Source organism: Streptococcus suis (assembly GCA_022354845.1).
Lineage (GTDB): Bacteria > Bacillota > Bacilli > Lactobacillales > Streptococcaceae > Streptococcus > Streptococcus suis_AA.
Genome location: CP031970.1, coordinates 922,745 through 1,038,087, shown reverse-complemented (window position 1 = coordinate 1,038,087; position 115,343 = coordinate 922,745). Strand labels below are relative to the sequence as shown.

Sequence of the window (115,343 nt, the reverse complement as noted above, 5' to 3'; positions counted from 1 at the left end):
GCAGGTTTAGACGGGGTTGTCTGTTCCGCTCATGAAGTTAATTTCATAAAAGAAGCTACAAATCCCGAATTTGTTTGTCTGACACCTGGAATTCGGCCAAGTGGTGGAGAAATCGGTGATCAAAAACGAGTCATGACACCAGCAGATGCTGCTCGAATCGGTAGTGATTACATCGTAGTAGGTCGCCCGATTACAAAATCAGAAGATCCTTATGAATCCTATTTGGCAATCAAAGAAGAATGGAGTCGTGGATGATTCAAATGAGGTAATGGGTCTTTCTTTTATAAATGGATTGATTTAAGGCTCGAGGAGAAGATATGGGAAAGATTATGTCAAAGGATTTATTTTTTGATGATTCTAAGTACCGTTTTGATGATGGTAAAGTTGAGCATTTTTCACCAAACGTAGTGTTAAATGGCTATAAAGGTGACAAGGGTTCACGAATAGAACCAGCATTTTTAGGTAGATACAAGGCTATTCGGCGGGATGGTCATGTAGATAAGGCACGCATTTAAAAGGAGGTCTATTATGACATTAGCAACAGAAATCGCATCACACTTATTGGATATTAAGGCAGTTCATCTGCGTCCTGAAAAGCCGTTTACATGGGCATCAGGTATCAAATCCCCTATCTATACAGATAATCGTATTACACTATCTTATCCTGAAACTCGAAATCTGATTGAAGATGGCTTTGTTCAACGAATTGAAGAGGAATTTCCTGAGGTTGAGGTGATTGCCGGCACTGCCACAGCCGGTATCCCACATGGTGCCATCATTGCAGATCGGATGAATTTACCATTTGCCTATATTCGAAGCAAACCAAAAGATCATGGTGCAGGTAATCAATTAGAAGGTCGCATCATCAAGGGACAAAAAATGGTGGTTGTTGAAGACCTGATTTCTACTGGAGGATCTGTACTAGATGCCGTAGCAGCAGCTGAGCGTGAAGGTGCTGAAGTGATTGGTGTGGTAGCTATTTTCTCATATGAGTTGCCAAAGGCAGAACGAAATTTTGACAATGCTGGCGTGAAATTGGTGACACTCAGCAATTATTCAGAGTTAATCAAGGTTGCAAAAGTACAAGGTTACATTAGTGCGGATGGTTTAGATTTACTTAAAAAGTTTCGTCAAGATCAAGAAACTTGGCAAGAAAAGTAAGATGTTAAGGAATTGACTGTTTTTTGGGAACTCAACTTGCAAAGTGGTATAATGGACTTCTAAGAATAGTGAAGATATACAGAAAGATTCTTTGAGGGAGTTGAAATGATTTCAGTTATTGTACCGTGCTTTAATGAGGAAGAAACGATTCATTATTTTTATCAGGCGATGGAAAAGGTTCGAATAAAAATGAATGAGGAGTTTGAATATATTTTTGTCAATGATGGTTCTAAAGATAGTACTTTATCCATTTTACGTTCATTGTCTGTGCAAGATCGGTCTGTGAGTTATCTTTCATTTTCTCGTAATTTCGGCAAAGAAGCTGCCCTTTTTGCGGGTCTCGAGGTAGCCAATGGTCATTTAGTAACAGTCATGGATGCTGACTTACAAGACCCACCTGAAATGTTGATGGAAATGAAGCAAATGCTTGACGATAATTCAGACTTGGATTGTGTGGGAACTCGTCGTGTCAGTCGTGACGGTGAGCCACTGATTCGTAGTTTTTTTGCAACATTATTCTACAAATTGATGAATAAAATCAGCCAGGTGGAGGTCGTTGACGGTGCACGTGATTTCCGTCTCATGCGGCGTCATATGGTTGAAGCCATTCTTTCTGTTTCTGAATATAACCGTTTTTCCAAAGGCTTATTTTCTTGGGTAGGTTTTAATACAGAATACCTGCCCTATAAAAATGTTGAGCGTGTTGCTGGTGAAACTAGTTGGTCTTTATGGAAGTTACTGTCTTACTCCATTGAAGGAATTATCAACTTTTCGGATACACCTTTAAATATAGCATCCTACACAGGATTCTTTACATTCTTGTTGTCACTGGTTTTAATGGTTTTTGTAGTCATCAAAACCTTGGTATTCGGTGATCCGACAATTGGCTGGCCATCGACTATCTGCATTATCTTATTTTTAGGTGGCCTGCAGTTGATGACTATTGGTATACTCGGTAAATATTTGGCAAAAATTTTCTTGGAAACGAAGAAACGTCCGATTTACATTGTTAAAGAGAGAAGTTCAAACTAGGAGTGATGTATGGAACATTCGGCTTGGCACGAACCGATAAAGGCACAGTTGGCAGATCATTATTTTAACAAAATCAATCAATTCTTAGATCAAGTTTATGCCAGTGGTACCATCTATCCGCCTCGAGATAAGGTATTTGCTGCTATTCAGGCAACAGAATTGAAAAATGTCAAGGTAGTTATATTAGGTCAAGACCCCTATCACGGACCTGCTCAGGCACAGGGCTTATCGTTTTCAGTTCCGAACTCGGTGGCAGCTCCGCCATCTCTTCAAAACATCTTAAAAGAATTGAAGGATGATATTGGAGTCAAGGAAGACCATGATTTGACAGCATGGGCGGAACAAGGTGTGCTTTTGCTCAATGCTTGTTTAACTGTTCCAGCAGGTCAGGCAAATGGGCATGCGGGGCAAATCTGGGAGCCTTTTACGGATGCTGTTATTAAGGTGGTCAATAGCTTAGACCAGCCTGTCGTCTACATTCTATGGGGTGCCTATGCTCGCAAGAAAAAAGTGCTGATAACCAATCCTAAACATCTGATTGTTGAATCCGCTCATCCTAGCCCACTTTCAGCTTATCGAGGTTTCTTTGGAAGCAAACCCTTCTCCCAAGCAAATGCTTTTTTAGCATCTCATGGAAGTACGGGAATTAATTGGCTCCAATAATTGTTATTTGGTCATACAAGGAGAATAAAAATGTTATTAGTGAAAAATGGTCGTGTTTTAGATCCTCAAACTGGACTAGATAAAACTTGCGACATCTTAATAGATGGAAAGAGAATTGTAAAAATTGCGGAGTCAATTTCTGCTGACGTTGAACAAGTGCTTGATGCAACAGGATTAGTCGTTGCCCCTGGTTTGGTTGATATTCATGTTCATTTTCGTGAGCCTGGTCAGACCCATAAAGAAGATATTCACACAGGAGCCTTAGCAGCCGCAGCTGGTGGCTTTACTTCTGTTGTCATGATGGCTAACACTAATCCGACGATTTCTACAGTAGAAACTCTGAATGAAGTCCTGGAATCTGCTAAAAAAGAAGCCATCCATATTTATAGTGTGGCAACCATTACCAATCAATTTGATGGGCAAAATCTGACTGATTTTTCCGCCTTATTGGAAGCTGGAGCGGTCGCCTTTTCGGACGACGGTATTCCTTTGACAAATGCTGGCGTGGTTAGAAAAGCTATGAAATTAGCCAAAGTGCAGGGCTGTCTCATCAGTCTGCATGAAGAAGACCCTGACCTCAATGGTGTCTTGGGACTCAACGAGCAAGTGGCCGAAAAATATTTTCATGTTTGTGGTGCAACTGGCGTAGCAGAATACAGTATGGTCGCTCGCGATGTCATGATTGCCTATGAAACGGGTGCGCGTGTTCATATCCAGCATTTATCGAAAGCCGAGTCGGTCAAGGTGGTTGAATTTGTTCAAGGTCTCGGAGCAAATGTTACAGCAGAAGCAGCACCCCAACATTTTTCACGAACAGAAGACTTACTTCTAACAAAAGGTGCCAATGCCAAGATGAATCCGCCGTTACGCTTGGAGAGCGATCGGTTGGCAGTGATTGAAGGATTGAAATCTGGTGTTATCTCTGTTATTGCAACGGATCATGCTCCTCATCACGCGGATGAAAAAAATGTAGAAGATCTCACAAAGGCTCCATCAGGAATGACAGGCTTGGAAACATCGCTCTCACTTGGCCTGACTCACTTGGTAGAAGAAGGACACTTGAAGCTCATGCAATTGCTGGAAAAAATGACTATTAATCCTGCCAAGCTCTACGGTCTTGATGCGGGCTATCTTGCGGAAAACGGTCCTGCAGACCTTGTTATTTTCAATCCAGATGCAAATCGAACAGTCACAGCTGATTTTGCGTCAAAATCTGCAAACTCCCCATTTATCGGTGATACTTTGAAAGGCGATGTCTACTTTACAATTTCAGATGGAAGAATCGTTTATCATAAAAAATAAAATCATATGGAACTGTAGCCAACTTGGTTGCAGTTTTTTTATCGTTAAAGCCACATTTAGATGCATCATATAGGAAGTCAAGTCTTGCTGAGATGGAAATGATTGTGGAAGTGTTCAAAATATTTCCAGGTATTCTAACAAAAATTTCAACAGTGTCATTTCAAATATCTGTTTAAACAATAAGGAAATCGTTCCAAAATTCATTTTTGAATACATCAATGCCATTCTAATACAAATATTTTACGAACATTTTAACTATGAAAACGAATTCAATGTTTTTGTTTTTAGATAGAGAAGTGTATAATAACTATATAACTCACTTAAGAAAGGTCGATTTATGAAAAAGAAAGATTTATTGTTGCCTGTGTTGTCTACCCTGTTGTTGTCGCCAGTGATTTTAGCTCAACAAGTTCAAGCTGATGAAGTACAGACTGCAGATACCTCATCAACTATTGTCCAACAGACTGAAACTACGGGGACAAGTGCAAGTGTTTCTAATTCAGCTTTAAATACTCCAGAGACAGGATCATCTGGTTCAACAACAGATGGGGCAACTGCTGATGCAGTGGCTATCGAAGCTAGCACCCCGACTGAAACTACTGCCTCTAGTACGGCTACTGATTCAATTGAAGCAGTTATCATTCACACAAACGACGTTCATGGTCGAATTCTTGAAGAAAAAGGCGTAATCGGTGATGCCAAGGCTGCTGCAGTCATTGAAGAAGAACGTAGTAAAATTGAAAATACAATTGTGGTGGATGCTGGTGATGCCTTCCAAGGACTGCCAATTTCCAACTCTACAAAAGGTGAAGACAGAGCCAATATCATGAACCAAGTCGGCTATGATGCCATGGCTGTTGGTAACCATGAATTTGACTTTGGGATGGATCAAGCAATCAAATACAAAGAGACCTTGAACTTCCCACTTTTGAGTGCTAACACTTACGTTAACGGCGCTCGTGTTTTTGAAGCTTCAACTATCGTTGATAAACGCCCAACTGTTGTCGGTGATGAATTTGTAGTTTATCGGGTCACTACACCAGAAACTGCTACAAAGACACACCCAAAAAATATTGAAGGTGTTACATTTGCAGATCCTATTACCGAAGTAAATAAGGTCATTGATGAAGTAGAAGCACGTGCACTTGCTGATAATCGTGTCTATAACAACTACATCATTCTTGCGCACTTAGGTGTTGATGCGACAACTCCTGTAGAGTGGAGAGGTTCAACACTTGCAGAAGCCTTATCACAAAATAGCAAACTTGCTGGCAAACGTGTGATTGTTATTGATGGCCATTCCCATACTGTTCAATCTGCTACATATGGTGACAATGTAACCTATAACCAGACAGGTTCCTATTTGAATAATATTGGTAAAGTTACATTAAAATCTGAACAATTATTGGGCGAAGCAAGTCTTATTTCTGCTGCAGATACGGCCTCTGTGACACCAGATGCTTTAATTACTGAGCTTGTGAATGAAATCAAAGTAAAATATGAAGCTGAAAATGCTCAAGTAGTGATTGAAAACAACCCAGTTGAATTGAATGGTGAGCGTTCAAATGTTCGTGTACGTGAAACTAACTTAGGTAATGCTGTAACAGATGCTATCTACGCATATGGTCAAACAGGTTTCTCAAATAAAACTAGCCTTGCTGTGACAAACGGCGGTGGTCTTCGTGCAACTATTGCTAAAAATCAACCTGTTACAAAAGGTGATATTATTGCAGTTTTACCATTTGGTAATATCATTTCACAAATTACAGTGACTGGTCAGCAAATTCAAGATATGTTTACGAAGTCATTGTCATCTGCTCTGCAAACTGACAAAGAAACAGGCAAATTCATCCTAGATGAAAACGGAGCGCCTCTCTTTGAGGCAAGTGGCGGTTTCTTGCAAATCTCTGGTGCAACAGTATTTTATGATCCAACTTTACCAGTTAAAGAACGTGTGCTTCTTATTGGCATCTTAAATCCTGAGACTGGAGAATATGATGACTTGGATTTAGAAAAAACGTATTATCTCGCTACAAATGATTTCTTAGCTGCAGGTGGGGATGGCTACACAATGCTTGGTGGTGCTCGCGAAGAAGGTCCGTCAATGGATAGTGTATTTGCAGATTACCTAAAAACTGCTGACCTATCAGCCTATGCAGACATCAATCCATATTCTCGAATTATTCCTGTAGATTCTACCTTGGATACTGATGAAGATGGTTATCCTGACTTCATCGAAGTCATTGTTGGTAAAGATCCTGAAAATGCAGCTTCAAATCCAGATTCCACTTCAACTGAGTCACCAAATCAAGGCTCAAATGGATCTACATCAGACAATAAGGCTCCTGTTGATACGCCTAAGGAAAAAGATGGCAAATCTGAAACTGTAAAAGGCAATGAAATTCTCAAAAAAGCGCCACTGGCTAACGGAACCACTCCTGTGGCCAAGTCAGGAGTTTTACCAAATACTGGAGATCAATCAAGTCTTGGACTCAGCTTATTTGGTTTAGGACTCGCTGGACTGGCAATGGCTCTACGTCGTAAAGAAGAAATGTAAGCAATTTTTTTGAAACAGGGTCTTCGGACTCTGTTTTTTAATGGAGGAACTATGCAAACTGTATTTCAATATCAAAGAGAAGGCAAACGTGAACCAATCTCATCCTATGTCGTGCTCAGTAATTCACCACGCCGTAAGGAGTTATTAAAGTTCTTGAAACCACACATTACCTCTGTTGAAGTGGACGAACGAGGAATTGAAGAATATTTTATGAACCAATTTGCTTCCGATGATTTTCTCACTCGGGCAGCTAAAACGTGTTGTGAGATTTCCAAGGCCAAGTCTGAGATCAACTTGGCCCCAGAACATCTCTATATTTCGGCAGATACAATTGTAATCGCAGACGAACAGATTTTTAATAAACCAAAAGATTTGACCGAGGCTGAAGAGATGTTTCGATCCTATTTTGGCAAGAGTCATTATGTGGTGACCTCAGTTTGTCTACGAACGTCGCAATTACTGGATGTTTTCTATACGCTGGCACAGATTGATTTTGTTGACTATTATCCCGCACTAGAGGAGCTAATTCAGTCCTATATTTTTGAAAAGCAACCACTTGACAAGGCAGGTGCCTATGGTATTCAGGAGCTGGATCCACGATTTGTGGCGAGTATTTACGGGGATGTTCATACCATTATCGGTCTTCCAGTAGCAGAAGTATCTCGCAGGATATTTGACGATAGCGATTTTGAAAAATAGCAGAGCTGGCAGTCCGGTTTGTGGTATAATGGAGGACGAATAGGAGAGTTTATGAGTGTCGACATTGAAAAATACAAGCAATTGGCCCTGCAGAAGCAAGGAGAACACCGAAAATTTCTAGCAAATCTCAAGAAAAGAGCTCCTAAGAATTTAGACAGAATCGTACAGGACATTCACGCAGAAGTCTTTTCTGAAATTGAATGTACAGAATGTGCAAACTGTTGCAAAACATTGGGGCCACTTTTTACTGAATCTGATATTACTCGCATTGCCAAACATCTTCGTATGAAACTGCCTGTTTTCGAAGAGATGTATTTGCGAGTAGACGAAGATGGAGATAAGGTATTTCAGGCAATGCCTTGCCCATTCCTAGGTGGAGATAATCTTTGTAGCATCTATGATGCGAGACCAAAAGCTTGCCGAGAATTTCCTCATACCGATCGCAAAAAAATCTATCAAATCAACAATTTAACCATAAAAAACTCCTTGATTTGCCCCGCAGCTTATCTCTTTGTTGAAAAACTGCGGGAAAGAATCAGTTAATTTTTCCCATTCCTACTTGGTTTTACTTCTTCGGAATTTTTTCGAAAACTTCCAGACTAATTTTCAAACTTTTGTTGCAAACGCTTGCGTATTGCGTTATAATATCTTATATATCTCATAGATAGGAGAACTTCGTGAAACAATATAAGAATTACATCTTTGATTTTTATGGTACTCTAGTAGATATTGTAACGGATGAAAACAAGTTGGAATTATGGGAAAAGCTGGCTGCTATCTATAATTCCTTTGGATGTTCTTATGGTGCTAGACAGCTGAGAAGTGTATTCCAAGAAACTGCGAATGAAGCAGAGCTTGATTTGATCCGGATCAGTCCTTACCAAGATGTTGAAATTGACTTAGAGAAAGTATTTGTTCAATTACTGACTGATACCAAATATGGAAGGGAAACCCAAAATAAGCCTGCTGATTTAAAGACTTTCGGACAAATTAGCTACCGTATTCCGGGTCCTTTCTCGTGAAAAATTAGAAAATTCAGTATACCTTAGCTACCCTAGAGGAACTACAAAATAGGGGTGCACGATTGTTTATCTTATCCAATGCTCAGCGAATATTTACCCAAGCTGAGATTGAACTAACAGGGTGCGCAACCTTTATGGAGAAAATTTATATTTCCTCAGATTATCGCATTAAGAAACCTGAACCCGAATTTCTGCTAGGTTTAATGGGTGAAAATCAGTTAAATCCAGCTGAAACAGTCTTTGTCGGTAATGACTTGACTTCAGACATTGCTATTGCTCAAGCTGTTGGAATTGATGGTGTCTTACTGAATACTTTCCCTTACAGTCCTGATGAGATCTTTGCTTACCAAGATAAAGGTTGGGACTTTACGATTATCAATGATATTATTGAACTGATTCGTTAGATGATAACCCTAAGAACTACCTTCATCAATTTGGAAGTAGTTCTTTTGATTTTCTCATTTTCTATTTCTCAAGAAGGAACATACTTTGAAATAAACTATTCAAGAACTTTTAGACAATTATCGACAGGCGCTTTTATACAAAGATAAAGAATTGATGATTTCCCTTTATCATCATGACATTTTTATCTATGATGTTGCTGGCCAATGGTCGCTTAAAGTCAAACAAGAATTAATTGCAATGGTTGAGGATTGGTTTAAGTCATTTCCCTAGGTGAAGTAGTGGTTGATTTTTCAAATCTAACCATCAAGTCTTCCCATTACTGTGCCTTTGCCTATTTTGATGCAACTTTTTCAAAACTAAAAAATGAAGTGGTAGTGCAATCTGTTATTGAGCGATTTACACTCTGTTTGGTGTTTGGGGATGGCTGGAAAATAATACACCAGTATGCCAGCCACCCACTAGAAGTTTCTCATAATTGATAATACATAAATATAATTATGTAATTAATCGATATTTTTTCAATAAGAGTCATTACTAACTTTCAAGGTAAATTTTTGATATACTATTTAGGAATAAAAAATTAGAAAGGTTCTGTTTTGGGTCATCCCCATACAGTAGCCAGATATTCTGGCTAGAGGTATTAGTTTCATGTCTCAAACCCACATTAATGTTATCGGAGCTGGATTGGCTGGCTCAGAAGCTGCTTATCAGATTGCCAAACGCGGCATTGCTGTCAAACTCTACGAGATGCGTGGTGTCAAGCCGACTCCTCAGCACAAGACAGACAAGTTTGCTGAGTTGGTTTGTTCCAATTCATTCCGTGGTGATAGTTTGACCAACGCTGTCGGCCTTCTTAAGGAAGAGATGCGTCGTTTGGATTCCATTATCATGCGAGCTGGTGAAGCCCACCGTGTGCCTGCTGGGGGTGCCATGGCCATGGACCGTGAGAATTTCTCTCAAGCAGTCACTGATGAGATTCACAACCACCCACTGATTGAGGTGATTCGTGAGGAAATTACGGAGATTCCTGATGATGCTATTATAGTTATCGCGACGGGACCTTTGACATCTGACGCCTTGGCGGAGAAGATTCACGCGCTTAATGGTGGCGACGGTTTTTACTTCTACGATGCGGCAGCACCGATTGTCGACAGCTCGACCATTAACATGGACTTGGTTTATCTTAAGTCTCGTTACGACAAGGGAGAAGCTGCCTATCTCAATGCTCCAATGAACAAGGAGCAGTTCACTGCTTTCTATGAAGCCTTGATTTCAGCCGAAGAGGCGCCGCTCAATTCCTTTGAAAAAGAAAAATACTTTGAAGGCTGTATGCCTATTGAAGTCATGGCCAAACGTGGAATCAAAACCATGCTATATGGCCCAATGAAGCCAGTCGGTCTGGAATACCCTGAAGATTACAAGGGACCACGTGATGGCGAATACAAGACACCGTACGCAGTTGTTCAGCTCCGTCAGGACAACGCAGCAGGTAGTCTTTACAACATTGTAGGCTTCCAGACCCACCTTAAGTGGGGTGAGCAGAAGCGTGTCTTCCAGATGATTCCAGGACTCGAAAATGCTGAATTTGTCCGTTATGGTGTCATGCACCGCAATTCCTACATGGATTCGCCAAACTTATTGGAACAGACCTTTGCGACCAAGAAAAATCCAAATCTTTTCTTTGCAGGTCAAATGACAGGAGTAGAAGGCTATGTCGAGTCTGCTGCCTCTGGCTTAGTGGCTGGTATAAATGCTGTTCGCCGCTTCCGTGGCGAAGACCCAGTCATCTTCCCACAGACCACAGCCATCGGAGCTCTGCCATTCTACATCACCCACACCGAAAGCAAGCACTTCCAGCCTATGAATGTCAACTTTGGTATCATCAAGGAGCTGGACGGGCCACGTATCCGCGATAAGAAAGAGCGTTATGAAGCAATAGCAGAGCGTTCCCTCAAGGACTTGGAAGAGTTTTTGACGGTTTAAGCCGATAGTTTTCCGACGAAAAGTATCGGGAAAACTTGGATGGTAGATGGTAAACTGATAGGGAAAGGGGAAGTTGATGATAAAAGAGTTCAATGCAACCGTACGTTACCTAGAGTCCGTTTTAGAAAGCGAAATCGATGAACGGGAATTTTTGCGCATATCAGGATATTCCGTTCCCATGTTTAGTCGTCTCTTTTCTATTCTGACAGATATGTCCTTGTCAGAATACGTTCGGTTACGAAAGTTGACGCGAGCTGCTATGGACATTCGTGAAGGACAGGCAAAGATTATAGATATAGCCCTTAAATATGGGTATGAATCTTCGGATTCTTTTGCCTTTGCCTTCAAACAATTTCATCAGATTTCTCCTAGTCAAGTGCGTAAGGGGTTGCCTTTTAAGGTCCTCTTACCCATGCAACTATCATTAACCATCCAAGGAGGTAAAGAAATGGAGGTTCGTATTGAAAAGAAGGCTAGTTTTACAGTTGCTGGACTTCTTCGTACAGCAATCAGTAACGAAGTGTGTCCGCAGGTATGGGAAGACTTGTTCAAGAACCATACTTATGAAGAGTTAGCTGCTCTAGGAAGTGGGCAGTCCTTTCGAGTTTGTACATTAGCTCAAGCGGACGAGACGATTAATTATATGGCTGCTTATGATGTCACAGATAGGGAAAAAGCGACTAAGTTAGGCTTAGAACTTCTTGATGTTCACGAAGCTGACTATGCTATTTTTACCCTAACAGGCCCTGTTCCTCAATCTATTCATGCAGGATGGCGTTATGCGCTAGAAACTTTTTTTCCTGAACACGGCTATCGCCATTCAGGTGCACCAGATTTTGAGTACTATTTTGAAGGAGACATGAGTTCCCCAGACTACCAAATGGAACTCTGGATTCCCATTGTGAAAGCATAATTTACAGGACACCTTCGGGTGTCTTTTGTGTTATACTGGAGACAGAATACGAGAAAGAGGAGTACTATGAACCAAGATACTTGGAAGGGGATAATCTTAAAGAAACAGGGGCTACTTACAGCGCAATCTGTTCAAGAAATTTGCCAGAACCTGAACGGCTTGCAGGCACAATTTCAGCCCTATGTCCATATTGGTTTTCGGAATCGGATGACGGGGCAGGATTTTCAGCAGGCAGATTGGCAGGAAAAGTTGACCCGTCAATGGTCCATCCGCAGGACTGTCCATGCCTATCTCAAATCTGAAATTCCTCTCTACATCCATGAGGGGCGTATGGCTGATACCGCCTATTTACAAACTGAGTGGCGGGATGGGTTGAAACCAGAAATCAAGCAACGGTATCATCAGATCATTTTAGAAGGTCTGAGTCAAGGTGCTTTGACCCGTGACCAGATTAAGGACCTTTGTCGGGCAGAGAAGATTAACCAAGAAGATGAAAAGCGTATTTTCAATGCCTGGGGCGGGCTCTTGCGCTATATGGTTGAAAGGGGGGAAATCTACCAGGAATATGGGGCCAAGCGTTTCCACTTACTCAAGGATTTTCAACCTCTGCCCAAGAAAGAAGCGGAGCTGGAAATTGCCCGCCGCTATTTTTCAGGATTTGGCCCTGTCAGTCTGGCTGATGCTCGTTATTATTTCAAGGAAAATAAGTCAACCGTACTTGATTGGATGAAGCGGCTGGACTTAAAAACCATCCAAGTTGCTGGCGAAGAACGTTTTTATCTGGGGGATTTGGAAGAAGCAGAGCTGCCAGAATGCCTCTTCATTGCAGGTTTTGACCAACTTTTGCTAGGTTATGAAAAGAAGGCTAATCCTTTTTTTAATCCTAAATACATCCCTAATATCTATACTTTAACGGGTATTGTCAAACCTGTTGTCTTTTATAAAGAGCGATTTGTGGCAACCTGGAAACGAGATAAAGGCACTATTTTACTAGACATCTTTGAAGACATCAGCCAACAAGAAAAGAAAGAATTGGAAGATTACCGCCAAATGTACGAGGAAGTCTTGAAGCAATAGCTGGTTTATGTTTGGTAAATTCGAAAATTGCAAAAAAATAACTAAATTTTCAGAATATTTCATAAAAACTATGATATAATACTTAAAATACCTATGAAAGAGATTACTATGAATAAGTCTTACTTTTATTTGGACATGAAAACACATGAATTAGAAGTTCCCTTCACAGGGAGGAACCGTCGTGTCCGTGTATTGTTGCCTAAGGGATATGCTGAAGATACGGAAAGGACCTATCCTGTTGTCTATTTCCATGATGGACAAAATGTTCTCTATAGCAAAGAAGCATTTTCAGGTCATTCTTGGAAAGTTATTCCAACGATCAAGCGCAATCCAGATATTAGTAAAATGATTGTGGTGGCAATTGATAATGATGGAATGGAACGGATGCATGAGTATGCAGCTTGGAAGTACAGTGAAACAAGCATCCCAGGTGTTCAATTTGGCGGGAAAGGGATCTTGTACGCCGAATTTGTCATGGATGTGGTAAAACCCTTTATTGATAAAGAGTACCGGACCAAATCCGACAAGGCACATACGGCTATGATTGGTTCGTCATTGGGTGGCAACATCACGCAGTTTATGGGATTAGCCTACCAAGATCAAATTGGCTGTTTAGGCGTCTTTTCATCTGCTAACTGGCTTCATCAAGATGCATTTGATCGTTTTATTGAGCGTAAAAAACTAGACCCAAGTCAACGAGTTTACATTTATGTGGGTACTGAAGAAGCTGATGATACTGACAAAACATTGATGGCAGGCAATATCAAGCAAGCTTATATCAATTCATCATTGACCTATTATCGACAGTTGATCTCTGGTGGAGTTCATTTGCACAATTTAGAGTTAGAAGTGATTTCAGGTGCGGTACACAACGAGGAGGCTTGGGCCTTATACTTACCAGATTGTCTACGTTTTTTAAGTGAACATTGGTCATAAATCAAAAAAATATAAAAAGGAGGACGTCATTATGCATGTCGAATTTTTAAGTCATTGGTCAGGAAACCTTGGTCGTGAAATGAACTTGAATCGTTATGGTCACGCAGGTATTCCGGTGCTCGTTTTTGCTTCATCAGGTGGTTCCTACAATGAATTTGCTGATTTTGGTATGATTGAGGCTTGCCGCGGGTCTATCGAAGCAGGTCATGTACAATTTTTCACCCTTACCAGCTTTGATAATGAAAGTTGGTTGGCTGATTGGAAATCCATTCATGATAAAGCAGAAGCTCACCGTGCCTATGAACGCTATGTGATTGAAGAAGCGATTCCATTTATTAAACATAAAACTGGCTGGTTTGATGGTATGATGGCAGCTGGTTGCTCAATGGGAGCTTATCATGCACTCAATTTCTTCTTACAACATCCAGATGTTTTTACAAAAGTCATTGCACTTTCTGGGATTTACGATGCACGATATTTCAATCATCATCAAGATTATGGAAATGATGAAGTTGTTTATCAAAACTCTCCAGCAGACTATATTTGGAATCAACATGATGGCTGGTTTATTGATAAATACCGCCAAGCGGATATTATTGTATGTACCGGTCTAGGTGATTGGGAACAAGATGGTCTGGACTCATTCTACAACCTAAAACGCGCATTTGAAGAAAAAAATATTCCTGCTTGGTTTGATACATGGGGTACAGATGTAACCCATGACTGGGTATGGTGGAGAAAACAGATGCCATTTTTCCTTCATTCGATTGGATTATAAGCTAGAAAGGACCTTTTATGAATTATCTCGTCATTTCCCCTTTTTATCCTGAAAATTTCCAGCCATTTACTATTGAATTGGCAAAAAAAGAAGGCGTTACTGTTCTTGGTATTGGACAAGAGCCTTATGATCAGCTCTCTGAAGAACTTCGTAATGCCTTAACAGAATATTTCCGTGTTGAAAACCTTGAAAATCTTGATGAAGTCAAGCGTGCAGCGGCTTTCTTAATTTATAAACATGGTCCAATGGATCGGGTAGAATCTCATAATGAGCATTGGTTAGAGACAGATGCAGCTCTTCGTGAACAATTCAATATCTTTGGGGCTAAGCCAAGCAATCTTAAAAAGACGAAGTTTAAGTCTGAAATGAAGAAATACTTTACAAAAGCAGGTGTTCCTGTAGTTCCAGGTATGGTTGTAAAAACTGAAAAAGATATTGAAAAAGCTGTGAAAAAGATTGGTTTCCCACTGATTGCTAAACCTGACAATGGGGTGGGAGCATCAGGAACCTTTAAGCTGACAAAGAAAGCCGATTTGGAAGACTTTAAAACAGCCTGGGATGGTCGTACAGCTTATTTCTTTGAGAAATTTGTCAATTCAAGTATCATTACAACTTATGATGGCTTGATTGACAACAAGGGAAATGTTGTATTTGAAACAGGATTAACTTATGTACATACCCCTTTTGAATTGGTACAAAGTAAAAAAGATAATGCCTATTACATTGAAAAAGAGCTTGACCCAAAATTGGTATCCTACGGACGTGCCGTTATCAAAGCATTTGGCATGAAAGAGCGTTTCTTCCATATTGAATTTTTCAAGGATGGTAAAGATTATATTGCTATTGAGTACAATAACCGTATGGCCGGTGGCTTTACAGTAGAATCTTATAACTATGCCCATTCAATTGATCTTTTCCGTGATTATGCCAATGTTGTTTCTGGAGGTTCAGTTGAGGAACGGCGTTTTGAACCGCAATACTGTTTGGTAGCAACCCGTCGTGATGCAACAGATTATGTCCACTCCTCAGATGCCATTCGTGATCATTATGCGGATAAGCTAAAAACAGTAAAACGTATGCCTGATGCCTTCGCAGAATTGCAGGGAAATGATGCCTATCTACTTGTAACCAAAAGCAAGGATGAATTAGATGAAATGATTGCCTTTATTGGGGAAACAAAATAGACTAGATTGAAAGATGCCAGAAATGGTGTCTTTTTTCTTTCCTTACAAAGCTGTAAGTTTTTAAATCAAAACTGTAAGTGAGCGCAAGCGGAATATTTTCTATAATAGACTCATAAGAAATAGAAAGAAGGAAATCATATGTCATTCAAATTTTTACAAGCAAAGAGAATAGAAGAAGAGGTATTCTCAGAAGTAGAAAAGGCTGAACTCCTGGAACTGGCAGAATTTTTAGAGGGGCTAGCACTTGATTTGCAAACGATACGATTTATGGCATACTAGAGGGAGGAAACTATGAAAAAGAAAGTATTTGGTTTGCTGGCTTTGGGCAGTATAATGCTAACTGCTTGTTCTTCCTCTTCAGCAGGCCTTAGCTTTAATGAGGGCTATCAGACTTTCCATTACAAAGAAAAAGACTATGCCGTTAGCAAACAGGAAGTTGCCGAAGATAGTATTCAAGGAACAGAAGTTAAGTTTATGGAATGGCCCGTTGTCAAAGAAGAAGGTGCAGTGAAAAAGACAGTCTCCTTGAACAATCTATATGTAACTACTAGCAAGGAATGGGCCATCGGTGTCCAAGATAGTTATTACAAGGTAGATTCAGAAGAAAATATTGCTGAGTCAGACCGAATCGACTATCAAGCATTACTTGATACAGTTGATTTTTCCAAAGTAAACAATTAGGAGTTTGTATGATATTAGAAATCAATCATTTAGAAAAAGTTTACCGCACGCGCTTTTCAAAAGAGGAAACTCGTGCTTTGCAAGATGTGGATTTTAAGGTAGAAGAGGGCGAATTCATAGCTATCATGGGGGAAAGTGGTTCTGGTAAGACGACTTTGCTTAACATTCTAGCAACCCTGGACAAGCCGACGAGGGGATCTGTTATCCTCAATAATCAAGATATTACCAAAATAAAGGAAAGCAAGCTAGCCGATTTTCGTTTGCGTAACCTGGGCTTTGTCTTCCAAGATTTTAACCTCTTGGATACCCTGTCTACCCAAGATAATATCTTTTTACCTCTGGTATTGGCGCGTGAGAGCTATGAGGAAATGGCGAAACGGTTGAAAGTATTGGCACCAAAACTGCGGATTCAGGACTTGTTGAAGAAACGTCCCTTTGAACTATCTGGTGGACAAAAGCAGCGCGTGGCCATTGCCCGTAGTTTGATTACCCAGCCCCAGATTGTCCTAGCGGATGAGCCGACGGCTGCCCTAGATTATCGCAATTCGGAAGACTTGCTGAATTTGTTTGAAGACATCAACCTAGATGGACAAACCATTCTCATGGTAACTCACTCAGCCAACGCAGCCAGCCATGCCAAACGCGTCCTCTTCATCAAGGATGGTCGGATTTTCCACCAATTGTACAAGGCAGGCAAGAGCAATCAGGATTTTGCCAAGGAAATTTCGCTCAATATGTCTGCACTTTTAGGGGGTGAGTAAATGTTTTACCTCAAACTTGCTGGGCAAAATATCCGAAAATCCATGGGTGTGTTTGCTCCTTTTATTTTAGCCAGTCTGGTCCTCTTTACCTTGATTTGTTCCATGTTCCTGCTCATGCTGAGTCCAGTTATGAAATCCATGGGAACAGGTGCCGTGTCTATCGGGCTAGGTGTCGTTGTATTGACCATTTTCTCGCTGATTATGGAAATATATAGCTTTAATTTCCTCATGCAACAACGGACTAGGGAGTTCGGTCTTTACAATGTGCTGGGGATGAACAAGAAGAAGGTGGCCTTGGTTGCTAGTATTGAATTGTTTTTCATCTTCGTCTTGGTCATTGTGCTGGGTTCTGCATTAGCTGGTGTATTTGCCAATGTTCTCTACTTAATTTTTGTGAATCTGACCAATTATAGTGACTTACACTTTAGTATTTCACCTCTGGCATTTGCCATGACCGCCTTTCTCTTTGCAGTTATCTTCTTCATCTTGGAATTACTGGCCATTCGGACTATTGGTAAGACGAGTCCGCTGATTTTATTCCGAGCTAGTGAAAAGGGGGAGAAGGAGCCAAAAGGCAATGTCCTTCTGGCTGCCCTCGGTGTCCTTAGCTTAGGTGTTGGCTACTACCTGTCACTTTCATCGAAAGCAGCAGGGTTAGCTGTCATCTATCGTTTCTTCATTGCTGTGCTTTTTGTCATTGCGGGTACCTATCTGTTTTACTTCAGCTTTATGACTTGGTATTTGAAGGCCCATCGGAAAAACAAGCGGTATTTCTATACGCCAGAGCATTTCATTACCACATCGCAGATGATTTTCCGGATGAAGCAACACGCAACGGGTTTGGCCAATATCACACTACTTTCGGTCATGGCCTTTGTGACCATTGCGACAACGACATCACTCTATACAGGTATGTCCAGTATGACAAGTAGACTTTATCCAAAGGAAACATCCATTACCTATCCTGTTTCGGATAGAAGCCAAGGTGAAACTGTCTATCAGCAATCGGTGCTCAGCCATTTTCCAGAAAAAGCCCATGACAGCCTATCCTACCTGACCTACCAAGCTGGTTTGGTCTATGATGGCGGCGAAGAGATTGTCATTAGCCCGGTAACCATTTCCAATCCAGATTTTTCTAAAATTGCCTTTACTTACTTTATCACGCAAGATGATTTCAGGAAATTAGGCAATGACCTTCCAGAGCTTGCTGCTAATCAAGTCGCCTTTATACGTCCGAGCGAGAAACCATCGTTGAAGAAGCTTGTTCTGGGCGTGCAAACCTTTGAGAATGTAGCCAATCTTGATAAAGTAATTTTCCCAGACATCACAAATACGCTCAATGCAGCTGTCATAGTGGTTAGCGATGATAGTGTTCTGGAAACTGTTCGTAGTTACTATGAAGCAAATAATCCGCAAGGTTATCAGGTTAGTCTGGACTACCGTGTCTTTACTGATATGACCAATGAGGAAGTGGCCACTCTTGGTGAGCAGGCAGGCGATGCCTATAATATCAGCGATGCTAATGGAGAATTTATTGGATACGTCATGCAAAAAACAGACTTTAATAATATGATCATGGGCTTCACAGGTGGCTTCCTCTTCACAGGTTTCTTGTTGGGCATTAGTTTCTTGCTGGGTGTTGCCTTGATTATCTACTACAAGCAGTATTCGGAAGGGCATGAGGACAAGAAATCCTATAAGATACTTCAAGAAGTGGGGATGAGCCAGAAGGCTGTCAAGAAAACGATTAACTCCCAAACGCTTTTGGTCTTCTTTATGCCATTGGCTATGGCAACCTTGCACTTTTTCGTCGCCCTTGTCATGCTCAAGCAAATGTTGATGGTGTTTGGTGTGGTTTCTTCAAGCATGATTTACACGGTTAGTGGTATTACATTGCTTGCAGTTGCCTTGTTCTACTTTATCATTTACAAGTGGACCAGCCGAACCTATTATCGTATTATTGAACGATAGCAGAAGTCTCGCTTATGCGAGATTTCTTGCTTTTTTAGGGAAGTGGTGTTACAATGGTAATACCAAAGGAATGCTAGAAGAGGTGAGAAAATGGCAGCTATTACATTAAAAGTTTCTGAGCAAGACAAGCTATTTATGCAGGCTATGGCAAAGTTTGAAGGTGTCAGCTTGTCAGAACTCATCCGGACTAAAACCCTTGCAGCTCTCGAAGATGAATACGATGCCCGCGTGGCAGATATTGCTTGGGCAGAATACCAAGCTGACTTGGCGAATGGAATTGAGCCGATAACACTAGAACAAATGGCTGAGGAGTTGGGCATTGAGTTATAAGGTTATTTTGTCTGCTAGGGTTCAAAAGCAAATTCGAAAAATGGATAAAACGGCTGCAAGTTTGATTTTGCGGTATCTTTATAAGCATATCGACGGGTGCGACAACCCTAGACAATACGGAATAGCCTTAACTGCCAATCGTTCTGGCCAATGGCGCTACCGTATCGGCAATTACAGGGTTATCGTCAGTATTGAAGATGACAAAGTGATTATGACAAGCATAAAAATGAGAAATGGAAGTATGTAGAAGCCAAGACTTGTGTCCTGGCTTTTACAGAATGAAGATGATGAAAAAAGAGAAGATTTATATTGTTGAAGACGATGAGATGATTGTCCTACTCTTGAAGCAGCATTTGGGAAAATCTTATCTAGTTGAAAGTGTGCAGAATTTCCGAGCTGTCAGTCAGGAAGTGGCGGAAATCAAACCAGACTTGGTACTGATGGACATTAACCTACCTTATTACAACGGATTTTACTGGACGACAGAAATGCGTAAAACCATGACCATGCCCATTATCTTTATCTCCTCGAGCGATGATGAGATGAATGCGGTCATGGCTATGAATATGGGTGGCGATGATTTTGTTTCCAAGCCTTTTTCACTGGGAATTTTGGATGCCAAAATTGGTGCCTTCCTGCGTCGGGTCAATCAATTCAGCAAATCAACTGACTTGTCTATCGACCAATTCCAGCTTAGTTTGGACGGAAGATTCTCAAGCGAATTGGAACAGGTTCAATTGTCTCCTACAGAAACCAAGATTTTGACTGCCTTGCTAAAAAGACAAGGGCAGATTGTCAGTAAGGAAGAACTCTTGGAAAAACTCTGGGAAAATGAAGAATTTATCGACCAGAATACGCTCAATGTAAACATGACCAGACTGCGTAAGAAGGTGAGCGAGGTCGGTTTTGAACGTATTCATACCGTTCGTGGCGTGGGGTACTTGGTCAAATGATAGCAAAATTTATCCGTGAATACCGGAGTTTTTACTTCTCCTACATTGTTCTGGCTACTAGTTTTATCTTGCTCTTCTTTCTCTATCAACTGCCCACCGAATTCCTGCAAAACGCTCTATTATTGTCCCTAACCCTTATCATCCTACTGACAGTTGGCCTGTTCTGGAAGTTTCGCAACCGCATGAGGGCCTTGGAAGACTATATCCTTGAAGAAGCTTTGCCCTTGCTAAATAAGCCTGTGGACCTTGCCTATCTCAACTTAATTGAAGCGGAAAAGGAGGCGACACGGGAGCAGCTTTTAGTCTATAAGTCACGAGAGGAGGATCTGCAAGCCGTGGTCAAAATGTGGTCCCACCAGATGAAAGTGCCTCTGGCTGCCATGTCTTTGATGAGCCAGACTGACAATCTCAACCAGCAGGATGTCGATCATCAGCTCTTACGCTTGGACAATTATATGGCAAATCTCCTCAATTACCTCAAACTGACTAACCATGCCAGCGATTTTCGATTTGAGCAGGTGGAAGTAAGAGAAGTAGTGGTCGATTTGGTCAAAAAATACCGCAATCAGTTCTTGCAAAAAGACATTTCAGTGACCATCGATGGAAATTGGCTACTGAAGACCGATAAGAAATGGCTTAGTTTTGCCATGTCACAGATAATTGACAATGCCCTCAAGTACAATAAGACTGGTGGTAAGGTGGCCATTGAACTGAATAAGGGAATTTCCATTTCCGATACGGGAATTGGGATTCTGGCAGAAGACCTTCCTCGCCTGTTTGATGAAGGTTTTACAGGTTTTAATGGCCGTGAACACCAAAAAGCGACAGGATTTGGGCTGTATCTGACCAAGCGGATCTTGAATCAGTTGGAACTAGCTATTTCCGTGGAAAGTCAACTGGAAGTTGGGACAACTGTAAGCATCACTAAAGTACAGTAAAAGCTGTGCTTTTTTCATTTTGAAACCGCTTTGAAAATATGATATACTCAATTTGTAGTCAATGAAAATCAAAATCAGACTAGGCGACGAAGATGCGGATAGAACTGAAGTTCATCAAATCAAGTCAACTACGTCTGCTTTTGATTTTCGAAGAGTATTAGTTTGAATTAGGAGGTTACTATGTCCCACCATCACGTCTTGCAAAATGGATCAGATATTCGTGGAATTGCTATCGCTACAGACGAATATGCTGTCAATCTCACTCCACAAGCCACTAAGGAAGTGGTTCGCGGACTTATTCATTGGCTAACTCAGAAGCCAGAACTGGCGCAGTCTTATCAAAATGGCCAATTGACCATCGGTATCGGTCGAGATAGCCGCCTCAGCGGTCCAGAGTTGGTTTCAGCCTTTACAGAAGAAGCCGTTCGTCTGGGGGTTCAGTTGCTTGACTTTGGCATGGCCACCACGCCAGCTCTCTTCATGAGCACCCAGTATCCGCAGTTCAAGTGCCACGCTGGTGTCATGATCACTGCCAGCCATCTGCCGTATTACTTCAACGGCATTAAAATTTTTTCGGAAAATGGCGGAGCAGAACATGAAGATATTGACTTCATCCTCTCGCATAGTGAAGACTTGCCGGCTTCTTCCCTTGGAAGTATCACCAGTGTAGACCTGATTACGCCTTATGCCCAAGACTTGGTCGGTAAAATTCGTACCGCCTGTGGTGGACAAGAAAAACCACTGACAGGTCTCAATATCATCGTCGATGCTGGAAATGGTGCAGGCGGATTTTTTGCTGAGAAAGTTTTGGCAGAATTGGGAGCAGATACCACTGGTTCACAATTCCTAGACCCAGACCGCACCTTCCCAAACCATGTTCCAAACCCAGATAACAAGGAAGCTATGGAAAGCATTCGTCAGGCTGTATTGAAGCAAGGTGCAGACCTTGGCATTATCTTTGATACCGACGTTGACCGTGCCGCCCTGGTCACCAAGTCAGGTCAAATCCTCAACCGTAATAACCTGATTGCCGTTCTCAGTCAGATTGTCCTCGCTGAACATCCAAGAACCAGTATTGTGACCAATTCCCCAACGACTGAACACCTTAAGGTCTTTATAGAAAGCCTGGGAGGCAAACAAATTCGCTATATTTCAGGCTACCGTAATGTCATCAACCGTGCTATTTTAGCAAACCAAGAGGGAGTTGATTGCCAGTTGGCTATCGAAACCTCAGGACACGCTGCCTTTAAGGAAAATTACTTCCTTGATGACGGAACCTATGTGGCGGCTAAGATTCTCATGCTCTTACCAAAACTGCAAGCGGAAGGCAAGTCCTTGGACGACTTGATTGCCCAGCTTAAACAACCGCTGGAAACCCAAGAAGTACGGTTCAAACTAGAAGCGGCAGACTATCGAGCACTTGGTGAACAGGTGATTGCTGACCTCCGCCAAACCAGCCTCGAAGGCTTTGTTTTTAACCCAGATAACGAAGAAGGAGTGCGGTTTGACCTAACTGAGCCTTATGGTGACGGCTGGCTCTTGCTCCGTATGAGCCTCCACGAGCCCCTCTTGGTCTTGCAGGTGGAGAATGACCAGACTGGCTATATTCCTGCCGTTTTACGAACACTTTCAGCCTTTTTGGATAAGTACCCAGCTGTCAATCAGGACAAATTGAAAGAATTGATTTAATGGAAAAAGGAGTGGGAGTGGGGAAGAACTCGACAAATAAAAAGGAGTTCGTATCCCCACCCCCGCACAGCTCAAACTGTCTGGGAGACAGTTTGAGGTTGGAAATGGAGCGAACTTTGTTCGCAACAGTCGTAATGGTCGGATTTGTAGTGTGAAACACGAACAAATCTGCCAATCAACCACTGTGCTGAGATGTTGATTCAAACTTTGAGTAGTGGAGTTGGATTTGATTCCAGCTCTTTTAATATTTTGTTTACATAATTAATATTACGTAACACTATAATTGATCAAGAGCATTTTTCTGCTCATCGTTGACGATATGAGTGTAGAGGTCAGTGACCTGGGTATTGGCGTGACCCAGCTGATGACTGACCAGAACTTGTGACTTGGTGGCATCATAGAGTCGCGTTGCTAGCGTATGACGAAGTTTGTGTGGAGTAACACGTATCTTAAAGTCTGCAGAATACTTAGCCACCATTTTTTCAATAGAAGAAGCATCGATTCGATTTGGCAAACCACGATATTCAGATAGGAAAAAGGCTGTATCTGTTTTTTCTGCCTTGTAGCGTTGCTGACGGATGCTCATATAGGCTTCCAGATAGGACTTAGCAAACCCAGCCACATTGACCGAGTCCCGTTTACCACCTTTACGGGTTACTTCGATAATCATCATATTGAGATTTACATCTCGAAGATCCAAATTCACCGCTTCTGACAGACGGACGCCAGAAGCCAAGAGAAGTGCCAGAATCGCCAAATCCCGCTCCTTATTTTTCTGGAAAGAGGAGAGGGCCCGGTTGGATAACTTGGCTTGGTATTCATTGTCTACGTACTCCAAAAACTCAATGGTTTCATCTCCCAAAAAGAGCTTCTGCTTGATGTTCTCCGCCCTTGCCGCCAAAGTTTCTTTCTTTTTTTTAGTGGAAACTTTCTTCATGACATTGCGGTAGAAGTAGGGCTCGCCCTGCTCATTTTCCACTTCTTCGGTTAAATACTTGAAGAGACTAGAAAGAGCCGAGAGGGTACGGTTAATGGTGGTCTGCGACACACCATTCTGCGAGGTATTGGCGTTCAGCAGGGGACGCTCCCGCAGATATAGAATAAAGGACTCCATATCTTTTTTTGTCAAATGTTCCAAAACATCCAGCGGAATGTCAGTAATCCGTTCAACAGACACCAAATTCGAATCTTGTAGCCACTCAAAGAATCGACGATATTCTTTCAGATATTCGTACAAAGTTGTAAAACTGTAGGGCACAGACAACTTTGACTGATAATATTCCAGAACATACCAAGGCATAATTTCTTTTAGTTGATCAATTTTTTCCAATAATAACTCGCGTCTCATCATTTTCTCCTGATTTTATCTATATGAGTAGTATAGCATAATCTTGTGTATGTTTCAAGAAAATTATAGTTTTTCGGAAAGATGTACAGGGTCTTTTATGATCTTTTTGTAATTGATAGCCCTCATATCTACTTAAGTTAAATTCCAAAGGAAATGTTTACCTTTGGAATTTTGAACAGCAACTAAAAATACAGGATCTGTCACTTAGACAAGACTCCTGTATTTTTTTAAATTATTCTCAGTTAATCTAATTGTTCAATCTTTTCTGAGCCTTTTCCCCAATAATACCCTTGTTGACGGTATAGACCAAATTTTCTCATCCATTTCGCCTTATTCACTGTATCGATTTTCACAACCACAATACTAATCTCTTTAGAGTAAATTTTATTTATTAGTCTCACACAATAGGCTAAAAATACAATATTGAGCCATGATAAAACATTGTTCCTATAGGTAATCTTGATTCCGTTATAATAGCTTCTATATTTATTATAAAGAAATTATGTATTATTTCCTTCTGTAAAATCATCAATTACAATTTTATAGTGATATTGTTTTATTTTTTTTAGGATGTCATGCAAACTATCTAATAATTCAGGGTTCCTAGTTGGAAAGTGTTGTGTTGACCATCTGCATCAATTGTTACGACTGCTTCTACTGATTTCAGATGATCCTTAATAAATTTGAATCCTGTTTTGAGAGCAAAACCTTTTCCCTCATTTTTATCGTTATGTATATAATTAGTTATCTAAAAAACTTTACATAACTAATTGTATGTAAAGTTTTAAAAATTTATATTACTAATAAAATATAAGCAAGTAGGACACTAATGATACTAAACAGTGAACCAATCAAATAGTATTCAGCAAAGGCTTGGCTTTTGGATATTTTATCATAGCGTGCGATGGATTTTGCAGTAAATACTAAACCAATAGCTGTAAATTGCCCCATGAGTAGAAAAATCCCCATAATCAAGCGTTCTAATTGGCCAATCAAGGCACCTGCACCTGTCACAGTCAACTCTTCTTCTCCTTCCGTTACCTGATATTTGTTGAAGAAAAGTTTAAAAACAATATTCACCGGCTTAGTAATCAAAATGATAAATAACAACTGCAATAATAGACTATTCGGCTCACTCCAAAATGAATAGGCAGAACTATTTACCTCAATTGTTTGATATAAAATGATGATACAGAAAATATGCAATAGCTGATCAATGACGAAGGTATTTCCGTCCCATTTTTCTTTTATCCAGCCATGTTTACTGAGGAAATGCTTACAATAATCAATTGCTAGGTGACTTAGCCAAACTTGAAAAAAAAGATCCCCATTATTAATTGGCAATAAAATAGCCAGAATAGATAGTGGAATTCCAACCACTGTTAGATGGAGGACGAGTGCTAAAAAATTCGTTCTTTTGGCATTTGCTAATTGTTGGCTTTGAAATGTAAAATCACTTAAGAAATGAGCAATCAACAAGGCTGTTAAGATTGGTTCTTGAACCAAGTAATGTGATAATACGGGTACGTACATGCTGTTACCCCTCTTTCTGACAAAGTTGTAGGATTAAACTCATCACCATTTGGCGATTCCGAAAATATAGTTTTATTCCACTAGATTTTACACGTTTTGTAAACGCGCTTGGAGTCAATTTCATTTTCTCAGCAATCGGTTTTTGCTTAAAATCTTCACTGTAGATGTTATTACTAATTAACATTTCAAATAAATCAGTTTGTGAATTATTCCAAGAAGCTCTGATAAAATCACTTGAGTTCAGTAGAGAGTTAATCACGCGGTTGATTTGTTTGTATTCAGATGAGAAGGCTATTTGACTAGTGCCGTAGTCGTTATTATCATGAATATAGTCAATTGCTTTTCGAGCTTCCCAATAAGCTGGACCATCAGCTCCGATACTTTGATGTGGATTAATGTCTGTGAGGATTTCTCCTAAGCCAATTCCGAATCGAATTTCTAATTCATTTCTAAAAGCTATTTTTATCTGATCTATCATTAGAAAGATGTGTGGGCTTGGTTTGCAAAGTGCTTGGAATTCATCACCTTTCGTAATAGTAAATGGAGAGGCAAATTCATTTGAAAAAGTATAATTGACACGTTTGATAACATGACCTAACCGTTCCTGAATATTTGAACGATTGTATACCTGTTTTGAGTTGATAATATCACCAATAATTGCTATGTATTGCATAACGTTTCCCTCCTTTTTCTTATTGTGTCCATTATAACAGACATTTCGTTTTGTGTCCATAAAAATAGACATTTTTAATTATTTCCACCATAGTGGACATTTTGTATTTGCTACTACTTCTGCTTCCCCTTGGAACATAAAAAATACTACACCAGTTGAACCGATGCAGCATTTTCTTATTTAATTTAGTCAGATTCAATCCAAACCGATAAGGAACCTGCGTTGACAGGGAAACGCCCCCAACCAGTTTCATTGAGCAAGACTTGGTCTTGTCGATTGCCTGTGGCATCTATAAACATTTTACCAGCATTTAATTGTCCCATATCCATATCTTTGTAGCCTTCATCTGAGTTGCTAATAACTGCTGCCAGGCCTTTAGGATGATCTTGGTCTCCTTGGCAGACCCAACCAATGCAGTTGGGATGATCAAAATAATCAATCTGAGGACCGTAAGTATGGTTTTGTCGAATTCCTAGTAGTTTATCCAGCATATCTTTAAAGGACTCCTGGCCAAATTCTCCAGAAATACCATAATAATCCCCATAAAAAATCGTTGGTAGTCCTTGTTGACGCAGAAGAATGAGTGCATAGGCAGCTGGCTTAAACCATTCAGCGATTGTTGATTCTAATGCCTGTCCACGTTGAGAATCATGATTATCGACAAAGCTAACCGCAAAGTTTGGATTTGATTGGACAAGACTACCATCAAAGATGGTTCTCAAATCATAACCAGCTCCGTCAGTGCTAGCTTGGAAAAGATTCATATGAAGGGGGACATCCACCACATCCATTTGAAAATTCGTTTCATTAATGTAATCTAAACTGGCTTCCTGACTGTTTTTCCAATATTCAGCAAAGACATAAAGATTGTCTTTGTATTGTTCTCTGACGTTTTGGATAAATGAGCTGATAAAGTCTTCTCCGATATGTTTGGCAGCATCGATTCGAAAACCATCTATCTGCGTAGTCTCTAAGAACCAACCTACCCAGTCCATTAAATGTGAACTAACTTCTGGATGTTTGAAATCAATATCATTAAACATCAGATAGTCATAGTTGCCATGTTCTCCGTCTACTTGATCTTGATTGGCCCAGCCTTTATTATCTCCAACAATCTGATAGATTCCTGTTTCCTTGTGTTTGGCGTCAAAATCTAGCCCTGTAAAATGATACCAATGCCACTTAAAGTCGTTATAGGTATTATTTCGTCCGGCAAAATCATAACCTGTGTAGCCCTCGATTTCATAAGGCTCTGACAGACTTTCTTGACGATTATCAGGATTCATACGGCGGACTTGGAAACGTTCCAAGTAGTCGCCTCCTGCCTTATGATTTAAGACAATATCTGCTATGGTTACTATTCCCTGCTCCTGAAGAGCCTGGATCGCTGCAATATAGTCCTTTTTCGTACCGTACTTTGTTGGGACGGTGCCTTTTTGATCGAATTCTCCTAAGTCAAAAAGATCATAAATTCCGTAGCCGACATCCTCTTTTCCTGTTGCTTTAAAAGCTGGAGGCATCCAAATATGGCTGATTCCAATTTCTTTGAGATGGCTAGCATCATTTTTCAAATTTTCCCAGTGCTTGCCATCTGCTGGCAAATACCACTCAAAGTATTGCATCATGGTTGGTCTTGTCATTTCGTAAGTATACTCCTATATTAGATATTAGAAGATTTATTTCCTCTTCTTTTTAGCTTTTTTAATTTTATTTGCTTGACGTTTCATGGTCTGTTTCATGGTAAATTCACCAATTTTGCCTTTCAAACCACCGCCAAACATTTGAGACATATCTGGCATTCCTGCGCCACCCATTAATTGGCTCATATCTGGCATACCAGCTCCGCCCATCATATCTTCCAGAGCAGACATATCCATACCATTCATGTTTGGCATGTTTTTAGGAAGATTGTTTGGATTGATACCCATTTGTTTCATCATTTTGTTCATATCACCAGACATAACTCCCTGCATCATTGACTTAGCCTGGTTGAAATCTTTGATGAATTTATTGACTTCGACAAAGCTATTTCCTGACCCAGCAGCGATACGACGACGGCGACTAGGAGTCAATAAATCCGTATTTTCACGCTCTTCTGGCGTCATTGATGACACAATCGCACGTTTACGGGCAATTTGTTTTTCATCAACTTTTAGATTGGAAAGAGCGGGATTTCCAGCCATACCTGGAATCATTTTGAGAAGGTCTTCCATCGGGCCCATATTTTGAACTTGATCTAATTGGTCAATGAAGTCATTGAAATCAAAGGTATTTTCACGCATTTTTTCAGCGAGTTCTAATGATTTCTTCTCATCATATTCCTTGCTCGCCTTCTCAATCAAGGTCAGCATGTCGCCCATACCAAGAATACGCGAAGACATACGATCTGGGTGGAAGGTTTCGATATCGGTGATTTTTTCACCTGTACCTGTGAATTTGATTGGCTGACCTGTGATGTGACGAACAGACAAGGCTGCACCACCACGAGTATCACCATCAATCTTGGTCAAAATCACACCGGTGATGGACAATTGATCATTGAACTCACGTGCAACATTAGCAGCTTCCTGACCAATCATGGCATCAACTACCAAGAGAATTTCATTTGGTTGAGCAAATTCCTTGATTTCTCTTAACTCGGCCATAAGGGCTTGGTCAATTTGCAAACGACCAGCCGTATCAATCAAGACATAGTCATTGTGATTGACTTTGGCTTGTTCTAAACCTTGACGGACAATCTCAAGAGCTGGAACTTGATTGCCCAACTCGAACACAGGTACATCAATCTGTTGACCAAGTGTCTTCAACTGGTCTATGGCAGCTGGACGATAAATATCGGCAGCAACCAAGAGTGGACGAGCATTTTCTTCCTGCTTGAGTTTATTAGCCAACTTTCCTGTGAAAGTCGTTTTACCAGCCCCTTGCAAACCAGCCATCATAATGATAGTTGGAATTTTCGGAGATTTAATGAGTTCGGAAGTTTCAGACCCCAATACAGCTGTTAACTCTTCATCAACGATTTTAACGATTTGTTGAGCAGGATTCAAGGTTTCAATCACTTCATGCCCAATAGCACGTTCGCGTACTTTCTTGATAAAGTCTTTCACAACTGGCAAGGCCACATCAGCCTCAAGCAAGGCCAAACGAATTTCCTTGGTCGCTTCCTGAATATCACTCTCAGAAATTTTTCCTTTACGACGCAGATTTTTAAAGACATTCTGCAAACGTTCTGTTAAGCTTTCAAAAGCCATATACTTCTCCTCTTAATCTCTATTATCGATACTAGTTAGAATAGCGATTTTCTCCTCTAAGTAACCATCCCCCGGATACCTAGTAAGAATTTCATCAAAAATTTGACTACGCACTACATAATCAGAGTACATATGTAGTTTCATCTCGTAGTCTTCCAGCAATTTTTCTGTTCGTTTAATGTTATCATACACCGCTTGACGACTTACATTGAATTCCTCAGCAATTTCTGCCAGACTATAATCATCTGCATAATACAGCTCAATATAGTTCATTTGCTTATCCGTCAGCAAGGCTGCGTAGAATTCAAATAAAGCATTCATTCGGTTGGTTTTTTCAATTTCCATAAACTTTATTATATCAAAATTTTTATCTTTTATAAATAAGAAAATCCGTCATCTTTTGAAAGAACAAGCGGATTTTTTAAAATATATTACATAATTTAATGTATGTTAATTATTTTCTAAATAAAACTCAAAGCGTTCGCCCACGTACTGGCTATTAACAAATTCAAATGCTTGACCATCTTCCAAATAGGAAACTTGTTTTAAAGCAAGTATAGCCTGATTCTTAGTAATTTCTAAGTACTGAGCAACTTTTTCATTCGCCAAACGAGCAAAGATTGTTTGCTTACTTGTTCCAATACGATAACCATTATCTACTAGTGTTTTGAAAAAATGATTGGTTACTTCTTCTTTTGGAACATTTTTAATCAAACGCTCCGGAATGCTGGCTACTTCATAAACAACCGGTACATTGTCAGCATAGCGAACCCGTTCCATTCGAATGATTGATTCCCCTCGAGACAAACCAAGCTCTTCAATTTCCTTTTCGTTTGGTTTTGTACGAGTGTATGACAAGAGCTTGCTCGTAGGTGTTTTCCCTTGAAGCAGTACCAATTCAGTAAAGGAAGTTGTTCCCCGCATCTTCTCTTGCACTCGAGTGCTGGCTACATAGGTGCCAGAACCCACTTTTCGTTGCAAGACTCCCTCTTCTACTAATAGCGTAATGCCTTGCCGTAAGGTCATGCGAGATACTCCAAATTCTTCTGATAAATCTCTTTCACTCGGCAAGCGCTGACCGATGGTCCAAATCCCCTGGTCAATTTGTTCTTTTATCTTATCATGAATCGTAATATATACTGCTTTCATCTCGACCAACCTTTTTCTTTCTAGTGTACCAAAAATATTCTCATTTGACAAAAATAGACCGATTTTTATGTGGAAAAGTGATACCGCAAACAATAAGAAAGATTTTCCTAAAATAAGCAATGTAAAAAATAGAAAAATACGAACACTTTGTTTTTATAAATTACTCATAGTTTGCAAAACAGATATTTATGAAATATAGTTTGGAAAATGTTCGCTTTTATGATAAAATATGTACTAGTATTTGAATTTATTTCAAAACGAAAGGGTAAAACATGACAAAACAAGATGTCCAAAAAATCATTGTACTGGATTATGGTAGCCAGTACAATCAGCTCATTTCGCGTCGTATTCGTGAATTTGGTGTCTTTTCAGAATTGAAAAATCACAGAATAACTGCCGATGAAGTTCGTGTTATCAATCCAATTGGTATTGTACTTTCAGGTGGTCCTAACTCTGTCTACGCAGAGAATGCTTTCGATATTGATCCAGAAATATTTGAATTGGGTATTCCAATCTTGGGTATTTGTTACGGAATGCAACTCATCACTCACAAGCTAGGTGGTAAGGTTGTGCCTGCTGATGAAGCTGGAAATCGTGAATATGGTCAATCTAACCTACAATTGAAAACCGAGTCAGCTTTGTTTGCGAATACACCAGAAGAACAACTAGTGCTTATGAGCCACGGTGATGCTGTCACAGAAATCCCAGCAGATTTCCATCTTGTTGGTCTTTCATCTGACTGTCCTTACGCTGCAATTGAAAACACGGAACGCCGTATCTACGGTATCCAATTCCACCCAGAAGTTCGTCATTCTATTCATGGCAATGACATTTTGAAAAACTTCGCATTTGGCATCTGTGGTGCACGTGGCGATTGGACGATGGAAAACTTCATAGAAACTGAAATCGAAAAAATTCGTCAAACAGTTGGCGATAAGAAAGTCTTACTCGGTCTCTCTGGTGGTGTTGACTCATCTGTCGTTGGTGTTCTTCTTCAACGTGCTATCGGTGATCAATTGACTTGCATCTTTGTTGACCACGGTCTTCTTCGTAAAAATGAAGGCGATCAAGTCATGGAAATGCTAAGCGGTAAATTTGGACTGAATATTATCCGTGTTGATGCGGCTAAACGCTTCTTAGATTTGCTAGCTGGCGTATCTGATCCAGAGAAAAAACGTAAAATCATCGGTAATGAATTTGTTTACGTATTTGACGATGAGGCGGGCAAGTTAACAGATGTTGAATTCTTGGCTCAAGGAACACTTTATACAGATATCATTGAGTCTGGTACAGATACAGCTGAAACCATCAAATCTCACCATAATGTTGGTGGTTTGCCTGAAGATATGCAATTCAAACTGATCGAGCCACTCAATACATTATTTAAAGATGAAGTTCGTGCCCTAGGTACTGCTCTCGGCATGCCTGACGAAGTTGTGTGGCGCCAGCCATTCCCTGGTCCTGGTCTTGCTATCCGCGTTATGGGTGAAATTACAGAAGAAAAACTCCAAACTGTTCGTGATTCAGATGCTATTTTACGCGAAGAGATTGCCGAAGCTGGTCTAGACCGCGATGTTTGGCAGTATTTCACGGTCAATACTGGCGTACGCTCAGTGGGTGTTATGGGAGACGGTCGTACTTACGACTATACGATTGCTATTCGCGCTATCACTTCTGTCGATGGAATGACGGCTGACTTCGCCAAACTTCCTTGGGAAGTTCTTCAGAAAATTTCTGTCCGTATCGTAAATGAAGTAGCTCACGTCAACCGCATTGTCTACGATATCACAAGTAAGCCACCAGCAACAGTTGAGTGGGAGTAGTTGTAGGAGAGCTAGAAATCCTCTTATACCAAGGGTTTCTGGCTCTTCTTATCTTTTTACTGCACTTTTATTGCACTTTTTTCATTTCTTTGTTTCGCAAGTAGTCTACAGTAAATTGATTCTTTGGTGAAGTATCATAATTTTGTTTTGCTTCTTTAAAGGAAATGGCTCCATTTAATTTGTTAGCTACCTCGAAATTACTGTTAGGATAAAGATGTCCATACGTTCCTAAAGTCGTCTCAATATCTTCGTGTCCTAGACGATCTTTAATGATAAGTGGATTTTCTCCCATACTGATTAACAAGGAAGCATGAGAATGCCGTAACCCATGGATTCTGATTCGATGGATACCAGCCAGCTTAGCATAGCGTTCAATAGCATATGATAGTGTATGTTTTTGGGTAGGAATACCGTTATAGCTCATTACAAAGTCTGTCTGAATTAGATTTTGTTGTACTTCCTTCCATTCGGATAAATAAGTTAATGTGCATTTATCTAATACAATATGACGAACGCTCGCCTTTGTTTTTGGTTCAACAAATCTATAATTCGATTGATTCTTGTAATAGAGTGTTTTGTTGATGGTTAGTACTCCTGAGTCAAAATCAATATCTTCCCATTGAATGGCAGTAGCTTCACCAATTCGCATTCCAGTCATAAATAAAAACCACAGAGAGATAAATAAAAAGTGTTGATAGTAATCTTCTTTGTAAATTAGAGAGATTACTTTTTCAAATTCTTCTTTTGTCCAAAATTCAATTTTAGACTTTTGCTTTTTCACATTGCCAATAATCTTAGATGGATTTGTGGTGGTTATCCCAAGGACAATTGCTCGATCCATAGCAACTGAAAATAGTCCTTGAACAGCTCTTACATAAGAAGACTTACACTTCTTTGATAATTTTAGTTGCCAATTTTGCACATCAATAGGCTCAATATCGGAAACAGCCATTTTATCAAAATAAGAGAAATGCTTCTTAATAGTTGGTAAGCGATTTTCATATGTTCTGAGCTTTACCTGTGTCTTATACCATGGAAGGAAAATTTCAAAGATATAATGTTTAAACGTCATTTTATCCTTATTCTCACTTAATTCTTCTGGTTTCATCAATAGCAGTTTCGAATATTCTTCTCTTGCTTCTTTTTTAGTAGTGAATCCACTACGATATTTTTGAATTTTTTTCCCTTTAGAATCATAACCTAGATTTGCACGAAAATAATAGGTTCCATTCTTTGCTTTTTTTATTGGGTCTTTAACCATAGTTTTTACTCCTTACTGTGCAAAAACTACTCAGACCTGTTTTCATTTGAAAACCGAATTCCTAGAATTTCTTCAACAGCTTCACGAGGGACTCTATCTAGCTTTCGAGATTGATAGTAGATATGCCCTTTTGTAATCATCAATTCTTTTGCTTTTTTTATGATGTCTGCTGAAAAAGAAGTTCCATATCCTAGCTCAACTAAATCCTTTTTTGTGACCGTTATCATTATTACTCCTTTCCCAATTATAGGCTAGGAAAACTCCAATATTCACCTATAATTATATCAAATAGTTTTATAATAATACACTGACAAGAGAAGAATATCTTAGCAATCGAACAGCTCTAGCAAAGCTCACAGGAATTTCACTTCTGCATGGTTCTCATGTAGCCGTACCCATTGCCTGTGACGCTTCTAACGCTCGGACTATGGCTATACGGGAGTATCATTATCACGATAAGAAAGTCATGGCAGCAATCCTGCTAAAGATTACTTTCGAATTACTAACATGAATCGCTCACTAATTTTGTAGGTCATGGCGTGTTAGTTCATCAGCTCTTTTCTTACCGAAACGTATTCGATTGCCTTTATTTGGTTGTCAAAGAACGTTTGGCTTGTTAGCCTATCAAAACCTACTGAACACACAATATGCTTTGATGGAATAACAAACCTCCCAAATCGGGAAGCGTGGATACGATTCGACACGCTTCCACGAAAAAATGGGACTATTTAATTTCGAACGATAAAATCTTAGAGATGAGTTTCGTTTCCATTCTGCCACGTAGGGTTTCATCAATAACCATATGAGAATTTCCATATTCGTCTGTCATGCGACGTAATGAACGTTTTGAGGTATACCCTCGATAATGTTTAACAATCTGATTAATTGCTTCCACGTCGCCATCTGTCGCCTTTACAATGAGGGGGAAGGGAACCCTTGGATAAGCTGTTTTCATTCTTTACACTCCTTCATGAATTCTTTAATCATGGCTAGTCCACTTATTCGATGACGATAAACAGTCGAACGATTCAATTTTAGTAACTCCGCAATCTCCACATCACTCATATCCATAAAGTAATGAAGTAAAATAATGTTCCGTTTTTTCTCTGAAAGATGACGCAGGGCTTCACTTAATAAATCACTTTCAACATTGATTCTTAATCCAAATAATTTAAATAGTTGGAAATCAGTGACGTACGTATCAACAGTAGAAAAAGAGTTGACAAGGTAGTTATCTATATCAGAAAACGAGACTTCTTTTGCTGATAGTCTGTCTAGATGTTTGAAGTAATCTTTTCGTTCATCTTCAATAACTTGTTTACAGATATAGTCAAACTGATTTTCTATTGTGGTCTGAAAAGAAGATGGTTTCATGTTTCTCACCCCCTTTCTGTCTAGGAAAGGAAGTGAGCCTTGCTCGTTTATCTCCTTTCACTCTTAGTCCCAATGTGAAAGGGGGATTTGTTGCATTACTGATAAATAAACTTTGTAAAAAAGTTCTGAATAGCCAAAAAAGCATATAAACAGATTTATTTCTCTGTTTACATGCTTCTGTTATTCTATCTATATGATTTATAAAACCACATTGGTGGACGTACTTATCTATTGCAGATAGACGACTTTTTTTGACAAGAACCCAATGTAAGGAAATTTATTGTATATGATGTACTTCATGGCGACGTTGACCTCCAACAAACCGCCATTTGGAAGTAATATACAATATTTTAACAGCGTAAATAGCACTACCATATAACGGTTTTTTTTATTGGCGTTTAGTAGTGCTTTTTATTAAATATAAACCTATAAACCATATAACACGTTTTTCTATACCTGTTTTTAATTCAGTAGGAACAATAAAATGTATAGAGGTGGTCTACTATGCGTAAAAAAGAAGATAAATATGATTTTAGAGCCTTTGGTTTAGCCATTAAAGAAGCTCGATTGAAACGAGGTTTAACTCGTGAACAAGTGGGAGCATTGATTGAAATTGACCCACGGTACTTAACTAATATTGAAAATAAAGGGCAACACCCCAGCATACAAGTTCTTTATGACCTTGTATCGTTACTTCATGTTTCCGTTGATGAATTTTTCTTACCTGCTAATAACTTGGTAAAAAGCACCCGACGATTACAGATAGAGAAATACATGGATAGCTTTACAGACAAAGAACTATCCTTAATGGAAGCACTAGCAAAAGGTATCAATGAAGCAAGAAATATTGAAGGCTAGTCAGTAAAATTCAGATAAACAAAAAGAGCCGATAAGATGAGAGTTTCATTTCTCAAATTATCGGCTCTGCGTCTTGGCGTCTGGCTCTTTGATTGTTATTATATTCATTTTTTGAACATTAATTAAAGTTTCGTTCTTACATTTGGGGCAGTATAAAGGGAAATTTTTAAGTATAGTATCCACTCGTATTCGTAGTCTTGTTTTATTTCCACAAATAGGACACAATATCCACTTGTAGTTTATAATAACTATCTCCTCCTTTACACTTTAATTCAAATCTTTATTAAAAAATATTTCATCTTATTTAACAAGAAACCATATTTATATAACAACATAAAATACACTAAGTTATTTTATTGAACATATATCGTACTTTATCTATCCGACTATTTGGACGACGGGGCTGGCAAACAGGTTCACCGGTAGTAACATGGTACCCTTTTAACTCTGTTAAACAAACACTACGTCCATTTGTAAAGAAAGTTAAATCACTACGATATTCTTGAATACACCGAGCAGGGATTTCTCCACTAAGAATGACCTCATTATTTTTCAATTGAGTGTCTACGATGTTCGCACAATATTTAGGAGCATCGATGTATGCTCGTGAAAGATATTCCTGTGGTGCATAAACTTTAAAACTAAGATATGGCTCTAACAATTCTGTTCCAGCTTTTTTTAAGACTTGTTCCAATACAATAGGAGCAAGCATCCGAAAATCTGCTGGGGTACTAACAGGGCTATAGTATAAGCCATACTTAAAACAGATTTTACAGTCCGTCACATTCCAACCATACAATCCTTGTTCACAGCCATAGCGTATCCCCTCCATAACTGCATTTTGAAACGATTGATTTAAGTATCCAAGAGAAACCGAGCTCTCATACTGTACTCCGCTCCCTAATGGAAGCGGTGCTACAGATAGACCAATGGAAGCCCAGAAAGGATTCGGTGGAACTTCGATGTGAATGGTATACTCTGCTTTTTTTAACGGTCTTTCCATATAAATGACTGTAGGCTCTTTTATTTCTATCTCCACATGATACTTTTCTTGCAGCAGAGCACAAGTCACTTCCATTTGTACTTTCCCTAAGAAAGAAAGTATGATTTCATGTGTCGCAGAATCCACATAATATCGCAGAAGCGGGTCACTGTCGGAGATTTCTAAAAGTGCATCAAGTAACATTTCCCTTTGTTGAGGTTTGCTCGGTTCAACAGTCGTTTGCAGCAGAGGGAGGGGATTTTCAATTCTCTCTCTCTGTGGCAATAGCTTTGTATCTCCAAGAACACTATTTAACTTCAAAAACTCATTCTGCAAAATAACAATTTCCCCGGAATAAGCCTTATCGATTTTACATAATTCACCATTTATTGAAGTATACATTTCTGTAATTTTTATTTTTTCCTTTTCCGATATTCTAACCGAATCTCGCAAATGCAGTACGCCACTATAAAGACGTATATATGCAAGACGCTGTCTTTTTTCCGAATACTCAATTTTGAAAACTTTTCCGCAAAGTTCAGACTGACCTCGATGTGTTGATGAATAAAATTTATTCGTAATCACTTCTATAAGGTTATCAATCCCTATATTGTTTTTTGCACTTCCGTGATAAACAGGGAACAGGGAACAATTATGAAATCTTATGCTTTCCTCTTGTTCGAGTTCCAATGCTTCTAATGATTTACCGGACATATATTTCTCTAAAAGGTCATCGTTTCCCTCTATTACCGTATCCCATTGTTCAGATTCGGTAAAGTTCATTACACGCATATTAGGATGCAGTTCTACCTTCTGTTTGATTACAATTTCCGCAGAAAGTTTCTCTTTAATATCCTGATAAACCGTTGATAAATCAATTCCATTTTGGTCAATCTTATTGATAAAAAAGATTGTGGGAATACCTATTTTCCTAAGTGCATGAAACAATATACGAGTTTGTGCTTGTACGCCATCTTTTGCAGAAATCAGTAGAATTGCCCCATCTAATACTGATAATGAACGATATACTTCTGCTAAAAAATCCATATGTCCTGGCGTGTCTATGATGTTTATCTTAGTATTTTTCCACTGAAAAGAGGTTATCGCCGTCTGAATTGTAATTCCTCTCTGACGTTCTAAAAGCGTATTATCCGTCCTCGTTGTACCTTTGTCCACGCTTCCTAATTCTGTAATCGCTCCACTGTTATATAATAAGCTTTCTGTTAAGGTAGTTTTTCCCGCATCAACATGAGCTAAAACTCCAATATTAATAATTTTCATGTGATTTTCCTCCATTCAAAAGCCCAAAAGGGCATAAAAATCCCAGTGATAAATACTCTTATCACTGGGATTTTTATGCATAACCATAGGCATACAAAGCATACAGATATTCTCCGGATACTTTAGAATCACATGATAAAGGTATTCTTAAACTGGGTACAAAAAACTAAGCCCTCCTAAAAAAGGACATCCAATTATTTGTTCCCACTATCAAATTGACAGTTTATTTAAGAATACCTTGCCGCATATTTATTAACTCCTTTTAAATAGATACTTAAATAATAGCACGTAAGAGCATATTTGTAAAGGAATCTCCAATTTTTTCATATATTATATGATTAATTTTATAATAAATTTTTTCATAGGATCTTATCATAAGATATGAGAAAATATAAAACCAATCTATAAGTTTAATTTTTTTTACAGTTTTTTTACAAAGTCTTCAAAAACCTCTTCAGGTGTTTTGAATCCTAAACACTTCATTGGTCGAGTGTTAATCTTCTTGACCACCTTATCAAGTTGTTTTTGAGTAATCAAGGACCAGTCTGTTTTTTTAGGAAAGTATCTGCGTATCATACCTATCCGATTTTCAATACTTCCTTTTTCCCAACTATGGTATGGATTACAGAAATACGCTTTTTTTATTATTCTTTTTGCTCCGCGAAGCGGAGTCCAGCTAGCATTCGGTTGAGCTGTGAACGGGCTTGTCCCGTGAGTCCGCTCGAACCGGTTGTTAGGTGGCGCCAGTCCACATTTTCCATTATTTTCTTCGCAATTGCAAGCAAATCATCGTTTTCCTGCGTATGTATAGGTATGGGAACTTACATTCCCCATCGGGAAGGGATAATCCAGACCATAGTCCGCAATTCTCTAACCCAGTACCAAGCCTACGCAAGTCCATCGCATACTATCCTTGACCGCCTTGAGCATTTTGCTGAATGTGCCGATTGGACCAAGGGTGTTGCTCGAATACGTTGCCATGATTGTGGACATTCGTACTTCAGGCCATTTTCGTGCAAGGTTTTCCACCTTTGTCCCTCGTGCGACCAAAAACGAACCTTACTCTATGCTGAATACCTGGCCGAGGATTTGCTTCTTGATCTACCGCATCGACAATTTGTTTTTACGATTCCAAAAATTCTCCGTCCCTATTTTAAATCTGATAAGCACCTGTTTGGCGAAGTGTCCAGGCTAGCATTCTCCTTACTTTCTGATTTTTTCTCCCTGGCAGCCGGTCAAGAACTACTATGTGCCTGTGTTGTCAGCTACCAGTCGTTTGGTGAATTCGCTCGATTCCACCCGCACTGGCATGTTCTGGTTCTGGAAGGTGGTTTCACCAAGCACGACCGTTTTGTATATATGCCAATCGGGGCCGACGAAGGGATGCTCAAGGTCTGGCAAGCAGCGATTTTGGCTTTGTTTCTGCGCAAACAGTTGATCGATAAAGCTCGTGCAAACATGTTCAAGGACTGGAAGCATTCCGGCTTTAGTATCGAGAGCGATACCAGGTTATTCAGCAAGACCGATCGAGAAGCCTTGGGGCAATATGTTGTCCGAGGGGCTACCTGTGCAGAAAAAATCCAGTATGATCCAGTTTCTGACACTGTAATTTGGACAGCCAGCCCAAAGGGCTTCTACAAAGGAAAAACAGAGACCTTCAAAGGCTTTGAATTCGTCGACCAGCTTGTGGCCCATTTACCACCAAGGCGGGTTCAATTAGTCCGTCGTTATGGGGTATATGCCGGAAAAGTCCGTAAGCAGTGGCAAGAGCGCCCCAATATTTATAGCCTGGCTCCAGAAAGTTGGCAAAAAGGTCATCCAAGCGTGTCTAAAATTGTCCAAGCAAAAGCGCCAGAGAAGCCAGAGAATGAGGAAGCGATGCAAGTCCCTGATGCATGGTCTAAACTGCGTAAACAAAGTTGGGCAAGGTTGTTACAAAAAGTCTACGAGGTCGATCCGTTTATCTGCCCAAAATGCCAGGGGTCAATGTCGGTTGTGGCGATAATCGAGGATCCCAAGGAGCTTGCCAAGATTATTAACTGGGCAAAGCAGCAGGAACGGGAGCAGCCAGTGGCCGTCTGTGCTCGTTCACCTCCTGAGCTTGCTTTGGTGTCGGTATAATACCCAAGAACGAAGTTTATGCGGAACAGGATAACACCTCGAAATCGGAGTTTATATGGCTTCGTGGGGAAGTTATATGTGTTAGCTTTCTCGCATTGGCGCGTATCAGGGGTTGACGGCAGAAATAGACTGGAATTACACTTCTTGGAGTCGGCGTTGCCGGAAAATTCTGATTGGATTAGTTGTTCGGGGTGCGAAAACAGTCGTAGTTCGGGGAAAAAACCGAATTTTGACCCGAAACCGCAAAAAACCCGAAATGACAGTTCCTATCAGTTAATATTCTTGTTTGAGACTGAATCCCCTCTACTCCTGATATAACTATTATTGCACCATCTAAAACACTTAATGAGCGTTCAACTTCTGAAATAAAATCTACATGTCCTGGAGTATCAACAATATTTACTTTAACATCATTCCAAGTGAAAGATATGGTTGAAGATTTAATAGTAATTCCTCTCTTACGTTCAAGCTCCATTGAGTCTGTCTGTGTGTTACCTAAATCAACCCTTCCAACAGATTTTATAGCTCCACTATAATATAATAAATTCTCTGTTATCGTTGTTTTTCCAGCATCCACATGTGCAACGATTCCTATATTAATTATTTTCTTCATAATCGCCACCTCCAACTCTATTAGACGCCTTCTTATCCATTATCATAGAAACAATATATAGAACCAATACTGGTGTCACTAATAACGAAGTACATGCTATACCAATACTTACTGAAATATTCGTAGCTATAATTCCTATAATTGGCCCACCTAAAATTTGACCTAAGGCATTTATTTGTCCATTTATAGAAAGCACAGTAGCTCTAGCCTTATCATCTATATGTCCATTTAGCCATGCACTGAATATAGGTTTATTTATAGTTCTAAAGGTATTTGTTGCTAAATACGCTATTAACATTAAGCTAAAGTTTTTTGTGATAGCAAATATAAACATAAATAATATATAAAATATATTTATACCTATCAAAAGCTTTCCATTATTATTTTTATCATCATCAAGTCTATTTGACATAAAATTCATAACTATTGCACTTAACACCATTCCTGCAATTCCAAAAATCCCAAACCAAGTGACTGGGTTAAGATTCCAAAGCTTAGGAAGCACAGTATCTTGCAGAAAATGTGCATTAGAAAGTCTGTCATATCCTTCGCTCGACAATCCATAAAACAAAGTCACAGAAAGTAAAATCATAATTATAGATTTACTTTTTATAAACTTAAGACCAGACTTAAAAGTATATCCCATCTTCTTGAATGTATTTAAATCCTCTGGAGCAGATGGTTTAAAATTATTTTCTGGCATATATACCCCTAAAAATAATGCAAGAATTATAAATAAAACTCCACTAACTATAATAGGCAATCTTACAGAAAAATTAGCTATTACAGTGCTTAATACTATTCCAATAACTGATCCTATCTGTCCTACTTGTGCCCCCTTCATATAAATTTGATCCAAATCTTTACTCCTCTCTTCTTCTGCAATCCATGCTTCAAGAGATCCGCTGATGAAAGTAGAACCCACTCCCCATACTATCTGTGCTGCAAGTACGAAAATAAAACTAGAAATAGAGCCCTCTAAAATAAGTCCTAACCCTGTTAAAACTGCACCTATAACAATAGATAGTTTACGACTATATACATCCGCAACTATACCTGTAGGAATTTCAAATATGAAACATGCTGTCTCTAAAGTAGTTCCAACAAGTATAAGCTGAAGTGGATTTAAATGAACATTTTCAATGTGATACACTATCATAACTGTCGCTATCAACGAAAAACACATTGCAGTAATAGCTGAAAATAATAAATAAATTTTATATGCTGAAAGTTTATTAACCATTAATAATCACCATCCTAGTATTTCTTAAAAAATTTGTCTTTCTTTTCTTGAATACACCGAGCAGGGATTTCTCCACTAAGAATGACCTCATTATTTTTCAATTGAGTGTCTACGATGTTCGCACAATATTTAGGAGCATCGTTGTATGCTCGTGAAAGATATTCCTGTGGCGCATAAATTTTAAAACTAAGATATGGCTCTAACAATTCTGTTCCAGCTTTTTTTAAGACTTGTTCCAATACAATAGGAGCAAGCATCCGAAAATCTGCTGGGGTACTAACAGGGCTATAGTATAAGCCATACTTAAAACAGATTTTACAGTCCGTCACATTCCAACCATACAATCCTTGTTCACAGCCATAGCGTATCCCCTCCATAACTGCATTTTGAAACGATTGATTTAAGTATCCAAGAGAAACCGAGCTCTCATACTGTACTCCGCTCCCTAATGGAAGCTGTGCTACAGATAGACCAATGGAAGCCCAGAAAGGATTCGGTGGAACTTCGATGTGAATGGTATACTCTGCTTTTTTTAACGGTCTTTCCATATAAATGACTGTAGGCTCTTTTATTTCTATCTCCACATGATACTTTTCTTGCAGCAGAGCACAAGTCACTTCCATTTGTACTTTCCCTAAGAAAGAAAGTATGATTTCATGTGTCGCAGAATCCACATAATATCGCAGAAGCGGGTCACTGTCGGAGATTTCTAAAAGTGCATCAAGTAACATTTCCCTTTGTTGAGGTTTGCTCGGTTCAACAGTCGTTTGCAGCAGAGGGAGGGGATTTTCAATTCTCTCTCTCTGTGGCAATAGCTTTGTATCTCCAAGAACACTATTTAACTTCAAAAACTCATTCTGCAAAATAACAATTTCCCCGGAATAAGCCTTATCAATTTTACATAATTCACCATTTATTGAAGTATACATTTCTGTAATTTTTATTTTTTCCTTTTCCGATATTCTAACCGAATCTCGCAAATGCAGTACGCCACTATAAAGACGTATATATGCAAGACGCTGTCTTTTTTCCGAATACTCAATTTTGAAAACTTTTCCGCAAAGTTCAGACTGACCTCGATGTGTTGATGAATAAAATTTATTCGTAATCACTTCTATAAGGTTATCAATCCCTATATTGTTTTTTGCACTTCCGTGATAAACAGGGAACAGGGAACAATTATGAAATCTTATGCTTTCCTCTTGTTCGAGTTCTAATGCTTCCAATAATTTCCCAGACGTATATTTCTCCAAAAGGTAATCATTTCCTTCTATTACCATATCCCATTGTTCAGATTCGGTAAAGTTCATTACACGCATATTAGGATGCAGTTCTACCTTCTGTTTGATTACAATTTCCGCAGAAAGTTTCTCTTTAATATCCTGATAAACCGTTGATAAATCAATTCCATTTTGGTCAATCTTATTGATAAAAAAGATTGTGGGAATACCTATTTTCCTAAGTGCATGAAACAATATACGAGTTTGTGCTTGTACGCCATCTTTTGCAGAAATCAGTAGAATTGCCCCATCTAATACTGATAATGAACGATATACTTCTGCTAAAAAATCCATATGTCCTGGCGTGTCTATGATGTTCATCTTAGTATTTTTCCACTGAAAAGAGGTTATCGCCGTCTGAATTGTAATTCCTCTCTGACGTTCTAAAAGCGTATTATCCGTTTTCGTTGTACCTCTGTCCACGCTTCCTAATTCTGTAATCGCTCCACTGTTATATAATAAGCTTTCTGTTAAGGTAGTTTTTCCCGCATCAACATGAGCTAAAACTCCAATATTAATAATTTTCATGTGATTTTCCTCCATTCAAAAGCCCAAAAGGGCATAAAAATCCCAGTGATAAATACTCTTATCACTGGGATTTTTATGCATAACCATAGGCATACAAAGCATACAGATATTCTCCGGATACTTTAGAATCACATGATAAAGGTATTCTTAAACTGGGTACAAAAAACTAAGCCCTCCTAAAAAAGGACATCCAATTATTTGTTCCCACTATCAAATTGACAGTTTATTTAAGAATACCTTGCCGCATATTTATTAACTCCTTTTAAATAGATACTTAAATAATAGCACGTAAGAGCATATTTGTAAAGGAATCTCCAATTTTTTATCAAAGAGAGTACGTGATTACAAAATAGCTGTAATAATGTACCAATATTTGTTATTTTACAATCTTCCAATTATCTTGTTTTTCTAATATCAACTCAAATTGCGAGATTTGGGTTGCCTTTGTTTCTTGATCTAAATATTTCACAGCGACATTCACGATTACTTGGTTATCTTTTCTGGTAAAGATAGGATTCACCAATTCCTCGAAAACATATTCCTTGTTAATCATAGGTAACACATGATTACTTACATAGTAAGTCAATTCTTTTTCTGTGGCGGTAGGATAGAGCTGGAAGAACGTTTCTAAAAAGCTAGTGATTTCGTCCATCGTTTCTGTATCTACTGTATGGTCACTTTCTAGCTGTTTGGGTTGGTAGTCCGATTTTTGAGGTTTCTTACTCATTGTCGGATTTTTGATAATAACCATATTATCTGATTCATCTATATGGACAACCACATGAAAGCTAGACGATATAGTTTCCTTGTCTTTGTCTTCGGCAATAACTTGTTCAACAGAAAACAGTACCTCAAAGGTGTTCTCATTCACTTGAGAAACCTGCCACACCTGTATATCGTTCACACTAGAACTAGTAGGAATATCCTTACGAATCATTTCTTCATTTAATACCTGCAATTCTTCCGTCAAATAATGGGTCAATTTTTCATTTCGTTTATCAATGGCTTCTTGGGATTGTTGCCACGAAAAGTAGTCTTTCGCAAAGGATTTCACAAAACTTTCTACTTGGTTGGTATCGACAATCTGCTGTTTAATGATTTCTGTTTCACGGACAGTATGAGTGTCAATGGCAGTAAAATTTTTATAGATTCCAAATCCGACACTACCAATCAATAAAACCCATAAAACAAAGGTTAATTTCTTATGCGTGCCAACTTTAATCATCGGAACTTTTCTTTGCTTGCTCGGTTTTTTAGATTTCTTTGGTTTCTCCTTCTTTTCTTTTCGCTCGATTTTTATAATCATTTGATTCATTCCTTTCTTAGTTATGAATAACACGTCTAGCCCCAATCAGATGGTCTTGCCAATAACGACTGCTTAAGTCGCCATAACCGATTGGGTCGCCTGCATGATAAAAGCGATTTCCCTCTAAATATATCGCCACATGAGTCACATATGTGCCTGCATTATAGGTTGAATGAAAGAAGATAAGGTCGCCTGCTTGGGCTTCTTCCATAGAGATTTCTTGCGTAGCGTCATACTGATCTTGGGCGACACGAGGGAGAGAAATGCCAGCTTTGTCATACACCCATTGTATTAAGCCACTACAATCAAAAGAGGTGGTAGGCGACGCCCCTCCAAAGACATAGGGAAACCCTTCGTATTTCAAGGCTTCGTCCATAATGACTTGCACGGTTTCATCATCAAATTCTGTTGGGGAAGTGTCGGTTAGGTATTGTGAAACCAACTGAACATAAAACTGATTTCCATAGTTATATCGCCAACCACCATTCACAGGTATGGCTATGGGATTGGGATAGTCTGCTTTTTGACCACCCGACTTCTCTTTAGAAAACTGTTCGGCTAATTCATAGGTATATTTTTTCCCATGACTCCTCACATAATTTAAAAAGCCACCGCCATAATTATAAGATTGGATAACAGAATCTATATCCACTCCTTGTTGTTCTGCACTGGTTAATAATTCACTGAAATATTTAACCCCTTGTTTGATGGACTCTTCGGTACTCAAACTGTTGGGCGGTAAACCCAAAGATTCGGAACTTTGCATAACATCTTCTGCTGTACCGCCCGATTCCACTTGCATAATGGCTAAGATATAAGAAACATAGTCTTCAATCCCATATTCCTTACCATATTTTTCAATCAACGGACGGTGTGCCAACACTTCTGGTGAAACGGTCACACCGCCTTGTGGAATAGAAGAATCCTTGTTGTTTTCGCCACTGTCCGTATCATCTGCAAAGAAAATGACTAGGAATAATAAGAGAAAAAAGAAGAGAGAGAAGACCACACTACAAATCACTGTTATTTTTAGCTTCATGTTTGTTGTCCTCGCTTATCCGTTCTTTTATTTAGCTTCCTCTGATTGAATTGCTTCGGTGGTGTCTTTTGTTTTTGCTCTTTTTTCAATGGTCGCTGATGATTTTCACGTTTAGTGTTTTGTGACAAAACAGGCGTGACGGTTTGCTGACGCTTGCGAACATGCTGCTGGTTATTCTGAACAGGAAATGATGGGTTTTCTTTTCGTCTTTTTTCTTTTGCTTTATCCAGCTCCAAACGCTTTTGAGCAATGTTCTTTCGTTTTTGCTCCTGCTGGTTCATACGCTGTTGTTTGCGTTGAGCTTTGGTATCTGCCATAGATTGTTTAAAGTCTGTTACATTATGAGTGACATTCTCTTTTCCTTGATGAAGGGCATATTTGACATGGGTTGGTGTCGCCTGTATCTGTTGTTTTGCCTGCTTTCTTTTATTGACTAGACGATTTTTCGTGTCCAATACATGGGCTGTCTTTTCACCTAATCGTTGCCCGATACCGCCTTGTTGCTTTTTCACATTGGAAAGTGCTGTTTCTTTCTTTGGTGTAGTCCGTTCATTTTGACGAGTATGGTTAGCTTTATTGGTTTGATTCTGCTTTGTTGTCATTGTCTTTTGCTTCGTTGACCCTGCTTTTCCACGAAAAATCTTACTCATACTGCGTTGAAATCTTCTGGTTTGTCGATTCATCATTTGACGAGGTCTGCGAAACACTTGTCTGCCCATGTTTTGAGAGTCGTTGCTTTGTAAAGAGAATAGGCTCATTAAATCGCCCAGTTTAAAATAAATCCCTGCAAAGGTCACAATTTGTAAAAACATAATCATGAAAAAGGGAGAACTTGCTGACAGCGAATAAAGCATAGTGGAAATACTAAAGGCAACGGTAATAATCAAGGTAATACCAGCCCTTGTCATAATCACATTAAATAACTTGGTAATGGCATGCCTGCCCATGCCATCAAAACTCGGCAACATACTTAATAGGAAACTGATTGGCAAAAACATAGCGAAAATAATAAATAGCACTTGCGAAAAAATCATGATTCCTGTTAGAAGGAAAACAAAAATCGAGATACCAATATTGAATACAAACAAAAAGAAGACTGTTCCTAATCTGGAAATCGTCTTCGGTAGGGTTAAATAGGTATTGTCATGATCTTCAATTTCTTCAATCACTACATTTTCTCTATCTTCACCATCGTTTGTATCTGGACTGGTAGACAATAAACTTTCCACACGTTCTTCCCCTAACGCTTCTACATCAGTGGAGCCATATTGAAGCAATAGCCATGGTTGCTTTACTTGAACAGAGAATAAGCTGTCACGTATCATGTCCACACTGTCTTTCCCTTGACTATCCGTGTTAGGAAGAACAATTTTTGTCCCAATATTCAGACTGGCGGTACTGACATCTTTGGAAAAATCATTGATTTTCGCAATATAATCGGGTGCATACGCAATAAAGGAAGCCGATAGAATAAACACCACGACAAAGTTTAAAACAGCTCGTATCACTTTCGTCGTTTCTCGCTTAACCAATCCTGTATAGGCAACATAGATTCCAACAATGAGAATAAAAAGAAGGAGGAAACCGACATAAAACCCTGAACTGGAAAAGCCATTCGGTGTAATGCCTGCAATCGTCTGCATGTTTTCGCCAATTGCTTGGGATGTTTGACTAATGAAATCTAAGGCATAGGCTTCTTTCACCAAATAACCTGTGGCGTTCGATAGATAAAGAGAAATTGTCCAAATAAAATTAGTAATGGCATACAATCCATACATCACCGATTGTCCTATGCCATCACTCCAATTCCATGGAAGCCAGCCCCAGCTATTGTCCACATAATAATCAAGCTGATATTGATTCAAACCATACTTGGAGTATTCATTGCTTGTATCAATGGTTTCATCAACTAAGCCTGTCGCTTGTACTGCATTGCCCAGCGTGCCTAATAAAAGTAAAATAACGCCCACACAAAGGAGCGTTATCCAACTATAGTGAAGAAATTTCTTTTGTTTTTGTGTCATTCTTCCACCTCATTTCGCACAGGCGGTCTGGTATCAAAGGCATGAAGCAACTCTTCAAAAATCGGGTGAAACTGCATAACCCCTACACGACCATAGATGTCTGAAACTAAACATTGTCCATTTTCTAATTCACGTAAGCGTTTCTGATTGTTTTCATCTTCCTTGTCCACACCAAAAAATTCTAAGGTCTTTTTGATTTCCACTAGGTCAGTGGAACGAAAGGCAAATTTCAAGCCAATATTATTCTTCATCTTTTCATCTAGTAAATCGTCCGCGTTTTGAGTAACGAAATAGACCCCTGCATTCATGGCACGTCCTGCTCGAACCAATCGCATAGATAGAGCTTTTCCTTGTGCCACTTGTAAAAAACTCCAAGCCTCATCAAGGTCAACAATTTTAAAAATGGAACGGTCAGAGTGGATAAAGTCTAAAGCAAAGGTACTAATGACAATCAGCATTGCCACACTTAATAATTCCATGGTAGTGTATTCTTCAAAAGAGCTATTGGAATCGGGTAAGACCAAATCTGCCACTTGAATAATATTGAGTTGTTTTTCCAAGCTAATGGATTGGGTGACGCTGCCATCACTGAATAACAGATGGGCAAAATCATAATCGACAAAGCTTTCGATATGGTCAGCAATACTATTGCTGATGGGCGTATCTTCTTTTCGCAATTCATCAATCACCAATAACAACCCTCGTTGTTTGCTTTGAGTTACACTCCGAATAGCTTTACGCAGGACAGGAAACTTCTCGCTATCTCGGCTGGAAATACCTGTTAAGAACGTGAGAATATCAATGGCAAGGCTTTCTGAATCTTTCGGGAGTTTTAAAATCACATAAGGGTCAAGTAACCCTTTATTGTCGTTCTCACTCGTGAGATTAACAATATTGATTTCATGGGCAATATCAGGTAAGGTTTCTTTCCATTCACCACGTTCAGCTTTTGGGTCAACAATGGTTGCCTGTCCGCCAAAGAGTACTGAATAATAGACCAGCATATTGTTAGAGAATGATTTTCCGCCACCTAATGAACCAATAAAAGCGGACGCTAATGCATTTGTTACAGAGCCTTTAATTCCTTGACTTGCAAGGCTAGGTTGGAGATAAATATTTCTGCCTGTATCGAGATTGTAACCGACGTAAATACCAGAATTTTCACCAATCATTTGTGTAGCACCGAAACCAAGACCAGCCAAAAAATCCGACGTGACATATTGAATATAGTCATTGATATATCGCTTGCTTGAGGGAATAAATTCATTATGCAAGCCTAGCATATCGCCAAAAGGTCGTACTAATTTGATAGACAGATCATCATAAAAATCTTTTACTTCATCACAACGTTGTTTCAGCTCGTCCAAATTCTTTGCCGATACCCGTACCACATAGCTTAGTTTGTACATAGATTCTTTGGTTTGGTCTAAATTACTTTCTAATTCATCGACAGATTCTAAAGCGTCCACCACATTAGTACTGGTTTCGTTGTCGCTTTCCCATGCGTGGCTATCTAAATCTTTCAGTTCTTTCTTTTTATTGCGAACGGTAGATAAGGCTTTTTTATTGGCGACAATTTCAACATTCATACTGGTATCAACGGGGAAAGTAAACTGCTGTTGCTGGTAATAAAAAATTTCACTATTAGGGAAATCCAATTCACCAACAATACTATTAATTGTAAAATACGCCACATAAGTAGTGGTATCTTCCTGTTCAATCCGTAAATAGCGTTGATTTTCTTCGATTAAACAGCGAGTGGGTTTGAGAATATCGTATTTCTTTACCAACACTTTTTTATCTTCGTATCGTTTCGGTAAATGGTAGTCGTAGTCATCAAAAGGGACACCTGTTTGCCCGTAAAGATGTTCAATAATATAACCAAAATCATCTTTCTCCAATTTACGAATCTGAAAGCGTCTGGATAATTTACTTTCTAACAACTGTTCCATCTTAGAAAAGCGTTCGATTTCCGCCATAGGCATAGAAACAAAATCGCCCATTAATTTGTGATTCACACCATGAAAGAATTCCGCAAATGCTTTTTGAATTTCTTTCCCAACATTTTTTACGGATACTTCCTGTTCATTGAGGTAGAGTTTAAAACCAATAAAAAAGCGATAGTCTACTTGATTGTCACCAATCATAGAAATTAACGCTTCGGTCTGTTCATCTATTTTTTCGTAAGCTATCTCTTTTAATCGTCCAGTGATTTCTTTTTTCGATTGTTCCTGTGTGGCTCGAATACTTGATTCGGTTGCTAGTTGCAGAGCATGAATCTTGCCATCACGATTTTGGGCAATCAATTGACAGAAATTATCATGAACTTGAATTTTTTCATCGGAACTTAAAAAACTGTAATTATAGGGAATTAATTCATAATAAGCGAATACTTCGCCATCATGATTAAATACGAGATTATCTTCCATATATTTAATCGGATATGCCATCTAGTTGTTCACTCCTTACAATCGTAATCGATTCATTCATTGTTTCTTTTTTTAATCGTATTTGTTTGCCAGCGTAGGTTACTTTAGGGCGTAGAGCATAGGTAATGATAGACTTTAGAAATCCATAGGGTTTCTTTCCGTCAAAGGTCTTTTGGCACATGAACCCAGTGAGAACAATGGGAATCCCTAAGTATTTGAGTAGTGCTCCGTCAATCAGAGAAAGTGGTGGTAAACTGCCAAAGAGTATGACGACAAACAAAGAAACGATAAACCATGTCATTTGCGTAAAGGTAATTGGGAAAGGGAGTTGTAAATCATTAATCGCATAAATCACTTTTTCTACTGACCAAATACTGGTGTAACTTCTTGTTTTTTTCATGTCTTCACGTCCTTTCCGTAAAAATAGAAAAAGAACAATCAAAATAGGTGATTGCTCTTTCAATGCTTTAACTATTCAATTTTATTTTTTGTCCATTTTGCAATAATACCTTCATCAGTTTCTTCATCATCTGGATTCATTGAATATCTGAAACTTAAATTGGTATCTGACCCTAATCGTTCATATAAGCTGGGTCTATACAATCTCGTTTTATTGTCATTAAAAGGACTTCGTTTTCCCAGCTCACCATTTCCCTTTAAAGGATTTCTTCTAACTGAAAAACAATATTTTTTTCTGGGATCTTCTGAATCACTTTGACTTAATGAGAAACACATGGCTTCTTTTTGGTCTTCATTTTTCTTCTCACTAACTTCTGTCGGAATAAATCGAGCAAGAGTTTGGCTAAATTGAAATAAAACATCTCCCAAGTTACTACTGTATTCGATACCAAAATATTCTCTTATTGTTTTCGTGTCTGTATATAATTTTACCGAATTAGCATAGACAGCTAGCATATCTGAAAAATCGTTTTCCTTTAAAAATTCTAGTTTTAACAGAGCATATTCTGGAACTTTTTCCTCTTTTTCAAATAGCTTAACAAGTACAATATAATTTTGCTGTTTGTAACGAAAGTAAAAGGAATCTATCACCCAGCCTTTATCTTTCATGTCTAGTTTTAATAGTTTAAGATTTTCAAATACATTTACCATAATTTATACCTCTCCGTGCTATTTATTAATTTAATTATAACACGGATTGTTAAACTTACTGACAATATTCAAATACCCCATGAGAGGTAACTAGGTAATTACCCTCTATTTCCATATCACGTCCCAAAGATTGGTAGTCAATATAATTTTGTAAATTGGAAGGGACTTCACCAAGCTGTCCTGTTTCTTCCACGTAATAACGGGCGACATCTTCCATCGAATCACAATCACTATAACAATGAATATCCTCTTTGTTTTCCAGTAATTCTTCCAAGCTACTAAACCACATGCCTTGAATTTCTTTGAGTTCATTATAAATAGGTGTACCTTCGATTTCTTGAATGGCTTCACATAGACGGTTGATTTCACTAATCGGCGTGTATTCGTCCACATCAAAAGGAAGCTCAAAATCATGTATTGCATATTCTTCGTAGTCCTCATTTAAACCGATTCTTTCTGCCATTTCTTCCTCATCAATTGGTGGAGTAAACCATGCTCCGACTAATTCACCTTCATTATACCGTCCTAAATTTGCCACATAGACTTTCATTTCCAATTCTTATCACATCCTTTTTATAAAAATAGTCATAAAAAAAGTAGCAATCAGTTAATGACGCTACTTATCAAGGTATCCGCTAATATAATCTGTAACTGTACTTGAAATACCTATTATTAGTTTTGCTTCTCTCTTTCCAATAATATTTGTATTAGGGTGTGCAAGTGAATGCCTATTTCTTGCTTCATTAAGAGAGCTAATCATTCCATTTGATGACCTTATCGTTGTCTTCACTATATCAGCAAGTTCAGTAGGTTGAATTTCTTTTTCAATTAATTGTTGTATCCTACTATATAATTTAGATAGATTTTCGTCTCTAGGAACTGTAATTTCATATTTTTTTAGTATTTCAATTAAATATCCATGAAAAGCAGTGTGAACTCTGTCAAAGGCACGTTGATATTCACCATTACTCATAAAAGACTCAGCGTCTTCAATAGCTTGTGAAACCACATCACTAATTTTCAACTGACTAAAGTTAATTACTTCGTAATTCTCTGGAAGTGGTACTAAAATAGTATCCACTAATACATTATCACCTTGTTTATCATATATGGAGCTTGCTGTCTGGGTAATCAAATCTTTATGACTTTCAAAAAAGTCTAAATCATCAAAAGGAACTCTTATTTTAAGATATGTGCAAAGCGTATTCCAGCCCTTTTTATATCCTTTATAATAAGTAAAATCGTCAGTCTCATCTAAAGTTACCTCTGATATTTTCATTTTAGAAACAATCTCGTTACCTCCTTCATAATAATTTGAAGAGCTCTTTCTTTCTAATGTTTTAATTAAAAGAGATTTAAATTGATCATTTGTAAACATATTCATAAATCCTTTCATAACAAAATATATACTTCCTATTTTATCATGAAAAATATCTGTTAAGCACCAATGATTCGGTTAAATAAGTTTAATAACACATCTTTCACGCCAGCTGCATTGAACACAAGTCCGACGGCGATTAGAGCAATAATCAAGAAGCCAATGAGTTTTGAAAATTCTCGTTTAAAACCTAAAAACAGTCCAATGACAACAATCGCTAACAATACCAATGACTGTGCATTATCCAAGAACCAGTTGTACAAATTCTGCCCAAAATTCATGTGATTGTCCTCCTTTCCTTAAGATATTTTTCTCGATAATAGATATAGCTTTTTACACGCCTTAATAATTGAAAAGGGGTTAAATGCTCTCCATAGACGGTTACTCGATTGGTATAATTATTATAAAATCTCACCTTGTAAAAATCATAGGTATAGATGGTATCACCAGCTTGCCGTTTTCCCTCAATAATGAGAGACGTATATTTCCCTGTATTTTGTATATACGCTTGAAACTCAATGCCACACTGAAACCCTAACTTCTTTAATTCTTTTGTTAAAAGGCTCATGTAATCAAATCCTCCATGGCTAGATGTTGTTGTTCAATTAATTTCTCATGTTTTTCTGTCAGTTTGGCTTCCTGAATCATGGTGGAGATAATGGTTGTACCGTTGAGAACATCTAAAATGCTTGCGATTTTTAATGTAGGGGCGACTTGATGATGTAACCAGTTCAATGTTCGTTCAAAAGAATAAGGCTCTGGCTGTGTGGTTAGGCGTAATGCTCCACGATTTTTACCGATAAACCATTCCCAATGTTCATTAGTTTTCCAATCACTCCGACGTTTAGTGTCGTCTTTATCTGCAAAGCGGATATAGCGATTGATAATTTCAAAGGCTGTTTTTTCCGCCTGTTGATGTGCCAATAAATCTTTCATGGCTTGGGTGGCTCGGTCATTTTTTAACCGAATTTCAAACCGATTCTTTACTTCTGCGTCTTCTAAGGGAACATCATTTTTCACGTATTGCTCATAATCTTTCTCATATATACAGAAATAGACTTCACTTTTTAATTAGCCAATATAAAGTGTGTTTCCCATGTATGGTTTTTCATCACGGTGAACCAATTCACCACTGCGATAATTTTTAAAGCTTCGAAAGACGGAAATGCATTCTTCCTGTTTACATTTCTTTGCCAAATCTGGAATATTCAAAATCCCTGTTTTATCGTTGATAGCTAAATCCAAGCGTTTGAAAATACCTTTATGTTCCATGCAATCTTGAAAGAAATCATACCAGCTCCGATGTTGAGCCAATAGAAAGTTTTCAAATTGCCGACAGCCTTTTCCTTTCAGTTCTAATAAAACACCTTTACTTACATCATGAGAGACTAGGACAACAATATCACCGAAACGATAGTGTTCGGGATAAGAATAATAGCCAAAGTCTTCGTGTAGCATATAATCCATATTCAAACGTAAAACCTCACCGATAATTTGAGCCACATCATTGGTAGGGAATCGAATCCGTACATAGTCGAATAACATCTCCAATGGGTTATCGGGATTGAAGCGTTCCAAAGCGTTCAGTAAATCTTCTTTCACCTGTTGAGTAGGGACTGCCTTGCCTGTTTCAATATCCGATAGGTAAGGTCTGGTAATATGAGAAGCAACCGCCAGTTTATTTTGAGAAACGCCATAAGCCAGTCGCTTTTCTTTCAATTCCTTAATCCAAATTTTTTCGTTTTCCATTCGCAAACCTCCAATCTAAAAAAGATGTAAACTATGACCCTTGAGTTTACACCTTTCATATTTTCCGCAATCCTTTGTACCATCAACATTGGTTGATGAGAATTGCCTGTTTTCAGTTGTATTTGTGCCCCCCTGTTAGATAGAGGGGGCTAAAGGATTGGCGTGGCTAACGCCACACCAATCAAAGCAAGTCTGAACCTGTACCTTTCACTTCGTGCGGTACAGGCTCAGATTGCTTTTTTTGAATGACTTTTCCTATTTCTCCTAAGAAATCGTACCTTTTTGGTACAAGGGGTGTATAAAACTCACTAATCACACTTTTTCCTGTATCCACGTAACCTCTTCCCTTGATGGGTTTTAAGAAAAATTGTTTTTGTGTATCGCTTCCGAACATCATACCAAAGCCCATTTCAGACATACGACCCAAAGCCACACGGAAGTTAAAGTTGTCCCGAATCCCATCACTAAAATATTTTGCGTCTGGACGTTGACAGGCAAGAATTAAAAAGAAGCCTGCTTGTCGTCCTAACATTACAATTTGTTTGAGTTTATGAATAACGGTGGTACTTTCACGACCTAGCATATCCATCATTGCCACATATTCATCAAAAATAAGAAAATTGGCAGACAAACCAAGATAAGCATAATTTTCTCCTGTTTTATAGTTAGGGTGTTGTTTCATGGTTTCACTGCGATCAATCATATCTTCGTAAAATTGATTGATACATGCCAACATATCTTCTTTACGGTAATAGACATTATTCATGACCGCCCCTAAGTCTGCCAAATCAGCATTTTTAGGGTCAAGAATATAAAGCTTTGCATTTGTATGCAGGAGAGATTCAATCAATGTGAGAATAAAATAGGATTTTCCACTACCAGTGCCCCCAGCAATTAACATGTGAGGGAGAGAATCGAACTCCCAATAGACCGATTCCATCAATTTGACACGTCCATCTTGAGCTACCACGTCTTCAATGCCAATTCGATTGCCAATAGTATCATAAAGTAGGACATACTCTACATAAGAATCTTTCAACGTTTTTTCCACTAATTCACAATACAATCCTGTTTCTAGTTTGTTTTCTAGGTGCAAAAGCTGATCTTGATATTTCCCTAAGGTGATTTCTACATGAATATGGATTAGTCCATCTTTCATTCGATAATATATTTTAGGAAAATGGCGGATTCGTTGTTTGGTTTTCTTGCTGGGTAAATCTTTAAAGAATCCCTCTGATTGAGTTTCTTCGGCTTCATACCAATGATTTTCTAAAATCATACGAGCTAACTTTTGACGGTGCTCTAACTGTTTTATAGAATCTATACGATAGTGATAATAAAGCCAGCTGATAAGTCCGCATACAAAAAGAGCAGTGAGAATACTGCTCCAAAAGTATGGCGTATGAAGTTGATAGAAAAATGTATCTAACTGAACTGCTTGCCAGTTCACCGATTGTAACGCTCTCCAATGAAAAGGGAGTAGGACGACTAGAAAAACTACCAGCAATGAAATTAGTACAAAATGATAGACCAAGTGCTTATCGTTGGCTTTGATTCGCTCTCCTCTATCATGAAGCAATGGCATAAAAATCCTCCTTTCCACCTATCAAAATAATTGTGTATTGTAGATACGAGCCTGTTTATCAAAAGTTGGTTGAGAAATGGCTTCATATTTCTGATAAGCGATTCGCTTTTCAAAGCGTAAATCTTTTTCTTTCGGATAATAATGACGTCGATAGAGAGTGTGTCCTAACAGTTTTTTCGCTTCTTTTCTCAACGGATAGAGATAGCGAAACATGCGTCCATTGATTTTCTCAATCCCTTTGTATTCGCAAAATGCCTGGGAAAGCCAATGCTTTTTCTCTACCTGTTCAAAGCGAGCATTTTCCTCTAATAAAAGGCGAGCACTTCGAGGGTGTATCTTTTCCCATGACTGCTTATCACGATAGACACTTGTCTTGAAATACCCGCAATAAAAGAAGTTGGACGCTTGATAGACATAGCCACATTTTCCCTCAATTCCATCTGCCAGTGTATATAAAAAATGACAGTCCGTATGTTCTTTCAACCACTTAATTAGAGCTGAAAGAGCTTGACTGCCAAAATAATTGGTTTGATTCATTTCTGGAAGAAAACACATCTTTCCAATTTCTAAATAATCTGTGGTTTGAAGGGAACTGTCGGGAAAGAGTTTGCGTATGGTTTGTAGGGGTTGCGTACCCCAGCCTAATTCCACAACGCCTAATAATTTTTCTTCTGAAAAAATCCCTAGAAAGTATTTACACAATCTAGGGAGTATCTTTGAATAATGGTATTGCCGAATAAAAGAAATGGCTTCATCTTTCGGAATTTCTTTCAAAATCAATGGTGTGTTTGTCATAAGCAACACCTATTTTTCACTTTCGGACGCTTCTTTTTTATATTTCTGATGAGGTTTTGTCTGTCCTTTTAATACAAGATCGTCTGCTTTCACGTACCAATCAACGTCTGCCCCTCGAAAAGTAGCCGTCGCTACGGTATCTGCCACAGGATTGATTAATTCCACTTCTGCGTTGTAGTCAAATTCTTTCAAAGGAACAGAAGCGGGGATACTGACTTGTATCATGCGTCCTTGTCCTTTTGATTTTAAGTCATAGGTACGTTCTTTAATTTCTTCGGAAACCGTACCATCTTCATTCTGGATACGAACCTCACGACGCAAGGCGGAAAATTTCAATGTGCCAAATGTCTGGTCTTTTTCAATCACAATACCTTCTGCTAATCTCATATTTTTTCACCTTTCCTTTCTTATGCTTTCACCATATCGTCTGCGTGCATAATGTAATTGGTAAATCCTCAATTGCCAATTTTATAACCTTCTGCGGTAATATGTGGGTTGATGAGTTTGACTTTTTCGTCGGATTCAAAATGTTTCTCGCCAGCTTCGGAGGGAAGAATGACAACAATATCATCTGCTCGTTGAATCGTTGAGTATAAATTGTAACTACGAGAGAGAATGGTTGGTCTGCCATTTATTCGACGTTGTTCAATGTTCCCTTCACCAGCATATTCTAATTGTCCAAATGTTTTTTCCATATTAGGAATGACATATTTAAGTTCCATATTTTTACCTATCCTTTCTGTTTTTATGTTTGAATGAATCTTATTTGTGTGATGGTTTTAAAGGGGGGAGAGCGACCTTTTGATTCTTGATTTTTTATTTTCATAAGTTCACTTCCTTTCAAAATTGGGTAAAAAAATAGACGCTCCGTACTGAGCGTCCGATTCCTACTATATTTAAAACAACGACTACCTAGGTATTTTAAATATTATAATCAAATTCTATTTTATCTAATAATTGAGTGGGATAAAGCAAGTCTCCTTTACTCGTAAAATAACCCACCTCTGAGAAAAGAAATAAATTATTTTTTGCTCTTGAACAAATTACGTATAGTAGTTTTCTCGCTGAACTAATTCCTTTATCAGAAACATTAAAAATTTCATTCCAATGAGGAATTTTCCCGTTTAGAAGATTAATAGCGATAACAGTATCATACTCATTTCCTTTAACTTTATGTGCTGTAGTAAGTGTGATACCATCTCGAGATTTAAACATCTTCTTAAAACTAGATACACTACTAGATAATGAATTATTTTTTATCCGATCTTCTACTTCGTTAATAAAAAATAGATAGTGCTTAAAAATAGACGGGTAATTTTTCTCGTCAATATTAAGATTAACAAATATATGTTTGGTAACAAATTTGTATAAATCAACACCGTTGTCGTCTCCACTATACATTCTTTTCACACTGTTTATTAGCTGTAATAAATCTAAGTCAATAAAATAATCTTTAACTTCTATTCCAAATTCATTTTTTAATATAATTAAAATATCGTTTGCAATTAGCTTTCTTCTTCGAACCTTTTCACCTGATTCAGTAAAGTACAAAATTGCTAACTTGAAAAATAAACTATGATTATTTACCTTAATTGGTGATATATTTATAGCATCAAAATTGCAATACGGTAATTCTTTCTTTAAATACTCACCCAGTGAAAACAGAGGATAGTGTTGAGGAGCAAGTACACAAATATCTTTTTCATGAATACCGCTTTCAATCTTTTCCTTTATTATATTTTTTATTATGTTGGGTAAATCCTCCTTAGTAACTTTGCAATCATAACTTATAAAACCACGGTCGTTTTTATTATTCCCTCTGCTTTCAATCTCGTAAGGACAACTCTGAAAATTAGAGTAGAAGTCTACTAATCTCTGATTAGACCTGTAACAGCCATGTAGCGTCTTTGATTGAAAAGTGTGACTAGTTAGCATTTCTAGTTCTTCAACTGATTTAGCTATACCATCTAATGATCCATAAATTGCTTGGTCAATATCTCCAACAAACATTGACTGAATTTGAGGGTTGTTTTGAAGTAATTTAGCTATTACATTGTATTGTAATTCTCTAGTATCTTGAAATTCATCCACATAAATCGCCCTTATATTACTAGCAATATTACGTGCAACGTTACTGTTTACAGTTAAAATTTTATACGCTACTAGTAAAATCATATCAAAATCAATTTCTTTATTTTTTTGCAACATAGTGTGATACATTTCAGAAACTTGAGTATACTGAACTTCATTAATTTTAAAATCATGAGAAAGTGACAAATCAATTTTGTTCAGTTCATACGTTTTGAGATTTAAATTCAGCATATTATTAATTTGGCTGACGTAAGCTCTTTGAGTATAATCATCAATAATTGTAAATCCTTTTGATACTCTTGAGAGATTCATTTTAAAAGGATAAATAATAAATTCAAGACAAAACTGATGTATTGTCCCCACCCAAATATTAATATCATCATCTATACTAAGTAAACTTAGGCGTTCCTTAATTTCTTCAGCAGCTCTATTAGTGTATGTGATAGCAATTATTCTTTTTAGTGATCCATCGTGTTTAATTGCTTGGTAAGCAATTTTCCTTGTAAGTACCCTTGTTTTCCCACTCCCAGGACATGCATTTACATAAAGGTTATCTTCACTTTCCACAACATCTTTTTGTTCTAAATTTAAATCATTTACGATTTTTTCGAAGATATTTGTCATTTTGAAACCTCAGCATAAAGTATTTTTGTGTAATTTTCTATCTGATTGATTAGATACACAACATCCTCATCTTTACCAAAGTACTCTAATAAAGAAATTATTGCTATATTCAAATCAGCTGTATCACTTGTTTTTAAACTAGCTGATAAAGCTGACAATTCTGTAGTTTCCTCGTACAAGTCGATTGTATGGAGTAGAATTTTTTTATAAATTGAGAGATCTACTATTTCCTGACATGCAAAAGCAATAGCATTAAGAATATACTTAGGAATTTTGATTAAAAAGTCAATTTTTTCACCTAACTCAATTGCAAACCACCCCTTACCAACATGATTGGCTAGTTTTAACATCGCTAAATTTCTTTCTAAATATTGTTCACTTTGTATTTCTTCTTTATAAGCAGTTATTGTTTTTTTATCTTTGAATGCGTCATCTATAATTGGACTGACATAAGTTAGAATATTTTCTTTATTCACATCTAAAAACTCAATTTCAAATGTTGTATTAGCATAAAAACAATTAACCCAATTGTTTTCATTAAAAAGGGAGGATAATTTTTCTTTTCTTGCTTGACCTTTCTCTTGTGCAGTGCTTTTATACAATCGATGTTCTGATGGGATTGCCTGTTCATCTAAATCAGTTACAATAGCACACTTTCTCTGTATTCTATCATCGTCAAACAAGCTAGCGATATATTCAAACGAAGTACTACCAACATTAATCAAACCTATTCCAAGTTCGTCTAAGTTTATACCAAATAATTTTTTTACTATTTGAGGAATAAGTATTTCTTCAGCATCTCCTTCAACTAAGATAACACCTTTAGAAAAAAGCAATCCATTTCTTTTAACATCTAAATATCTCTCTACTGCGTTTATTAGATTTAGATTGTTCTTTTTTAACTTTTCTTTAGCAAATGAGTTCAGATTATTTGCTGGATTCATAACGATAGATTTGCCATTAAACGATTTTAATACATTCATCCGAGATATTTCAGACACTTCAGCTAAATGTACAGAATGTGTGGTCATGAGAATCTGAGTATAGTTTTTTTGAAGATTTAATCCTTCGAACAGAGTTTTTTGAATATGATGATGAATATGAGCTTCTGGTTCTTCAATCAACATAATATTAAGTAGTTCTCTTGAACGACACGCTTCAAATTCGACTATTTTCAAAGCTAAATAAATCATATTTAGATGTCCTAACCCTAGTAAGTCTAAGTCGATATTTTGTTCTGGCTTCATTGAAAGAAATTTTGCTAAAGAACCCATATCATCTGACATAGTTGAGGAAAGAAGAAGATTAGGAGAATACACTGAACCAATTATGCTATTTAGTTGCCGATTAATATTTTCGCCAATTTTCCTAATTTCAGGAACACTGGTAATAGTCTCATTTAATTGCTGTATAATTGTTTTTAATGACTCAACATTATCTGATGATATTTTTGATTCAATTGTTTCCATGATTCTTTTGACTGGGTTTCGATTGTTTTTCATTTCTCTAAGAACATCTCGAAGAGCGTCAACATAAACAACCGAAATATGCTTGAAAATATCTGACATGTCAATTCTTGAGCCCAACAGAGCTTCATCGTCTTCTTCAGGATTACTAGCTATATTGTCATTGAGTCTTCCTACCAATTTATCATAATTTTCATTGATACAGAAATTTAGATTTGATTTAGATGTGTAGTAAAATTCATAGTCGGATAGACGAATAGAATTTCTAAATTCGTTAAATTGATGAGAGTCTAATTCAGTGGAAATATCAAATAATTGCTTTCTAATAGCTTTGTTAGGTCTAATAAATAGAGAAATACTACCTACACCTTTATCTGCATTTGAAATCAATTCTTCTAAGATTGTTTGACTTTCAGAATTTAAAGAAATGGAAGCACAAATCTCATTGTCAAATTCTTCTTCGCTGATTCCTTCAAATGTCGCAGAGATAATAATCCAATGCCCTTGCCACCCATTTTGAATTCCATGAAAAAAATCTGATTCTTTCAGTGTTTTACTACTATAGTAATAACTATCATCTAATAAGATTCTCAATGCAGTAAGAGCATTGGTTTTCCCTGAATCATTCTCACCTATAATAGTATTTGTCTCATTATCGAATCGAAAGATTTCGGATTCATAATTTCTAAAATTTCGAATTTGAAGAGTAGATATAAACATAAGCAGATCTCCTAACTATTTAATTAATATGATTATATAGTAAGTTTATCATAAATTATGTTAGTAAAAGTTCTCATTATAAGGGAGCGTCAATAATTTTGTGTAAATGATTCTTCCCTACTGCAGATTGTTTCTAATTCTCAATCAGTTGGCTTAGCATTTGTTCAAGTTCGCCTTCGGCCTGTTGAAAGCCTTTATGACTGCGACCTAGGAATTTTTGGTTGTAAGTATCAAAAGACGAGACTAAGAAACGTTCCATCGACTCTTCGTTTTGGAACTGTTCCTTGCGGTGGCTGTATTTCTTGATTTGCTTATTAAAGGATTCAATCAAGTTCGTAGAATAAATACTCTTGCGTATGGCCAAGGGGAAATCATAGAAAGTGAGCAAGTGATCGTTCGAAAGAATCGATTCAACCACTTTTGGATAGCTGGTTTTCCATTTTTCCGCAAAAGCACCACGTGCTTCCAACGCCACCTCTTTAGATGAGGCTTGATACACCATTTTAAAATCATCACAGACTTCCTTACGATCATCGACACGCACTTTGTGACTGATATTACGGGAAACGTGTACACAACAATGTTGAAAACGAGCTTTGGGATAGAACCGACTAATCGCTCCTACCATCCCCTTTAAGCCATCCGTGATGAACAGGAGGACATTTTTCAAACCGCGCTCTTGAAGGTCCAATAAAATTTCCTCCCAAATCGTGATGGATTCAGTCGGTGCAATCGCATAGCTCAATACTTCCTTTGATCCGTCCGGGCGAATGCCAACTGCGATATGAATAGCTTCCTTGGCGACGGTTTTCCGCTTTAACGGAATATACGTTGCGTCCATATAAATAGCAGCATAACGGTCATGAAGCTCCCGCCCATTAAACGCCGTTACCTCTTCTGTAAATGATTTTGTTATATTGGACATGGTTTGGGGCGTGTAGTAATGCCCATACATTTTCTCAATCAAGTCTGCGATTTCCGACATGGTAATACCTTTTCGGAAGAGGTGAATGACGGTCTCCTCTAACGTGTCATTCGTCCGTCTATAAGCAGGAACAGTCTGTTGCTTGAACTCACCATTGCGGTCGCGCGGAATCTGGAGATGAAGTTCCCCATACTCGGTCTTGACCGTACGGTCATAGGAGCCGTTACGAGAATTACCCGTGTTAAAACCAATGCGATCATACTTTTCGTAATCTAGGAAAGCCGTTAACTCCGTTTTGAGAAGCGTATTGACTGCTTTCTCCAAATGGACACGGAATAATTCATTCAAATCGCCTTTGTTCGCTAGAGTCTTTAGAATTTCTGTAGTAAAATCGTTAATAGGGAAGTCCTCTCTTCTGTGAATGTGTTGTGGTAACTCTATTCTACAGAAGGGACTTCCTTTTTTCTATTTACACAAAATATTTTACACTCTCCATTATAACAATTGGGTTAAAAAGAAAATAGATAGTATTCTACCTCATATTTATTTGAAAGTAATATATAAAAGACGTTCAAATTCGAACGCCTCTCGTTAACCAAATATTGGATTCAGAATCTAGTTTTCATATATAAACAGAGTATGATTAGGTGCAAAAATTGCACTTTTATTGCACTTTTATTTTTATTTATAGTGTTTTACTGTTCTGTATATTGTTTTAACTCCCTTGATAGTATCGCATTCTGTTTTATACACTTTACGTTGAAAACAGAGTGGGAGTGATAGAGCCTGGGGATAGGCTCTATCAGCAATCAATTCCAACGCGCCTAGTAAAAAAGTAGCGTCAAGAATTCGTGAGAGGCTTGATTTACCTGCAAAAATAGCGATTCTACAGCAGTTTAGCAGGAATAAACTAGTCTAAAAAGGGTGAATCTTTGTTTGATTTCCCTTTAATCCCCTCTAAAAAAGAATTAACTAGAAATTTTTCTAGTTAATTCTTTTTTTGTTTCTATCGAAAACTTCATTTCCTGGTACTCAGATATCCTAAATTAATCTTATTCTAAAGTGATTTCAGTCGTTAATATTGCATGATCAGGAAAGGGAGGTTCATTAATAATAAAAAATCCTTCTGGAACCCTATAACCTTCAAGGTAGAATAAATCATTATTTTTTCCAAAACTCCAATCAAGTTGATTATAGTGCGAGTGTCCATCAATAAATACCCCTTTAGTAATCAGCCAATCTAATTGTTTCCCTTTCCAACTTGTTCCTGGAGGTGAATATGGAGAAAATTGTTGATAATCTAGATATCCTTCATCTCTCATCATATAAACAATATCCTGCCAATTTAACTTTTCCTTTTCACACCAATCAGTTTCTGCTGGGCCGTAGTTCAAATCGCCTATAATAATTTGACGTTTGGTTTGTTTGTTTTCTTTTAATAGCCAGTTGATTTGAGATTTTCTATCATTCAATTCCTTTTTATCATGTTTTGATCCAACTTTTACTCTTACACCAATAATCGTCAGCTCTTTCCCGGTTTTGATGGTGCTTTTTATTTTTAGCCAATTGGGTTGTTTGTCTTTGAAACTTTCCTCCCAAGTTATTTCTTCTGGAGATGGTTCATTGAATATACTTTTCTTCAATCCCATATAAATTCCATTACCAGTTTTAATATTTCCATTCACACAAGTATATTCGAACCGTTATAAGAATAAGTATAATATCTCTCAGAAAAAGCTCTGTCTAATCTAGACCTATTGTTTTCTCCTTTAAATTCAACTAATACAATAACATCTGGATTTTTTCGAGAAATTTCTGTGATAACATACTCAGGGAAACTACTATTTTCACAAGAGCGTTGATTAATATTCCATTCAAGTATTTTTATGTTTGTCATAACTTTTTCACCATTTTCTTAATCTATTGTCAATATAAATTAAGAACTAGAAATAAATAGTTAGAGATATTACCTATTCAATGGGACATTCACCGAAAACCTCATTTCCTGATACTCATATAACCTAATGCGAGGGTTCTCCTTCATGGTTTTCACTTTAAAAATAAAATAATGGTCACGACCGTCAGTAGCCTTACTTTTGTGCAAACGAAAATAATTTTTCTGTTTCATCGCCATTGTCAGTAATATATCATCAATAAGAAATGTGAGGGGATCTACCCCTTTATAGTATTTATTAAAGTCCTTCTCGAACTGAAGATAGGAATCAGAGAAATAATCGAACTGAATCAAGTCTTCATATATAGTTTTCCTATTCATCTAGTACCTCCACTAAACTCATTTCAATGATTTCAGAAATTTGAAGCAGCACATATTGTTCAACTGTTTTAATCGTAATTTCCTTTGAACTTAATTCGGTTATGCGTCCTTGAAAAGCTTGTCTTTTGCCTTTACGAAGGATGACAAACATTCCTTGAGATTGTGAAGTATATAATTGAGTCACGTAAGTGAGGATTTCACTCTTTGATAGCTGTGATGATACTTCTATTTTATATTTATCTTCGATCAAGGAACTGGTATGCTCAGATAAAAAGAATCCCATCCATTTTTGCATGCCTCGATCTTGATACTCTCTTGCTGATTGGTAAGGCAAATAACTTCTATCGATCATTTTAATCCATCTAAACCGCCAGCAGAATGTCCTCCAACCAATTTACTTCTCGCAATACTGCGTGATGCACTTGTCAAGGAATTGGCTTTTTGCAGCGTGGTAAAACCAAATTGACTGCGTATTGCATCAATGGCGGTCTGTAGTCTCTCTTTCTTCAATATTTCTTCAGGATCATCAAAGAGACTGAGCATAGTTATGTTTTCATCAACAAATGATGAGTAGAATACAGAGATACTTCGAACGGCACCACCATTGTATTTTTTTCGAAAGAGAGAGATGACATATTTTTGTAGTTCCTCTGTCTGATTCGTAGGCTCTATTTTCATTTGTCCTCTGAATGAGGTCGACTCCTCAAAGCGCGAATAACCGATACTAATAGAAACTGTCGTCGTCTTTTTTCGAATGGCACGTAGACGAATGGCAACTTGCTCCGCCATCTCACTCAGAACTAGCTCAATCTCCTGTTGTTTAACATAATCTCTTGGAAGAACCTGAGAATTACCAAGTCCTTTCGATTTTGGTTTATAGGGTACATGAACATTGCTTTCATCAACTCCATTTGCGTGATACCACAATTGAACACCGTATACACCAAATTCTTTCTTTAATAAATCTGGACTGTAAGTCGCCAATTCTTTAATGGTATAGATCCCAAGTTTTTCAAGTCTTTTTTCAATTGCAGCACCGATTCCCCAAAAGTCCGTTAATCTTGAAATCCCCCATACTTTTGTAGTTACATCATTATAGGACCAGTTAGCTCTCATGTTATGTGTTTTCTTAGCCTCATTATCTAATGCTAATTTTGCAAGTAAGGGATTGGCATTAGACATCCCAACGGTAGAATAAACACCTGTCTTACGATAGATATCCCTTTGAATTCTCGCACTAAGCATATCTAATTTATCTTTTCGGCTAATTGATTGATTGGGAATGAAATAGTTTAAAGAAGATGTCAAGTCAATGAACCCTTCATCAATTGAGTAGGCCATGATATCTTCGATACTCCCGTATTGCTGAAAAATATGCTGGATTTCAATATTTTTTTCAATATATAAATCCATACGAGGCGGAACAATAACTGTCGCTCGCGCCCACTCCTCAATGAATCGAATATAAGCAGGGTCTGTCGATAGACCTTGCCTTTTTGCATTATAGTAAGAAAATTTTCTTGTATGTATATCAAAAGGTAAATCGTAGGCTCTTCCTACATTTGACTTGCCAAATACTTCTTTGAACAGGGGTGATGAAGCAAGGATCAAGCCATTCGAGTTGTCTGCCCTACTCATCACACATAGCGAAGTTTTTAAAGGATGCAAACCACGGCTGGCACATTCAACACTTGCATAGAAAGATTTCATATCAACAAAGGCAATATCACTTTTTGGTTCTCTCTTATAATCAATCATACTCATCACATCACATTATATTGTCAAATGTTGTTCTCATTATTCAAGCTTCTCAATCGGTCTGAAATGGCCAACGACTTTTCCAACGATGTTGAAATCGTCTGATTCATACGCATACATATCAGGATATTGGGGATTGATGGAGACAATCCTATACCGATTTTTTTCTTTGTACACGCGCTTGATATAGGCTTTCCCATTAAAAGATATGGCATATACTGCACCATCATAATCATATCCTGAGGAGGAGAACAGGGCGACTTCTCCATCGGAATAGGCAGGCTCCATGGACTGTCCTACAATGAATGAAGCAAAATCGTAGCTGTACTCTTTATCTGAGTAGACTGTACTAAACCGGTACTCGTCGTAGTAACTTTCACCATATCCAGCAGATAAGGGAACTTCTTCCAATACTTGAATAGGGTAAAGGGAAATGACCTTCTTAGAACTTTCTTCCATTTGATTTTTCAATAATTCTTCTACAAAATGATCAGCACTCGTCCTATTTTTTTGATTTAAGCGGAGATAGTTGGATACAATCATGTATTCAGATTCAAAATACGTATGTTCTACTCCAAATAAGCTCCCTAAACGCTCTAAATTGGACTGATTTGGCTTTGCCCTCCCCAACTCCCAACTCGCATATGAAGCTCGATTGATTTCTAATTGTTGAGCAATTTCCATCTGAGTCAAGCCTTTTTCTTTTCTCAGTTGTTTTAATCGTTCTCCCGAAAACATAAATACCCCCAATGTGTTTTATTAAACACATTATACAAAAATTTCTTTCAGTTGTCTATAAGAAAACAACCACGAACTGATTTTTTAAGTAAATAATTTTGAATTTTTTCTGGACTTAACGAACACTTGTAAGCTTATTGTCAACCACTACTTCAGCTTTCCACCACCCCATTATCAGCGATGACCAATACACTTACAAGCTCCTAAAAAAATAGTAGAATGACAATAAAATAGATAGAATCGGAGGGGCAGATGCTACAATTACAACAATTAGAACAACTCATCGCCTTTTCGGATCAGGGAACTTTGTCCAAGGCAGCAGAGGTTTTACTGATTTCTCAACCCTCGCTAACGCGCAATATGCAGAGCTTAGAAGACGATTTAGGCGTTCAACTCTTTCAGCGTAGTAAAAACAAACTTATCTTGACAGAAACAGGAAAATACACCGTTCAACAGGCCAGAAAATTGTTAAAACAGCGTCAGACATTTTTGGAAAATGTCTGACGTTTTTCGATGCAAGCAACCACCTTATTTGGCGGTATCTGTGCTCCAGGGGTCGAATGGGAAATACGCTCTAGGCTAGCTGAACAAGAGAATAATCAAGAAATTCGTTTGGATTTACAAGAAGATGAGGCATTAATCGATGGCTTAAAGGATGAGCACTATCAATTCATCGTAACGGCGGGTTTTCTATTAGATGAAGACGACATCTTATCAAATGTATTTTTTATGGAACAACTCTATCTGTCTATCCCCCCTGCACATCCTTTCGCTATGCAAGAGGAAATTACTCTTGATGACTTAGCCGATTTGACCATGTTAGTACGATCCGATTTGGGAATTTGGCAACCCCTAGTCGACAGTCTGACAAGGACAAAGTTCATTGTTCAAAAAGATTGGGACGCCTTTGAAGAATTAATTTCCGCTTCTGCTCTACCAAGTTTCTCCACAAACATCACCCACCTGGCATCTGAAAATGACAGTCAGCGGGTTCATATTCCCATTTCTGATAGGGAAGCCACTAAAACGTTCTATATTTCTGCCTTAAAGAAAAACAAAGCTATTTTTGACCAATTAACAAAAAACTAGACGCGCTGTCTAGTTTTTTAGCTATTCACCATTCCCAGATAATCCATTCCATAAAGCCCCGCATAGCGACACATAGTATAATCCCCATCTCTAACACTTCTTGTGTCGGAGCAGAGCCTTGAAAGATAAAATAAAGTTATTTTCCAACTAACTCATCTGTCACCACACCGTATTGACGATCCAAAAAATTGCGGACCAATCCATTGATGCTGTGTTTAAAATGCCAATCAAACTCTATAAATTTTTCAATTCAATGACCATATCACGAATCTGGGCTGCCAGTTCAAAGTCAAGCACTTCTGCCGCTTCCTGCATTTGACCTTCCAGTTTCTTGATCATAGCCTTGCGTTCATCTTTGTTGAGGGCATTGAAGTCCACCACTTCTTCCTTGTCCTGAGTAACAGCTTTGGTTACGCTAATCAGGTCACGGATTTCCTTCTTGATAGTTTGTGGGATAATACCATGTTCTTCATTATAAGCCATCTGGATTTGACGGCGGCGGGCTGTTTCTTCCATAGCCTTGCGCATAGACTCGGTAACCTTGTCCGCATACATAATTACATGACCTTCAGAATTACGAGCTGCCCGACCGATTGTCTGGATGAGCCCCCGTTCATTACGGAGGAAGCCTTCCTTGTCAGCATCTAGAATAGCCACCAGACTGACTTCTGGAACGTCAATCCCTTCACGAAGCAAGTTAATCCCTATCAAGACATCAAAGACACCCAAGCGCAAATCACGAATAATCTCCGTACGCTCCAAGGTCTTGATGTCCGAGTGCATATACTTGACCTTGACACCCATTTCTTTCAAGTAGTCGGTCAAGTCCTCTGCCATTTTCTTGGTCAGGGTAGTGATAAAGGTCCGCTCACCTTTGTCAACTTGGGCATTGATTTCACCTAAAAGGTCATCCATTTGGCCCATAGTTGGACGGACTTCCACTTCTGGATCCAAAAGCCCTGTCGGCCGAATGATCTGCTCGACAACGGTATCGGTCTGCTCCATTTCATAGTCACCCGGCGTCGCAGATACATAGACAATCTGGTGGACATGGCTCTCAAATTCTTCCCTGCGCAGCGGACGATTATCCAGTGCACTCGGGAGGCGGAAACCATAGTTGACCAACATCTCCTTGCGTGAGCGGTCACCATTGTACATCCCCTTAATCTGCCCCATGGTCATGTGGCTCTCGTCAATCATAATCAGGTAGTCTTCAGGGAAAAAGTCCAGCAGAGTATATGGAGGCTCGCCCTCGCTTCGCCCGTCCATGTGTCGTGAATAGTTCTCAACTCCGTTGGTGTAACCCATTTCCCGAAGCATCTCGATGTCATACTCGGTCCGTTGTTTCAATCGCTGAGCTTCTAAGAGTTTTCCTTCTGCCTCAAAGACCTTGAGCTGCTCTTCCAGCTCCGCCTGAATCTTGGCAATAGCCGTTTCCAAATGGTCATCGTTGGTCATGAAGTGGGTGGCAGGGAAAATCGCCAAGTGGTCCACATCGCCCAAAACCTTACCTGTCAGGCTTTCAATCTCACGAATGCGGTCAATTTCATCCCCGAAAAACTCCACACGGAAGGCGTGTTCATCACGAGAAGCTGGGAAAATCTCCACCACATCTCCACGTACACGGAAGCGTCCCCGTTGGAAGTCGATGTCATTGCGCTCAAACTGGATATCTACCAAGGAATTGAGCAACTGGTCCCGGGAAATCTCCTGGCCGGGTCGCAGACTAACCACGCTATCTAAATATTCCTTGGGCGATCCCAAACCGTAGATACAGGAAACCGAAGCCACAACGATGACATCATTTCGTTCGAGAAGAGCTGACGTCGCTGAGTGACGGAGTTTGTCAATCTCATCATTAACCGAACTGTCCTTCTCGATATAGGTATCGCTAGATGGTACATAGGCTTCTGGCTGGTAGTAATCATAGTAAGATACGAAGTATTCGACCGCATTTTCTGGGAAGAATTCCTTAAACTCGCTGTAGAGCTGACCAGCTAGAGTCTTGTTGTGGGCGATGACTAGAGTGGGCTTATTGACACGGGCAATGACCTGGCTCATGGTGTAGGTCTTACCCGTACCAGTCGCCCCCATGAGAATCTGGGCTTTTTCGCCCCCCTCGATGTTATCAACCAAGGTTTCAATGGCTTGGGGCTGGTCACCAGACGGTGAGTATTTAGATACAAGTTTAAATTTGTTTTCAGTATTTCGATTTATCATACCCTTATTCTATCACAAGTTCTTCCTATTAAATAAAAAAAGACATCTGAATGAAACGAAGAAAAATAAGTTATTTTTTCAATGAAAAACTACCATATATGTAAGAAGATATAACATTAGAAAAGGCGTTCATTTTGCAATAATTCTGACAATATGATATACTAGGTAAGTTATTTTATATAATATATAGAAGGAGTATGAAAATGAAGAAAAAATTACTCATGCTATTGGCAGGTATTCTGCCAGTATTCTTTGTTTTTACTGGTGTCAAAGCAGATGATACAATTGATATCGTATTTGACAATGCTTATGCCCCATTCGAGTTTAAGGACTCAGACCAAGTTTATAAAGGATTAGACGTTGATATTATCAACGAAGTTGCTAAACGTTCTGGCTGGAAAATGAATCAAAGTTTTCCAGGATTTGATGCTGCAGTCAATGCTGTTCAGTCTGGTTCTGCCGATGCCTTGATGGCAGGAACCACCATCACTGAAGCCCGTAAACAAGTCTTTACATTCTCAGATCCATATTTTGATACAAAGATTATTGTTGCAACAACAAAAGCAAACAAAATTTCGTCTTATGAAGATTTGAAAGGCAAAACCGTAGGTGTAAAAAACGGTACAACTTCACAAACATTCTTAGAAGAAAATAAAAACAAGTATGGTTTTTCAATCAAAACCTTTGATACTGGCGATTTGATGTACAATAGCTTAGCGACTGGCTCTGTTAATGCTGTAATGGATGACGAAGCGGTTATTCAATATGCTATCCAACAAGGTCAAGATCTAAGTTTAGATATACCTGGTGAACCAATTGGGTCATTTGGTTTCTCCGTTAAAAAAGATAGCAAATACGAATACCTAGTGGATGATTTTAATAAAGCTCTGGCTGAAATGAAAGAAGATGGTACCTATGAAACCATCATGAATAAATGGTTCGGTTCATCTGATTCTTCTGAAAGTACGGATTACTCTTCTCGATTAAACCTTACAGGAAGTGTCACTGCTAAAGCTACACCTGTAAAATCAAGCTATACCATTGTTGCTGACTCATCATTTGCACCATTTGAATACCAAGATGAATCCGGCAAATATGTTGGGATTGATATGGAATTGATCAAAGCCATTGCTGAGCAACAAGGATTTACTATCACCATTCAAAACCCAGGTTTCGATGCTGCCTTAAATGCTGTCCAAGCTGGACAAGCAGATGCTGTTATCGCCGGTATGTCTATTACAGATGCTCGTAAAAAAATCTTTGACTTCTCTGATGCCTACTATTCTTCAAATATCTTACTTGCCGTAAAAAATGGTAGCGATATTGCTTCCTATGAAGACCTAAAAGGAAAAACAGTCGGCGCTAAAAATGGTACAGCCTCATATACATTCTTAGAGAGCAACAAAGACAAATATGGCTATACTTTGAAAGCATTTGATGAAGCTTCTGGAATGTATGATAGTTTAAATTCTGGTTCAATTGATGCTCTTATGGATGATGAAGCTGTTCTTCTCTATGCCATCCAACAAGGACGCGACTTTGCGACACCAATTCCAGGTGAAAAATCTGGTGAATACGGATTTGCGGTCAAAAAAGGGGCTAACCCAGAATTGATTGAAATGTTTAACAATGGCTTAGCTTCCTTGGTTGAATCAGGCAAATATGATGAAATTCTAAACAAATATTTCAACTCAACAGAAGAAACAAGTGCTACGACTTCAACAGTAGATGAAACTACTATCATTGGACTTTTGAAAAACAACTACGGTCAGCTCTTGTCTGGTTTAGGTATCACAGTTGGACTTGCCTTGCTTTCATTTGCAATTGCCATTATCATTGGTGTTATCTTCGGTATGTTTGCTGTAAGTCCAGTTAAGTCACTCCGTGTTATTGCATCTGTATTTGTCGATGTTGTTCGTGGTATTCCTTTGATGATTGTTGCCGCTTTCATTTTCTGGGGTATTCCAAACTTAATCGAATCCGTCACTGGACAGCAGTCACCAATCAATGACTTTGTAGCTGGTACCATTGCCCTATCCCTCAACTCTGGTGCCTATATTGCAGAGATTGTTCGAGGTGGTATTCAAGCAGTCCCAGTAGGTCAAATGGAAGCCTCTCGTAGCTTGGGTATTTCTTACGGAACAACCATGCGTAAGATTATCTTGCCACAGGCAGGTAAAATCATGCTACCAAACTTCATTAACCAGTTTGTAATCACATTGAAAGATACAACTATTATCTCTGCTATCGGTCTCGTAGAACTTTTCCAAGCAGGTAAAATTATTATTGCACGTAACTATCAGTCATTCCGTATGTATGCAATTCTTGCTATCATCTATTTGGTAGTGATTACACTCTTAACACGCTTAGCTCGTAAACTTGAAAAAGGAGGTAAATAATGGCTCAATTAAAAATCAATATACATGATCTCCATAAGTCTTATGGATCTAATGAAGTGTTAAAAGGAATAACCACAAAATTCTATGAAGGTGACGTTGTGTGTATTATCGGCCCTTCTGGTTCTGGTAAATCAACCTTCCTCCGCACAATGAACTTACTGGAGACCATCACAAGCGGCCAGGTAACAGTTGATGATCATGATTTAACAGATCCTAAAACGGATGCTGATGCCTTTCGTTCAAATATCGGAATGGTATTCCAACACTTTAACCTCTTCCCACACATGACAGTTCTGGACAATATCACATTTGCCCCTATTGAACACAAGCTTTTGGATAAAACAGAAGCTGAAAAAGTTGGAATGGAATTGTTGGAGAAAGTCGGTTTATCAGACAAACGTGATGCCATGCCAAATAGCTTATCTGGTGGCCAAAAACAACGTGTAGCTATTGCCCGTGCGCTTGCAATGAACCCAGATATCATGCTCTTTGATGAACCAACTTCTGCTCTTGACCCTGAAATGGTCGGAGACGTACTTAACGTAATGAAAGACTTGGCTGAGCAAGGTATGACCATGTTGATTGTTACTCACGAAATGGGCTTTGCTCGCAAGGTTGCTAACCGCGTTATCTTTACAGATGGCGGAGAATTCCTTGAAGATGGTACACCTGAACAAATCTTCGACAACCCACAACATCCACGTCTCAAGGACTTCCTAGATAAGGTCTTGAACGTGTAAGCTAAACGAAAAGCCTTGACTTGCGTCAAGGTTTTTTGATTTGCTTCAAAAAATAGTTAGCCTCTTTTCTGGATGAAAATATAAAAATTTCCTTGTCCTTATAAACGGAAAGCAGATTAAAAATATTTGGGTGAACCTGCGTTCGAAAATTCTTTACAAACTCTAATAATTCTTCATCGACAGTCATCTCAACCCATGGCATATCCACTCTCGGTTTGCCAACACGACTGTATAGCCCCTCCACGCAAACTGCTTCTGGATAATCTAAAAATAGTATCGTATCACAAGCCGCCATTCGAAGTTCATAAGTCCCCCCATAATTACCATCGACAATCCACTCTTCTTGCCTTAATACTTCTTCTTGACGAGCTTGAAAAACTTCCCTAGCAACTGTTGTCTTGTCCGATAACCAGTTTAACTGATCCAAATGATAGAGGGGCAGTCCTGTAATTTCTTTCAATTTCAGTGAAAAGGTCGATTTTCCAGAACCAGGGCAACCAATAATCATTACTTTCTTCATACTATTAACCTATAGGACCAACCTTTCTGTGTCTTTTCAACAGCTTCAAAGCCACATTTCTCAAATAGCTTACGAGAACCTGTATTCCAGTCATAGATTTCTTTGACAAGTATTTCCTCAAGCCCCACTTCCCTTGCACGCTCGATCATTCGATGTAACACCTTAGTCCCAATCCCTTTTTTCCAATACCTCCTGTCTCCAATGGCAATAGCAAAATCATCTTTAAAAAGAGTCACATCACCTATTGGTTGATACTTCCCATCTTCAAGGATTTCAATAAAATAGCACTCTCCATTTTTTGGTAAATAGCCATACATACGATTAAGCAAGTCCACACTATAAACTTCCTCATCCCAATCAATGAGCCAGACCAATTCCAAATCTTGATGCCATATCAAAGCAAAATCATGATATCCATCATATTTTCTTTACCGAAGATACTTGTTGATTTCTAATAGTTTCGGTTGTTCCACTCCCTCTATAGCCACATTTTTCCCCTTAGCAAGTAATATTTTTTTCCATTTTATCACAATCTGCTATCGAACGACATCATTTTATTGATGGATTAATTCACAAACATAAAAACCTCATTTTCATGAGGTTTATAATTTTATAAAAGTAGTCCAATCAGTGCTGCGATAATTCCATAAACAAACATTGGGATTGCTGTCTTCTGCATAATATAGCCTTCCTGGCGACGAACACCAGATACCGAAGACGCTGCAATGATGTTATTGATACAAGTCATATTGCCCATTGCCCCACCAACTGATTGCATTGCCAAAATACTAGTCATATTTAGCCCCGTCTGAGTAGCAATTGACTGCTGAACTCCTCCAAAGATCAGGTTGGAAATGGTAGCGGATCCTGAGAAAAATGCACCAATTGCACCGAGATAAGAAGCAAACAACCCCCAGAATGGTCCTGTAGCTGCCGCAAGAGATATACCAATAATAGAGACCATGGAATTGTCACCATTTAGTAACATAAATTTCACCATGGTCACCCCTCCAAGAAGAGCAAAGAATGGTTCTGCAACTTGATGAGCTGTTTGTCCAATTGTTCTCCAAACATTCCCTTTCATACTTGGATACAACCAAGATAACATAAAAACGATAAGGAAGAATGGGATAAATGCTGGAGCATACAGCAGTTCAAACGATTCGCTGGAACTCGTACCAAACACATTGGTCAAAGTGATTTTTAAAGCCTTTGTTACTTCCAAATCTGCAAAGCCAAGATTAGACTTAAACAAGATAGAATCTGTCCTCATCAAGGCCTTAATTCCTAATTGAGGAACCCGTGTCACAACTAAGATAAGCACCAGACTAATTAAAGGTAATAGGGCCTTAAATAATTCGTTCAGATTCACAGGTTCGAGCTCAGAAATGCTCGTATCAAATTTGCTTAATCCAATTTTTTTCTTAGCCAATAAAATGGAAATAAGAAAACCAATTGCACCCCCGATTAAGGAAGGAAACTCATAGTTTATAGTTGCCAGAAGTGTCATTGGAAGTGCACATGAAAATACTGTCAAATAAACAAAAAGAAGATTTTCTTTAATCTGTTTCCAGCTGAACACATACCTTAAAGCAATAATTGGAATAACCAATCCAGCAGCTAAATGAACAAGAGAGGCTTTAAAACCAAGTTCCCCTATCTGCTGACTCGTCAACCCCAATGCTCCAAAACCAAACCAAGTAGGTGTTCCAACCGCACCGAATGAAACCGGTATGGAGTTAAAAATCAATACTGCAATGACAACTTTTATAGGCTCAAATCCTAAGGCAATTAAAATGGGTGCAGCAATTGCAGCTGGAGTTCCAAAACCAGAAGCTCCTTCAACCATAAAAGCAAAGGCATAGCCAATAATCATCATTTGTGCAACAGGATTCGGAGTCAAACCAGACATCCACCTATTGATAATCGACTGATTTCCTGTTTTCTGTTGAAAATTATTAAATAACACGGCTCCCATAATGACGGTAATAGGCGTCAGAGTTGCCCAAAAACCTGTCACCAGACCTGAATTTAGTAAAGCAAAGTCAGTTTTGAAATAGACAAGCAAAATCAAATAAACCAAACCTGCTATCGCTGGCAAGGCATAATTCGCTGCTACCCTCAATTTTATCATCAGAAAAATCAAGACAACAATGGGTAAGACACTTAAAAAGATATCCATAAATTTTTTTCATTTCCCTATTTATTTTCAAACCAAAGATTTGAATCATCTGTCAGCTCTACATCATACCTAACCACTTTGATTAAGCAAAAAGAAACCTAACATTGTGTGTATTATAGCACAGGTTAGGGAAAAAAGTAACAACCTATCTATGAATTATTTTCATTATTTTTCAACAAGTAGTCACCTACGACCAATCATTCGTCTTGCTGACTATCTCTTGAAAAATTGACAAAACTCAACACAAATGATACACTATAATAAAAATTGATATTGCGAGGTAAGGAGAAATGGACAGTAACAAGTAAACTCAATTTAAGTTCTATACTTATTTAGTAGTTTTCTTGCGTCCATTTTTCTGCTCCCTCTATTCCATGAATAGGGTCTTTTTGAGCAGGTTTTGACACACTACTAAATAGGTAGTGTGTTTTTTCTTATAAAGGAGGCCTTATGCTACTAACCACTCATCACCTATCCCTCGACCATCAAAAAGATTTGCGAAATCTGGTTCACGACCTGAATCTCAATGTCAACCCTGGCGATAAAATAGCCATCATCGGCGAAGAAGGAAATGGAAAATCCAGTCTATTACTAACCTTGATGGATTCAACAGTTGTCGCCAACTACCTGCTTCAATCAGGCAGCATTCACCGATATTTTCACTCACCAGTCTATATTCCCCAAAGTCTTCCACTGGAAATAGCAGAGTTAACCATGAACGACTACTTCTTCGCTGACATGGACAGCGACATTGATTACGGCCTACTCTACCTCTATGCTGACCAGCTCCAGTTTGACAGTGAGCGATTTGCCAGTCAACAATTGATTGAAAGCCTGTCAGGTGGAGAAAAACTAAAAATTCAGTTGATAAAAAAGCTAGCCACTCCTTCTGATATGATTTTTCTGGATGAGCCGTCCAATGACTTGGATTTAGATACCTTACTTTGGCTTGAAAACTATATCATCACGAGCCCAAAGACCATCCTATTTGTTTCTCACGATGAAGACTTTCTTAGCAGAACAGCTACAAAAATCATTCACCTAGAATCGGTTAAAAAGAAATCACTTGCTCAAACCAAAGTTGAAGAATTGGACTATCAGGACTACGCACAGAAGCGCCAACAAGCCTATCAGAAACAAGTTCAACAAGCTCGGAATGACCAAAAAGAATTTGACAAATCCTTGAATAAGCACCTACGACAAAAGTCACAGGTGCGCAATACCTTGCTCAATACGCATGATGCTACTATGGGACGGCTCATTGCCAAGAAAATGAAGAATGTCTTATCACGTGAAAAACGCTATGAAAGAATGAAGAAAAATCTCACAGAAGTTCCTTTTCATGAAGATGCCATTTCCCTCTTCTTCTCAGACATTTCACCACTACCAGCTAGAAAGCAAGTGCTTTACTTAGAAAACTTTCAATTGAACGTTGACAAGCAGCAATTAGTTAGCAATATCCATTTCAACTTAAATGGACAAGAGAAAATTGGCATCATTGGACAAAATGGAATTGGTAAATCCAGTTTTCTAAAGCTAATCTATCAAGAACTCCGGCAACGAGCAGATATAAACTTGGGCTACATGCCCCAGCGCTATTCAGAAGTCCTTGATGAGTCTAAAACTCCACTTGATTTTTTATTGGAAAATGGCAATCGTGAGCAGGAACAACTAATCTTGACACATCTAGCTAGTCTGCAGTTTACACGACAAGAAGTTCATCACAGGATCTGTGAACTTTCAGGGGGACAAAAAGCCAAGTTACTCTTGTTAAAAATGGTTCTTGATCAAGCCAATTTTCTCTTATTAGATGAACCCAGTCGAAACTTCTCTCCTACTTCTCAGCCATATATTCGTCAACTATTTGCCGATTATCCAGGTGGTTTGGTATGCGTATCACACGACAGACGTTTTTTGAAAGAAGTTTGTCAAAGAATCTACCGACTAACTGGAAATGGACTGGAAGAACTACAACAAATATAAAAAAGGAAACTGGCGCACATGCCAAATTTCCTTTTATTATTTATTCATAAAGAATGAAGTCAAGCAAATTAACTCATAGCCTATAATTTATCAAGAGCAAGTTGCAAATCTTCAATCAAATCATCGACGTTTTCAAGTCCGATGGATAGGCGAATTTGATTTGGTGTGACACCAGCAGCAAGCAAATCTTCTGGAGCTAACTGAGCGTGCGTGGTTGTAGCTGGATGAACTACTAATGATTTCGCATCGGCAACGTTTGCTAGATTAGAAAAGATTTCCAAGCCATCAATAACCTTACGAGCTTCTTCTCCTCCGCCTTTTACTTGGAAAGAGAAAATAGATCCAACACCTTTAGGCAGGTATTTATCTGCCAAAGCCTTATAAGGACTATCTGGAAGTGATGGATAATTGACCGACTCAACATTAGGGTGATTGAGCAAGAAATCAACAATCTTTTCAGCATTTGACACATGACGCTCTACACGGAGAGACAAGGTTTCTAACCCTTGCAAAAGCAAGAAGGCGTTAAATGGAGAAAGGGCTGCACCTGTATCGCGAAGTAATTGTACACGAACTGCTAAAATAAAAGCTGCTGCACCAATATCACGAGTGTAACTAATATTGTGATAACTTGGATCTTCTTCAACAAATTGCGGAAACTTACCAGATGCCGCCCAGTCAAACTTGCCACTATCGACAATCACACCGCCAATGGTCGTACCATGCCCACCAATAAACTTTGTTGCAGAATGAACTGCGATATCAACACCATGAGAAAATACATTAATCAAATATGGAGTTGCAAAGGTATTATCTGAAACAAGCGGGATGTGGTGATTGTGTGCAATTTCTGCCAATTTTTCAAGATCAGGAATATTGATAACAGGATTTCCCAAAGTTTCAATAAATACCAGTTTTGTATTATCTTGAATGGCAGCTTCTACTGCTTCAAAATCATCAATATCTACAAAGCTTGTTGTAATACCATAGCGAGGAAGGGTTTCTTTGAAAAGATTAAAGGTTCCACCATAGAGAGTGGTCGCTGCTACAATATGATCCCCAGCGTGTGCCAATGCCAAAACAGTATAGGTAATTGCTGCCATACCAGAAGCTACTGCGAGCGCCCCAATGCCACCTTCTAAGGCAGCAATACGATTCTCAAAAGTAGCAACCGTTGGATTGGTAATACGAGTGTAGATATTACCAGGTTTACGTAAAGCAAACAAATCCTCCGCTTCTTGAGCATCTTCAAATACATAGGAAGTTGTCTGATAAATAGGTACCGCACGCGATTTTGAAGCAGCATCAACCTCCTGTCCAGCATGAAGTTGAAGGGTTTCAAATGAAAATTCTCTAGCCATAAAGATACTCCTTTGGTCTTTTTTAGTATTCTACCTCATTTTTACCATCTTGACTAATATTTAAATGTTAAGGAACCTTATAGTTAACAACTATAGCAATTTATAAAACAATTCTACCATTTTAAATTCCTACTCACATTACTTGAATAAAATTAGAATAACAGATACAATGATATTATGAATACATTATTAGAATATATTGGGCCAATAATCCTTGTTATCTTGATAATTTCTTATAGTTTTTATCGGCGGTTCCATCCCGATACTAAGGATACCAAGCAGCCACCAAGGTGTCCAAAATGTAAGTCTATTAAGCTTCAAACGTATACTCCAAGTCGAAAACAATATTCTCGTAAAGCTGGAATGGTCGGTCATGCAATCAACAGTGTTGAAGGAGCAATGTTTGCAATGCTCTATGAAGCCAATAGAACATATTATCGCTGCCAATACTGTGGTCACCGTTTTTCCAGAAAAGAAAACCGTTTTATCTCCAACATTGAATAACCCCACCTAATTTTTATTAGTTAACTTCTATCTTAAAACGCATTGGTTAGATTCCTTTACTTGGAATTCTAACCAATGCGTTTTTATATTTATCTACTATTCTTACCCTTATGGAATCTATCCTTTCAAGTATGTCGACTAGCTAACCAACTTAAAAATTCCTGTCCAATTCAAGAAAGCCTTTCTGCGCATCCGTTCAATCTCAGTTCGAAAGAGGCCTGCTATTGTTGCACGATTTAAAACGACACTATTTTCACGAGAAGAATTCATCACTTTAGTAACAAGTCTTTCCACTTCTTCTCCTTCTCTAGTTCCCATATCCCACAATTCTTGAAGTACTGTTTTATTATACATCTTTTCATACTCTGCCATACCTTGTAGCACCCAATATCTGTGATCACTTTCGACTTCTAACCACTGCCATACAATTTCAGCATCTGCCACATCTGGTTTTTCATACTGACACGATTGACAGAGTACCATTTGATTCGCAAAACTAGTCATGTCTGTTTTCCATTTATGCGATACAATTTGATAAGCAGCCACAGCATGAGAAGTTTTACATCTCCAACATAGACCGTTGTGAACTTCTGTATCATCAAAAATCCCTCGCTCAACCAAGGTGTCCATCCAGTAGTCTTCAATCTTTGATAAATCCATTTTAGTATTTTGCATAGATAACATCTTTAACATCTTCATTCTCCCTTAAATCCTTATTTATTTTCCAATAGTTGTAACCGAATCATACTCGCTTGTAGCATTGCCAGCTCGACAATACAAGGATACTGACTTAAATCTAAATTCTCCAACAAACGGTAAGATAAAAATAACTTCGGCTGTAAACGTGTCAGAGGTTTTGACCAAATAACTTGTTCATCTTGAAGTTGTTTGATGGCCAAAAAATATAGGTGATTGACCATGAGATAGGCTTTGCCATTTAACAAATAGGCATAATCCTGCATCAAATCCCGACAAAATGATGCAATCCACACAGCAGCTGTCTTTTCAACATCGAATTGGTTAGTACGTAATAAGTTAGCTGTGAACAAACTTCCCTTTCCAAAATCCTCAGACCACCTGCCTTCAAAATCTTCCATGTTTAACGGAGAGGTCAACCCAAAATGGCTAGCATATGTTTCCCATTCCTTATAAATATCATTCCAAGAAATAACTGTCTTCATAATCGACCCTACCTCCGTTTTTCATTTATGTGAGATAATTTTAACACCAATTTTCTATTTTGTCAAACACGTTAAACAATATTTGCAAAAAAAATATAAAATGGTATAATTAGTTAAACAAATAAGGAGACAACCATGATACTAGGCGAAATATTAAAGGAATACCGAAGCAAACATTCATTATCAATGGATAAATTTGCGGAGCTATCTGGTTTAACAAAGGGATATATTTCCATGTTAGAAAAGAACCAACATCCCAAAACAAAAAAAGCTCTTTTGCCGACATTGGATACTCTTGAAAAAGTAGCAAAAGGAATGTCCATACCCGTTGGGGAATTGATCGAACAGTTAGACACCAATCAAGATATTGCTTTGACAATAACTCCTGGGCAATTCAAGCTTTTTCAGCAACCAATCCATCCTCAGGTCCAGCTCTTGGATAAAGAGTTACAAGAACCATTTCACAGTCAATGGCTAGCCTTTGGTCAAGAACAGTTACTGGCTATGCGGGAAACTAGTCAGACAAATATTTTACAAATGGATGATTACCGTGATCGGGTTGAGTTAGCTGTTCCAGGTAAAGTCTCTGCTGGTACTGGTTATTGGCAGGATACTGATTTGAATAACCTAGTATCATTCTTGAGTGATGACATTCCCGACAGCCACACATATGATACAATCGCCCAAGTAGTTGGGGATTCCATGGCTCCACAGATTCAAGATGGAGATTATTTATTTATTCGATTAACTCCACATATTCCATTAAATGCCATTGGGATTTTCTCCGTAAATGGGGAAAATTTTGTTAAAAAGTTCAAAGGTGACTACTTACAATCACTCAATCCAGACTATGATGATATATATCTTAATGCAGATGACGATATCCGCCCAATTGGTCAAGTGGTTGCAATTTATGAGTAAAAAAAGGAGGCTTACTCGCCTCCCTTTTCTTTTAATGGAAAAGTCTCTCATCTGATGACTGTTGACAATTGATACTCTTTTCAAAACCAAAATGAACTGGTGTCAACTTTTAATCTTGATAGAGTTGATTTAATATGTAAATTAATTATTAATTTAGCTATCCTTATGTCGATTGATTGTCCTCTACTATTTTATTAAAAGTGTGGAGATTGCTTATTATTGAAAATTACTAGAGGTTTTGATTTCTCACTTTTCTAAAACACATATTTTAAGAAAAGAGTTATTATGGAACGAAAATATTAGCCTTTAATGTTGATTGAACCGGATAGCTGGGCTAATGTCAGGTACAAATGCTTCACATTACGAAATTATAATTTCCAAAATATTATTTGGAAAACCGATGAAAGACTTTTCCCCTACTAGAATCTGCAACTTTTTTGCAAAAGATTCAGAATCCTAGTAGTATATACAAACTTACTGAACGCAAATAGACTCCTTTCAATTAAGCCAGATGGCGTTCAACATCTTAAATCAAACTATTTCCTTTTTTCAATTAGATTATACCATTATTGTAAAGCGCTTTCAAATAATTATGTGCTCCAAATTCAATTTTTTTAACTTTCTTTTGCTTTTACAAAAGATTCCCACATTTTCTGCTGCGGTTTTGCAAATGGATAGGTAGGAAAATCTTCTACAGAGACCCATTTCAATTCTTTTGAATCTGGAAGTGTGCTTGAATCAGATATACCTTCTATCAAATCGATTTGCCATTTGCGGTGACTAAAAATGTGCTGTACGGTATCAAATTCTTGCTCTTGCCAATCAACAGTCAGATCATAAAGTTCCGTAAAGCTCTGCCGAATATCTGGCTGAACAACTTCTTCTGCAACTTCAAAGAGAGAGACTTGCTTGTTAACGACTGCTCCTTTTTCCAAAAGCGGAAAGGACCAAAAACCTGATAGAAGACCTGCTTCATTATTTTTTTCCAATAAAAATTGATTTTCTTTATTTCTAATGAGAAATCCTTGGTAGGCCACGGGAATCGGCTTTTTCTTTGGTGATTTGATTGGATACTTGTCCATTGTACCGTTTAAGTAGGCTGCGCTAAAGGCTTTGACTGGGCTGTCCTGGGGACGTGGATTAACTGGCGATTCAATATCCGAACCCAGATCCATCAGGGCTTGGTTGAAATCACCCGGTCGCTCTGGATCAATCAATAGCTCCATCATCGCTTGGAAAATCTTGCGATTGGCAGGCAAACCAATATCATAATCAACCTCAAACAAGCGGCTGAGAACCCGCATCACATTGCCGTCTACCGCTGGTTCTGGCAAATTAAAAGCAATACTGGAAATTGCTCCAGCAGTATAAGGACCAATGCCCTTTAGGCTTGAAATGGCTGCATGCGTGGTCGGAAATTGCCCATCAAAATCTTCTACCATTTGCTGAGCCGCCTTTTGCATATTCCGCACGCGCGAATAATAGCCCAATCCCTCCCAGAGTTTGAGAATGACCTCCTCTGGTGCTTGTGCTAAATCACTAATCGTAGGCAAATGATGGAGAAACCGTTCATAATAAGGAATGACAGTGTCAACTCGTGTCTGTTGAAGCATGATTTCGGAAACCCATATAGCATATGGGTCCCTTGTCCTTCTCCAAGGCAAATCACGTTTATTATCATCATACCAGTCTAAGAGTGCCTTGCGAAAAGCTTGAATCTTTTCCTCCGGCCACATTTCAATTCCATATTCATTCAAATCTAACATAAGTTTAGTATAACACAAAGAAAGGGAGCCAGCTTTTGCCAACTCCCTTATCTTGTTTATACTTAGCTTCATCATCATTCTTCTTAAACAGTTTAATGTAAGTTTTATGACTTTTGTGCCGATATTTTAACTCTGCTCTACATATAATATAGGTTAACTACTTCACAATTACCAATAAATAGACAATATGTCATCAAAATATCCTCCTATTTTAACTTATGAAAATAATTTTACTTGTTTTTTTACACATTTTTACACTTTCACGCTATTAGATTTTTTCATTTGTAGGGTATTATATAAAAAATAATAATACACGGTGGGAGCACAATGAATCTAAAGAAATGCAGACAGATACTTAATGCTGTTGCGCTGTTTGTGCTAATAATTGTTTTTGTTTCAAACATTCCTCTTTTTCATTCGATTCACAATGAAATGATTTATGTATCTATATTTCTTATAATACTTGATATTATTTTTGGATTTATCTTTTTACGATGTCCTCAATGCAAAAAATTATTAAATTTTAAATGGTCTTCCCAAGGTATTTGTCATAATTGTGGAGCTCGATTAGAAGCTGATGTTTCGGAATCATAGCATTCAACATTATATTATTAAACAATCTACTGTTTGGATACTTTTTAAACTAGTATTGAGGAGAGGAGGCGAATCCTATGGATATACTACACCAATAAAAGGAAGATGTTTGATTCAATTAGCTACACATGCTAAAAGGGAGGATTTTTTATGACGATGAATATGAAACAATTAATTCCTACCACTTTAACTATGTTTATGATAATTTCACTGTATTCAGTCAATGTTATACATGCCGCGACGGTTGAAGCCACAGCTACAAATAGTTCAACAACTATGCGAACTGAACTCACTTTTTTTGAAGGTACACCCGGAGATAATCATTTAGTTTACACTTATCTCGAAAATGGGATCCATTATAAAGTGGTTGAAAATGCTGATGCTAATTTTATAAAGATAAATTCTACAACCTATGTTATGAATGCTGAAGGTGATTATGTAGAAGATAAGTTTCAGGAACTTGATATTCAACCAAACGGCGACTGTTATTTGACAACTACTGATTCACAGGAACCTCAAAAACTTCACAAATAGATACATTTGCTGATCGTAAATCTGTTAATACATTAATGGAAACTAACCAGGCCAGTGTTTATAGAGCATATACTGATCCAGGAACTGGCGAATGGATAACAAAAGTATGGGATGGTAGTTCTTCCATATACAATATGACTGTTTCAGCTGTTAGTGCCGTGCTCGGTGCGGCTCTTGGTGGAAAAATAGGAGCAGCTATTGGTGCCATTGTCGCTGAATTCTTTAAAAGATGAGCAAATTATATCCAGTGACTGTTGTCATTAGGGAGTCGACACACACTACTTACTACTTAGACTCCAAGCACAAATATTCAACGGGAACCGACTACTATGAATATAATGGCAGATGGTGAATATCTGTTTAAAAATAAGTATACCAGAAAAAATCTGTAGATAAGATTCTTAGTAAGATGATAAAGGGCAAGTTCTTTAACGAACTTTTTCCCTTGTTGTATATTTTTTTCATTCCTGTCCATAAATAAACTCATCGACAATCAAAACCAGAAAACCTCCAATGGATCGGGAAACTTTGTATGTTTGAGATAAAGAGAACGAAGTTTGTTTCTCTCAATCTAACCAAGACTGTCTGCTTTTGATGTTCGTTGAGTATTATTCTACTTTACCTGTTACAAACATGGTAAAGCTTGCTGAAGCAAGTAGCTGTTTATCTTGATTTTCTATCTTTACTTCAACGACCTTTGTTCTACTTCCATCATGTGTGCAAGAACCAGTGACGGATAAGGTATCACCAAGTTTTGCCGCCTTCATATAATGGATATTGGACTGTAGGGTGACAGAATAAGAACCCCCTGCCACTGTTGTCAAGCCTGCTACTGAATCTGCTAAAGTAAAGAGGAAGCCTCCATGAGCCATACCATATGGATTGAGAGACTTTTCAGTCACCTTAGTAGTCAGTAACACCTCTTTCTCATTGAGCATTGTAGCTTGATAGTCATCTAAAACTGTAATCGGTTGTAATTCTAATTTATCTAACACGTTCATCCTCCTCTGATTGCTGACTCATTTGCATTTGGTAATATACACCCTGCTCCTTCATCAACTCTCTATGATTTCCTTGTTCAACAATTTTTCCATCCACCATGACTAAAATCAAGTCAGCTGATTGAATGGTTGATAGGCGATGAGCAATAATAAAACTGGTCCGTCCTTCCATCAATTTGGCAAATGCTTCTTGTACTAAAATTTCTGTCCGTGTATCAATAGAAGAAGTCGCCTCGTCTAAAATCAGGATTTTAGGTATCTTGACAAAGACACGAGCAATAGACAAGAGCTGACGTTGACCTTGGGATAAGGCTTCTCCTCCATCTGCCAAAACTGTATCATAGCCTCGTGGAAGCTGACGAATAAAGAAGTCTGCATTAGCTGCCTTAGCCGCCTCAATGACCAATTCCCGCGTGGCATTTGGATAGCCATAGGCAATATTATCATGAATGGTACCAGATTTGATCCAAGTCTCCTGTAAAACCATCCCAATCTGTCTGCGAAGATCCTCACGACTGTACTGGCTAATCGGAACCCCATCTAAGACAATCTGACCAGCCGTTACATCGTAGAAGCGCATAAGCAGGTTAATCATGGTTGATTTACCTGCACCAGTAGGTCCAACAATGGCTACCTTTTGTCCAGCTTCGACATCAATGTCCAAATGTTCTATCAGAGAACGGTCAGGGCTGTATGAGAAAGATACATTGTCAAAGGAAATAGCTCCCTTCAACTCCTCCGAATCGATTTTCCGCTCAGCCTGATCGTCAATGCTATCTAGAGCCAAGATAGCAAACAGCCTGTCTGCACAAGCTAAAGCGCTCTGCAATTCCGATAGGACCGAGGAAATATCATTAAAGGGCTTGCTGTACTGACTAGCATAATTGAGAAAAGTTGTCAGTGAACCCACTGTAAACTGCCCTGCCATAATTCTCAGCGCTCCAAGTCCTGCAAGTAAGGCATAGATAATAGCATTGATAAACCGCGTACTTGGATTGACCGTTGAAGAGGCAAAGATAGCCTGTTGGGAATAGGTCGCATACTGTTCATTCACAACTTGAAAACCATGCGTAAATTGCTCTTGAGCATTGAAAGATTGGACCAAGGTCAGTTGACTGATGGACTCTTCCAAAAGTTGAGATTGCTTCCCACGTGCCTGTGTTTGTTTTCTATAATAACCATAGGATTTCTTAGCGATATACCGTGCAACAAGCAGAGACACAGGAGTCAGGGCAACAACAACCAACATCATCGTCAAGTCAAGCCTAGCCATAGTGAAAATGGTTAAGAAAATGGTCAAGATACCTATGAAAAATTGATTGAAAACCATTAAGAGTCCGTTGGTTAATTGCTCACTATCACTTGAAAAACGAGCTACCAAATCACCAACTGAATGACGATCCAGATAAGACAAGGGCATGTGGTGCAGCCTAACATAGACCTGTTCACGCAAGTCAGCCACCATTCCATAAACCAAGCGATTGGTTACTAGTGGGAGATACCATTGCACCAGCGTATTAAGCAAGATAAGCATCACCATTTTTCCAATTATCCCTAGCAAGACCTGACCATCCGCTATCAATACTGCATCAACTGCCTGACCAATCAAGATAGGCAGATAAACTGTCAGAAGCACCTGCACCACAGTTCCCACCAACATCAAGGACATTCGAAAGGGTTGGCCTAAAACCAATCTGACCAGTTCCTTAAAACTAGATTGTTTCATGGCTGTCCTCCTCCCTATGTTGTGATTGATCGATTTCTTGGTAAATGGCAGAGCTTCTCAGCAAGTCTTCATGACGGCCAAGTCCCACTTGACGCCCTTGATCCAAGACCAAAATCTGATCAGCTGTTCGTAAACTATTGGTTCTCTGAGATACCATTATTAAGGTTTGCTCAGGAAATGCACGACGAATCGCGGACAATAACCGACTCTCTGTCAGATAATCCAAAGCAGAGGTCGCGTCATCTAAAACCAATATCGGTGCTTTCTGTAAAATAGCGCGTGCAATGGTCAAACGTTGACGCTGTCCACCAGAAAAATTTTTCCCAAAGGCTTCGACAGGACTATCCAAGCCTCCTTTGTCCTCAATGAAGGACTTAGCCTGTGCGATTTCTAGCGCTGCCCATAACTCACTGTCCAATACACTTTCTAAGCCTAATGACAGGTTAGAACGCACAGTCCCAGCAAAAAGCTGAGCCTGTTGTGGAACGATAGCTAATTGCTGCCGCCACTCTTTCAAATTCCTAGGACTTTTCCCCTCAATAAAGAAAGAGAGTTGGCTGGTCGGTATGGAATAAAGTGCCTGTAAAAGGTCTACTAAGGTTGATTTCCCTGAACCAGTCCCACCAATCAGACCCATAAACTGTCTCTTACATAATTCAAAATCAATATCAATTAGTGATTCCTCAGCAGATTTTGGATAAGAAAAGGAAAGATGGTTCACAGAAAAAATCAATTCCTTGTCTCTACTATAAATTACTGGCAAATTGGCATCCACATCTTCAGATTTCTGCTCAAAAACCTCTTGAATACGCTGTGCTGAAATATAGGTCTGATTAAGAGTTGTCACAACCATAATCAATTTCACCAATTCAACTAAAATTTGAAGAAGATAATTGATTAGAGCAACCAGCATTCCTTGCTCCAAACGATTATCGGAAATAGCACTATTGCCCTGCCAGATGAGAAGAATCAAGGTCCCATTAACTACCAAAAACGTCAAAGGCGATAAGAGACTGGACCAAAAACCAGCCTTTAGCTGTTGCTTCTTATATCGTTGATTTATGCCTTGAAATGTCTTGATTTCCCGCTCTCTCTGCCCAAAAGCTCGAATCACTCTCCAGCCAGTAATCGTTTCTCGTACCTGTCCTACCAAACCATCTAATTCCTTTCGAATAGATTGGTAAATACGACTGGTCAGGACTGAAATCCCTGTTACGATGACCAACAACAGTAGAATCATTCCTAGAAAATAGATTGATAGACTTGGGCTAATATAGAATGCCATGATCAGTGAACCAAATACGACAATCGGAGCCCGTAGGAATAAACGTAAAAAAGTATTGATACCTGTTTGAACCTGCAAAGTATCACTCGTCAATCTGGTTAATAAACTGGCAGATGAAAGTATGTCTCGACTTGATTTTGGAAGAGAAAGGACTTTCTGATACAAATCATTCGTTAATGCTTTTGTCACTCCGACTGCTGCTTTGGCTGAGAAATATTGCGCTATAATCGAGACAATAATTCCAATACAAGCGAGTCCAACTAGTAATAAAAGCATAGCAACCAGGTCTCCCCGGTTGCCATTTGGAATAATTGTATCTACGATATAGGCGATTATCAACGGAACAAAAAGTTCAAAGTTAGCTTCCAATAACTTGAAAACTGGACCTAGAATGGATTCCTTGATATAGTCCTTAAAATACCGTGATAAAAATCTCATATTAACGGTGCTCCAAAGCTTGAACCGCCGTAATCAATGTCAAATTATAAACATCGTCTGGGTTACAACCACGAGACAAGTCATTTACCGGTTGGTTCAACCCTTGTAAAACCGGACCGACAGCCGCGAATCCACCCATACGTTCAGCAATTTTGTAACCAATATTACCTGCTGAAATACCAGGGAAGATAAATACAGTCGCTTGGCCTGCTACTTTTGAACCTGGAGCTTTTAATTTACCAGTAGTTGGAACAAAGGCTGCATCAAATTGTAATTCACCATCCAAATCCAATTCTGGACGCAATTTTTGAGCAATTTTTGTAGCTTCAACAACCTTATCCACTTTAGGACCCGCACCAGAGCCTTTTGTAGAATAGCTAAGCATCGCAACTTTTGGATCAATACTAAACATTTTTGCAGTACGTGCAGAGTTAATTGCAATTTCTGCCAATGTTTGGGCATCTGGATCAATGTTTATGGCACAGTCACCAAAGATATAGCGTTCTTCACCTTTCACCAACAAGAAGGCACCGGATGTTTTAGAAACACCTGGCTCAGTCTTAATAATTTGAAGCGCAGGACGAACTGTTGAGGCAGTTGAGTGAATAGCACCAGAAACCATTCCTTCTACAACGCCCATGTAAACCAACATGACACCAAAGTAATTGACATCTTTCAATAATTCATGAGCTTGTTCTTCCGTTACCTTCCCTTTACGGCGTTCCACAAAAGCTCCAACCATCTCATCATACTTATCATAATGAGCAGGATCAATGATTTCAAACCCTTCAGTAATACCTTCAATTTCCAAATAAATCTTGATACGTTCTGGGTTACCAAGCAAGACTGGCACTACATCTGATTCATTCACCAAACGCTTCGTCGCTTGAAGGATACGAGGTTCTTCACCTTCAGGTAAAACAATACGAACTTTTTTTCCCTCTAGCTTGCTAACTAGCTGTTCAAAAATTTTCATGAGCAAACTCCTTAAATTTTATTAACTTTTTAACTGATTGATAACAGCCTGAAAATCCTCCGGAAGCGCTGCTTCCAAATCAACCCTTTCGACTGAAAAAGGGTTAGTAAACACAAGATTGTGGCAATGAAGAGCTTGACGCTCAATTCCACACTCTAAACTCCCACCATATAAATCATCACCAAGTAGTGGAAATCCAATATGGGCAAAATGGACACGTATCTGATGAGTGCGCCCTGTATGTAGTTGTATATCCACAAGATGAATATTGCCCCAAGACTGGACAAGTTTATAAGAAGTATGAGCATACTTCCCATTCTGCGTTACACAACGAGTAATAATACTATCCTCTGGTCGACCAATAGGGGCAATAATATCCCCTTCTTGCTCTAACTCCCCATCCCCTCGAACCAAGGCGAAATATCTCTTACTAATTTGCTTCGTCTGTAATTGTTTATCTAATCGGGCATGGGCATAGCCATGCTTAGCAAACAACATGATCCCAGATGTATCTCGATCTAATCGCGTTACAATGTGAACCTGTTTGTTTTCATATTTTTGTTCGACTAAATATCCTTTAACGAAATTAGCAATTGTAGAAGAATGGAGAATCGAAGGAATAGAGGCATAACCAACAGGCTTGTTGATTGCTAAAAAATGTTCATCCTCATAGACAATATCCAAAGGAAAAGAAATCGGTTTCAAACTTCCAGTGGCATCTTCTTCCGCAGGTATGTTTATTGTAACGCTATCTCCGATTTCAAGCAAGTAAGTAGCATTCTGTTCACTACCATTGACCAAAATACTACCACCTGTATATTTAATTTTTGCCAAAAGTCCTTTGGAAACTCCCTGGGCTTTTAAAAAAGTTTTCACCTTTGTGTGCTGATCCGCAACAAAATCAAATCGCATTACTCCACCTCTCCAATAAAGGCATCCTTAACACGATTCCAAAAACTAGTGTGGCTAGGTGTCGCAACAAAATGGATTTTGCTATTGTCAATCTGATACTCAATGCAATCAATGTTGTCGTAGATAATCGTTTTATTATCCACCGCTATGGAGTAGCGATCACTATGTTTTGGTTCAATAACAATCTTGTCTTTTTTCGGCACAACGATGGAAGACCCAAGTGTCCTGTAAACACGATTGTTTAAACTAGCCACTTCAGCTATTTGCAAGGCCTCAATTGTAGGGTGCAATACTGCTCCACCAAGTGACTTATTATAGGCAGTTGAACCAGTTGGTGTTGAAACTGAAATACCATCGCCACGAAAACGTTCAAATGGCACATTATTGATAATAATATCTGCTACCATCGTTTTAGACAAGCGCTTGATTGTCGCCTCGTTGAGAGCTTTCATTTCAACGATTCTTCCATCCGTCAATTTCACTTTTACATTTAAAATCGGATAAGAAACACGCGCTCCCGTATCTAATTTTAAATTCTCGACAAGATTTTCAACCTCAAAGTCCCGATAATCAGTATAAAATCCTAAATGCCCAGTATGAATACCGACAAAACGGACCCGATCTATCAACTTCTCATATTTATGAAAGGCTGATAAAAGCATGCCATCACCACCGATTGAAATAACAATATCTGGATTTTTAGGTGTTAAAATAAAATTCTCTTCTCTTAACCTTTTCCAAAGCTCCTTAGAAACAACCTCGCTTTTTGGGTTCCGACTGGCGAGCAATGCGACTTTTTTTCTACCTGTATTCTTCATCTGTATCATCGCTATTTCCAACGCCGTCATTCAACTTTCGATAAGCAGGATCAAAGAGTGCCTGAGCCTCTTGAATGTCGTCGCGGATTTTTCGCATCTCCTCGTCTAATTGATAAGCTATCTTTGCGGTAATTTCCAAACGCTTTTTAATTTCTTCAGGAAAATTCCCTTTATATTTGTAATTGAGTGAATGTTCAATAGTAGCCCAAAAATTCATTGAAAGGGTGCGAATTTGAATTTCTGCCAAAACAGTTTTATTTCCATTTATGGTATCAACTGGATAAGATATCACTACATGGTAAGAACGATAGCCAGAGGCCTTCATATTATTGATATAATCGCGTTCATGGACAATTTGCATATCTTGCCGTTTACGGAGGATAGCCAACACTTCCTCGATGTCATCAACAAATTGTACCATAATACGGACGCCTGCAATATCTTGCATATCTTGAGCCAAATGTTCCAAATTAATGTGCCTAAGCGCCATTTTCTCTTGAATAGACTCAATCGGCTTAACTCGACCAGTAACAAATTCAATTGGAGAATGACGATTGGCTTTGCGGTATTGTTTCCGAACACCCCTTAATTTAATCTTTAATTCTCCCACTGTCTGAATATAGGGATCTAAAAATTCTTCCCAATTAAATTCCATAAGGTCCCCTTTCTTGTAAAAACTATTAAAATGTATTAGAATAACACAAAGACGAATATATTATAACATATGAAAGGGTTTTCTGTATGAAAAACCATCTCGAAATTGAGTATAAAACCTTGTTAACAAAATCAGAATATAATCGGCTCCTCTCTGAATTTTCTGATATTACCCCCATCTATCAAACTAACTACTACATTGATACTCCGAATCTTGACATGAAAAACCACCGCTTTTCGCTTCGCATTCGTACGTTTGCGGATATAGCAGAGCTAACATTGAAAATTCCTCAAGAAATCGGAAATCATGAATACAATCAATTGTTAGATATTAAAACTGCACAGGGCTATATTGACCATTTTGAACTTCCATCCGGTCCAATCTCTGATATTATTTCTAAAACATCAATTCCATTAAATCAACTAGCAGTTTGGGGACATTTAAAGACCAAGCGATTGGAAAAAGAAACCTCAATCGGATTGATAGCCCTTGATGAGAATGACTATTTGGGGCAAACGGATTATGAACTAGAAGTTGAAGTATCAGACGCTGAAGAAGGGAAAATACTATTCGATGAATTCCTAAAGAAAAAATCTATCCAATTCAAATACGCTAGTAGCAAAGTAGCTCGAACTGCAGCTCAGATAAAATCAGCTCAATAAAGCTGATTTTTTTGACTTTACTACTGAAAAAAATAGGATTTTTTGATAAAATAGAGTTATGTGTTGTTAAATTACTTTTATGATTTTTCATAAAAAAGCATTAAAAAAGGAGTTTCTCAAATGGTTCAACCAACTGGTGATCATAAAATTAAACTATTCTCGCTAAACAGTAACCGTGATATCGCTGAAAAAATAGCAGCCGCTGCTGGACTGCCTCTAGGAAAACTTTCTTCTCGCCAATTCTCAGATGGAGAAATTCAAATAAATATTGAAGAGAGCGTTCGTGGCGTTGACGTTTATATTATTCAATCAACTAGTTTTCCAGTCAACAACCACCTTTTGGAATTGCTTATCATGATTGATGCATGTAAACGTGCAAGTGCAAACTCAGTAACTGCTGTCATTCCATATTTCGGCTATGCTCGTCAAGACCGCACTGCTGCACCACGTGAACCAATTACAGCAAAACTAGTTGCAAATATGCTTGTTAAAGCAGGTATCGATCGTGTATTGACTCTTGATTTACACGCTTCTCAAATTCAAGGTTTCTTTGATATTCCAGTAGATAACCTGCTGACTGAACCATTGTTCGCATCATACTACATGCAAAAAGGACTCTGCGGTGAGGATGTCGTCATTGTCAGTCCAAAAAATTCCGGTATCAAGCGTGCTCGTAATATTGCAGAATTTTTGAATGCTCCGATTGCGATTATTGATTATGCTCAAGACGATTCTGACCGTGCAGAAGGCTATATCATCGGTGACGTAGCTGGTAAAAAAGCAATCTTGGTCGATGACATTTTAAATACTGGCCGTACATTCTCACAAGCCTCAAAAATTGTTGAAGATGGCGGAGCTACTGAGATTTACGCTGTTGCCAGCCATGGTCTTTTCGCTGGAACAGCTGCGCAATTGTTGGATGAAACATCTATAAAAGAAATTTTAGTGACTGACTCAGTTGCAAGTAAAGAACAACATCCAAAAAACATCGCATTCCTAACTGCAAGTGACTTAATCGCTGATGCTATTCACCGCATTCAAGAACATCGTCCACTCAGCCCGCTCTTTAAATTTACAAATCCAGAAAAAGAAAACTAGGAGTACAGTCTTTGATATATTTAGATAATGCTGCTACTACTGCTCTATCTCAGGCAGCCATATCAAGCATGTTTGAAGTTACTCAACGTCACTATGGAAATCCTTCCAGCATCCACGGATTTGGCCGAGATGCTAACAAAGTACTCAGAAAAGCACGAGCAGACATTGCCAGAGTACTTTCTGTAAGTCCTGATACAATCATTTTCACATCTGGCGGATCTGAAGCAGATAATCTTGCTATTCAAGGTTATGCTTTAGCAAATATGCATCGTGGAAAACACCTTATTACAACAGCCATTGAACACCATGCTGTGTTGCATACCATGGAATACTTAGAGCAACGTTTCGGCTTTGAAATTACATATATAAAGCCAGAAAATCAAGAAATCACAGCTCAACAGATTAAAGAAGCCCTACGACCTGATACAATTCTTGTTAGTGTCATGTATGCCAATAACGAGACTGGGCAACTGCTACCTATAAGGGAAATCAGTTCTCTCTTGTCTCAACATCAAGCTGTATTCCATGTCGATGCTGTTCAAGTAGTTGGGAAAATTCCAATCAAACCACAAGAACTTGGTATTGATTTTCTGTCCGCTTCTGCCCATAAATTCCATGGACCGAAAGGGATTGGTTTTCTCTACTCTTCAATTCACAAATTCGATTCACTGATTCACGGTGGGAGGCAAGAAAATCAACACAGAGCAGGAACAGAAAATCTCCCTGCAATTGCAGGTATGGCTGCAGCGCTCGTCCATCAATCAACACAAATGATTCAAAATATTGAGTATATTCATGATCTGAAATCCTATACACTCAAAAATTTAAGTGAATTTGATTTTTACGTTAATCAAGCTGGTGCTCACTTACCTCATGTACTGAATATTGGCTTTCCAGGACGACTCAACGAACAATTGCTAATGCGATTAGATTTGGCAGGAATCGCTATTTCCACTGGATCTGCTTGCACAGCAGGTGTCGTTGAAAATAGTCATGTACTTGAGGCAATGTATGGAAGTGACTCTCCTCGATTAAAAGAATCCGTACGTATTAGTTTTTCAGAATTGAATACCAAAAAAGAAATAGATATCTTACTATCAGCTTTAAAAATAATTATTGGAGGTTAGCATGGCATTCCAACAAACCGTAGCATTGAAAGATTGCGATTATATTTACCATATTAGTCCAATTGTAAAAAAATATACATTACGAGACAATACCTTTGAGGTAACAAAGGCTGGTCACTACCAACTCACTCGCTTATTAGAAGAGGTCCCAAATTCAAACCAAGGATTTTTACTAAAAATCATCATCAATCAAGATCTACAAGGCTTTAAAATAAATATTACTGATCAATCCGGACTTCATTTAGTGAATATTTTTAAAGCAGAAAACAATAAAGTAATTCAAGAAAAATTTTACTTCTTGATGGATAGTTTGGTAGATCGTGATATCTTTACTAAAGAAGGAAAATTATGATTACTATATCTTATAAAGATGCTTTTCAAATTGAGAGACATCAAGATTTTGACAATCTGGAAGCAGCAAGACTCGCATTTGCAGGTTGTCTCACTTTACCTGATTATTACCCAGTAACTCAAATTCTTAGAGATGGAATTCCATTGGATTTTCAAGGAAGAATTGGGGACCTCTATCAGTATTTACAATCCATAGATTAAACAGAAAACTGTTTAATCTTTTTCAGTTCAATCTGTTGATTTTTTCACAAACTTGCACTAAAATAGTAGAAGATAATCTATCATTTACAAAAAAGATATTATTCTACATTTTGTAGAACAACATAAAAATGTTTTTAAGGAGATACATGTGAAAAACGATAAAAATACTGAAATCCCACGCGCCACAGCTAAACGACTATCCATTTACTATCGCGTATTTAAACGATTCTATGCGGAGAAAATCGAAAAAGCAAGTTCAAAAGAGATTGCAGAGGCAATCGGAATCGACTCTGCTACTGTCCGCCGAGATTTCTCATATTTTGGTGAACTTGGACGCCGTGGATTTGGTTATAATGTGAAGGATTTAATGGACTTTTTTGCCGATATTTTAAACGATAACTCGATTACCAATGTTATGTTAATCGGGGTTGGGAATATGGGTCGTGCCCTTCTTCACTACAAGTTTCACGAAAGAAATAAAATGAAAATCATCATGGCTTTTGAAGCTGATGATAATCCTGCAGTCGGAACCATAGATGAAAATGTTCCTATCCATGCGATTTCAGAGTTAAAAGATCGCATCAAGGAAGCTAATTCTCAGACTGCCATCCTAACGGTTCCAAGCGTTAAAGCTCAAGAAGTTACTGATGTATTGGTTGAAGCTGGCGTTAAAGGTATTCTTAGCTTTTCACCAATCAACTTGACCGTTCCTAAAGATGTTGTTGTCCAATATGTAGACTTGACAAGTGAACTACAGACACTACTTTATTTCATGCGCAAAGGATAGAAAATGAGTCAACCAATCATTGGAATTTCCGGAAATCATTATAAAACAGGGGATCATACAGAACCCCTGCTTTCTTATACTCAAACTTGCTTAGTGAATGCTATTGAAGATGCTGGTGGCATTCCACTAATTCTACCAGTCACTCGTCCAGAACTTGCTGAGCAGTATATGAAACTAGTTGATAAATTAGTATTGACTGGTGGACAAAATGTTGAGCCTATTCACTATCAGGAAAAACTACTCATAGATAGTAGCAATAATTTTCCTGAGCGAGATCGATTTGAACTAGCACTGATAGAAGCTGCTCACCATCAAGAAAAACCTATATTTGGCATTTGTAGAGGCCGTCGCCCAAGGTGGCAGTCTCCATCAAGAGGTTTTAGGGCATTGGCAGGAAAATACCGGCAATCAACCTAGCCAAGACCTCTATTTCCCAATTGAAAGCCAATTATCACAGATCTATGCTCAGGAGCCAACCGTTAATTCATTCCATCGCCAAGCAATCGACAAATTAGCTCCCTCTTTGGAAATTATCGCCCTATCCCCAGATAAACAAACCATTGAAGCGGTACAGTCTACAAGAGACTCTCATACCTTTTTGGGTGTTCAATGGCATCCTGAATTACTTTACGGCGAACGAGAGACGGAAAAAAGGCTATTTGATTACATCGTCAATCAGTTCTAAAACAGCTCACTTTCCTCTCGGAAGGAATAGTAATTTTTATTACCTACAATTAAATGATCTAATAAGACCAGTCCTAGCACATCGCAGGACTGTTTTAAATTTTCTGTAAAAAGTAAGTCATTCTTGCTAGGGTTAACCGACCCCGAAGGGTGATTATGGACAATAATCACTGATGTGGCCATGCATTTGATAGCATGATGCAGGATTTCCCGTGGTTCTGCAATACTACGATTCACACTTCCAATAAATATTGTCTCCTGTTTGATGATTTGATTTTGTGTATTGAGATAGAGCGCAACCAGATGCTCTTGTTTTTTATCTCCAATTTCTTGAATCATCTTGCGACCCAATTTTTCACTACCTAGTACTTGTTCATTTAGCAACAAGTGGGATTGATTGATCCGTTTTCCGAGCTCAATCATGGCTTTAATCTCTATTGCTTTTACACGACCAATACCCGTTAAAGTCTGCAATTCTTCGATAGATAAATCTCTTAAATTTGCTAAATTCTCCAATTGATTCAATAATCTATTGGATAAAATGGTGACAGGTTCATTTTTCGTACCCGTTCGAATAAAAATAGCTAATAACTCTTGATTACTTAGGCGTTCTGGCCCAACTTCGACTAAACGCTCACGTGGTAAAAGCGATTCTTCTTTAAAATCAATTTGATACATAATTTCCTCCTCATACATCTATTCGTAAAACAAGGAAAAAGAAAGTTGAAAGATATAGAGAATACGTGCTCTATTCATTCAACTTTCTAAATTAATTCGAAGGTTACATAAAAATGATTTAAAAGCTGGCAATCGTCTTGTCTTATTGACCATAATCATACTGATTGTATCCGTGAGAGAAAGCTTTTTTTATATCCTCTGATGCATCAGCATATGGAATAGAAATTTCAAGAATACCTTTTACAATAATCCTTTGTGTTGAATAATAGTCCGTACAAGTAACCAAAGTCACTTCTGTGCGTCCTTCGACATCGTCAATAACATAGACGCTTTCTGGACTTACAACTTCAACACTATCAATCACATAGGTATAGATTGTATTTTTATCAGTTAGGTAAATCTTCATTCCTTTTTCAGCTCGATCCAATGGAGAGAAAAGGACATCCGCAGACCCGGCAACACCGAAGATATGGTGACTGGCTAGGGCATAGTTTCCTATTCCCATTTCTTGAGTCTCTTTCATCGTTCCAGCTCCATACATTAGCGACGTATTCCCTACACCCTTGAAAATCGGCAAATTAATTCCCAATTCAGGCACAGTAATTCCACCAATAACTGGCAGTCTCTCTGCTTCCCATTGCGCCTTCAGAATAGCCTCCGTCGAAACGGCTTCAACTTGTTTAAAATCAAAAGTTGAGTCCGCTTGTTTATTCTTTTCAATATCTTCAGAACTGATATTTGTAATCTGATACTTATTAGTATTCCAACCAATAATAAAATTTCTAATCGAAGTATTGAAAATAAGTGCTAGTGAAATCAAAAAGAGTATCAAGGCAAGTAAGTTCATCCATGTTCTGTTCTTGCCCTTCTTTTTCGGTGAACGTTTTGACATTCCCTACTCCTCTTGATCTTTCTGATCTGCTGCATCAACTAAGGCAAAGGTCATAATTTTTGCTTCTTCATCTAGTCGCATGACTTTAACACCCATTGTTGAACGACCGGTCTGTGAGATATTAGCAATACTTGTACGGATGATAACTCCTGTATCCGTAATAACCATAATATCTTCATTGCCCTGTACAGTTGTTAAACCAGCAAGAGGGCCATTTTTATCAGCAACTTTCAGAGTGATGATACCTTTACCACCACGGCCTTTCGTTGGATATTCAGAGGCTGGTGTACGTTTTCCATAACCTTTTTCTGAAAGGACTAACACTTCCTGATCATCAGATACAATGGTCGCACTGACTAAATGATCTCCTTCACGGAGTTTTATTCCACGTACGCCTGTTGCGGTACGGCCCATATTTCGAACATCTGTTTCTGCAAATCGAACAGAATAGCCAAATTTTGTCCCCATAATAACATCTGCTTGACCATCAGTAAGGAAAACATTGATTAGTTCATCATCATCTTTCAAATTCAAAGCCTTGAGACCGTTTTGTCGAATATTGGAGAATTCATTTACATTTGTACGTTTAACAATCCCTTGACGCGTCGCAAAGAAAAGATAGTAATCAGCGGCTTGATCCTTTGTCACATTGATAATGGTCTGAATAGACTCATTTTCTTCCAGTTTCAATAAGTTGACAACTGGGAGCCCCTTAGCGGTTCGACCATATTCAGGAATTTCATAGCCCTTGAGACGATATACACGCCCCTTATTGGTGAAGAAAAGCAGGTGATCATGGGTACTGGTTGATACTAGTTCGCGAACGAAGTCATCATCTTTCACACCTGTACCTTGGACTCCACGACCGCCACGTTTTTGAGCTTGGAATTCATCTTGTGCCAACCGTTTGATATAGCCTTGATTGGATAAGGTAATCAATACATCTGCTTCCTCAATAAGATCCTCATCTTCCAAGGAAATGACTTCACCAACCATCAATTCAGTACGACGTGGGTCAGCATGTTTGCGTTTTACTTCTTCTAGTTCTTCTTTGATGATCAAGACAACACGTTCAGGTTTTGCCAAAATATCTATCAAATCAGCTATCAAAGAAACCAATTCGTCATACTCTGACTGGATCTTATCACGTTCCAATCCGGTCAAACGACGAAGACGCATATCCAAGATAGCCTGACTTTGTCGTTCGGACAAGTCAAAACGTTCCATTAATTCAGCTTGAGCAAGTGCATCCGTTTCTGAATTACGAATGATACGTATGACTTCATCAATATGGTCCAGAGCAATCAGCAAGCCTTCTAAAATATGAGCGCGTGCTTCTGCTTTTTCCTTATCAAATTGAGTGCGACGTGTAACAACTTCTTTTTGGTGTTCAATATAAGACTCTAAAATTTGACGTACAGAAAGAATCTTCGGTACCCCATTTTGAATAGCCAACATATTGAAACTAAAGTTGGTTTGCAATTGCGTTTGTTTAAAGAGATTGTTCAAAATAACATTAGCTGAGGCATCTCGACGCACTTCAATTACAAAGCGAACCCCTTCACGGTTAGATTCGTCTCGAACAGCTGTAATGCCTTCAATACGTTTTTCTTGAACCAATTTAACAATATGCTCTTGAACCTTGGACTTATTGACCATATATGGGAATTCAGTAACAACGATACGTTCACGTCCGTTTCCATATTCTTCAATTTCAGTACGAGAACGAAGAACAATTGAGCCTTTACCAGTTTCATAAGCACGGTGAATTCCAGATTTACCCATGACCATAGCTCCTGTTGGAAAGTCTGGCCCAGGTAGGACTTCCATAATTTCACGCGTCGTTACATCAGGATTGTCCATCACGAGCTTAACAGCATCAATGGTTTCACCCAAGTTGTGCGGTGGAATGTTTGTTGCCATACCAACCGCAATACCAGTAGTCCCGTTCACCAATAGATTAGGGAAACGTGCTGGAAGTACTTCTGGCTCACGCTCGCTCGAGTCATAGTTATCAGCAAAATCAACCGTGTTTTTATTGATATCACGCAACATTTCAAGAGCAATCTTGCTCATGCGCGCCTCAGTATACCGCTGGGCAGCGGCACCATCACCGTCCATGGAACCAAAGTTACCATGACCGTCAACCAGCATGTGACGATAGCTCCACCATTGAGCCATACGGACCATTGCCTCATAAATAGCACTATCACCATGAGGGTGGTATTTACCCATTACATCACCAGTGATACGTGCAGATTTTTTATGTGGCTTATCTGGAGTAATACCAAGTTCGTTCATTCCATAAAGAATGCGTCGGTGTACGGGCTTAAGACCATCACGTACATCAGGAAGAGCGCGTGCAACGATTACACTCATGGCATAATCGATGAAAGAGGTCTTCATCTCATTAGTCAAATTTACCGTAACTAAATTTTTGTCTTGCATTAATATGCCTCATTTCAACTGTCGTTAATACTACTATTATACCATATTTTTCAAACGTTTTCTTCTTTTGAAATCACTATGTAAACATTTTCAAACGATCTTTCTTTAGTGACAAAGGTCTGAAAAAATGCTAGAATGGTTAGTGGTTGGGATAGCTATCCCTAAATAAAACAAAGGAGATGTTTAGATAATGACTGCAACTAAACAACACAAAAAAGTGATCCTTGTCGGTGATGGTGCCGTAGGTTCTGCTTATGCATATGCCCTTGTAAACCAAGGTATCGGTCAAGAATTGGGTATCGTAGATATCAATAAAGACCGTACACAAGGTGACGCAGAGGATTTGAGCCACGCTTTGGCCTTCACTTCACCTAAGAAAATTTATTCAGCAGATTATTCTGATGCTCATGATGCAGATCTTGTTGTATTGACAGCTGGTTTGCCACAAAAACCAGGTGAAACTCGTCTTGAATTGGTTCAGAAAAACCTTCGTATCAACCAACAAATCGTATCTGAAATTGTTAAATCTGGCTTCAATGGTATTTTCCTTGTTGCTGCTAACCCAGTTGACGTTCTTACATACTCAACTTGGAAATTCTCTGGTTTCCCTAAAGAACGTGTCATCGGTTCTGGTACTTCTCTTGACTCAGCTCGTTTCCGTCAAGCATTGGCTGAAAAAATCGGTATTGACGCTCGTTCAGTTCACGCTTACATCATGGGTGAACACGGTGACTCTGAATTTGCTGTTTGGTCACATGCAAACGTTGCTGGTGTGAAATTGTATGACTGGTTGCAAGATAACCGAGATATTGATGAGCAAGGTCTTGTAGACTTGTTCGTATCTGTACGTGATGCAGCTTACTCAATCATCAATAAAAAAGGTGCTACATATTATGGTATCGGTGCTGCACTTGCACGTATCACAAAAGCTATCTTTGACGATGAAAATGCAGTACTTCCATTGTCAGTTTACCAATCTGGTCAATACGAAGGCGTTGAAGATGTCTTCATCGGACAACCAGCTATCATCGGTGCACATGGTATCGTTCGTCCAGTTAACATTCCATTGAGCGAAGCTGAATTGCAAAAAATGCAAGCATCTGCTGGCCAATTGAAAGACATCATTGACGATGCTTTCGCTAACCCAGAAATCGCTGCTGGTGTTAAAAACTAATTCTATTATTAAATAGCAAAGAAGGTGAGTCACTTAGGCCACCTTTTTTATATCCATTTGAATTAGCTTTGATATAGTCATTTTCGGCTTGCCGTACTCTACGAAAGTGATTTGTTACGTAAGTCTTATTTCAATCCTAGAACAGCCAGACTCTAGGCTGTTCTAATAACCTGCACCTCAGTTATTTTAAATAGGGAAAAAAACAAAAAAACGCATAAAATTATGTTCCAAAACACTGATTTTATGCGTTTTATTGTTAGATTATCTCAATTCTCAAGCTCAAAATTGAGAGTGTACCTACATTATTTAGATTTAATGTAGTTAACACCGTCTGCTTTTGGCGCTACTGATTGTCCAAAGAAGGCAGAAAGTGCAATAACTGTAATCAAGTATGGAGCGATTTGGAGATATACTGATGGAATATCTTTCAAACCAGGCAATTGACTACCAATAACCGCGAGACTTTGTGATAGTCCGAAGAATAGACTAGCAAGCATTGCACCAATTGGGTTCCATTTACCGAAGATAACTGCCGCCAAGGCAATGAATCCAGAACCAATAATCGTAGTCGCCGAGAAGTTGATATTAACAGATTGGGCACTTACAGCACCACCAACACCGCCTAAGAAACCTGACATCAGTACACCTGCATAACGCATTGCGTATACATTGATACCAAGGGTATCAGCTGCTTGAGGGTGTTCACCAACAGAGCGAAGTCGCAAACCAAATTTTGTTTTATACAAAACAAACCAAGAAACAAATGCAGTCAGAATAGCGACATAACCCATCAAACTTGTATTTTTAAAGAATAAATCACCAATAACAGGAATATCTGCCAATACTGGGAAAGAGAACTTACCAAAAGACTCACGAATACTATCAGTTTGTCCTTTATTATAGAAAACCTTAACAAGGAAAACACCGAGTGCAGGTGCTAGTAAGTTCAATACGGTACCAGAAACTACGTGATCCGCTCTAAAGTTAATAGTGGCTATCGCATGGATAGTGGCAAAGACAACACCCGCCAAACCACCAACAATGACCGCTAAAAATGGTGTAGCTTTACCAAAAGTTTCAGCAAATTCAATGTTGAAGACAACACCAGCAAAGGCACCAATAACCATGATTCCTTCCAAACCAACGTTTACGATACCACTTCGCTCAGAGAATACTCCTCCAAGACTTGTGAAAATCAAAGGTGCTGAATAAATGAGCATTTGCGAAATGAGTAGGGTTAAAATAGATAAGTTCATCTTACTTAGCTCCTTTCGCTACTTTTTTTGAATTCAAAAATAGTTCAAAGATATACTTCACACCAATGAAGAAAATAATGGACGCTGTAACAACGTTTATCAATTCTGGTGGAATTTGTGCACGAACCATACCAGGTGCACCTACAGAAAGTGTACCAAACAAGAAGGCTGCAAAAGGAATTCCCAGTGGTGAGTTCGAAGCCAGTAGGGCAACTGACATACCATTGAATCCAATATCTAAATTACCACTTTGAATATAAACGTTCTGGAACGTTCCTAACCCTTGGATTGCACCACCAAGTCCAGCTAAAGCACCGGAAATAACCATTGATAGAATAATCGTTTGTTTAGCTGACATACCAGCGTAGTTAGATGCAGTTGGGTTGATACCCACTGAACGAATTTCAAAACCAAGCGTTGTCTTTGTCATTAAGAACCAAATAACTATGACAGCAATAATGGCAAAGAAAATACCAATATTCATCCGTGAGTTGTTCGTTAGAGCTCGCAACCATTCTGTTTGATAAGAGGCGTTAGCAGAAACGTTAATTGTAGAATCTGTATTTTTCATCAAATTTTCTGAAAATACATCACGAATGATATAGTTACATGAATAGAGAATGATGTAGTTCATCATAATCGTAACAATAACTTCACTCGTTCCGAGATAGGCACGAAGGATACCAGGAATTGCGCCAGCAATACCACCTGCTACCATCGCTATCACAACCGTGCCCAAAATCAAAACTGGTCGTGGTAAATCAGGATTTAACAATGCAAACCAACCTGCAAAAACCCAGCCGACATAGGCTTGACCAGACAAACCAACGTTGAAGAAACCTGCGCGACTTGCGACTGCGAATCCTAACGCAGTAAAGATTAAAGGAGCCATTGCCCGGAAAATCTCACCGATTGATTTGATGTTCCCAAAAGCAGAGTAGAATAATTCCTCATATCCCCAAATTGGATCATAGCCAAAAATGAACATGATGATCGCCCCAAGCACTAAGCCACTGATTGCCGCTAGCAATGGGAATAGTATTGTTTGATATTTCTTAAGCATGTACTTCTCCCTCCTCGATATGACCACCAGCCATCAAGACACCCAATTCTTGTTTGTTTGTCTTAGCAGGATCAAGAATACCATGAATGACACCATCGTGGATGACAGCAATACGGTCTGATACATCCAAAATTTCATCCAATTCGAAGCTGACAACCAATACTGCTTTCCCCTTATCCCGTTCAGCAATAAGACGTTTACGAATATATTCAATGGCACCAACATCCAAACCACGTGTTGGTTGACTGACAATCAATAAATCAGGATTGCGATCGATTTCCCTTGCAATGATCGCTTTTTGTTGGTTACCACCTGAAAGAGCTTTTGCTGGAACTAATTCACTTGCACCACGCACATCAAATTCATGCATCAATTGACGGGCCTTTTCATTAATCGCTGTGTAATTCAAAATACCATTTTTAGAATTTGGTTCTTTATAGTAAGTTTGTAGAGCAATATTTTCAGCAACGGTCAACGGAAGCACTAAACCATCACGGTGACGATCTTCAGGAACGTGACTCACCTGCATCTCAGTAATCTTACGTGGTGATTTACCAACCACTTCCTCACCTTTAATCGTGATAGAACCAGATTTCACTTTGCGAAGTCCAGTAATTGCTTGAATCAATTCACTTTGTCCATTGCCATCAATACCTGCAATACCCACTATTTCCCCTGCACGTACGTCAAGAGATAGACCTTTCACTGCTGGGATACCGCGGTTTTCATTGACTACCAAATCTTTAATAGAAAGAACAACTTCTTTTGGATGGGATTCAATTTTCTCTGTTTTGAAAGAAACAGAACGCCCAACCATCCATTCAGCCAAATCTTGGTTGGTTGCTCCTTCAACTGCCACAGTTTGAATCGATTTACCACGTCGAATAACCGTTACACTATCTGCAACAGCACGAATTTCATCCAATTTATGCGTAATCAAAATAATTGATTTGCCTTCTGAGACTAAGGTCTTCATAATCTTCAATAGCTCTGCAATCTCTGCCGGAGTAAGTACAGCAGTTGGTTCATCAAAGATTAGTAAGTCTGCACCACGATACAGTGTTTTTAAAATTTCCACACGTTGTTGTGCCCCTACAGAAATATCCGCAACTTTTGCAGTCGGATCTACTTCAAGACCGTAGCGAGCAGAGAGTTCTTTAATTTCTGCAATAGCCTTCTTAAGGTCAATAACACCGGCTTTAGTAGTTTCACTACCTAAAATAATATTTTCAGCAACAGTAAAGGCATCCACTAACATAAAGTGTTGATGAACCATCCCGATACCCAAGTGTGCAGCTTTGGAAGGGGAATCAATTTTCACTTCCTTACCATTAATGACAATCTCACCGCTTGTAGGCTCCAATAAGCCTGCAAGCATATTCATAAGTGTCGATTTACCCGCACCATTTTCACCCAAAAGGGCGTGAATTTCTCCACGTCTGACATTCAAATTAATATGGTCGTTGGCAACAAACTCACCAAATATTTTGGTGATATTACGCATCTCAATGACATAATCCTTAGTCATAATCTAGTTCCTTTCTGATTACAGTTAAACAGATTGAGCCGACTGCCAACCACTAATTCCCATTTAAGAAAGTAGGGTTACTAGCAGGTTCATTCCAGCTAACTGTACCATTTTTACCAGTAAAACCTACCAATTATGATAGGCTTTACTGAGAAAAATCTCAGCTTCTAAAAGGGCGACCGAGTGGACGCCCTTTCGGAATTCATCAATATAAAACTTATGGTTTTTCTGGTACTTCTATTTTACCATCAAGAATAGCTTGTTTTGCGTCAGCAACAGCTTTCGCAGCATCATCTGAAAGGTTAGTTTCAGCCAACTCTACACCTTTATCAGCAAGAGTATAACGAACGATTTCACCACCAGGGAATTCACCATTTTCAGCTTTTGTAGCAATATCTTTTACTGCTGCACCAACTAGTTTCAAAGTAGATGCCAATACAAAGTTAGATTCTTTACCATCTTTAGAAGTGTAAGCACCTTCTGCGGATTGGTCACGGTCAACACCGATTACCCAAACTTTATCTGCTTCATTACGAGTTTCGTTTTCAGCTTTAGCAGCGGCAAACACACCATTACCAGTACCACCAGAAGCGTGGAAGATAATATCTGCACCTGCAGCGTATTGAGCAGCAGCGATCGTTTGACCTTTAGCAGCATCACCAAATGAACCAGCGTATTGAATATCAATTTTGATTGATTCATCGACAGATTTAACACCAGCTACGAAACCAGCTTCAAAACGGTCGATAACTTCACTTTTCATACCACCGACAAAACCAACTTGTTTCGTTTTAGTTGATTTAGCAGCCGCAACACCAGCAAGGTAAGAAGCTTCATGGTCAGCGAAACCAACGCTAACTACGTTATCTTCGTCAGCAACAACACTATCCACGATAACATAGTGTGTATCTGGGTTGTTTGGAGCCACTTCTTTAATCGCTGATTCCAACGCAAAGCCAATACCAAATACTAGGTTGTAACCGCCTGAAACTGCTGAATCAAGGTTGGTAATGTATTCTGATTCATTAGCAGATTGGAAATAGTCATAACCATTACCTTTAGAAAGACCCGCTGCATCGCCCCACTCTTGAAGACCTTCCCACGCAGATTGGTTAAATGAACGGTCATCAACACCACCGATATCGGTAACAATTGCTGCTTTAATGCTTGAAGCACTATCAGATGATGACGAATCATTCTTTGCAGTACGGCTTCCGCAAGCTGCTAAAGAAAGAGCTGCAACTGAAGCTAGCCCAAGGCCAATAAATTTCTTGTTCATTTCTGAACCCTCCTAAAAAAACGTTTTGCAACTATTGTGTTGCAGAATGAGATTGCTACAGTCATTAGACTGCCATATAGACTAAGATAAGTCTGTAAAGGAATATGGAAGTAATTCCCCGACTGTCATCACGACTGTCGATTTATCTTTAGCGACAAGAGTCACTTTTAAATCCTTATCAAAAAATTCCGCCATAACTTGGCGACATGCTCCACAAGGAGATATTGGCTTCTCTGTTTCACCATAAATAATAATTTCAGAGAAGTCACGTACTCCCTCGGAGATTGCTTTAAAAATCGCTGTTCTCTCGGCACAATTCGTCAACCCAAAACTAGCATTTTCTATATTCACACCTGAATATAGTTCCCCAGACTTTGTAACAAGAATAGCACTGACTGGAAAATGTGAATAGGGCACATAGGCATATTTGCTATTGTCTACAACTAGTTCTATTAAATTAGTAGTCTCCATCCGCCTGTGCTCCGTTCATAATTGCTACACCTGACGATGCACCAATTCGAGATGCTCCAGCTTCGATGAAGGCAATAGCATCTTCATAAGAACGTGCACCACCAGAAGCTTTAACGCCCATGTCTGGACCCACAGTTTTTCTCATCAATGCGACGTCAGCAACTGTAGCACCACCAGTTGAAAAACCGGTAGAAGTCTTCACATAATCAGCTCCAGCTTCTTTTGACAATTGACAAGCTCTCACTTTCTCATCATCTGTTAATAAGCAAGCTTCGATGATTACTTTAACAAGTTTATCACCACTAGCATCTACAACTGCTTTAATATCATCCAAAACCAAGGCATCATTTCCAGCTTTTAAAGCACCGACATTGATCACCATATCAATCTCATCAGCACCATTTGCAATAGCATCTTTGGTTTCAAAGGCTTTAACTGCAGAAGTACTTGCTCCCAAAGGGAAGCCAATTACTGTACAAACTTTAACATCACTGTCTTTCAGGCTTTCTGCTGCCAATGAAACCCATGTTGGATTTACACAGACACTAGCAAAATCATATTCTTTTGCTTCAGATAGAATCTTTTCAACCTGTTCTTGTGTTGTTTCTGGTTTTAAGATTGTATGATCAATATATTTATTCAATTTCATGGTTTTCTCCGTACATTAATAAATTATTTCAATAATTTCTTTCGTCTTTACACTTGTTTTATCTATTTTAACATTTTTTTGAAAATTTGTAAGCATATCTTCCGAAATATTTTCATTGGCATATATTGTCGCAATCTGTTCACCTTCTGCAACAGATTCACCTACTTTTTTATGGAAAATAATTCCCGTTTCGTAATCCAATTGATCCGATTTTACAGCGCGACCTGCACCAAGTTTCATGGCAAATAAGCCAAACTCTAATGCTGGTAGTGCCACGATATAACCGTCTTTCTCTGCATAAACAGGAACTTGGTGTGACACTTCTACAGGTCGGTATAGATCAGATAAATCACCACCCTGTGCAAGCACCATTTCCTCAAACTTCTTCAATGCGAGGCCATTATCAATATGCTGTTTAACTTCTTCAACACTCTTTTCAACATTCGCAAGAACTAACATGATATGTGCTAATTCGCAAATGAAATTGGTTACATCCTCGCGACCTCTCCCTTGCAATATTTCAAGGGCTTCTAAAATTTCTAATCGATTACCAATTGAAGTCCCTACTGGTTGTGACATGTCTGTCAAAACTGCGACTGTTTTACGGCCAACAGCATTCCCTAAATCAACCATGGTTTGTGCAAGAACACGCGCATCCTCCACAGTCTTCATGAAAGCACCCTCACCAACAGTGACATCTAGAAGAATCGCATCTGCACCTGCTGCAATTTTTTTAGACATGACAGAACTTGCAATTAAAGGAATAATATCAACTGTGGCAGTGACATCTCGAAGGGCGTAGAGTAATTTGTCCGCTTTCACCAGATTGTCAGATTGGCCAATTACTGCAACACCAGTTTCTTGAACTTGTTTAATAAAATCTTCTTGACTAACTTCAATTTGAAAACCATTAATCGATTCTAACTTGTCTAGTGTACCACCAGTATGGCCTAAACCACGACCGCTCATTTTTGCTACAGGAACACCAAAACTTGCAACCAGAGGGGCAAGAATCAGGGTGACCTTGTCACCAACACCACCAGTAGAATGTTTATCCACTTTTATACCTGGAATGGCTGATAAATCAATCTGTTCACCCGTTGCAACCATAGACATGGTTAAATCTGAAATTTCACGCGTTGACATGCCCTTAAAGTAAATAGCCATCGCAAGAGCAGACATCTGATAATCTGGAACAGTTCCAGCTACGTAACCGTCAATCAACCATTTGATCTCATCTGACGATAATTCTAAACCATCTCTTTTTTTTTGAATTAAGTCAACTGCTCTCATTTGTTCACACTTTCGAGGATATAATATCCTTTATCCTTCCTGATAATTTCACAGTTTCCAAAAACCTCTTCCATCTTAGCTTTTGCACTTGGTGCACCTTGTTTTTTCTGAATTACAATAGTAAGCGTGCCATTTTCGGATAGATGATTCTTAGCTCCTGAAATCACTTGGTGAACAACCGCCTTACCAGCGCGAATTGGAGGGTTTGAAACAATATAATCAAATTGTTTTGTCACATTTTCATAGATATCGGATTGGAAAATGTCGACAGCAACATTGTTTAGTGTAGCATTTTTTTCAGCCAATGCCAAGGCTCTGTTATTGATATCTATCATTGTAGTGTCAACATGATAGACCTTTGCAAGTGTTAAGCCAATCGTACCATAGCCACAACCTACGTCAAGCAAAGACTTTCCTTCTTCTAAATGAAGAGACTTTAAAAGCACCTGACTTCCATAATCTATCATTTTCTTACTAAATACCCCTGCGTCTGTTTGGAATGTCATTGGGGTGTCCAGTAAAAGAACACGAAGTTCATGAATATCATGTGCTGTACTTGGATTTTTCTCGTAATACATATTTGACATGTCTTAATTATAACATTTCCAAAAAGCGTTTACAAGATGTTTTACTTAAAATCTAATTCGTGCTACAATAGGCCCATGAAAAATGAATTTATAAATTTTGAACGCATTAGCAGAGAAACCTGGCAACAACTTCACCGCCATACGACAGCTCCACTCACACAAGAAGAACTAAACTCCATAAAGAGTTTCAATGATAATATAAAACTCCAAGAAGTTTCGGACGTCTATTTACCATTGATCAATCTCATTCGCATTTATCGTAAAGCTCGCACGGATTTAACCTTTTCAAAAAGTTTGTTTTTACAAAAGAAAATCAAAGAACAACCCTTTATCATAGGTGTGTCTGGTAGTGTTGCTGTCGGAAAATCTACAACCAGTCGACTTCTACAAATATTACTTTCCCAAACATTTAGGCATGCAAAAGTTGAGTTGGTTACGACAGATGGATTTCTTTATCCAAATGCAGAGCTTCAAGAAAAAGGTCTTCTTGACAAAAAAGGGTTTCCTGAATCATACAATATGGAGCTGTTACTGAATTTTGTGGATACTATAAAAAATGGTGAATCTTTTAGCATTCCAACTTATTCACACGAAATTTACGATATCGTTCCAGATTCTTATCAAACCATCGAGGCACCTGATTTCCTCATCGTGGAAGGCATCAACGTATTCCAAAATCCTCAAAACCAACGATTGTATGTGAGCGACTATTTTGATGTTTCGATTTATGTAGATGCTGACGTGGATAATATTGAAACCTGGTACTTTGAACGATTCCAAAAATTGCTGAAACTAGCTGAAAAAGATCCCACAAACTATTACCATCGCTTCACACATTTACCATTTGCAGAAGTCATTGAAATGGCTCAAAGTATCTGGAAAAATATTAACTTGGCCAACCTAGAAAAGTATATTGAACCGACACGAAACCGAGCAGATATTATCCTACACAAAGGATTGAATCACGAAATCGATGAAATTTACTTAAAAAAATAAATTTCACTTGTCAAATGCAGTCTTTTCATATATAATGGTATAGTTAGTACAAGAAAGGGTGGAGGTGAAACCATTGGCAAACATTAAGTCAGCTATCAAACGCGCTGAATTGAACGTTAAACAAAACGAAAAAAACTCAGCACAAAAATCAGCTATGCGTACTGCAATTAAAACATTTGAAGCTAACCCATCTGAAGAGCTTTTCCGCTTTGCTAGCTCAGCAATCGATAAAGCAGAAACTAAAGGTTTGATTCACAAAAACAAAGCAAGCCGCGACAAAGCACGTCTTGCATCAAAACTTGCATAATAAAAAAGAAGTCTATCAAGGACTTCTTTTTTTCTAGTCTACTACCAATTCAAATGTTAAGGTCTGTTCATTGTACAGATATTGGTAAGTTTCAATCCAGCCCAGTACTTCAAATAGTCGATTGGTACCCGAAGCTGCATATTCCACCATTTGATTCAAGGCTGCTTGATTAGAAAATTGACACGCAATCCGGCGCTGACCTGCCTGATAAAGATTAGAAACAGTTTGAACGACTAATTCCTCATCAAAATTCTCAAAATAAGTGCCTTGCTGAACGTAATAATTTAAGGCATTGTCAGTACAAGAAGGATAGGTAAGTGGTCTCTCCGTATATGGATATTCTGTTCCCCAATAACTCAGTAAGTCCGCATCAGCAACTCTATTTCTATACAAGATGGAATCTGGAACACATAGATAGTCATAGCTAATAGTAGATTGCGCTTGACTCCCCATAGCTTCTTCAAAGACTGGATCACCCCAGGTTGAATCTACACCATAGTATTGCTGATCAATCTTCACTAAATTCCAAGCGTGTTCAATGGTTTCACCATTTGTTCCAGTCACATTACCAGATACATAGACAGATTCTATCCCAGCCAATTTACATAAATATTGAAAGGTTCGGCTATAACCTGCACATACCGAGCTATTATCTAGCAAAACTGATTTTATGGATTGATTGTCCCAACTAATCTGACTATCACTCAAAGCTGCAAGATTATAATCCGTATGCTGAATAATGTATTCATAGAAGAATTTCACAGTATCGTATACCTGATCCTTTGGAGCTTGACTAACGATGGATTGTGCCAAAGTTGCTATTTTTTCACTTTCTTCTTCAACCTGTAGCGGATAGTCAGGCTCAGAAAGGTCCTGATAATCAATGCCATCCCTCATTGCGTCAGTCATCCAGTAATACTCAGGGAAATCATTTGCTACAGAGAAAAATGCACGCGTATAGGTCTCATCGTCTACTCTGTCAATTGTAATCTGCTGTTTAAAGGTACGCAAACCATTAGCTAATTGGAGGTAGACACGGCGTTCCTCATCAGTGTCTAATTGTTGATAATAAAAGTAATCAGCAACTTCCTCCCTCATCTGTTGCAATTCATTTTCAAAGACTTTAGCTTCTTGTGATGCTTCTCCGCTGATTACCTTGCTAAAATCCTCTGTTTGAGGAAAGTATGAACAGCCTGTCAACTGGGTACAAGCCAAAATGATCAATATAATTAAGAAACTCTTCTTTTTCACGACCTACTCCTCTCCTCCATCCTAGTATATCATACTTTTGAACCGACAAAAAAATGATAGGCCACATTCCTATCATTTTTCTTATTTTATCTCGGTAATCTTACCTCAAAAATAGTTCCTTTAGGCTGATTATCCCGCACAGTGATTGTGCCTTTCAAACTATTGGAAATTTGTAAGGCTAAGGATAAACCGAGACCAAACCCACCCTTGCTCCGAGTACGGGCCTTGTCTACACGATAAAATCGATCAAAAATTTTCTTTTTATCGCTATCACTGATACCCAATCCATTGTCTGCTACCGTAAAGTAAACTAACTTATCTTTGATATTGGCTGTCACTTGGATAGCGCCATCTTCTTCGGTATACTTCATTGCATTATCAAATAGGATGG

At 38.5% G+C, this 115,343-nt stretch carries 114 protein-coding genes and 11 pseudogenes (2 of these 125 running past the window's edge); 52 read left to right on the top strand and 73 right to left on the bottom strand.

What is annotated here, in order from left to right; all coding sequences use genetic code 11:
- The 27 genes and pseudogenes from D2A30_05475 to D2A30_05345 form a co-directional block, all read left to right on the top strand.
- Positions 1-255, top strand: partial view of an orotidine-5'-phosphate decarboxylase gene (locus D2A30_05475; GenBank protein ULL21071.1) — the end only. 441 nt of this gene lie to the left of the window's left edge; the window shows 255 of its 696 coding nt (coding positions 442-696); the start codon falls outside the window, past its left edge; it ends in the stop codon at positions 253-255.
- A gap of 62 nt (positions 256-317) precedes the next feature.
- Positions 318-515, top strand: a complete 198-nt coding sequence (locus tag D2A30_05470; GenBank protein ULL21070.1) for a hypothetical protein — start codon at positions 318-320, stop codon at positions 513-515.
- Positions 516-528: 13 nt separating this feature from the next.
- Complete coding sequence (locus D2A30_05465) at positions 529-1,161, top strand: orotate phosphoribosyltransferase (protein ULL21069.1); 633 nt, start codon at positions 529-531, stop codon at positions 1,159-1,161.
- A 105-nt stretch (positions 1,162-1,266) separates the two neighbouring features.
- Positions 1,267-2,193 (top strand): glycosyltransferase, encoded by a 927-nt coding sequence (locus D2A30_05460; protein ULL21068.1) that lies wholly within the window; start codon positions 1,267-1,269, stop codon positions 2,191-2,193.
- Positions 2,194-2,202: 9 nt separating this feature from the next.
- Positions 2,203-2,856 carry a uracil-DNA glycosylase gene (locus D2A30_05455; protein ULL21067.1) on the top strand — a complete coding sequence of 218 codons (654 nt, stop codon included), beginning with the start codon at positions 2,203-2,205 and terminating at the stop codon, positions 2,854-2,856.
- A gap of 30 nt (positions 2,857-2,886) precedes the next feature.
- Positions 2,887-4,158 carry a dihydroorotase gene (locus D2A30_05450; protein ID ULL21066.1) on the top strand — a complete coding sequence of 424 codons (1,272 nt, stop codon included), beginning with the start codon at positions 2,887-2,889 and terminating at the stop codon, positions 4,156-4,158.
- 337 nt (positions 4,159-4,495) lie between these two features.
- Positions 4,496-6,715 carry an LPXTG cell wall anchor domain-containing protein gene (locus D2A30_05445; protein ID ULL21065.1) on the top strand — a complete coding sequence of 740 codons (2,220 nt, stop codon included), beginning with the start codon at positions 4,496-4,498 and terminating at the stop codon, positions 6,713-6,715.
- A 51-nt stretch (positions 6,716-6,766) separates the two neighbouring features.
- On the top strand, positions 6,767-7,414 hold the full coding sequence (locus tag D2A30_05440; protein ID ULL21064.1) for a Maf-like protein: 648 nt from the start codon (positions 6,767-6,769) through the stop codon (positions 7,412-7,414).
- 51 nt (positions 7,415-7,465) lie between these two features.
- Complete coding sequence (locus tag D2A30_05435; protein ID ULL21063.1) at positions 7,466-7,957, top strand: YkgJ family cysteine cluster protein; 492 nt, start codon at positions 7,466-7,468, stop codon at positions 7,955-7,957.
- A 134-nt stretch (positions 7,958-8,091) separates the two neighbouring features.
- Positions 8,092-8,840, top strand: a pseudogene (locus D2A30_05430) (HAD family hydrolase).
- A gap of 279 nt (positions 8,841-9,119) precedes the next feature.
- Positions 9,120-9,320 carry a hypothetical protein gene (locus D2A30_05425; GenBank protein ID ULL21062.1) on the top strand — a complete coding sequence of 67 codons (201 nt, stop codon included), beginning with the start codon at positions 9,120-9,122 and terminating at the stop codon, positions 9,318-9,320.
- Between the two features lie 169 nt (positions 9,321-9,489).
- On the top strand, positions 9,490-10,824 hold the full coding sequence (locus D2A30_05420) for a methylenetetrahydrofolate--tRNA-(uracil(54)-C(5))-methyltransferase (FADH(2)-oxidizing) TrmFO (GenBank protein ULL21061.1): 1,335 nt from the start codon (positions 9,490-9,492) through the stop codon (positions 10,822-10,824).
- A gap of 73 nt (positions 10,825-10,897) precedes the next feature.
- A complete protein-coding gene (locus tag D2A30_05415) occupies positions 10,898-11,737 on the top strand; it encodes an AraC family transcriptional regulator (protein ID ULL21060.1) in 840 nt (279 codons plus the stop codon).
- Positions 11,738-11,803: 66 nt separating this feature from the next.
- The gene (locus D2A30_05410; protein ID ULL21059.1) at positions 11,804-12,814 is read left to right on the top strand and encodes a hypothetical protein; all 1,011 of its coding nucleotides are present in this window, start codon (positions 11,804-11,806) and stop codon (positions 12,812-12,814) included.
- A 108-nt stretch (positions 12,815-12,922) separates the two neighbouring features.
- The gene (locus D2A30_05405) at positions 12,923-13,750 is read left to right on the top strand and encodes an alpha/beta hydrolase (protein ULL21058.1); all 828 of its coding nucleotides are present in this window, start codon (positions 12,923-12,925) and stop codon (positions 13,748-13,750) included.
- A gap of 31 nt (positions 13,751-13,781) precedes the next feature.
- Positions 13,782-14,528, top strand: coding sequence for an esterase (locus tag D2A30_05400; protein ULL21057.1), 747 nt, complete (start codon positions 13,782-13,784; stop codon positions 14,526-14,528).
- A 17-nt stretch (positions 14,529-14,545) separates the two neighbouring features.
- Positions 14,546-15,712 carry an ATP-grasp domain-containing protein gene (locus D2A30_05395; GenBank protein ID ULL21056.1) on the top strand — a complete coding sequence of 389 codons (1,167 nt, stop codon included), beginning with the start codon at positions 14,546-14,548 and terminating at the stop codon, positions 15,710-15,712.
- Between the two features lie 138 nt (positions 15,713-15,850).
- Complete coding sequence (locus D2A30_05390; GenBank protein ID ULL21055.1) at positions 15,851-15,991, top strand: hypothetical protein; 141 nt, start codon at positions 15,851-15,853, stop codon at positions 15,989-15,991.
- Between the two features lie 12 nt (positions 15,992-16,003).
- Positions 16,004-16,393, top strand: coding sequence for a NisI/SpaI family lantibiotic immunity lipoprotein (locus tag D2A30_05385; protein ID ULL21054.1), 390 nt, complete (start codon positions 16,004-16,006; stop codon positions 16,391-16,393).
- An 8-nt stretch (positions 16,394-16,401) separates the two neighbouring features.
- Complete coding sequence (locus D2A30_05380) at positions 16,402-17,154, top strand: ABC transporter ATP-binding protein (protein ULL21053.1); 753 nt, start codon at positions 16,402-16,404, stop codon at positions 17,152-17,154.
- The gene (locus D2A30_05375; GenBank protein ID ULL21052.1) at positions 17,155-19,125 is read left to right on the top strand and encodes an ABC transporter permease; all 1,971 of its coding nucleotides are present in this window, start codon (positions 17,155-17,157) and stop codon (positions 19,123-19,125) included.
- A 90-nt stretch (positions 19,126-19,215) separates the two neighbouring features.
- Positions 19,216-19,455 (top strand): antitoxin, encoded by a 240-nt coding sequence (locus D2A30_05370; GenBank protein ID ULL21051.1) that lies wholly within the window; start codon positions 19,216-19,218, stop codon positions 19,453-19,455.
- Positions 19,445-19,702: a type II toxin-antitoxin system RelE/ParE family toxin gene (locus D2A30_05365; protein ULL21050.1), complete on the top strand. Its 258-nt coding sequence runs from the start codon at positions 19,445-19,447 to the stop codon at positions 19,700-19,702. The genes D2A30_05370 and D2A30_05365 overlap by 11 nt, the downstream gene beginning before the upstream one ends.
- A gap of 40 nt (positions 19,703-19,742) precedes the next feature.
- Positions 19,743-20,408, top strand: coding sequence for a DNA-binding response regulator (locus tag D2A30_05360; protein ID ULL21997.1), 666 nt, complete (start codon positions 19,743-19,745; stop codon positions 20,406-20,408).
- Entirely contained in the window at positions 20,405-21,346 is a 942-nt protein-coding gene (locus D2A30_05355; GenBank protein ID ULL21049.1) for a sensor histidine kinase, read from the top strand. Before D2A30_05360 ends, D2A30_05355 begins: the two co-directional genes overlap by 4 nt.
- A gap of 61 nt (positions 21,347-21,407) precedes the next feature.
- Positions 21,408-21,512 (top strand): hypothetical protein, encoded by a 105-nt coding sequence (locus D2A30_05350; GenBank protein ID ULL21048.1) that lies wholly within the window; start codon positions 21,408-21,410, stop codon positions 21,510-21,512.
- 14 nt (positions 21,513-21,526) lie between these two features.
- A complete protein-coding gene (locus tag D2A30_05345; GenBank protein ULL21047.1) occupies positions 21,527-23,035 on the top strand; it encodes a phosphomannomutase/phosphoglucomutase in 1,509 nt (502 codons plus the stop codon).
- Positions 23,036-23,312: 277 nt separating this feature from the next.
- On the opposite strand, the gene xerS is transcribed toward D2A30_05345, so the two are convergent.
- The 8 genes and pseudogenes from xerS to D2A30_05305 all read right to left on the bottom strand — a co-directional run bounded on the left by xerS (position 23,313) and on the right by D2A30_05305 (position 30,989).
- Positions 23,313-24,383 carry a tyrosine recombinase XerS gene (xerS, locus tag D2A30_05340; GenBank protein ULL21046.1) on the bottom strand — a complete coding sequence of 357 codons (1,071 nt, stop codon included), beginning with the start codon at positions 24,381-24,383 and terminating at the stop codon, positions 23,313-23,315.
- 616 nt (positions 24,384-24,999) lie between these two features.
- Positions 25,000-25,104, bottom strand: a pseudogene (locus D2A30_05335) (glycosyltransferase family 2 protein).
- Between the two features lie 71 nt (positions 25,105-25,175).
- Positions 25,176-25,916, bottom strand: coding sequence for a DUF3307 domain-containing protein (locus D2A30_05330; protein ULL21045.1), 741 nt, complete (start codon positions 25,914-25,916; stop codon positions 25,176-25,178).
- A gap of 4 nt (positions 25,917-25,920) precedes the next feature.
- The gene (locus tag D2A30_05325) at positions 25,921-26,589 is read right to left on the bottom strand and encodes a DNA-binding protein (GenBank protein ULL21044.1); all 669 of its coding nucleotides are present in this window, start codon (positions 26,587-26,589) and stop codon (positions 25,921-25,923) included.
- 185 nt (positions 26,590-26,774) lie between these two features.
- Positions 26,775-28,229 carry an alpha-amylase gene (locus D2A30_05320; GenBank protein ID ULL21043.1) on the bottom strand — a complete coding sequence of 485 codons (1,455 nt, stop codon included), beginning with the start codon at positions 28,227-28,229 and terminating at the stop codon, positions 26,775-26,777.
- A 36-nt stretch (positions 28,230-28,265) separates the two neighbouring features.
- Positions 28,266-29,840, bottom strand: coding sequence for a signal recognition particle protein (locus D2A30_05315; GenBank protein ID ULL21042.1), 1,575 nt, complete (start codon positions 29,838-29,840; stop codon positions 28,266-28,268).
- A gap of 12 nt (positions 29,841-29,852) precedes the next feature.
- Positions 29,853-30,194, bottom strand: coding sequence for a putative DNA-binding protein (locus D2A30_05310; GenBank protein ULL21041.1), 342 nt, complete (start codon positions 30,192-30,194; stop codon positions 29,853-29,855).
- 96 nt (positions 30,195-30,290) lie between these two features.
- The gene (locus tag D2A30_05305) at positions 30,291-30,989 is read right to left on the bottom strand and encodes a GntR family transcriptional regulator (protein ID ULL21996.1); all 699 of its coding nucleotides are present in this window, start codon (positions 30,987-30,989) and stop codon (positions 30,291-30,293) included.
- A gap of 272 nt (positions 30,990-31,261) precedes the next feature.
- Here D2A30_05305 and D2A30_05300 point away from each other — a divergent pair, with 272 nt between their 5' ends.
- Entirely contained in the window at positions 31,262-32,812 is a 1,551-nt protein-coding gene (locus D2A30_05300) for a glutamine-hydrolyzing GMP synthase (protein ULL21040.1), read from the top strand.
- 67 nt (positions 32,813-32,879) lie between these two features.
- Here D2A30_05300 and D2A30_05295 read toward each other — a convergent pair whose 3' ends face one another.
- The gene (locus D2A30_05295; GenBank protein ULL21039.1) at positions 32,880-34,073 is read right to left on the bottom strand and encodes a site-specific integrase; all 1,194 of its coding nucleotides are present in this window, start codon (positions 34,071-34,073) and stop codon (positions 32,880-32,882) included.
- 26 nt (positions 34,074-34,099) lie between these two features.
- On the bottom strand, positions 34,100-34,300 hold the full coding sequence (locus D2A30_05290; protein ULL21038.1) for a DUF3173 domain-containing protein: 201 nt from the start codon (positions 34,298-34,300) through the stop codon (positions 34,100-34,102).
- 143 nt (positions 34,301-34,443) lie between these two features.
- Here D2A30_05290 and D2A30_05285 point away from each other — a divergent pair.
- A pseudogene (locus tag D2A30_05285) lies at positions 34,444-34,604 on the top strand (conjugal transfer protein).
- 193 nt (positions 34,605-34,797) lie between these two features.
- On the opposite strand, the gene D2A30_05280 reads toward D2A30_05285, so the two are convergent.
- The 3 genes from D2A30_05280 to D2A30_05270 form a co-directional block, all read right to left on the bottom strand.
- Positions 34,798-35,028, bottom strand: coding sequence for a helix-turn-helix domain-containing protein (locus D2A30_05280; GenBank protein ULL21037.1), 231 nt, complete (start codon positions 35,026-35,028; stop codon positions 34,798-34,800).
- On the bottom strand, positions 35,025-35,456 hold the full coding sequence (locus D2A30_05275; GenBank protein ULL21036.1) for a sigma-70 family RNA polymerase sigma factor: 432 nt from the start codon (positions 35,454-35,456) through the stop codon (positions 35,025-35,027). The genes D2A30_05280 and D2A30_05275 overlap by 4 nt, the downstream gene beginning before the upstream one ends.
- Positions 35,457-35,675: 219 nt before the next feature.
- Complete coding sequence (locus tag D2A30_05270; GenBank protein ULL21995.1) at positions 35,676-35,747, bottom strand: hypothetical protein; 72 nt, start codon at positions 35,745-35,747, stop codon at positions 35,676-35,678.
- Positions 35,748-35,951: 204 nt separating this feature from the next.
- On the opposite strand from D2A30_05270, the gene D2A30_05265 reads away from it, so the two are divergent.
- A complete protein-coding gene (locus D2A30_05265) occupies positions 35,952-36,305 on the top strand; it encodes an XRE family transcriptional regulator (GenBank protein ID ULL21035.1) in 354 nt (117 codons plus the stop codon).
- 57 nt (positions 36,306-36,362) lie between these two features.
- Here D2A30_05265 and D2A30_05260 read toward each other — a convergent pair whose 3' ends face one another.
- The 4 genes and pseudogenes from D2A30_05260 to D2A30_05245 form a co-directional block, all read right to left on the bottom strand.
- The gene (locus D2A30_05260) at positions 36,363-36,530 is read right to left on the bottom strand and encodes a conjugal transfer protein (protein ULL21034.1); all 168 of its coding nucleotides are present in this window, start codon (positions 36,528-36,530) and stop codon (positions 36,363-36,365) included.
- A 118-nt stretch (positions 36,531-36,648) separates the two neighbouring features.
- Positions 36,649-38,568, bottom strand: a complete 1,920-nt coding sequence (gene tet(M), locus D2A30_05255) for a tetracycline resistance ribosomal protection protein Tet(M) (GenBank protein ULL21033.1) — start codon at positions 38,566-38,568, stop codon at positions 36,649-36,651.
- Positions 38,569-38,583: 15 nt separating this feature from the next.
- On the bottom strand, positions 38,584-38,670 hold the full coding sequence (locus tag D2A30_05250; GenBank protein ULL21032.1) for a tetracycline resistance determinant leader peptide: 87 nt from the start codon (positions 38,668-38,670) through the stop codon (positions 38,584-38,586).
- Positions 38,671-38,988: 318 nt separating this feature from the next.
- Positions 38,989-39,207: pseudogene (locus D2A30_05245) on the bottom strand (IS30 family transposase).
- A 174-nt stretch (positions 39,208-39,381) separates the two neighbouring features.
- Here D2A30_05245 and D2A30_05240 point away from each other — a divergent pair.
- Positions 39,382-40,689 (top strand): transposase, encoded by a 1,308-nt coding sequence (locus D2A30_05240; protein ID ULL21031.1) that lies wholly within the window; start codon positions 39,382-39,384, stop codon positions 40,687-40,689.
- Positions 40,690-40,963: 274 nt separating this feature from the next.
- Here D2A30_05240 and D2A30_05235 read toward each other — a convergent pair.
- The 22 genes and pseudogenes from D2A30_05235 to D2A30_05130 all read right to left on the bottom strand — a co-directional run bounded on the left by D2A30_05235 (position 40,964) and on the right by D2A30_05130 (position 63,993).
- Positions 40,964-41,302: pseudogene (locus D2A30_05235) on the bottom strand (GTP-binding protein).
- On the bottom strand, positions 41,286-42,545 hold the full coding sequence (gene tetA(P) / locus D2A30_05230; protein ID ULL21030.1) for a tetracycline efflux MFS transporter TetA(P): 1,260 nt from the start codon (positions 42,543-42,545) through the stop codon (positions 41,286-41,288). Before tetA(P) ends, D2A30_05235 begins: the two are co-directional and overlap by 17 nt.
- A gap of 44 nt (positions 42,546-42,589) precedes the next feature.
- Positions 42,590-44,353, bottom strand: a pseudogene (gene tet / locus D2A30_05225) (TetM/TetW/TetO/TetS family tetracycline resistance ribosomal protection protein).
- A gap of 15 nt (positions 44,354-44,368) precedes the next feature.
- Complete coding sequence (locus tag D2A30_05220) at positions 44,369-44,455, bottom strand: tetracycline resistance determinant leader peptide (protein ULL21029.1); 87 nt, start codon at positions 44,453-44,455, stop codon at positions 44,369-44,371.
- A gap of 274 nt (positions 44,456-44,729) precedes the next feature.
- The gene (locus D2A30_05215) at positions 44,730-45,668 is read right to left on the bottom strand and encodes a conjugal transfer protein (protein ID ULL21994.1); all 939 of its coding nucleotides are present in this window, start codon (positions 45,666-45,668) and stop codon (positions 44,730-44,732) included.
- 7 nt (positions 45,669-45,675) lie between these two features.
- Positions 45,676-46,698: a peptidase P60 gene (locus D2A30_05210; GenBank protein ID ULL21028.1), complete on the bottom strand. Its 1,023-nt coding sequence runs from the start codon at positions 46,696-46,698 to the stop codon at positions 45,676-45,678.
- A complete protein-coding gene (locus D2A30_05205) occupies positions 46,695-48,722 on the bottom strand; it encodes a hypothetical protein (GenBank protein ULL21027.1) in 2,028 nt (675 codons plus the stop codon). Before D2A30_05205 ends, D2A30_05210 begins: the two co-directional genes overlap by 4 nt.
- Positions 48,719-51,172 (bottom strand): ATP/GTP-binding protein, encoded by a 2,454-nt coding sequence (locus tag D2A30_05200; protein ID ULL21026.1) that lies wholly within the window; start codon positions 51,170-51,172, stop codon positions 48,719-48,721. The genes D2A30_05205 and D2A30_05200 overlap by 4 nt, the downstream gene beginning before the upstream one ends.
- Positions 51,156-51,551, bottom strand: coding sequence for a conjugal transfer protein (locus D2A30_05195; protein ID ULL21993.1), 396 nt, complete (start codon positions 51,549-51,551; stop codon positions 51,156-51,158). Before D2A30_05195 ends, D2A30_05200 begins: the two co-directional genes overlap by 17 nt.
- 71 nt (positions 51,552-51,622) lie before the next feature.
- Positions 51,623-52,261, bottom strand: coding sequence for a hypothetical protein (locus D2A30_05190; protein ULL21025.1), 639 nt, complete (start codon positions 52,259-52,261; stop codon positions 51,623-51,625).
- A gap of 55 nt (positions 52,262-52,316) precedes the next feature.
- The gene (locus D2A30_05185) at positions 52,317-52,817 is read right to left on the bottom strand and encodes an antirestriction protein ArdA (protein ID ULL21024.1); all 501 of its coding nucleotides are present in this window, start codon (positions 52,815-52,817) and stop codon (positions 52,317-52,319) included.
- Between the two features lie 60 nt (positions 52,818-52,877).
- The gene (locus D2A30_05180) at positions 52,878-53,657 is read right to left on the bottom strand and encodes a hypothetical protein (GenBank protein ULL21023.1); all 780 of its coding nucleotides are present in this window, start codon (positions 53,655-53,657) and stop codon (positions 52,878-52,880) included.
- 41 nt (positions 53,658-53,698) lie between these two features.
- Complete coding sequence (locus D2A30_05175) at positions 53,699-53,920, bottom strand: hypothetical protein (protein ULL21022.1); 222 nt, start codon at positions 53,918-53,920, stop codon at positions 53,699-53,701.
- On the bottom strand, positions 53,917-54,207 hold the full coding sequence (locus D2A30_05170; protein ULL21021.1) for a hypothetical protein: 291 nt from the start codon (positions 54,205-54,207) through the stop codon (positions 53,917-53,919). The genes D2A30_05175 and D2A30_05170 overlap by 4 nt, the downstream gene beginning before the upstream one ends.
- Positions 54,204-55,388 (bottom strand): annotated as a pseudogene (locus tag D2A30_05165) (XRE family transcriptional regulator). Before D2A30_05165 ends, D2A30_05170 begins: the two are co-directional and overlap by 4 nt.
- Before the next feature lie 181 nt (positions 55,389-55,569).
- On the bottom strand, positions 55,570-56,973 hold the full coding sequence (locus D2A30_05160; GenBank protein ULL21020.1) for a DUF87 domain-containing protein: 1,404 nt from the start codon (positions 56,971-56,973) through the stop codon (positions 55,570-55,572).
- A gap of 21 nt (positions 56,974-56,994) precedes the next feature.
- Positions 56,995-57,768, bottom strand: a complete 774-nt coding sequence (locus D2A30_05155) for a hypothetical protein (GenBank protein ID ULL21019.1) — start codon at positions 57,766-57,768, stop codon at positions 56,995-56,997.
- A 9-nt stretch (positions 57,769-57,777) separates the two neighbouring features.
- Positions 57,778-58,155: a DUF961 domain-containing protein gene (locus tag D2A30_05150; GenBank protein ULL21018.1), complete on the bottom strand. Its 378-nt coding sequence runs from the start codon at positions 58,153-58,155 to the stop codon at positions 57,778-57,780.
- A gap of 68 nt (positions 58,156-58,223) precedes the next feature.
- Positions 58,224-58,490: a DUF961 domain-containing protein gene (locus D2A30_05145; protein ID ULL21017.1), complete on the bottom strand. Its 267-nt coding sequence runs from the start codon at positions 58,488-58,490 to the stop codon at positions 58,224-58,226.
- A gap of 199 nt (positions 58,491-58,689) precedes the next feature.
- The gene (locus D2A30_05140; protein ID ULL21016.1) at positions 58,690-60,483 is read right to left on the bottom strand and encodes an ATP-dependent helicase; all 1,794 of its coding nucleotides are present in this window, start codon (positions 60,481-60,483) and stop codon (positions 58,690-58,692) included.
- Positions 60,480-62,669 carry an ATP-dependent endonuclease gene (locus D2A30_05135; GenBank protein ULL21015.1) on the bottom strand — a complete coding sequence of 730 codons (2,190 nt, stop codon included), beginning with the start codon at positions 62,667-62,669 and terminating at the stop codon, positions 60,480-60,482. Before D2A30_05135 ends, D2A30_05140 begins: the two co-directional genes overlap by 4 nt.
- 133 nt (positions 62,670-62,802) lie before the next feature.
- Positions 62,803-63,993 (bottom strand): IS256-like element ISLgar5 family transposase, encoded by a 1,191-nt coding sequence (locus D2A30_05130; GenBank protein ID ULL21014.1) that lies wholly within the window; start codon positions 63,991-63,993, stop codon positions 62,803-62,805.
- A gap of 22 nt (positions 63,994-64,015) precedes the next feature.
- On the opposite strand from D2A30_05130, the pseudogene D2A30_05125 reads away from it, so the two are divergent.
- A pseudogene (locus D2A30_05125) lies at positions 64,016-64,096 on the top strand (HNH endonuclease).
- Positions 64,097-64,646: 550 nt separating this feature from the next.
- On the opposite strand, the gene D2A30_05120 reads toward D2A30_05125, so the two are convergent.
- The 5 genes from D2A30_05120 to D2A30_05100 all read right to left on the bottom strand — a co-directional run bounded on the left by D2A30_05120 (position 64,647) and on the right by D2A30_05100 (position 68,365).
- Positions 64,647-65,243 (bottom strand): hypothetical protein, encoded by a 597-nt coding sequence (locus D2A30_05120; protein ID ULL21013.1) that lies wholly within the window; start codon positions 65,241-65,243, stop codon positions 64,647-64,649.
- A gap of 317 nt (positions 65,244-65,560) precedes the next feature.
- Entirely contained in the window at positions 65,561-65,869 is a 309-nt protein-coding gene (locus tag D2A30_05115) for a hypothetical protein (protein ID ULL21012.1), read from the bottom strand.
- Positions 65,862-66,221, bottom strand: a complete 360-nt coding sequence (gene rplW / locus D2A30_05110; GenBank protein ULL21011.1) for a 50S ribosomal protein L23 — start codon at positions 66,219-66,221, stop codon at positions 65,862-65,864. The genes D2A30_05115 and rplW overlap by 8 nt, the downstream gene beginning before the upstream one ends.
- Positions 66,218-67,633, bottom strand: coding sequence for a Y-family DNA polymerase (locus D2A30_05105; protein ID ULL21010.1), 1,416 nt, complete (start codon positions 67,631-67,633; stop codon positions 66,218-66,220). The genes rplW and D2A30_05105 overlap by 4 nt, the downstream gene beginning before the upstream one ends.
- A 33-nt stretch (positions 67,634-67,666) precedes the next feature.
- Complete coding sequence (locus D2A30_05100) at positions 67,667-68,365, bottom strand: LexA family transcriptional regulator (protein ID ULL21009.1); 699 nt, start codon at positions 68,363-68,365, stop codon at positions 67,667-67,669.
- Between the two features lie 252 nt (positions 68,366-68,617).
- On the opposite strand from D2A30_05100, the gene D2A30_05095 reads away from it, so the two are divergent.
- Together D2A30_05095 and D2A30_05090 are read left to right on the top strand one after the other, a co-directional pair.
- Entirely contained in the window at positions 68,618-68,869 is a 252-nt protein-coding gene (locus D2A30_05095; protein ULL21008.1) for a LysR family transcriptional regulator, read from the top strand.
- 9 nt (positions 68,870-68,878) lie between these two features.
- Positions 68,879-69,454, top strand: a complete 576-nt coding sequence (locus tag D2A30_05090) for a hypothetical protein (protein ULL21007.1) — start codon at positions 68,879-68,881, stop codon at positions 69,452-69,454.
- Between the two features lie 17 nt (positions 69,455-69,471).
- On the opposite strand, the pseudogene D2A30_05085 reads toward D2A30_05090, so the two are convergent.
- Both D2A30_05085 and uvrB read right to left on the bottom strand, forming a co-directional pair.
- Positions 69,472-69,674, bottom strand: a pseudogene (locus D2A30_05085) (NAD(P)H dehydrogenase).
- Between the two features lie 14 nt (positions 69,675-69,688).
- Positions 69,689-71,674, bottom strand: a complete 1,986-nt coding sequence (gene uvrB / locus D2A30_05080) for an excinuclease ABC subunit B (protein ID ULL21006.1) — start codon at positions 71,672-71,674, stop codon at positions 69,689-69,691.
- Positions 71,675-71,877: 203 nt separating this feature from the next.
- Between uvrB and D2A30_05075 the strand changes: the two genes are divergently transcribed.
- Positions 71,878-74,073, top strand: a complete 2,196-nt coding sequence (locus D2A30_05075; GenBank protein ID ULL21005.1) for an ABC transporter permease subunit — start codon at positions 71,878-71,880, stop codon at positions 74,071-74,073.
- A complete protein-coding gene (locus D2A30_05070) occupies positions 74,073-74,813 on the top strand; it encodes an amino acid ABC transporter ATP-binding protein (protein ULL21004.1) in 741 nt (246 codons plus the stop codon). Before D2A30_05075 ends, D2A30_05070 begins: the two co-directional genes overlap by 1 nt.
- A gap of 25 nt (positions 74,814-74,838) precedes the next feature.
- On the opposite strand, the gene D2A30_05065 is transcribed toward D2A30_05070, so the two are convergent.
- From D2A30_05065 to D2A30_05055, 3 genes and pseudogenes are all read right to left on the bottom strand, one after another.
- Positions 74,839-75,333 carry an adenylate kinase gene (locus tag D2A30_05065; GenBank protein ULL21003.1) on the bottom strand — a complete coding sequence of 165 codons (495 nt, stop codon included), beginning with the start codon at positions 75,331-75,333 and terminating at the stop codon, positions 74,839-74,841.
- A pseudogene (locus D2A30_05060) lies at positions 75,330-75,821 on the bottom strand (GNAT family N-acetyltransferase). The gene D2A30_05065 and the pseudogene D2A30_05060 overlap by 4 nt, the downstream one beginning before the upstream one ends.
- Positions 75,822-75,943: 122 nt before the next feature.
- Complete coding sequence (locus tag D2A30_05055) at positions 75,944-77,515, bottom strand: L-lactate permease (protein ID ULL21002.1); 1,572 nt, start codon at positions 77,513-77,515, stop codon at positions 75,944-75,946.
- 450 nt (positions 77,516-77,965) lie between these two features.
- Here D2A30_05055 and D2A30_05050 point away from each other — a divergent pair, with 450 nt between their 5' ends.
- Entirely contained in the window at positions 77,966-79,498 is a 1,533-nt protein-coding gene (locus tag D2A30_05050; GenBank protein ULL21001.1) for an ABC transporter ATP-binding protein, read from the top strand.
- Between the two features lie 80 nt (positions 79,499-79,578).
- On the opposite strand, the gene D2A30_05045 is transcribed toward D2A30_05050, so the two are convergent.
- Positions 79,579-80,859 carry an O-acetylhomoserine aminocarboxypropyltransferase/cysteine synthase gene (locus D2A30_05045; protein ID ULL21000.1) on the bottom strand — a complete coding sequence of 427 codons (1,281 nt, stop codon included), beginning with the start codon at positions 80,857-80,859 and terminating at the stop codon, positions 79,579-79,581.
- Between the two features lie 177 nt (positions 80,860-81,036).
- Between D2A30_05045 and D2A30_05040 the strand changes: the two genes are divergently transcribed.
- Positions 81,037-81,363, top strand: coding sequence for a hypothetical protein (locus D2A30_05040; protein ULL20999.1), 327 nt, complete (start codon positions 81,037-81,039; stop codon positions 81,361-81,363).
- A gap of 138 nt (positions 81,364-81,501) precedes the next feature.
- Here the strand turns inward: D2A30_05040 and D2A30_05035 are convergent, their stop codons facing one another.
- Together D2A30_05035 and D2A30_05030 are read right to left on the bottom strand one after the other, a co-directional pair.
- Positions 81,502-82,047, bottom strand: a complete 546-nt coding sequence (locus D2A30_05035) for a hypothetical protein (GenBank protein ULL21992.1) — start codon at positions 82,045-82,047, stop codon at positions 81,502-81,504.
- Between the two features lie 29 nt (positions 82,048-82,076).
- Positions 82,077-82,544: a hypothetical protein gene (locus D2A30_05030; protein ULL20998.1), complete on the bottom strand. Its 468-nt coding sequence runs from the start codon at positions 82,542-82,544 to the stop codon at positions 82,077-82,079.
- Between the two features lie 135 nt (positions 82,545-82,679).
- Here D2A30_05030 and D2A30_05025 point away from each other — a divergent pair, with 135 nt between their 5' ends.
- Positions 82,680-83,465, top strand: a complete 786-nt coding sequence (locus tag D2A30_05025; GenBank protein ID ULL20997.1) for an XRE family transcriptional regulator — start codon at positions 82,680-82,682, stop codon at positions 83,463-83,465.
- Positions 83,466-84,079: 614 nt separating this feature from the next.
- On the opposite strand, the gene mutY is transcribed toward D2A30_05025, so the two are convergent.
- Positions 84,080-85,201, bottom strand: coding sequence for an A/G-specific adenine glycosylase (gene mutY, locus D2A30_05020; GenBank protein ULL21991.1), 1,122 nt, complete (start codon positions 85,199-85,201; stop codon positions 84,080-84,082).
- Positions 85,202-85,558: 357 nt separating this feature from the next.
- Between mutY and D2A30_05015 the strand changes: the two genes are divergently transcribed.
- The 3 genes from D2A30_05015 (at position 85,559) to D2A30_05005 (ending at position 86,592) form a co-directional block, all read left to right on the top strand.
- Positions 85,559-85,825 carry a hypothetical protein gene (locus tag D2A30_05015; protein ID ULL20996.1) on the top strand — a complete coding sequence of 89 codons (267 nt, stop codon included), beginning with the start codon at positions 85,559-85,561 and terminating at the stop codon, positions 85,823-85,825.
- Between the two features lie 150 nt (positions 85,826-85,975).
- Positions 85,976-86,359: a hypothetical protein gene (locus D2A30_05010; protein ID ULL20995.1), complete on the top strand. Its 384-nt coding sequence runs from the start codon at positions 85,976-85,978 to the stop codon at positions 86,357-86,359.
- A 35-nt stretch (positions 86,360-86,394) separates the two neighbouring features.
- Complete coding sequence (locus D2A30_05005; protein ID ULL20994.1) at positions 86,395-86,592, top strand: hypothetical protein; 198 nt, start codon at positions 86,395-86,397, stop codon at positions 86,590-86,592.
- Positions 86,593-86,967: 375 nt separating this feature from the next.
- Here the strand turns inward: D2A30_05005 and D2A30_05000 are convergent, their stop codons facing one another.
- The 7 genes from D2A30_05000 to D2A30_04970 are packed head-to-tail and all read right to left on the bottom strand — an operon-like array spanning position 86,968 to position 94,170.
- On the bottom strand, positions 86,968-87,354 hold the full coding sequence (locus D2A30_05000; GenBank protein ID ULL20993.1) for a PaaI family thioesterase: 387 nt from the start codon (positions 87,352-87,354) through the stop codon (positions 86,968-86,970).
- Positions 87,344-89,086, bottom strand: coding sequence for an ABC transporter ATP-binding protein (locus D2A30_04995; protein ID ULL20992.1), 1,743 nt, complete (start codon positions 89,084-89,086; stop codon positions 87,344-87,346). The genes D2A30_05000 and D2A30_04995 overlap by 11 nt, the downstream gene beginning before the upstream one ends.
- A complete protein-coding gene (locus D2A30_04990; protein ID ULL20991.1) occupies positions 89,073-90,809 on the bottom strand; it encodes an ABC transporter ATP-binding protein in 1,737 nt (578 codons plus the stop codon). Before D2A30_04990 ends, D2A30_04995 begins: the two co-directional genes overlap by 14 nt.
- Position 90,810: 1 nt before the next feature.
- Entirely contained in the window at positions 90,811-91,785 is a 975-nt protein-coding gene (locus D2A30_04985; GenBank protein ULL20990.1) for a phosphate acetyltransferase, read from the bottom strand.
- A gap of 21 nt (positions 91,786-91,806) precedes the next feature.
- Positions 91,807-92,697, bottom strand: a complete 891-nt coding sequence (locus D2A30_04980) for an RluA family pseudouridine synthase (protein ID ULL20989.1) — start codon at positions 92,695-92,697, stop codon at positions 91,807-91,809.
- On the bottom strand, positions 92,697-93,515 hold the full coding sequence (locus D2A30_04975; GenBank protein ULL21990.1) for an NAD kinase: 819 nt from the start codon (positions 93,513-93,515) through the stop codon (positions 92,697-92,699). Before D2A30_04975 ends, D2A30_04980 begins: the two co-directional genes overlap by 1 nt.
- A complete protein-coding gene (locus D2A30_04970; protein ULL20988.1) occupies positions 93,499-94,170 on the bottom strand; it encodes a GTP pyrophosphokinase family protein in 672 nt (223 codons plus the stop codon). The genes D2A30_04975 and D2A30_04970 overlap by 17 nt, the downstream gene beginning before the upstream one ends.
- Positions 94,171-94,256: 86 nt before the next feature.
- On the opposite strand from D2A30_04970, the gene D2A30_04965 reads away from it, so the two are divergent.
- From D2A30_04965 to D2A30_04935, 7 genes and pseudogenes are all read left to right on the top strand, one after another.
- Positions 94,257-94,832 carry a CYTH domain-containing protein gene (locus tag D2A30_04965; protein ULL20987.1) on the top strand — a complete coding sequence of 192 codons (576 nt, stop codon included), beginning with the start codon at positions 94,257-94,259 and terminating at the stop codon, positions 94,830-94,832.
- Between the two features lie 120 nt (positions 94,833-94,952).
- Positions 94,953-95,930, top strand: coding sequence for a ribose-phosphate diphosphokinase (locus D2A30_04960; protein ULL20986.1), 978 nt, complete (start codon positions 94,953-94,955; stop codon positions 95,928-95,930).
- Between the two features lie 11 nt (positions 95,931-95,941).
- Complete coding sequence (locus D2A30_04955) at positions 95,942-97,057, top strand: cysteine desulfurase (GenBank protein ID ULL20985.1); 1,116 nt, start codon at positions 95,942-95,944, stop codon at positions 97,055-97,057.
- Position 97,058: 1 nt separating this feature from the next.
- A complete protein-coding gene (locus tag D2A30_04950) occupies positions 97,059-97,409 on the top strand; it encodes a cysteine desulfurase (GenBank protein ID ULL20984.1) in 351 nt (116 codons plus the stop codon).
- Positions 97,406-97,609, top strand: a complete 204-nt coding sequence (locus tag D2A30_04945) for a DUF4649 family protein (protein ID ULL20983.1) — start codon at positions 97,406-97,408, stop codon at positions 97,607-97,609. Before D2A30_04950 ends, D2A30_04945 begins: the two co-directional genes overlap by 4 nt.
- Positions 97,610-97,757: 148 nt before the next feature.
- Entirely contained in the window at positions 97,758-98,396 is a 639-nt protein-coding gene (locus tag D2A30_04940) for a redox-sensing transcriptional repressor Rex (GenBank protein ID ULL20982.1), read from the top strand.
- 3 nt (positions 98,397-98,399) lie between these two features.
- A pseudogene (locus D2A30_04935) lies at positions 98,400-99,081 on the top strand (gamma-glutamyl-gamma-aminobutyrate hydrolase family protein).
- Here D2A30_04935 and D2A30_04930 read toward each other — a convergent pair.
- From D2A30_04930 to D2A30_04920, 3 genes are all read right to left on the bottom strand, one after another.
- Positions 99,078-99,758, bottom strand: coding sequence for a JAB domain-containing protein (locus D2A30_04930; GenBank protein ULL20981.1), 681 nt, complete (start codon positions 99,756-99,758; stop codon positions 99,078-99,080). The pseudogene D2A30_04935 and the gene D2A30_04930 sit on opposite strands and share 4 nt — an antisense overlap.
- A gap of 142 nt (positions 99,759-99,900) precedes the next feature.
- Positions 99,901-100,650: a class A sortase gene (locus D2A30_04925; protein ULL20980.1), complete on the bottom strand. Its 750-nt coding sequence runs from the start codon at positions 100,648-100,650 to the stop codon at positions 99,901-99,903.
- Between the two features lie 3 nt (positions 100,651-100,653).
- Positions 100,654-103,098 carry a DNA gyrase subunit A gene (locus D2A30_04920; GenBank protein ID ULL20979.1) on the bottom strand — a complete coding sequence of 815 codons (2,445 nt, stop codon included), beginning with the start codon at positions 103,096-103,098 and terminating at the stop codon, positions 100,654-100,656.
- Positions 103,099-103,288: 190 nt separating this feature from the next.
- On the opposite strand from D2A30_04920, the gene D2A30_04915 reads away from it, so the two are divergent.
- Positions 103,289-104,272 (top strand): L-lactate dehydrogenase, encoded by a 984-nt coding sequence (locus D2A30_04915; protein ULL20978.1) that lies wholly within the window; start codon positions 103,289-103,291, stop codon positions 104,270-104,272.
- Positions 104,273-104,574: 302 nt separating this feature from the next.
- On the opposite strand, the gene D2A30_04910 is transcribed toward D2A30_04915, so the two are convergent.
- The 8 genes from D2A30_04910 to D2A30_04875 form a co-directional block, all read right to left on the bottom strand.
- A complete protein-coding gene (locus tag D2A30_04910) occupies positions 104,575-105,528 on the bottom strand; it encodes an ABC transporter permease (GenBank protein ID ULL20977.1) in 954 nt (317 codons plus the stop codon).
- 1 nt (position 105,529) lies between these two features.
- Complete coding sequence (locus D2A30_04905) at positions 105,530-106,591, bottom strand: ABC transporter permease (protein ULL20976.1); 1,062 nt, start codon at positions 106,589-106,591, stop codon at positions 105,530-105,532.
- The gene (locus D2A30_04900) at positions 106,584-108,119 is read right to left on the bottom strand and encodes an ABC transporter ATP-binding protein (GenBank protein ID ULL20975.1); all 1,536 of its coding nucleotides are present in this window, start codon (positions 108,117-108,119) and stop codon (positions 106,584-106,586) included. Before D2A30_04900 ends, D2A30_04905 begins: the two co-directional genes overlap by 8 nt.
- A 217-nt stretch (positions 108,120-108,336) precedes the next feature.
- On the bottom strand, positions 108,337-109,398 hold the full coding sequence (locus D2A30_04895; GenBank protein ULL20974.1) for a BMP family ABC transporter substrate-binding protein: 1,062 nt from the start codon (positions 109,396-109,398) through the stop codon (positions 108,337-108,339).
- An 81-nt stretch (positions 109,399-109,479) separates the two neighbouring features.
- Positions 109,480-109,869, bottom strand: a complete 390-nt coding sequence (locus tag D2A30_04890) for a cytidine deaminase (GenBank protein ULL20973.1) — start codon at positions 109,867-109,869, stop codon at positions 109,480-109,482.
- Positions 109,856-110,518, bottom strand: coding sequence for a deoxyribose-phosphate aldolase (gene deoC / locus D2A30_04885; GenBank protein ULL20972.1), 663 nt, complete (start codon positions 110,516-110,518; stop codon positions 109,856-109,858). The genes D2A30_04890 and deoC overlap by 14 nt, the downstream gene beginning before the upstream one ends.
- 15 nt (positions 110,519-110,533) lie before the next feature.
- The gene (locus tag D2A30_04880; protein ULL20971.1) at positions 110,534-111,811 is read right to left on the bottom strand and encodes a pyrimidine-nucleoside phosphorylase; all 1,278 of its coding nucleotides are present in this window, start codon (positions 111,809-111,811) and stop codon (positions 110,534-110,536) included.
- Entirely contained in the window at positions 111,808-112,398 is a 591-nt protein-coding gene (locus D2A30_04875; protein ID ULL20970.1) for a class I SAM-dependent methyltransferase, read from the bottom strand. The genes D2A30_04880 and D2A30_04875 overlap by 4 nt, the downstream gene beginning before the upstream one ends.
- 75 nt (positions 112,399-112,473) lie before the next feature.
- On the opposite strand from D2A30_04875, the gene D2A30_04870 reads away from it, so the two are divergent.
- Both D2A30_04870 and D2A30_04865 read left to right on the top strand, forming a co-directional pair.
- Positions 112,474-113,394: a type I pantothenate kinase gene (locus D2A30_04870; protein ULL20969.1), complete on the top strand. Its 921-nt coding sequence runs from the start codon at positions 112,474-112,476 to the stop codon at positions 113,392-113,394.
- Positions 113,395-113,467: 73 nt separating this feature from the next.
- Positions 113,468-113,701, top strand: coding sequence for a 30S ribosomal protein S20 (locus tag D2A30_04865; GenBank protein ID ULL21989.1), 234 nt, complete (start codon positions 113,468-113,470; stop codon positions 113,699-113,701).
- 33 nt (positions 113,702-113,734) lie between these two features.
- Here the strand turns inward: D2A30_04865 and D2A30_04860 are convergent, their stop codons facing one another.
- Positions 113,735-114,952, bottom strand: coding sequence for a transglutaminase (locus D2A30_04860; protein ID ULL20968.1), 1,218 nt, complete (start codon positions 114,950-114,952; stop codon positions 113,735-113,737).
- Between the two features lie 86 nt (positions 114,953-115,038).
- Positions 115,039-115,343: the end of a sensor histidine kinase gene (locus D2A30_04855; GenBank protein ULL20967.1), read on the bottom strand. The gene runs 1,069 nt beyond the window's last position; only the last 305 of its 1,374 coding nucleotides appear in the window; the start codon falls outside the window, past its right edge; its stop codon occupies positions 115,039-115,041.

Excerpts from the sequence above, each read along its gene's own strand:
- D2A30_05470 (ULL21070.1), top strand. The coding sequence starts at position 318 with ATGGGAAAGATTATGTCAAAGGATTTATTTTTTGATGATTCTAAGTAC.
- D2A30_05465 (ULL21069.1), top strand. The coding sequence starts at position 529 with ATGACATTAGCAACAGAAATCGCATCACACTTATTGGATATTAAGGCA.
- D2A30_05460 (ULL21068.1), top strand. The coding sequence starts at position 1,267 with ATGATTTCAGTTATTGTACCGTGCTTTAATGAGGAAGAAACGATTCAT.
- D2A30_05455 (ULL21067.1), top strand. The coding sequence starts at position 2,203 with ATGGAACATTCGGCTTGGCACGAACCGATAAAGGCACAGTTGGCAGAT.
- D2A30_05450 (ULL21066.1), top strand. The coding sequence starts at position 2,887 with ATGTTATTAGTGAAAAATGGTCGTGTTTTAGATCCTCAAACTGGACTA.
- D2A30_05445 (ULL21065.1), top strand. The coding sequence starts at position 4,496 with ATGAAAAAGAAAGATTTATTGTTGCCTGTGTTGTCTACCCTGTTGTTG.
- D2A30_05440 (ULL21064.1), top strand. The coding sequence starts at position 6,767 with ATGCAAACTGTATTTCAATATCAAAGAGAAGGCAAACGTGAACCAATC.
- D2A30_05435 (ULL21063.1), top strand. The coding sequence starts at position 7,466 with ATGAGTGTCGACATTGAAAAATACAAGCAATTGGCCCTGCAGAAGCAA.
- D2A30_05420 (ULL21061.1), top strand. The coding sequence starts at position 9,490 with ATGTCTCAAACCCACATTAATGTTATCGGAGCTGGATTGGCTGGCTCA.
- D2A30_05410 (ULL21059.1), top strand. The coding sequence starts at position 11,804 with ATGAACCAAGATACTTGGAAGGGGATAATCTTAAAGAAACAGGGGCTA.
- D2A30_05405 (ULL21058.1), top strand. The coding sequence starts at position 12,923 with ATGAATAAGTCTTACTTTTATTTGGACATGAAAACACATGAATTAGAA.
- D2A30_05400 (ULL21057.1), top strand. The coding sequence starts at position 13,782 with ATGCATGTCGAATTTTTAAGTCATTGGTCAGGAAACCTTGGTCGTGAA.
- D2A30_05395 (ULL21056.1), top strand. The coding sequence starts at position 14,546 with ATGAATTATCTCGTCATTTCCCCTTTTTATCCTGAAAATTTCCAGCCA.
- D2A30_05390 (ULL21055.1), top strand. The coding sequence starts at position 15,851 with ATGTCATTCAAATTTTTACAAGCAAAGAGAATAGAAGAAGAGGTATTC.
- D2A30_05385 (ULL21054.1), top strand. The coding sequence starts at position 16,004 with ATGAAAAAGAAAGTATTTGGTTTGCTGGCTTTGGGCAGTATAATGCTA.
- D2A30_05380 (ULL21053.1), top strand. The coding sequence starts at position 16,402 with ATGATATTAGAAATCAATCATTTAGAAAAAGTTTACCGCACGCGCTTT.
- D2A30_05375 (ULL21052.1), top strand. The coding sequence starts at position 17,155 with ATGTTTTACCTCAAACTTGCTGGGCAAAATATCCGAAAATCCATGGGT.
- D2A30_05370 (ULL21051.1), top strand. The coding sequence starts at position 19,216 with ATGGCAGCTATTACATTAAAAGTTTCTGAGCAAGACAAGCTATTTATG.
- D2A30_05360 (ULL21997.1), top strand. The coding sequence starts at position 19,743 with ATGAAAAAAGAGAAGATTTATATTGTTGAAGACGATGAGATGATTGTC.
- D2A30_05355 (ULL21049.1), top strand. The coding sequence starts at position 20,405 with ATGATAGCAAAATTTATCCGTGAATACCGGAGTTTTTACTTCTCCTAC.
- D2A30_05350 (ULL21048.1), top strand. The coding sequence starts at position 21,408 with ATGAAAATCAAAATCAGACTAGGCGACGAAGATGCGGATAGAACTGAA.
- D2A30_05345 (ULL21047.1), top strand. The coding sequence starts at position 21,527 with ATGTCCCACCATCACGTCTTGCAAAATGGATCAGATATTCGTGGAATT.
- xerS (ULL21046.1), bottom strand. The coding sequence starts at position 24,383 with ATGAGACGCGAGTTATTATTGGAAAAAATTGATCAACTAAAAGAAATT.
- D2A30_05330 (ULL21045.1), bottom strand. The coding sequence starts at position 25,916 with ATGTACGTACCCGTATTATCACATTACTTGGTTCAAGAACCAATCTTA.
- D2A30_05325 (ULL21044.1), bottom strand. The coding sequence starts at position 26,589 with ATGCAATACATAGCAATTATTGGTGATATTATCAACTCAAAACAGGTA.
- D2A30_05320 (ULL21043.1), bottom strand. The coding sequence starts at position 28,229 with ATGACAAGACCAACCATGATGCAATACTTTGAGTGGTATTTGCCAGCA.
- D2A30_05315 (ULL21042.1), bottom strand. The coding sequence starts at position 29,840 with ATGGCTTTTGAAAGCTTAACAGAACGTTTGCAGAATGTCTTTAAAAAT.
- D2A30_05305 (ULL21996.1), bottom strand. The coding sequence starts at position 30,989 with ATGAAAGCAGTATATATTACGATTCATGATAAGATAAAAGAACAAATT.
- D2A30_05300 (ULL21040.1), top strand. The coding sequence starts at position 31,262 with ATGACAAAACAAGATGTCCAAAAAATCATTGTACTGGATTATGGTAGC.
- D2A30_05295 (ULL21039.1), bottom strand. The coding sequence starts at position 34,073 with ATGGTTAAAGACCCAATAAAAAAAGCAAAGAATGGAACCTATTATTTT.
- D2A30_05290 (ULL21038.1), bottom strand. The coding sequence starts at position 34,300 with ATGATAACGGTCACAAAAAAGGATTTAGTTGAGCTAGGATATGGAACT.
- D2A30_05280 (ULL21037.1), bottom strand. The coding sequence starts at position 35,028 with ATGAAAACAGCTTATCCAAGGGTTCCCTTCCCCCTCATTGTAAAGGCG.
- D2A30_05265 (ULL21035.1), top strand. The coding sequence starts at position 35,952 with ATGCGTAAAAAAGAAGATAAATATGATTTTAGAGCCTTTGGTTTAGCC.
- D2A30_05250 (ULL21032.1), bottom strand. The coding sequence starts at position 38,670 with ATGCTTTGTATGCCTATGGTTATGCATAAAAATCCCAGTGATAAGAGT.
- D2A30_05240 (ULL21031.1), top strand. The coding sequence starts at position 39,382 with ATGGGAACTTACATTCCCCATCGGGAAGGGATAATCCAGACCATAGTC.
- D2A30_05220 (ULL21029.1), bottom strand. The coding sequence starts at position 44,455 with ATGCTTTGTATGCCTATGGTTATGCATAAAAATCCCAGTGATAAGAGT.
- D2A30_05215 (ULL21994.1), bottom strand. The coding sequence starts at position 45,668 with ATGAATCAAATGATTATAAAAATCGAGCGAAAAGAAAAGAAGGAGAAA.
- D2A30_05210 (ULL21028.1), bottom strand. The coding sequence starts at position 46,698 with ATGAAGCTAAAAATAACAGTGATTTGTAGTGTGGTCTTCTCTCTCTTC.
- D2A30_05205 (ULL21027.1), bottom strand. The coding sequence starts at position 48,722 with ATGACACAAAAACAAAAGAAATTTCTTCACTATAGTTGGATAACGCTC.
- D2A30_05200 (ULL21026.1), bottom strand. The coding sequence starts at position 51,172 with ATGGCATATCCGATTAAATATATGGAAGATAATCTCGTATTTAATCAT.
- D2A30_05195 (ULL21993.1), bottom strand. The coding sequence starts at position 51,551 with ATGAAAAAAACAAGAAGTTACACCAGTATTTGGTCAGTAGAAAAAGTG.
- D2A30_05190 (ULL21025.1), bottom strand. The coding sequence starts at position 52,261 with ATGGTAAATGTATTTGAAAATCTTAAACTATTAAAACTAGACATGAAA.
- D2A30_05180 (ULL21023.1), bottom strand. The coding sequence starts at position 53,657 with ATGAAAGGATTTATGAATATGTTTACAAATGATCAATTTAAATCTCTT.
- D2A30_05175 (ULL21022.1), bottom strand. The coding sequence starts at position 53,920 with ATGAATTTTGGGCAGAATTTGTACAACTGGTTCTTGGATAATGCACAG.
- D2A30_05170 (ULL21021.1), bottom strand. The coding sequence starts at position 54,207 with ATGAGCCTTTTAACAAAAGAATTAAAGAAGTTAGGGTTTCAGTGTGGC.
- D2A30_05160 (ULL21020.1), bottom strand. The coding sequence starts at position 56,973 with ATGCCATTGCTTCATGATAGAGGAGAGCGAATCAAAGCCAACGATAAG.
- D2A30_05155 (ULL21019.1), bottom strand. The coding sequence starts at position 57,768 with ATGACAAACACACCATTGATTTTGAAAGAAATTCCGAAAGATGAAGCC.
- D2A30_05150 (ULL21018.1), bottom strand. The coding sequence starts at position 58,155 with ATGAGATTAGCAGAAGGTATTGTGATTGAAAAAGACCAGACATTTGGC.
- D2A30_05145 (ULL21017.1), bottom strand. The coding sequence starts at position 58,490 with ATGGAACTTAAATATGTCATTCCTAATATGGAAAAAACATTTGGACAA.
- D2A30_05140 (ULL21016.1), bottom strand. The coding sequence starts at position 60,483 with ATGACAAATATCTTCGAAAAAATCGTAAATGATTTAAATTTAGAACAA.
- D2A30_05135 (ULL21015.1), bottom strand. The coding sequence starts at position 62,669 with ATGTTTATATCTACTCTTCAAATTCGAAATTTTAGAAATTATGAATCC.
- D2A30_05120 (ULL21013.1), bottom strand. The coding sequence starts at position 65,243 with ATGGGATTGAAGAAAAGTATATTCAATGAACCATCTCCAGAAGAAATA.
- D2A30_05115 (ULL21012.1), bottom strand. The coding sequence starts at position 65,869 with ATGAATAGGAAAACTATATATGAAGACTTGATTCAGTTCGATTATTTC.
- rplW (ULL21011.1), bottom strand. The coding sequence starts at position 66,221 with ATGATCGATAGAAGTTATTTGCCTTACCAATCAGCAAGAGAGTATCAA.
- D2A30_05105 (ULL21010.1), bottom strand. The coding sequence starts at position 67,633 with ATGAGTATGATTGATTATAAGAGAGAACCAAAAAGTGATATTGCCTTT.
- D2A30_05100 (ULL21009.1), bottom strand. The coding sequence starts at position 68,365 with ATGTTTTCGGGAGAACGATTAAAACAACTGAGAAAAGAAAAAGGCTTG.
- D2A30_05095 (ULL21008.1), top strand. The coding sequence starts at position 68,618 with ATGCTACAATTACAACAATTAGAACAACTCATCGCCTTTTCGGATCAG.
- D2A30_05090 (ULL21007.1), top strand. The coding sequence starts at position 68,879 with ATGCAAGCAACCACCTTATTTGGCGGTATCTGTGCTCCAGGGGTCGAA.
- uvrB (ULL21006.1), bottom strand. The coding sequence starts at position 71,674 with ATGATAAATCGAAATACTGAAAACAAATTTAAACTTGTATCTAAATAC.
- D2A30_05075 (ULL21005.1), top strand. The coding sequence starts at position 71,878 with ATGAAGAAAAAATTACTCATGCTATTGGCAGGTATTCTGCCAGTATTC.
- D2A30_05070 (ULL21004.1), top strand. The coding sequence starts at position 74,073 with ATGGCTCAATTAAAAATCAATATACATGATCTCCATAAGTCTTATGGA.
- D2A30_05065 (ULL21003.1), bottom strand. The coding sequence starts at position 75,333 with ATGAAGAAAGTAATGATTATTGGTTGCCCTGGTTCTGGAAAATCGACC.
- D2A30_05055 (ULL21002.1), bottom strand. The coding sequence starts at position 77,515 with ATGGATATCTTTTTAAGTGTCTTACCCATTGTTGTCTTGATTTTTCTG.
- D2A30_05050 (ULL21001.1), top strand. The coding sequence starts at position 77,966 with ATGCTACTAACCACTCATCACCTATCCCTCGACCATCAAAAAGATTTG.
- D2A30_05045 (ULL21000.1), bottom strand. The coding sequence starts at position 80,859 with ATGGCTAGAGAATTTTCATTTGAAACCCTTCAACTTCATGCTGGACAG.
- D2A30_05040 (ULL20999.1), top strand. The coding sequence starts at position 81,037 with ATGAATACATTATTAGAATATATTGGGCCAATAATCCTTGTTATCTTG.
- D2A30_05035 (ULL21992.1), bottom strand. The coding sequence starts at position 82,047 with ATGTTATCTATGCAAAATACTAAAATGGATTTATCAAAGATTGAAGAC.
- D2A30_05030 (ULL20998.1), bottom strand. The coding sequence starts at position 82,544 with ATGAAGACAGTTATTTCTTGGAATGATATTTATAAGGAATGGGAAACA.
- D2A30_05025 (ULL20997.1), top strand. The coding sequence starts at position 82,680 with ATGATACTAGGCGAAATATTAAAGGAATACCGAAGCAAACATTCATTA.
- mutY (ULL21991.1), bottom strand. The coding sequence starts at position 85,201 with ATGTGGCCGGAGGAAAAGATTCAAGCTTTTCGCAAGGCACTCTTAGAC.
- D2A30_05015 (ULL20996.1), top strand. The coding sequence starts at position 85,559 with ATGAATCTAAAGAAATGCAGACAGATACTTAATGCTGTTGCGCTGTTT.
- D2A30_05010 (ULL20995.1), top strand. The coding sequence starts at position 85,976 with ATGACGATGAATATGAAACAATTAATTCCTACCACTTTAACTATGTTT.
- D2A30_05005 (ULL20994.1), top strand. The coding sequence starts at position 86,395 with ATGGAAACTAACCAGGCCAGTGTTTATAGAGCATATACTGATCCAGGA.
- D2A30_04995 (ULL20992.1), bottom strand. The coding sequence starts at position 89,086 with ATGAAACAATCTAGTTTTAAGGAACTGGTCAGATTGGTTTTAGGCCAA.
- D2A30_04990 (ULL20991.1), bottom strand. The coding sequence starts at position 90,809 with ATGAGATTTTTATCACGGTATTTTAAGGACTATATCAAGGAATCCATT.
- D2A30_04985 (ULL20990.1), bottom strand. The coding sequence starts at position 91,785 with ATGAAAATTTTTGAACAGCTAGTTAGCAAGCTAGAGGGAAAAAAAGTT.
- D2A30_04980 (ULL20989.1), bottom strand. The coding sequence starts at position 92,697 with ATGCGATTTGATTTTGTTGCGGATCAGCACACAAAGGTGAAAACTTTT.
- D2A30_04975 (ULL21990.1), bottom strand. The coding sequence starts at position 93,515 with ATGAAGAATACAGGTAGAAAAAAAGTCGCATTGCTCGCCAGTCGGAAC.
- D2A30_04970 (ULL20988.1), bottom strand. The coding sequence starts at position 94,170 with ATGGAATTTAATTGGGAAGAATTTTTAGATCCCTATATTCAGACAGTG.
- D2A30_04965 (ULL20987.1), top strand. The coding sequence starts at position 94,257 with ATGAAAAACCATCTCGAAATTGAGTATAAAACCTTGTTAACAAAATCA.
- D2A30_04960 (ULL20986.1), top strand. The coding sequence starts at position 94,953 with ATGGTTCAACCAACTGGTGATCATAAAATTAAACTATTCTCGCTAAAC.
- D2A30_04950 (ULL20984.1), top strand. The coding sequence starts at position 97,059 with ATGGCATTCCAACAAACCGTAGCATTGAAAGATTGCGATTATATTTAC.
- D2A30_04945 (ULL20983.1), top strand. The coding sequence starts at position 97,406 with ATGATTACTATATCTTATAAAGATGCTTTTCAAATTGAGAGACATCAA.
- D2A30_04930 (ULL20981.1), bottom strand. The coding sequence starts at position 99,758 with ATGTATCAAATTGATTTTAAAGAAGAATCGCTTTTACCACGTGAGCGT.
- D2A30_04925 (ULL20980.1), bottom strand. The coding sequence starts at position 100,650 with ATGTCAAAACGTTCACCGAAAAAGAAGGGCAAGAACAGAACATGGATG.
- D2A30_04920 (ULL20979.1), bottom strand. The coding sequence starts at position 103,098 with ATGCAAGACAAAAATTTAGTTACGGTAAATTTGACTAATGAGATGAAG.
- D2A30_04915 (ULL20978.1), top strand. The coding sequence starts at position 103,289 with ATGACTGCAACTAAACAACACAAAAAAGTGATCCTTGTCGGTGATGGT.
- D2A30_04910 (ULL20977.1), bottom strand. The coding sequence starts at position 105,528 with ATGAACTTATCTATTTTAACCCTACTCATTTCGCAAATGCTCATTTAT.
- D2A30_04905 (ULL20976.1), bottom strand. The coding sequence starts at position 106,591 with ATGCTTAAGAAATATCAAACAATACTATTCCCATTGCTAGCGGCAATC.
- D2A30_04900 (ULL20975.1), bottom strand. The coding sequence starts at position 108,119 with ATGACTAAGGATTATGTCATTGAGATGCGTAATATCACCAAAATATTT.
- D2A30_04895 (ULL20974.1), bottom strand. The coding sequence starts at position 109,398 with ATGAACAAGAAATTTATTGGCCTTGGGCTAGCTTCAGTTGCAGCTCTT.
- D2A30_04890 (ULL20973.1), bottom strand. The coding sequence starts at position 109,869 with ATGGAGACTACTAATTTAATAGAACTAGTTGTAGACAATAGCAAATAT.
- deoC (ULL20972.1), bottom strand. The coding sequence starts at position 110,518 with ATGAAATTGAATAAATATATTGATCATACAATCTTAAAACCAGAAACA.
- D2A30_04880 (ULL20971.1), bottom strand. The coding sequence starts at position 111,811 with ATGAGAGCAGTTGACTTAATTCAAAAAAAAAGAGATGGTTTAGAATTA.
- D2A30_04875 (ULL20970.1), bottom strand. The coding sequence starts at position 112,398 with ATGTCAAATATGTATTACGAGAAAAATCCAAGTACAGCACATGATATT.
- D2A30_04870 (ULL20969.1), top strand. The coding sequence starts at position 112,474 with ATGAAAAATGAATTTATAAATTTTGAACGCATTAGCAGAGAAACCTGG.